At 37.2% G+C, this 115343-nt stretch carries 103 protein-coding genes and 1 tRNA gene (1 of these 104 running past the window's edge); 52 read left to right on the forward strand and 52 right to left on the reverse strand.

The features are described 5' to 3' along the window. Positions 1 to 169: transposase (locus tag J0M15_11690; GenBank protein MBN8537706.1), on the reverse strand; the 169-nt coding region annotated here is incomplete at its 3' end. Between the two features lie 893 nt (positions 170 to 1062). Here J0M15_11690 and J0M15_11695 point away from each other — a divergent pair. The 5 genes from J0M15_11695 (at position 1063) to J0M15_11715 (ending at position 12557) form a co-directional block, all read left to right on the forward strand. After that, positions 1063 to 2352, forward strand: a complete 1290-nt coding sequence (locus tag J0M15_11695) for a hypothetical protein (protein MBN8537707.1) — start codon at positions 1063 to 1065, stop codon at positions 2350 to 2352. After that, positions 2352 to 3629: a hypothetical protein gene (locus J0M15_11700; protein MBN8537708.1), complete on the forward strand. Its 1278-nt coding sequence runs from the start codon at positions 2352 to 2354 to the stop codon at positions 3627 to 3629. The genes J0M15_11695 and J0M15_11700 overlap by 1 nt, the downstream gene beginning before the upstream one ends. 256 nt (positions 3630 to 3885) lie before the next feature. Beyond that, entirely contained in the window at positions 3886 to 7350 is a 3465-nt protein-coding gene (locus J0M15_11705; GenBank protein ID MBN8537709.1) for a S8 family serine peptidase, read from the forward strand. A gap of 12 nt (positions 7351 to 7362) precedes the next feature. Next, positions 7363 to 9822, forward strand: coding sequence for a hypothetical protein (locus J0M15_11710; protein MBN8537710.1), 2460 nt, complete (start codon positions 7363 to 7365; stop codon positions 9820 to 9822). Beyond that, positions 9819 to 12557 (forward strand): IPT/TIG domain-containing protein, encoded by a 2739-nt coding sequence (locus J0M15_11715; protein MBN8537711.1) that lies wholly within the window; start codon positions 9819 to 9821, stop codon positions 12555 to 12557. Before J0M15_11710 ends, J0M15_11715 begins: the two co-directional genes overlap by 4 nt. Before the next feature lie 40 nt (positions 12558 to 12597). Here the strand turns inward: J0M15_11715 and J0M15_11720 are convergent, their stop codons facing one another. From J0M15_11720 to J0M15_11745, 6 genes are all read right to left on the reverse strand, one after another. Continuing rightward, positions 12598 to 13731, reverse strand: coding sequence for a hypothetical protein (locus tag J0M15_11720; protein ID MBN8537712.1), 1134 nt, complete (start codon positions 13729 to 13731; stop codon positions 12598 to 12600). Between the two features lie 2 nt (positions 13732 to 13733). Then, the gene (locus tag J0M15_11725; protein ID MBN8537713.1) at positions 13734 to 14630 is read right to left on the reverse strand and encodes a MotA/TolQ/ExbB proton channel family protein; all 897 of its coding nucleotides are present in this window, start codon (positions 14628 to 14630) and stop codon (positions 13734 to 13736) included. A gap of 130 nt (positions 14631 to 14760) precedes the next feature. Further along, positions 14761 to 15306 (reverse strand): hypothetical protein, encoded by a 546-nt coding sequence (locus J0M15_11730; protein ID MBN8537714.1) that lies wholly within the window; start codon positions 15304 to 15306, stop codon positions 14761 to 14763. Between the two features lie 240 nt (positions 15307 to 15546). Further along, positions 15547 to 15960, reverse strand: a complete 414-nt coding sequence (locus J0M15_11735; GenBank protein MBN8537715.1) for a hypothetical protein — start codon at positions 15958 to 15960, stop codon at positions 15547 to 15549. A gap of 306 nt (positions 15961 to 16266) precedes the next feature. Beyond that, positions 16267 to 17127 carry a hypothetical protein gene (locus J0M15_11740; GenBank protein ID MBN8537716.1) on the reverse strand — a complete coding sequence of 287 codons (861 nt, stop codon included), beginning with the start codon at positions 17125 to 17127 and terminating at the stop codon, positions 16267 to 16269. Positions 17128 to 17534: 407 nt separating this feature from the next. Beyond that, positions 17535 to 17825 carry a hypothetical protein gene (locus J0M15_11745; protein ID MBN8537717.1) on the reverse strand — a complete coding sequence of 97 codons (291 nt, stop codon included), beginning with the start codon at positions 17823 to 17825 and terminating at the stop codon, positions 17535 to 17537. Positions 17826 to 18116: 291 nt separating this feature from the next. Between J0M15_11745 and J0M15_11750 the strand changes: the two genes are divergently transcribed. Both J0M15_11750 and J0M15_11755 read left to right on the forward strand, forming a co-directional pair. Then, a complete protein-coding gene (locus J0M15_11750; GenBank protein ID MBN8537718.1) occupies positions 18117 to 18872 on the forward strand; it encodes a hypothetical protein in 756 nt (251 codons plus the stop codon). Positions 18873 to 18986: 114 nt separating this feature from the next. Next, on the forward strand, positions 18987 to 19247 hold the full coding sequence (locus J0M15_11755) for a hypothetical protein (GenBank protein ID MBN8537719.1): 261 nt from the start codon (positions 18987 to 18989) through the stop codon (positions 19245 to 19247). Between the two features lie 493 nt (positions 19248 to 19740). On the opposite strand, the gene J0M15_11760 is transcribed toward J0M15_11755, so the two are convergent. The 4 genes from J0M15_11760 to J0M15_11775 all read right to left on the reverse strand — a co-directional run bounded on the left by J0M15_11760 (position 19741) and on the right by J0M15_11775 (position 22637). Further along, a complete protein-coding gene (locus J0M15_11760) occupies positions 19741 to 20151 on the reverse strand; it encodes a hypothetical protein (protein MBN8537720.1) in 411 nt (136 codons plus the stop codon). Between the two features lie 207 nt (positions 20152 to 20358). After that, complete coding sequence (locus J0M15_11765; GenBank protein ID MBN8537721.1) at positions 20359 to 21279, reverse strand: hypothetical protein; 921 nt, start codon at positions 21277 to 21279, stop codon at positions 20359 to 20361. Between the two features lie 144 nt (positions 21280 to 21423). Next, entirely contained in the window at positions 21424 to 22218 is a 795-nt protein-coding gene (locus J0M15_11770) for a hypothetical protein (protein ID MBN8537722.1), read from the reverse strand. A gap of 2 nt (positions 22219 to 22220) precedes the next feature. Then, a complete protein-coding gene (locus J0M15_11775) occupies positions 22221 to 22637 on the reverse strand; it encodes a hypothetical protein (GenBank protein ID MBN8537723.1) in 417 nt (138 codons plus the stop codon). Between the two features lie 577 nt (positions 22638 to 23214). Here J0M15_11775 and J0M15_11780 point away from each other — a divergent pair. Beyond that, positions 23215 to 24381, forward strand: a complete 1167-nt coding sequence (locus J0M15_11780) for a hypothetical protein (protein ID MBN8537724.1) — start codon at positions 23215 to 23217, stop codon at positions 24379 to 24381. Positions 24382 to 24514: 133 nt separating this feature from the next. On the opposite strand, the gene J0M15_11785 is transcribed toward J0M15_11780, so the two are convergent. After that, the gene (locus J0M15_11785; GenBank protein ID MBN8537725.1) at positions 24515 to 25378 is read right to left on the reverse strand and encodes a LysR family transcriptional regulator; all 864 of its coding nucleotides are present in this window, start codon (positions 25376 to 25378) and stop codon (positions 24515 to 24517) included. Between the two features lie 105 nt (positions 25379 to 25483). Between J0M15_11785 and J0M15_11790 the strand changes: the two genes are divergently transcribed. The 7 genes from J0M15_11790 to J0M15_11820 all read left to right on the forward strand — a co-directional run bounded on the left by J0M15_11790 (position 25484) and on the right by J0M15_11820 (position 33623). Continuing rightward, positions 25484 to 26179: a hypothetical protein gene (locus J0M15_11790; GenBank protein MBN8537726.1), complete on the forward strand. Its 696-nt coding sequence runs from the start codon at positions 25484 to 25486 to the stop codon at positions 26177 to 26179. A 362-nt stretch (positions 26180 to 26541) separates the two neighbouring features. After that, on the forward strand, positions 26542 to 29364 hold the full coding sequence (locus J0M15_11795) for a hypothetical protein (protein ID MBN8537727.1): 2823 nt from the start codon (positions 26542 to 26544) through the stop codon (positions 29362 to 29364). A 499-nt stretch (positions 29365 to 29863) separates the two neighbouring features. Then, positions 29864 to 30544, forward strand: a complete 681-nt coding sequence (locus J0M15_11800; protein ID MBN8537728.1) for a tyrosine-type recombinase/integrase — start codon at positions 29864 to 29866, stop codon at positions 30542 to 30544. Further along, entirely contained in the window at positions 30487 to 30705 is a 219-nt protein-coding gene (locus J0M15_11805) for a tyrosine-type recombinase/integrase (GenBank protein ID MBN8537729.1), read from the forward strand. Before J0M15_11800 ends, J0M15_11805 begins: the two co-directional genes overlap by 58 nt. After that, complete coding sequence (locus J0M15_11810; protein MBN8537730.1) at positions 30702 to 31904, forward strand: IS91 family transposase; 1203 nt, start codon at positions 30702 to 30704, stop codon at positions 31902 to 31904. Before J0M15_11805 ends, J0M15_11810 begins: the two co-directional genes overlap by 4 nt. A gap of 229 nt (positions 31905 to 32133) precedes the next feature. Continuing rightward, complete coding sequence (locus J0M15_11815) at positions 32134 to 32877, forward strand: tail fiber domain-containing protein (protein MBN8537731.1); 744 nt, start codon at positions 32134 to 32136, stop codon at positions 32875 to 32877. A 101-nt stretch (positions 32878 to 32978) separates the two neighbouring features. Then, positions 32979 to 33623, forward strand: coding sequence for a general secretion pathway protein GspD (locus J0M15_11820; GenBank protein MBN8537732.1), 645 nt, complete (start codon positions 32979 to 32981; stop codon positions 33621 to 33623). A 527-nt stretch (positions 33624 to 34150) separates the two neighbouring features. On the opposite strand, the gene J0M15_11825 is transcribed toward J0M15_11820, so the two are convergent. Further along, positions 34151 to 35377, reverse strand: coding sequence for a hypothetical protein (locus J0M15_11825; GenBank protein ID MBN8537733.1), 1227 nt, complete (start codon positions 35375 to 35377; stop codon positions 34151 to 34153). A gap of 380 nt (positions 35378 to 35757) precedes the next feature. On the opposite strand from J0M15_11825, the gene J0M15_11830 reads away from it, so the two are divergent. The 3 genes from J0M15_11830 to J0M15_11840 all read left to right on the forward strand — a co-directional run bounded on the left by J0M15_11830 (position 35758) and on the right by J0M15_11840 (position 40034). After that, positions 35758 to 36060: a hypothetical protein gene (locus J0M15_11830; protein ID MBN8537734.1), complete on the forward strand. Its 303-nt coding sequence runs from the start codon at positions 35758 to 35760 to the stop codon at positions 36058 to 36060. An 8-nt stretch (positions 36061 to 36068) separates the two neighbouring features. Then, a complete protein-coding gene (locus J0M15_11835; GenBank protein ID MBN8537735.1) occupies positions 36069 to 38282 on the forward strand; it encodes a hypothetical protein in 2214 nt (737 codons plus the stop codon). A 237-nt stretch (positions 38283 to 38519) separates the two neighbouring features. After that, entirely contained in the window at positions 38520 to 40034 is a 1515-nt protein-coding gene (locus J0M15_11840; GenBank protein ID MBN8537736.1) for an IS1380 family transposase, read from the forward strand. A gap of 462 nt (positions 40035 to 40496) precedes the next feature. On the opposite strand, the gene J0M15_11845 is transcribed toward J0M15_11840, so the two are convergent. Next, a tRNA-Met gene (locus J0M15_11845) sits at positions 40497 to 40573 on the reverse strand. A gap of 224 nt (positions 40574 to 40797) precedes the next feature. On the opposite strand from J0M15_11845, the gene J0M15_11850 reads away from it, so the two are divergent. After that, entirely contained in the window at positions 40798 to 42252 is a 1455-nt protein-coding gene (locus J0M15_11850) for a hypothetical protein (protein MBN8537737.1), read from the forward strand. Next, positions 42215 to 42742: a hypothetical protein gene (locus tag J0M15_11855; GenBank protein ID MBN8537738.1), complete on the forward strand. Its 528-nt coding sequence runs from the start codon at positions 42215 to 42217 to the stop codon at positions 42740 to 42742. The genes J0M15_11850 and J0M15_11855 overlap by 38 nt, the downstream gene beginning before the upstream one ends. A 51-nt stretch (positions 42743 to 42793) precedes the next feature. Here J0M15_11855 and J0M15_11860 read toward each other — a convergent pair whose 3' ends face one another. Then, positions 42794 to 43501, reverse strand: a complete 708-nt coding sequence (locus J0M15_11860; GenBank protein MBN8537739.1) for a hypothetical protein — start codon at positions 43499 to 43501, stop codon at positions 42794 to 42796. Positions 43502 to 43505: 4 nt separating this feature from the next. Further along, positions 43506 to 44528, reverse strand: a complete 1023-nt coding sequence (locus J0M15_11865; protein MBN8537740.1) for a hypothetical protein — start codon at positions 44526 to 44528, stop codon at positions 43506 to 43508. Positions 44529 to 44577: 49 nt separating this feature from the next. Between J0M15_11865 and J0M15_11870 the strand changes: the two genes are divergently transcribed. The 4 genes from J0M15_11870 to J0M15_11885 are packed head-to-tail and all read left to right on the forward strand — an operon-like array spanning position 44578 to position 48407. After that, the gene (locus J0M15_11870; GenBank protein ID MBN8537741.1) at positions 44578 to 45927 is read left to right on the forward strand and encodes a dihydroorotase; all 1350 of its coding nucleotides are present in this window, start codon (positions 44578 to 44580) and stop codon (positions 45925 to 45927) included. Further along, on the forward strand, positions 45881 to 46549 hold the full coding sequence (locus tag J0M15_11875; protein MBN8537742.1) for a septation protein IspZ: 669 nt from the start codon (positions 45881 to 45883) through the stop codon (positions 46547 to 46549). Before J0M15_11870 ends, J0M15_11875 begins: the two co-directional genes overlap by 47 nt. Then, positions 46546 to 47310: an undecaprenyl-diphosphate phosphatase gene (locus J0M15_11880; GenBank protein MBN8537743.1), complete on the forward strand. Its 765-nt coding sequence runs from the start codon at positions 46546 to 46548 to the stop codon at positions 47308 to 47310. Before J0M15_11875 ends, J0M15_11880 begins: the two co-directional genes overlap by 4 nt. A 14-nt stretch (positions 47311 to 47324) precedes the next feature. Further along, positions 47325 to 48407 carry a mechanosensitive ion channel gene (locus tag J0M15_11885; protein MBN8537744.1) on the forward strand — a complete coding sequence of 361 codons (1083 nt, stop codon included), beginning with the start codon at positions 47325 to 47327 and terminating at the stop codon, positions 48405 to 48407. A 35-nt stretch (positions 48408 to 48442) separates the two neighbouring features. Here J0M15_11885 and J0M15_11890 read toward each other — a convergent pair whose 3' ends face one another. After that, positions 48443 to 49738 carry a hypothetical protein gene (locus J0M15_11890; GenBank protein ID MBN8537745.1) on the reverse strand — a complete coding sequence of 432 codons (1296 nt, stop codon included), beginning with the start codon at positions 49736 to 49738 and terminating at the stop codon, positions 48443 to 48445. A 135-nt stretch (positions 49739 to 49873) separates the two neighbouring features. On the opposite strand from J0M15_11890, the gene J0M15_11895 reads away from it, so the two are divergent. The 9 genes from J0M15_11895 (at position 49874) to J0M15_11935 (ending at position 57662) form a co-directional block, all read left to right on the forward strand. Further along, positions 49874 to 50848, forward strand: coding sequence for an N-acetylmuramoyl-L-alanine amidase (locus tag J0M15_11895; GenBank protein MBN8537746.1), 975 nt, complete (start codon positions 49874 to 49876; stop codon positions 50846 to 50848). Positions 50849 to 50887: 39 nt separating this feature from the next. Beyond that, positions 50888 to 51658: a ribonuclease PH gene (gene rph, locus J0M15_11900; GenBank protein ID MBN8537747.1), complete on the forward strand. Its 771-nt coding sequence runs from the start codon at positions 50888 to 50890 to the stop codon at positions 51656 to 51658. Positions 51659 to 51668: 10 nt separating this feature from the next. Further along, the gene (rdgB, locus tag J0M15_11905; protein ID MBN8537748.1) at positions 51669 to 52277 is read left to right on the forward strand and encodes an RdgB/HAM1 family non-canonical purine NTP pyrophosphatase; all 609 of its coding nucleotides are present in this window, start codon (positions 51669 to 51671) and stop codon (positions 52275 to 52277) included. A gap of 131 nt (positions 52278 to 52408) precedes the next feature. Next, the gene (locus J0M15_11910; protein MBN8537749.1) at positions 52409 to 53353 is read left to right on the forward strand and encodes a ribose-phosphate pyrophosphokinase; all 945 of its coding nucleotides are present in this window, start codon (positions 52409 to 52411) and stop codon (positions 53351 to 53353) included. Between the two features lie 210 nt (positions 53354 to 53563). Next, a complete protein-coding gene (locus J0M15_11915) occupies positions 53564 to 54286 on the forward strand; it encodes a 50S ribosomal protein L25 (protein MBN8537750.1) in 723 nt (240 codons plus the stop codon). 2 nt (positions 54287 to 54288) lie between these two features. After that, positions 54289 to 54852 (forward strand): aminoacyl-tRNA hydrolase, encoded by a 564-nt coding sequence (locus tag J0M15_11920; protein ID MBN8537751.1) that lies wholly within the window; start codon positions 54289 to 54291, stop codon positions 54850 to 54852. 43 nt (positions 54853 to 54895) lie between these two features. Beyond that, on the forward strand, positions 54896 to 55996 hold the full coding sequence (gene ychF, locus J0M15_11925; GenBank protein MBN8537752.1) for a redox-regulated ATPase YchF: 1101 nt from the start codon (positions 54896 to 54898) through the stop codon (positions 55994 to 55996). Between the two features lie 2 nt (positions 55997 to 55998). Then, on the forward strand, positions 55999 to 57471 hold the full coding sequence (locus J0M15_11930) for an amidase (GenBank protein ID MBN8537753.1): 1473 nt from the start codon (positions 55999 to 56001) through the stop codon (positions 57469 to 57471). 8 nt (positions 57472 to 57479) lie between these two features. Next, positions 57480 to 57662, forward strand: a complete 183-nt coding sequence (locus tag J0M15_11935) for a hypothetical protein (GenBank protein MBN8537754.1) — start codon at positions 57480 to 57482, stop codon at positions 57660 to 57662. Positions 57663 to 57687: 25 nt separating this feature from the next. On the opposite strand, the gene J0M15_11940 is transcribed toward J0M15_11935, so the two are convergent. The 6 genes from J0M15_11940 to J0M15_11965 are packed head-to-tail and all read right to left on the reverse strand — an operon-like array spanning position 57688 to position 65324. Beyond that, positions 57688 to 58833: an ATP-binding protein gene (locus J0M15_11940; GenBank protein MBN8537755.1), complete on the reverse strand. Its 1146-nt coding sequence runs from the start codon at positions 58831 to 58833 to the stop codon at positions 57688 to 57690. Between the two features lie 43 nt (positions 58834 to 58876). Beyond that, on the reverse strand, positions 58877 to 60553 hold the full coding sequence (locus tag J0M15_11945) for a metal ABC transporter permease (protein MBN8537756.1): 1677 nt from the start codon (positions 60551 to 60553) through the stop codon (positions 58877 to 58879). After that, complete coding sequence (locus J0M15_11950) at positions 60553 to 61188, reverse strand: metal ABC transporter ATP-binding protein (GenBank protein MBN8537757.1); 636 nt, start codon at positions 61186 to 61188, stop codon at positions 60553 to 60555. The genes J0M15_11945 and J0M15_11950 overlap by 1 nt, the downstream gene beginning before the upstream one ends. A gap of 34 nt (positions 61189 to 61222) precedes the next feature. Continuing rightward, a complete protein-coding gene (locus J0M15_11955) occupies positions 61223 to 62014 on the reverse strand; it encodes an ABC transporter permease (protein MBN8537758.1) in 792 nt (263 codons plus the stop codon). Further along, the gene (locus tag J0M15_11960; GenBank protein ID MBN8537759.1) at positions 62011 to 62925 is read right to left on the reverse strand and encodes an ABC transporter permease; all 915 of its coding nucleotides are present in this window, start codon (positions 62923 to 62925) and stop codon (positions 62011 to 62013) included. The genes J0M15_11955 and J0M15_11960 overlap by 4 nt, the downstream gene beginning before the upstream one ends. Further along, on the reverse strand, positions 62925 to 65324 hold the full coding sequence (locus tag J0M15_11965; GenBank protein MBN8537760.1) for a transglycosylase SLT domain-containing protein: 2400 nt from the start codon (positions 65322 to 65324) through the stop codon (positions 62925 to 62927). Before J0M15_11965 ends, J0M15_11960 begins: the two co-directional genes overlap by 1 nt. Before the next feature lie 55 nt (positions 65325 to 65379). Between J0M15_11965 and radA the strand changes: the two genes are divergently transcribed. Further along, the gene (gene radA / locus J0M15_11970) at positions 65380 to 66753 is read left to right on the forward strand and encodes a DNA repair protein RadA (GenBank protein ID MBN8537761.1); all 1374 of its coding nucleotides are present in this window, start codon (positions 65380 to 65382) and stop codon (positions 66751 to 66753) included. A 55-nt stretch (positions 66754 to 66808) separates the two neighbouring features. On the opposite strand, the gene J0M15_11975 is transcribed toward radA, so the two are convergent. Genes J0M15_11975 through glpK form a run of 3 tightly spaced genes read right to left on the reverse strand, consistent with a single transcriptional unit; the run spans position 66809 to position 69658 of the window. Further along, positions 66809 to 67504, reverse strand: coding sequence for a PilZ domain-containing protein (locus tag J0M15_11975; GenBank protein ID MBN8537762.1), 696 nt, complete (start codon positions 67502 to 67504; stop codon positions 66809 to 66811). Then, positions 67497 to 68159, reverse strand: coding sequence for a PilZ domain-containing protein (locus J0M15_11980; protein MBN8537763.1), 663 nt, complete (start codon positions 68157 to 68159; stop codon positions 67497 to 67499). Before J0M15_11980 ends, J0M15_11975 begins: the two co-directional genes overlap by 8 nt. Positions 68160 to 68164: 5 nt before the next feature. Then, positions 68165 to 69658 (reverse strand): glycerol kinase GlpK, encoded by a 1494-nt coding sequence (gene glpK / locus J0M15_11985; GenBank protein MBN8537764.1) that lies wholly within the window; start codon positions 69656 to 69658, stop codon positions 68165 to 68167. 3 nt (positions 69659 to 69661) lie between these two features. On the opposite strand from glpK, the gene J0M15_11990 reads away from it, so the two are divergent. After that, complete coding sequence (locus J0M15_11990) at positions 69662 to 70408, forward strand: acyltransferase family protein (protein MBN8537765.1); 747 nt, start codon at positions 69662 to 69664, stop codon at positions 70406 to 70408. 17 nt (positions 70409 to 70425) lie between these two features. Here J0M15_11990 and J0M15_11995 read toward each other — a convergent pair whose 3' ends face one another. Both J0M15_11995 and J0M15_12000 read right to left on the reverse strand, forming a co-directional pair. Next, positions 70426 to 70656 carry a hypothetical protein gene (locus J0M15_11995; protein MBN8537766.1) on the reverse strand — a complete coding sequence of 77 codons (231 nt, stop codon included), beginning with the start codon at positions 70654 to 70656 and terminating at the stop codon, positions 70426 to 70428. Next, complete coding sequence (locus J0M15_12000) at positions 70619 to 71041, reverse strand: hypothetical protein (GenBank protein ID MBN8537767.1); 423 nt, start codon at positions 71039 to 71041, stop codon at positions 70619 to 70621. Before J0M15_12000 ends, J0M15_11995 begins: the two co-directional genes overlap by 38 nt. Before the next feature lie 530 nt (positions 71042 to 71571). Here J0M15_12000 and J0M15_12005 point away from each other — a divergent pair. From J0M15_12005 to J0M15_12015, 3 genes are all read left to right on the forward strand, one after another. Then, positions 71572 to 72210 carry a hypothetical protein gene (locus J0M15_12005; GenBank protein MBN8537768.1) on the forward strand — a complete coding sequence of 213 codons (639 nt, stop codon included), beginning with the start codon at positions 71572 to 71574 and terminating at the stop codon, positions 72208 to 72210. Next, positions 72191 to 74554: a hypothetical protein gene (locus tag J0M15_12010; protein ID MBN8537769.1), complete on the forward strand. Its 2364-nt coding sequence runs from the start codon at positions 72191 to 72193 to the stop codon at positions 74552 to 74554. The genes J0M15_12005 and J0M15_12010 overlap by 20 nt, the downstream gene beginning before the upstream one ends. Before the next feature lie 95 nt (positions 74555 to 74649). Next, the gene (locus tag J0M15_12015) at positions 74650 to 74838 is read left to right on the forward strand and encodes a hypothetical protein (GenBank protein ID MBN8537770.1); all 189 of its coding nucleotides are present in this window, start codon (positions 74650 to 74652) and stop codon (positions 74836 to 74838) included. Here the strand turns inward: J0M15_12015 and J0M15_12020 are convergent. Next, on the reverse strand, positions 74818 to 75927 hold the full coding sequence (locus J0M15_12020; protein MBN8537771.1) for a hypothetical protein: 1110 nt from the start codon (positions 75925 to 75927) through the stop codon (positions 74818 to 74820). The two genes, J0M15_12015 and J0M15_12020, sit on opposite strands and share 21 nt — an antisense overlap. Positions 75928 to 76092: 165 nt before the next feature. On the opposite strand from J0M15_12020, the gene J0M15_12025 reads away from it, so the two are divergent. Continuing rightward, a complete protein-coding gene (locus J0M15_12025; GenBank protein ID MBN8537772.1) occupies positions 76093 to 76782 on the forward strand; it encodes a methyltransferase domain-containing protein in 690 nt (229 codons plus the stop codon). Between the two features lie 91 nt (positions 76783 to 76873). On the opposite strand, the gene J0M15_12030 is transcribed toward J0M15_12025, so the two are convergent. Then, positions 76874 to 78118: an imidazolonepropionase gene (locus J0M15_12030; protein MBN8537773.1), complete on the reverse strand. Its 1245-nt coding sequence runs from the start codon at positions 78116 to 78118 to the stop codon at positions 76874 to 76876. A 107-nt stretch (positions 78119 to 78225) separates the two neighbouring features. Here J0M15_12030 and J0M15_12035 point away from each other — a divergent pair, with 107 nt between their 5' ends. Beyond that, positions 78226 to 78918, forward strand: a complete 693-nt coding sequence (locus tag J0M15_12035) for a hypothetical protein (GenBank protein ID MBN8537774.1) — start codon at positions 78226 to 78228, stop codon at positions 78916 to 78918. Positions 78919 to 78963: 45 nt separating this feature from the next. Here J0M15_12035 and J0M15_12040 read toward each other — a convergent pair whose 3' ends face one another. Further along, complete coding sequence (locus J0M15_12040; protein ID MBN8537775.1) at positions 78964 to 82437, reverse strand: hypothetical protein; 3474 nt, start codon at positions 82435 to 82437, stop codon at positions 78964 to 78966. Between the two features lie 103 nt (positions 82438 to 82540). After that, positions 82541 to 82888 carry a hypothetical protein gene (locus tag J0M15_12045; protein ID MBN8537776.1) on the reverse strand — a complete coding sequence of 116 codons (348 nt, stop codon included), beginning with the start codon at positions 82886 to 82888 and terminating at the stop codon, positions 82541 to 82543. A gap of 299 nt (positions 82889 to 83187) precedes the next feature. On the opposite strand from J0M15_12045, the gene J0M15_12050 reads away from it, so the two are divergent. Next, complete coding sequence (locus J0M15_12050; GenBank protein ID MBN8537777.1) at positions 83188 to 84081, forward strand: hypothetical protein; 894 nt, start codon at positions 83188 to 83190, stop codon at positions 84079 to 84081. Position 84082: 1 nt separating this feature from the next. Here the strand turns inward: J0M15_12050 and J0M15_12055 are convergent, their stop codons facing one another. From J0M15_12055 to J0M15_12065, 3 genes are all read right to left on the reverse strand, one after another. Next, complete coding sequence (locus J0M15_12055; protein MBN8537778.1) at positions 84083 to 85537, reverse strand: phosphatidylserine/phosphatidylglycerophosphate/cardiolipin synthase family protein; 1455 nt, start codon at positions 85535 to 85537, stop codon at positions 84083 to 84085. Positions 85538 to 85686: 149 nt separating this feature from the next. Then, complete coding sequence (locus J0M15_12060; GenBank protein MBN8537779.1) at positions 85687 to 86751, reverse strand: hypothetical protein; 1065 nt, start codon at positions 86749 to 86751, stop codon at positions 85687 to 85689. Positions 86752 to 86768: 17 nt separating this feature from the next. Continuing rightward, positions 86769 to 87749 carry an RluA family pseudouridine synthase gene (locus J0M15_12065; GenBank protein MBN8537780.1) on the reverse strand — a complete coding sequence of 327 codons (981 nt, stop codon included), beginning with the start codon at positions 87747 to 87749 and terminating at the stop codon, positions 86769 to 86771. A 251-nt stretch (positions 87750 to 88000) separates the two neighbouring features. Here J0M15_12065 and J0M15_12070 point away from each other — a divergent pair, with 251 nt between their 5' ends. Continuing rightward, on the forward strand, positions 88001 to 88594 hold the full coding sequence (locus J0M15_12070) for a DedA family protein (protein ID MBN8537781.1): 594 nt from the start codon (positions 88001 to 88003) through the stop codon (positions 88592 to 88594). Further along, a complete protein-coding gene (locus tag J0M15_12075; GenBank protein ID MBN8537782.1) occupies positions 88591 to 89277 on the forward strand; it encodes a hypothetical protein in 687 nt (228 codons plus the stop codon). The genes J0M15_12070 and J0M15_12075 overlap by 4 nt, the downstream gene beginning before the upstream one ends. Positions 89278 to 89281: 4 nt before the next feature. Here the strand turns inward: J0M15_12075 and J0M15_12080 are convergent, their stop codons facing one another. Next, positions 89282 to 90316, reverse strand: a complete 1035-nt coding sequence (locus J0M15_12080; protein MBN8537783.1) for a hypothetical protein — start codon at positions 90314 to 90316, stop codon at positions 89282 to 89284. 93 nt (positions 90317 to 90409) lie between these two features. Here J0M15_12080 and J0M15_12085 point away from each other — a divergent pair, with 93 nt between their 5' ends. The 3 genes from J0M15_12085 to J0M15_12095 all read left to right on the forward strand — a co-directional run bounded on the left by J0M15_12085 (position 90410) and on the right by J0M15_12095 (position 93340). Next, positions 90410 to 91240 carry a TatD family hydrolase gene (locus J0M15_12085; protein ID MBN8537784.1) on the forward strand — a complete coding sequence of 277 codons (831 nt, stop codon included), beginning with the start codon at positions 90410 to 90412 and terminating at the stop codon, positions 91238 to 91240. Beyond that, positions 91230 to 92057 (forward strand): tRNA threonylcarbamoyladenosine dehydratase, encoded by an 828-nt coding sequence (locus J0M15_12090; protein ID MBN8537785.1) that lies wholly within the window; start codon positions 91230 to 91232, stop codon positions 92055 to 92057. The genes J0M15_12085 and J0M15_12090 overlap by 11 nt, the downstream gene beginning before the upstream one ends. Positions 92058 to 92371: 314 nt before the next feature. After that, positions 92372 to 93340, forward strand: a complete 969-nt coding sequence (locus J0M15_12095; GenBank protein ID MBN8537786.1) for a deoxyhypusine synthase family protein — start codon at positions 92372 to 92374, stop codon at positions 93338 to 93340. Positions 93341 to 93344: 4 nt separating this feature from the next. Here the strand turns inward: J0M15_12095 and J0M15_12100 are convergent, their stop codons facing one another. After that, on the reverse strand, positions 93345 to 94235 hold the full coding sequence (locus J0M15_12100; GenBank protein MBN8537787.1) for a hypothetical protein: 891 nt from the start codon (positions 94233 to 94235) through the stop codon (positions 93345 to 93347). A 182-nt stretch (positions 94236 to 94417) separates the two neighbouring features. Here J0M15_12100 and J0M15_12105 point away from each other — a divergent pair, with 182 nt between their 5' ends. Genes J0M15_12105 through J0M15_12115 form a run of 3 tightly spaced genes read left to right on the forward strand, consistent with a single transcriptional unit; the run spans position 94418 to position 97631 of the window. Continuing rightward, positions 94418 to 95389, forward strand: a complete 972-nt coding sequence (locus J0M15_12105) for a trypsin-like serine protease (GenBank protein MBN8537788.1) — start codon at positions 94418 to 94420, stop codon at positions 95387 to 95389. Next, a complete protein-coding gene (locus tag J0M15_12110) occupies positions 95386 to 96807 on the forward strand; it encodes a hypothetical protein (GenBank protein ID MBN8537789.1) in 1422 nt (473 codons plus the stop codon). Before J0M15_12105 ends, J0M15_12110 begins: the two co-directional genes overlap by 4 nt. 8 nt (positions 96808 to 96815) lie before the next feature. After that, the gene (locus tag J0M15_12115; GenBank protein ID MBN8537790.1) at positions 96816 to 97631 is read left to right on the forward strand and encodes an alpha/beta hydrolase; all 816 of its coding nucleotides are present in this window, start codon (positions 96816 to 96818) and stop codon (positions 97629 to 97631) included. 30 nt (positions 97632 to 97661) lie between these two features. Here the strand turns inward: J0M15_12115 and J0M15_12120 are convergent, their stop codons facing one another. Next, complete coding sequence (locus J0M15_12120; GenBank protein ID MBN8537791.1) at positions 97662 to 98552, reverse strand: response regulator; 891 nt, start codon at positions 98550 to 98552, stop codon at positions 97662 to 97664. A gap of 106 nt (positions 98553 to 98658) precedes the next feature. Between J0M15_12120 and J0M15_12125 the strand changes: the two genes are divergently transcribed. Genes J0M15_12125 through J0M15_12135 form a run of 3 tightly spaced genes read left to right on the forward strand, consistent with a single transcriptional unit; the run spans position 98659 to position 103080 of the window. Next, positions 98659 to 99975 (forward strand): glycosyltransferase, encoded by a 1317-nt coding sequence (locus J0M15_12125; protein ID MBN8537792.1) that lies wholly within the window; start codon positions 98659 to 98661, stop codon positions 99973 to 99975. Beyond that, positions 99972 to 102098, forward strand: coding sequence for a polysaccharide deacetylase family protein (locus J0M15_12130; GenBank protein MBN8537793.1), 2127 nt, complete (start codon positions 99972 to 99974; stop codon positions 102096 to 102098). The genes J0M15_12125 and J0M15_12130 overlap by 4 nt, the downstream gene beginning before the upstream one ends. Continuing rightward, positions 102091 to 103080: a hypothetical protein gene (locus J0M15_12135; GenBank protein ID MBN8537794.1), complete on the forward strand. Its 990-nt coding sequence runs from the start codon at positions 102091 to 102093 to the stop codon at positions 103078 to 103080. The genes J0M15_12130 and J0M15_12135 overlap by 8 nt, the downstream gene beginning before the upstream one ends. 29 nt (positions 103081 to 103109) lie before the next feature. Here J0M15_12135 and J0M15_12140 read toward each other — a convergent pair whose 3' ends face one another. The 14 genes from J0M15_12140 to lpxK all read right to left on the reverse strand — a co-directional run. Next, positions 103110 to 104264 carry a hypothetical protein gene (locus J0M15_12140; protein MBN8537795.1) on the reverse strand — a complete coding sequence of 385 codons (1155 nt, stop codon included), beginning with the start codon at positions 104262 to 104264 and terminating at the stop codon, positions 103110 to 103112. After that, complete coding sequence (locus J0M15_12145; GenBank protein MBN8537796.1) at positions 104261 to 104653, reverse strand: hypothetical protein; 393 nt, start codon at positions 104651 to 104653, stop codon at positions 104261 to 104263. Before J0M15_12145 ends, J0M15_12140 begins: the two co-directional genes overlap by 4 nt. Continuing rightward, positions 104638 to 105612: a hypothetical protein gene (locus tag J0M15_12150; protein MBN8537797.1), complete on the reverse strand. Its 975-nt coding sequence runs from the start codon at positions 105610 to 105612 to the stop codon at positions 104638 to 104640. Before J0M15_12150 ends, J0M15_12145 begins: the two co-directional genes overlap by 16 nt. Before the next feature lie 187 nt (positions 105613 to 105799). Continuing rightward, on the reverse strand, positions 105800 to 107206 hold the full coding sequence (locus J0M15_12155) for a HAMP domain-containing histidine kinase (GenBank protein MBN8537798.1): 1407 nt from the start codon (positions 107204 to 107206) through the stop codon (positions 105800 to 105802). Positions 107207 to 107307: 101 nt separating this feature from the next. Continuing rightward, the gene (locus J0M15_12160; GenBank protein ID MBN8537799.1) at positions 107308 to 107982 is read right to left on the reverse strand and encodes an iron-containing redox enzyme family protein; all 675 of its coding nucleotides are present in this window, start codon (positions 107980 to 107982) and stop codon (positions 107308 to 107310) included. After that, entirely contained in the window at positions 107960 to 108718 is a 759-nt protein-coding gene (locus J0M15_12165; GenBank protein MBN8537800.1) for a hypothetical protein, read from the reverse strand. The genes J0M15_12160 and J0M15_12165 overlap by 23 nt, the downstream gene beginning before the upstream one ends. Positions 108719 to 108799: 81 nt before the next feature. Beyond that, the gene (locus J0M15_12170) at positions 108800 to 109297 is read right to left on the reverse strand and encodes a response regulator (protein MBN8537801.1); all 498 of its coding nucleotides are present in this window, start codon (positions 109295 to 109297) and stop codon (positions 108800 to 108802) included. Positions 109298 to 109382: 85 nt separating this feature from the next. Beyond that, positions 109383 to 110519, reverse strand: coding sequence for a chromate efflux transporter (gene chrA / locus J0M15_12175; GenBank protein MBN8537802.1), 1137 nt, complete (start codon positions 110517 to 110519; stop codon positions 109383 to 109385). Between the two features lie 36 nt (positions 110520 to 110555). Beyond that, the gene (nrdD, locus tag J0M15_12180; protein ID MBN8537803.1) at positions 110556 to 112391 is read right to left on the reverse strand and encodes an anaerobic ribonucleoside-triphosphate reductase; all 1836 of its coding nucleotides are present in this window, start codon (positions 112389 to 112391) and stop codon (positions 110556 to 110558) included. Continuing rightward, positions 112375 to 112839 carry an anaerobic ribonucleoside-triphosphate reductase activating protein gene (nrdG, locus tag J0M15_12185; GenBank protein ID MBN8537804.1) on the reverse strand — a complete coding sequence of 155 codons (465 nt, stop codon included), beginning with the start codon at positions 112837 to 112839 and terminating at the stop codon, positions 112375 to 112377. The genes nrdD and nrdG overlap by 17 nt, the downstream gene beginning before the upstream one ends. An 82-nt stretch (positions 112840 to 112921) precedes the next feature. Next, positions 112922 to 113239 carry a BolA family transcriptional regulator gene (locus J0M15_12190; GenBank protein MBN8537805.1) on the reverse strand — a complete coding sequence of 106 codons (318 nt, stop codon included), beginning with the start codon at positions 113237 to 113239 and terminating at the stop codon, positions 112922 to 112924. Then, positions 113236 to 114369 carry a DUF3108 domain-containing protein gene (locus J0M15_12195; protein ID MBN8537806.1) on the reverse strand — a complete coding sequence of 378 codons (1134 nt, stop codon included), beginning with the start codon at positions 114367 to 114369 and terminating at the stop codon, positions 113236 to 113238. The genes J0M15_12190 and J0M15_12195 overlap by 4 nt, the downstream gene beginning before the upstream one ends. Before the next feature lie 46 nt (positions 114370 to 114415). Then, entirely contained in the window at positions 114416 to 115303 is an 888-nt protein-coding gene (locus tag J0M15_12200; GenBank protein MBN8537807.1) for a lipid A biosynthesis lauroyl acyltransferase, read from the reverse strand. Next, positions 115275 to 115343: the final stretch of a tetraacyldisaccharide 4'-kinase gene (gene lpxK, locus J0M15_12205; protein MBN8537808.1), read on the reverse strand. 939 nt of this gene lie beyond the right edge of the window; 69 of the gene's 1008 nt are visible here — the last part of the coding sequence; its start codon lies off the right edge, out of view; the stop codon is at positions 115275 to 115277. The genes J0M15_12200 and lpxK overlap by 29 nt, the downstream gene beginning before the upstream one ends.

Genomic DNA, 115343 nt, shown 5'->3' on the forward strand with positions numbered 1-115343 from the left:
TGACGCATCTTTGCCTTAAACTTGTCGTAAAATTTGAGTCTATAGCATTGATAACTCCACTATTGCCGTCAGAAACGCATAAAATAGGGTCTTTAAGGCCCCGCAGCTTAAGATCTGATACAAACCTTTTTAACCCCCTATATGATGTGGACAGATTCAGTGCGAACATCTATATAGGGTGTTAAAAAGACACTTAACGTGTTCTGATCAAAAAGAAATAGAGTTTACTGCAATGTAAATGAAATTTTTCAAACTCTGAAGGCTATTGGTAGGTTATCAGATACGTCTCAAAATTAATGACTCGATCATCGCGATCTCAATGGCCGAGGTCTTTCGCATGCTATGACTCAATGCGCTCTTAGATCTATCAAACTAAGATCGTTAGAAGTTCGGAACTCCTCAGAGCGAAAAGTAAAACTGTATCAGCTTCTCAATTAGTCTTTCTTTAGAAATCCTCTGATCGTTAAAATTAGAATCGCGAGAATAGAACTTGCGATCTGAGATATGTACAATTAAAGTTTCAATTTGTGAGCCAGACTGTAGGCCGCAACTCAAGTGAAGCTATAGAGCACCGTCATGTACTGAACAGAGTATAGATGCCGAGACTGTATGTTATGAGCGAAGGCAACAGGCCAACTTCTGGAAGAGGGAGCAGCGATCCATCGGTGTCCGAGGGCGTGGCATGCAGATAATTAGTTAAGTTAGGAACTTGGGAGATCCAGGAAAGGTTAAAGGGATGTTCAAATCAAAATCGAGTTTCACAACTAGACAAGATTCATTCTTTTTCTGGAAGTCAGATGAACCCATAGTAGCAAAGAAATGTGATAATGCGCACGGAGCGAAGGGGTTCACAAAATTTGGACCGCAAACACTTAACCCAGCAGTTGATTTCTCCCCCAGAAGTGGAAAGATATTTAATTTTCTTAACTTCACATTTTATTGGTGCAGGTTTTTATGTCCATTAACTTGAAACTATATTTTGAAGAGCCCGTTGCCTTAATAGGGCACGGCGGGTTCTGTGAGGAGATTGCTCCTTCTAGAAAGAAGGGTTAGGTTTACTCGATGATTTCAATCATTTTGGAGGTCCTGCGACTTTATTTTTTTATTTGTTGGATATTTTTTTCAATTTGTTTGTCTTCTGAAATGTCGCAACCTCAATTTGAAGCCTTTCGACTCTCTGAAAAAAAAAGGAAACCCGTAGTGGCATTCTCTGGGAAAGGAATGTGGTATTGGGAAAATGTAGGAGATGGCGCTCAGGCATTAAAAGCTAAAATCGTTTTTAATTTGCCTGAATCCTTAAGATCAGCCCAAATATCAAGCCTCACCAATTCCGCATCGGTTAATGTCAAAGATAATAAATTAATACTTTTAACCGGTGATGTAATCACCTTGATTCAATTTAAACGCTCAGAAAATGATATTATTTTAATTGAGTTAAAAATTTTAGGTGATCATTGGGGAATTTGGGATAAGGGATGTGAGGAGGCAAATTTAAACATTCAAATTGAACCCGCTGTTCTTCCCTACTTTATTGGAGCTCGTTGTGTGAGTAAAACCAAGAACCCTCAACTGCAACTTAGTTTTCCCTCGACTTTGGAAGTAGAACGATCTTCCCTATTTGACAGTCAGGGAAAAGGTGAAAGCTGGAGAGTCTATGAACTGGGGAATATAGATGCTGCGGAAGGTGAAGTGGCTAGTTTGACACTTAAATATAAAGGTCAGAATTTTGAACTCAAAGTTCTTTCGACCAAAAGTGTTGAAATTCGTGGATATGCTCCAGAAGCTAAATTTGCTGTAGGATTTGGGTATGATTCTCTTAGTTTTTCAAGTACAACAATCAGCTCAAAAGAGTCGAAACCCATTTTTTTACTAAAGGGATTGCCTTATAAATTATTTTGGCGGTTTGGTTTTGGTATTGATCTTTCTACAGCTTTTTCTTTAACTCAATCAGAGAATTCAATATCATATCTTCAGATTTTGCCTTACGGCTATTTTCGAATTTATGAATCTAAGAAATTTATTTTCGAAGGACGAAGTTCTTTTGCCATATCCTCCCAGACCCACGCAGCTTCAGGTGGAGGATATCAAGTCAATCAGGTGGGAATGGGTCTTATGACGGCTATAAAATTGGGCACGAGTTGGTGGATTTCCACAGAAGTCCGAACAGATGCCATCAGCTCAAATACAATTAAGTCGCATCAATTTTATGATCTGCGCTTATTACGTGACCCTAATAAAGGAAATTTAGGTTGGGGCAGTGGAATTCAATTTCAAAGCATTAAAGTAATTGAGGCTTCTAAAGCTGATAACCTTTTTTCACAATCGATCCTCTATGGATTGGTGGTCTACTAATGAAATATTTATTTCTTTTCGGTTTCTTGCTACTTAGCTTTACATCTCGTTCTGAAAATCGCCTCCCGATTGGAAGCAAGAGTCCGACGGACTCTCCAACCTCCTGGTTATTTGAGATCAATCAAAATGGTCCGATTTCAATGCCAATCAAGAACAACTATAAATGGATACTCAATTCAGAAGGCGCTCGGATACTGCAATGGAAAGTTCTTCTCGATTCGCCATGGGACACTTTGCTGAACCAAGCCAACACAAATACTCCAGCTGCAAGTCTGCAAACCAAAGGGAAAAAAATTTTAGTTACCACCCAATCAATAAATACAAATATTAATTTTTCTATAGGTGGGCCAGCAACACTTAATTTTAAAATGATTCAGCCAAAGGTGATAGATGAAAATTGTGCTCAACTATCCATAGAGTTTCAAGCACAAGGAGCACCAGCGCCTTTTTATCTCGGGATCAGTTGTATTCAGAAAAATAATCTTGTGACATTGTACCTAAGTTTTCCAAATGATGTTGAGTTGGAGCGATCGAGTCTTTTTGAATCTGCAGGAAAAGGCGAAAACTTTCGCATTTATGACTTAAAAAAAATTACAGCAGCTCAAAGTGTTCTGGGAGTTTTTGTTTTTAACTCTAATGGAAAAAATTACACTTATCATTTACAATCATTGAAAACTGAAATTCAAGATGGAAAAATTTCTGAATCTCGTTTTACTATTTCAGCAGGTGGCGGATCAATGACGTTAAAAAGTTCTATAATTGATTTTAAAAGCACCAAACCATTTGCTGTCTTAGCTCTGAGACCACAAAGAGTTATAAATCAGTTTTTATTTGGTGTGAATTTTGAAAGCAGTATTGGAAGTCCTGATTCATCAGTGCCTAGCTCTTTGTCTTATTTTCAAGTTATGGGATATTTGGCCTATTCAAAAATGATTTCAAAAATTTGGGAACTTCAGCCAAGGTTCTATTTTGTTGTTTCCAACCAAAGTTCAGGTTCTGGTGTTGGCTATCAGACGAGTCAGATCGGCCTAGGAATTTGGAATCAATGGCAGTTAGCCAAAAGAACCAGCTTATATTTCGAAGTCATGAGTGAAGCTATTGGCTCGCCGATCATAACGAACCATGTGTACACGGAGTTAGGAATTTTTATTAGAGACTCTGGATTAAACACCGGATGGGGATTGTCCTCTCAGTTCCAATCATACACCGTTACCGATTCTCTCCAAAACATTAGAAAGTTCGGCCAAAACTTTTTTGTGGTCAAAAGATCATTTTAAAAGAAGCCTCAAAGTAGAATTGGTCGAGAATTTTAAAGACCTCCAATTCTCAAATTGATATATCTCGTTTTGATAACAGATCTTCAATTGGAAAATTTCCCGGAAATCACAAAAAATCCTCATTTATTTTGAAAAAAATCCGAAATCATACAAAAGAATAGTTTATAATTAAACAAAGCTCGATACCGAGGGGGAATCACTGAAATCAACTGATTTTCGTCATCTATTGGCATATAGAAAATCGATCCTTTTTCTAATGATATTGGGTTTGCCCCTAAGCATTTATTTTCAAAACTGTGCCCCTCAAGGACATAAAGGTGTTACACGAGTTGGAGATAATGCCGTTAAATCTCCTTTTGCTGATAAAAAAGTAGTCCTTGATTCTTCTAGTTTTTATGGAAAACCGATATCGGCCAATAATGAATCAGATCAAAATTCAATCACTACTGATGATTTTTCGTCAAACTCTTCATTTGACTCGTCTACCAATACCTTCAAATCAGAAATCTTATTGAAAAAAGATATTCGGCTTGTGGCCAAAATAAATAATTCATGTGCTCAATCCTGGTGTGCAGAAGGTCAAAACTTGGATTCCATTACCTGCCAAGCTTTTAAACAAGGAGTTTTACCACAAAAAAAGAATCGCTTTCAAATTTATGAAATTAAAAACCCTGGGGAACTCAATGAAACTCAACTGCAAGAATGGGCAGGAAAAAGCCAAGTTGATCGGCTTTGCTTAAGCGGAATTTCAGAGCTTCGGAGTTACGTGCAAAATGCCCTTTTTAACGATGCTCGGTATTCATACCAACAATTAGCCAATGATCTCATAAATTTCGAAAATGCTCAGACTTATTTTCCTTCTTCAAGTCTAGCGCGAGTTAAAGTTGGTATTATCGATTCTGGAGTTGCTGATGACGTCGACCTTACCAATGTTGTTAGTCGTGTGTCCAATAGTGCTTGGGACGCGACCCCAAACCCTCTATTTATGGGAAACGATCAAACAAAACCAAATCAATATCATGGCACTTTTGTTGCTGGAATTGTGGGAGCTATTCGAAATAATAGTAGAGGCTTTGTTGGCGTGGCGCCAAATGTTGATATTTATGCCTATGCTATTGGAAATGGTCTTGGACAAATGACAAATGCCGAAATTGCAAATGCAATTGCAGACGCGGTAGCAGATGGACTCGATGTAGTAAATATGTCTTTTGGAAATGTGGGAGGTTACTACAACGATGATCCGATGATTTCTGATGGTCTTATTGATGGTTATAATTCAAACGTTCTTTTTGTTGTGGCCGCAGGAAATAGTGGGAATAATTTAGACTCAAGACCAAGCTTTCCAGCACAGTATTCTTTTAGTATGCAAAATGTAATTACTGTTGGCGCCAGTGATACCGTAGGCAATGTCGCTTCTTTTTCAAATCGCAGTGCTACTTATGTTAATATTTTAGCACCTGGTGTATCCATCGCATCAGTCTATCCATCCAACCTCACCCCTCCCGCTGGTGGCGTTGCTATCATGGATGGAACCTCTTTTGCGGCACCTATGGTGACCGGTGCAGCAGCTTTGATGATTGGCAGTTATCGCTTCAGAAACTTAGCTCTGGACGTAGGAACCTTTAAAAAAATGCTCACTGTGGATGGAGCTAAGATCAGAAATGATTTAATCCCTTATATAAAAAACGGGGCTTTTTTAGATTTAGTTTTGTTAGGGCAAGCCATACAACAGCAGTCCACTTTGCAGCCCATAACTATTTCCCAGTCGCGCACAATAGATGCAAAAGGAAATCCTCAAATCGAACTTTCCATTTCATATAATTCATCGATTTTAGCTTCAGTATCTGCAAATTCACGAATCGGAGTTTTTGATCTTACCTCTGGTTGCAACTACTCTTCATCCTGTTTAATTCAAAGTCTTCCTTGGCCACCAACAAATGCTACCTGCGTTGGCAGCAATTGTACCTATAAAGTGATCCTAAATAGGGACCAAGTGATAACTATGATGTCATCGAAAACGGATCCTCAACAGAAACTGCCTTTGTCTGTCGCCATATACCATGTAGTTTCAGGTAAAAGTATTTATGGAGTCGATGCTGCTTCAAAAATTGACATTCGTGATCTCCCCGGAAATTTAGGTCAACCTATCATTGGAGAAGTGACAAATATTCGCATGGACATGCAGTACTTCTATATACAGGGATGGGCTTGTTTGCCTGGATCTGAAGAAGCAGTATATGTAGGTATAATAGACAAAAATAGTACAAGTGTTCTAACTGATTTTGCATATGACTACCCATATATGGTTCCCCACTCAACAATAGATGCAGATGGAGACATCAGTTGGATGGCTAATGTCAATAGTTCAAACTCTTTTAATACTGGAGTTGTTCATTCAAGAGCTTACCAGGCATCAGGTATTACTGTTTCACAGACTCAAAAAAACAGATATCCCGCTGGGCTAGAATCAAATCCCCAACTAGTCAGTTTGTGCCAGACTCTAACGGCCTCCCACGGTTTTGAACTAATTGTCCCTTTTAAACAATTGAGTTCGAATAATTTAAGCGGACAGATGTTTAAAGTTGTTGCTGGCAATACCGGACCAGTAACCCTTTCAGATGCTTCAGGTAATGTGCAATTTGAGTTTCCCGAAATTGTAAGTTCAACTACCGAAGATTCTTTTTCTATAACAAGAGATTCTCAAAATTACCAAATCAATGGCTCACTTTGTTCCCTATCGCCTTCGCCTATCGAAGTAGAAGCGTCATTTACGACCTATAATTATGTTTGGGCACTTACTAACCTCATTCCTAATATCAAGATGAGTGACGGTGGTTTTGTTTATGATAATAAGTTACTTCCAACGACATCTAAACCATTGCCAATTGAAACGGTTCAAATGGTATCCAATACAGATATGACCTTAAAATTCACGAAAGATACATTGGTTGCAACCGATTCAGACCCATTTACAAAAGCATACAAATCTTTTTCCAGCTATCCTCCCAATGCCGGAATCGGTGGACCCACAGTGGGAGGAGGAATTTCAGATGCTTCGATTCAAAATTTCGCAGCTAATATCAATTCCTATAATAAATTTTTAAGAATCGGTACTGGTGAAAACATTACCTATTATCGTCGAAATTCAAATTATATGTCTGGTCCAGCATGGGATACTTTGCAGACACTTTATCAAAATGATCGTTCTAATTTAAAACCACTTAACCCAGGAACATCTGTTGCCAACTATAAGTTTTGGGATTTTTACGATGTTGGACAGCCATTTTCTACAAACTTAGTAGCCTATGATTTTAGCGGACATTATGAAAACGTTGCGAGCTACCTCAGTTCAGCTTACCAAATCAGTTCAGCATTGCGAGAGGCAAAAAAATTTGAAACACCCCTTGCTAAAGGGACAGGATTATTGGGTCATGGGAATTTGTCGGTCAACTGGTCAGGCAGTTGTTCTTCAGGAATCAAGCATGAACTGTCCAACTATGTCATTTCAGACTATATAAAATATGCTCCTTTTTATACAACCGGCGCTTCTGGCTTTTGGATACAGGGTGGCACTCCAAATAATTATGTTGGAACAACGACTGCTTTGGCTATGCGAAACCTACCCATTACATTGCGATTTTTTCAAGATGGAAAACTCGTCTTGCATTTAGAGTCTGATTCAGGTTCTAATTTTAGACAAGTTGATTATAGTTTCAAATAGAAAGGATTTTTTTTGAAAAAAACGATTGAATTTAAACTTACAATTCGTTGTATTCTTAAGTTGATGATCGTTTTACCATCGATCATTTTGATTTCATGCACTGGTAAAGTGAATAATGAATCCAGCATCAAAAGCGCAGTTGAATCCATGGCGCAACAGAATTCAGTAACTTTAATTTCAAACTCAACCCAGGCACAAAACAAATGTGAATCTGGAAACAAGGTAGTTCTTCAAGTTGCGCTCTCATCCATAGCGAAATATTTCTGCCGAGATACCTCTAGATTAATGGATTCAATGAGGCTTGGACCTGTTTGCGACGGTGGGGCAAATATAGTTCCATTAGAAGTTGATAGAAGTGTTAAAGATTGTCATGAGCTAACTCTTTGCGGAAAAAAGTATGTTTCATCGGTTGATATAACTCAACGAATTGACGGGACATCAGTTCAGCAACTGACTTTTGATGATCTTCCTTGGGGATGCCAGGGCGGCATTGAGGCTTCTGTTGATCCGAACTTTTCAAATGGTGAAGTGCAAACGGTGTCATTGCAAGTTTTACCACCATCCTGTCCATTCTGCGAAGCTGTTAACGGTGTTACCTGTGAAACATGTATTTCAAAAAGTTCATCAGAAAATATTTTTGTCGCCGGACAATTAATTCCAAAAACTTGTTCGGGAGCAGGTTGCGCTACTTGTTTGTATCCACCTGCGAATAGCCCCTCTTCAAGCTTAAATTTAGGTACTCCAGAAAGTATAAGTCATGGTGGAACAAGAGCTTTTTATTCGACAGCAATAGCAGTGTGTGGTCAACCCTGCATGCAAGTACAACAGATTCGTGTTTGCAATAATGGAAATTGGGTTCCTGGAAATGACATTAACTTCCCAACTCAATGTCAAGAGCCTGCTTCCAATAGCTGTGTTATAACGAACAGTTTTTTCAATAGGATTTCAAATTCGGTTAAAGATACATTAGGAATTAATTCAAAACCAAATTTAAAAAAAATGGATGCCAGTGATACAGTTACTTGTTCAGATTGTCAAAGTGGAGCTTGCGGCACATGCACAACCGTAGGCGGCACTCCGGGATTTACTTTGTATTCTTCGACAACTGTCCCTTATGGATCAACATGTGAGGCCGTCAATAATTGTCAGGCCTGTTCAGGAGGTTTCTTTCAAGGTAGCACGGCTTATAAATATAAAACGTGTGCTGTTCTTTCTGCGCCTTGCAGGCAACACTTAATTAACCCCGATGTTTCCTCTGGCTCCTCAAGGGTCTTCTACAATGGCGGAAGTTGTGACCCGATTAATTTGCAATGCGTGAATGGAGTTTGGAAAGACAGTTCAGATTCGGCTATATCGCAAGCAACTGTAGAATCTTATTCCGATCAATGTGTAAGGCCTACAGACTGTGTGACTCAAGGAGGAATTTCTATTTTAAATGGAAACAGTCAGTACGTTTTTAATACAAATGAGGTTGATTCTACTGATAGCTGTTACTCATCAAGTCACTATAAGTACCTTGGATGTGCAAGCGGTGCCATTTCACCTTCGGATCCAGGAACTAGTTTTAGATATAAAGATTGCAAAACAAAAACCTGTAAAGATCCGCGAGATCCGTTAAAAACAATTAATGCGGGAGCCACCCTAAGTTATTGGTCCGTAGCAAGTGCGAATTGCTCAAGTCTTCCTGATCCTTCGACTTATTGTAATAACAATAAAGTAACGTTTACATGTGCAACAACTGGCGGAACAGCCACTATTTCACCAGCCGGTTCCACTTTACTCGCAAATTATACAAATACCAGTTGCAACATTCCAGCCTCCTGCAGCTCTTGTGTTTTCAATAAAACCGATGCCTCTAGTATTAATGTGACTGTAAACAGCACCATTAGTTTATTTAAGACAAATACTTCTAATCTATGCCAAGGCGTAGGCGCTGTTTTTAAGTGCGTAGCAGGCATTGGCAATAATCCCCCGGCGCTTTCAGATAATACTGGTGGAACGGCCAATGCGGCTGACTATCCCTATTTAAATTGCAGCCCTACTGGCGGCAATGATCAAGGAAGTCTGGGAGGCACTGGTGGAGGCACTGGGAATGATTCAGGACCTGGATCAGCTCTGAAAAAAAGATTTGGTGCCTCAGAAGGTAGTAGCGCTGGAGGTGTACTTGGCTGTGTCGACGCAGTAAATTGCCCTGCGAATTATTCTAAAGCTACACAACCCTTTGATATTTTATTCTCGCCTTGTTTATTACCTTGGGCCAATCAAGTGGGTGAAATTGAGTTTTATGGATCGTTTAATGCCTTCAGTCTTAATGGATTAAGATTAGCAACTGGAACCACGGATACAGTGTGCGTCGTAAAACCTGATCTTTGTTCAAATCACCGCCAAAGCCGAACCTGTCACTTTCCAACGATGACGGGTTCGAGGGATTTCGTGTATCCAAATTGCGTTGAAAAAGAGAGCTGCCCATGACACCAAAACCTATTAAATTATTTTTTATGCGTCAGAACATTTTGCTTTCCCTCATTTTTTCAATGTTTCTGTTTGGATGCTCCGCCAAAGTAAACACACCACAATCTGAAACGGCAAAACAACTTGAAATAAGTTATTCTAAAGCTTGTGCGACAGGAGAGTGTCCTTGCTCTTCACCATTGGGACCTATAGTCGATGGGGGATCTGCTATTGCCTATGATACTAGCGAAGTCGAATGCGGCGATACCTGTCAGCCTCGTGCAGTAAAACTAGTTTGTAAGAATGGAAATTTTGATCGTCCCATAGCTTCACTTTCTTTTTCCTGCCAAGTTAAAGCCTGTAAGGCCTGCAATGCTGGAAACAATCAAGTACCTCATGGCTATACCGTGCAAATGTATAAGTCCTCTCAAGTGACATGTGGCCAAAGTTGCGATGACAATAAGCGGGCACTAGTTTGTAAGAATGGAATATTACAAGGATCTTTATCTGGGGCTACGAGTGATGGCAAGGACAGCCAATATTCTTTTGCTAGTTGTTTGCCAAAAGCATGCAGTTGCACCATTCCTGATGGCGGAACGATGACTCTTGGTGGGATCATAACATTTTATAAAAGTGCTACAGGAACTTGCAGTGTGCCTTGCAATGATGTTAGCAACACGCATAAACGTACTTGTCTGCAAACTGGAACAGCACAGTCACCAATCTATTCTTTCAGCGGAGACCCTGATTATTCAAAATCCTTGTGCTTAGAAAAACCAGCTAATCTATGCAGCTGTTTGCTTCCAGATCAAAATAGAACACCACTCCCACACGGGCAATCACAGGATTTATTTACTACCAATACCCTTTCCAATTGTAATACCTGCGACACTATTAAAATTCGAGTATATTGTGACAGCGGAGTTCTTTATGACAAGCCTTCAACAGATAGTTCACGCATTGTCCTTGCTCCAGGTCAACTAAACTCTCATCGGTCTCTTAATTGTAACCCCGCCACATCACCAGATTGTAGAATAAATAATAATTGTATCGCTAATAATTCAAGTCAAACACTCTATGGAAAAGCGACTTTGACCTGCGCAGATACACCCAGTGATTCAACAGCACTTTTTTCTTGCTCATCAAGTAACTTGTTAAAAAATGGATTGGCCTACGATTCAAATTCTGACATCTATAGAACAACATGGCAAACTTCACCGCCTTCAAACACATGCGTTGGATGTGCTTTACCATGGGGGGGCTCTGTAGGAAGCGGTTCTACAGTTAGCCTATATAAAAGTTCAGGAATATCTTCGAATTCTTGTGGCACAGGCTGCAAACAAATACAAATGAGGTGCCAGTCTTCTGGTGACTTTACTTCCGGGGACCCAAGCATTGACGCTGATTTTAGAACCAATCGATCACTCTACTCACAAACATGTAATAATATTTGCAATCAAGAAGGTGGTGGTGCTCCACCTCGGTTTTGTTTACTTCCATGGCAAAATAGCTATGTTTCTGCTGATGCATTAATTCCCATGTGGAAAAAGAAAGTTGTTGATTACGGCGATAGTTGTCAAAATTATTTTAAGCTTGGACGATGTTTACTTTCCACTGGAACATTTGATGTAGGTCTTCAATATATTTATAAAAGTTGCACAGAAAAGCCTTTTCAAGGAGTTCGGATCAGTTCAGTAACTCCAAAATTTGTTGCAGCCAGTGGCGGATCCATAACATTAAATGGAACTGGATTTGCGGCAGGAATGCAAGTCTCAATTGATAAATCAAATTGCACTTCTATCAATGTCATAGATAGTACTCGAGCATCTTGCATAGCCCCAACAAAGACATTGGGAACCTATCAAATTTCAGTGGTAGTGGGCCCTAAAAAAGCTGTCTTACCAAATGGGCTCAGTTACTATAGTGGCTCATGCACAGCGGGTCCAGGTTTAGCAGTTTTTAATTACACTGGTTCAGATCAAACTTTTACTGTTCCTGCTGGATGTAATTCTGTTACTGTTACCGCTTGGGGCGCAGGTGGAGGAGGTCGTCAATACTATACAATCCAAGGGCTTTTGACAGCTCAAGTTGGCGGCTCTGGCGGATTTTCCAAAGGAACCTTCAGTGTCATACCTGGATCAACTCTAACCGTAGTAGTGGGAAGCGGCGGTACGGGAGGATATTATCGCGGCTCTTCTGGCGGTGGTTATTCAGGAATTTTTACAGGAAGCCATGTTGATACAACTAAGGCTGTGATAATTGCCGGTGGTGGTGGTGGCGCGGGAGACCCCTCTGGATGTAACATAGGTGGAACTGGTGGTGAAGGTGGTGGTACTAAAGGTGGTACCCATGGATCTTGCTCTGGATTAGGTGGCAGTCAATCTGCCGGAGGTATGGGTGGAGCATCCGCAAGACCAGGTACCCCTTTAAAAGGAGGAGCCATTGGTTCAACATTTACTAGTTATGGAGGCGGAGGAAATGAATCAAGTTACCAATCAGGTGGTGGTGGTGGCGGAGGATATTTTGGCGGAGGCGCAGGTTCCGAAGTTTTAGGTTTAGCTGGTTCTGGGGGGGGGGGAAGTGGATTTTTAGCTCCTGCAGTTACCAATGGAAAATCCTTAACTGGAAGCGGCCGAATGCCTCCCAATATGACGGACGTTAATTATCCGTATGGAATCGGTATTGGTGGAAATGATCCTTCTGGTGGCCGTGGCAGCGCTAATGGAGGAAATGGCTTCTTGATTATTAGTTACTAAATTCTGTAAAAAACTATTTTCAGTTTAAATTAAATATTATTTATTTTTTAAGTTGAATTGCACCATTGGCATCAATATCAAAAGCAATGATTTCTTTTGACCGACCTTTAAAATCAAGTTTTAAATTCGGCACTTCAACGTTTCCTTTCGGAGAAAAAATAACTAGCTTACCTTCTGCGGGAGCTGGATTACCATATTGATTATAAAACGAGATTTCGGCTTTATATGTACCGGGAATAATTTTATCGGCTTGCCAAATTTCAGCCCCTGGACCTCGGCGCGTATCAAGTACCATTTTCCCAGGATAATTTGGATATTGTTTACTTTTAAAATTAAACTTTTTGCCGTTAGGATCGGTGATGGTTAAATCTAAATCATGTTCAGTGGTAAACCAATTTAGAATGATAGCCAAAAATGATCCCTTATTTTCAAGTGATTTAATCTTTTCCATAAGTTCCAAGTTTCTTTGATCTAAAGCTTGGTTTTTATCTTTTTCATGTTCATATTCTTTTTTGAAATCATCCCGACTCGCCATTTTTTTTATGTCTTCTTCTTTTTTCTGTATAACTTTTTTTAATTTTGCAATGGACTCATCTTTTTCTTTTATAATTTCTCCCGATGGCTCTGGTTTACCAACTGAATCTTGAACGGAAGCAATTTGTCGACTCAAGATATTTTTTTCATTTTTCAACTGTGCCAGTTCTTCGCTCATTTGGCGTTTTTCATCTTCATGATTTTGTATTGAGAACTTTAAATCCGAAGTTTCTTTGTTGTTATCTATTTGTGATATTTTTATAGCTTCTGCTTTTCTTTTTTCATCTTCTAGTTCCAGTTTTATTCGACTGCTATCGTAAAGAGCTTTTTCGAGTTCAGCTTGAATCACTTGGACGTCTACCTTTTCTACTACTGTCGTGGGCTTCTTGTTTTCAGCAAAGTTTTGCTGAATAGAATCTTGCATTCTTTTGATAGCATCTGGACTTTGCATAGAATACAGCATAACGAACAATCCAAAAAGAAGAGTCATCATATCGGAATAAGAGACTAACCATCTCTCATCAATATGTTGTTCATGGTCTTCCTGAATGTATTTTTTTTTATAAATGACTTTTAAACTGGGTTCAACCGAGGACGTTTTGTTGTTCTTAGGCTTCATTGCCGACTTGGCTGCATTCATCTCTAGGCTACTTTATTGTTAGTTGTATCTGAAGTGATTGGTATAATTTGTGTGCCTGCCATTTCCATTTGTTCTTTCTTCTCGATAAGGAAATTGCGTACTCGTTCTTTAAACTTCATGCGATCTGACATTGGTAAATGACCGAGAGTGATTTCTGTCAAAAACGCAATAGAGCACTTTTTATTCATGGCTCTTACCGAATCTGCTATCATTTTTCTTTGTCTCGCTTCGTCCAACGCGACTTTATTAGCATAGTCTGATAGTGGTAAAAATACGAGGTTTGCTACAGCTATCCCCCAGAAGGTTGCAACCAGTGCAATGGCCATGGCCGGACCAATCGTTTCAGCACCTCCACTTCCCAAGCGGGTCATCATAACGATCATTCCCGTAGAGGCACCTAGAAGACCAAAAGCAGGCGGAAACTTGGCTAAGGCATTAAGCATTTTAGCATCATTAAGATAGGCAGTCTTGATAGATTCGATTCGAGTCTCTAAAATCTCTTCAAGCTCATGATCTTCAAATTGATGTCTAGAAATCATTTTGACAGACTCAACCAGAAAAGGATGAAAGCCGCTTTCATTGACCAATTGATCCATATGATTTGCCTTGTGCATTTCATATGATCTAAAAATCTGCTCACCAATCACAACAGTTTTCAGATTTTTCTTAAGTAGAACCCCAGAAATGAAAAAGTCAAAAAATCCAATTAATTTTTTTATGGGAAAAGCGATAAGAGCTGCAGCCAAAGTTCCGCCACAAACCAATATTAATGCATGAGGATCTAGAAAAAGTTTAGGATTAGGTGTTGAGTGCAGAACACCAAACCATAAAACCAGCGCAGCGACACCAAAGCCAATGAGTGTAGATATATTCATACCCAACCTATCGTGATTATTCATTTGTTTTCGAGTCTAGATTGTTGAGACACTATTCAACTTAAGTACAGGAGGTTACGCAAATCGTTGGATCGTTGTGCACTTCTTGCCTGCCCTATACTCTTTTTTGGTAGAACTAAAAAGTTGTCAGTAATTAATTAGCTCCAACATAATACTCTCCAATAGCATCTAATCCATTTTGTCTATAGACAAAATAAAAGACTTCTTTTGAAGTACTGGTCCATTCTAAAGATTTTCCTCTAGTACTACAAGACATAGAACTAGAAGGCAAAATTAGCTCAGTAGCTGTACCAACACCATTTGATTCACTCACAATAAATTTGTATAGTTTAGCGTTGGTAGCAAAATAGTAAAATACCGTTTTACTAACTGCAGTTTTTTTAAAGTTATAACTTAAAATACTATGCGGAAGATCCGCCACTAAGGAATTGACTCTCCTTCCAATGATGACATTATCACCAACGCCTGCAACACTCTGCCTAATGAAATCAATCTTCAATATGGTTTTGGAACCTTTCCAACTCATAAAAAGAGAATCTTCAGTAGGAATAAAACGATGCGGGATAGTTGTCGAATGCCAGCTTGGAAAATTATTATCATTAGTAAGAACAGTGCCACCGACAGATGAGATTCTCTCTGTCACGCCACTGTATCCAGCACAATCTCCATCTTTTCCCATGACATGTTGAACCAGTGAAGTTCAAATCTGCCCCCAATGAAGAAAGTTCTTTTATTTAAATTAAATCGTCCCTTCATTGTGTAAGATGAACCTTCACAATCCAATTTAAGGCTTGAAATCATATTGCCTAAATGATTAAGAAGATCAGACCCAGAAACTTGAGCTTTTCCATTATAATAATCTGACGGATTTTTTACAAATCGTGTTAACAAAATTGGATTGAGATTATTTTATTCAAATTTATTGGTTTTTAACTGTTGCATTCTGATAAACGAATTCGGCCTCAACTATCACTCTGTTATTTTCGTCCTTGTATATCTTCTTAATTAACAGCGCACCATCCCTAGGTAAAAGGATTTCATATTCGCGAAGTCCTCTCCATTTTCCATTTCCGTCGAAAAAAGGCGGATCTAAATATATACCTGGAGTTCGCTTCTTAACCAGAATTTTGAAAAAAATAGGTATTTCCTTTGGGTGTAAATCCCAAGGTGCATCTGAAACCATTTGGTAGGTTTGTCCAGCTGCTAAAGATACAGAAGTAAACGCAAGTCTTGGAATCTTTTTCCCAACCATAGAATCAGGAGAATCTATAATAGCTTTATAAAGGTTATCTATTGGAGCATTTTTCGGCAGTCGTATACTTCGATAGAGCAAAAGATTTCGGACTAAAGTATAGACTGCGCCTCTATGGTCAGACTCTCCTGCCTATATTTATTAAACACCGCTTGGCTCTTTAGAAAGAGAGTCCAAAATGGAAATATTGCATCCAAGAAAGCCTAAAGAACCCAAGAAGATCGGAAGAGAATGACTTTGTCTCCGGTCGATGGGGGAACGTTAGTAAGATGGAGCCTCAACGGGCACAACAATTTTATTTTTAGAATTCTTTGTGTTTTTATGGATTTTGACAAAATCGTTGGAGACCAGTTTATGGAGGGATTGAAAAAACTGGAACCGCTTTTCTTACTTCATTTGATCGCCAAGTTGTTTCATCGCTAAATGTGCACTTTTGGAAGTTGCTTGTTTAAACATATTTCTTAACTTTTCTTTCGATGCGGTCATAAATACAAGATTTCCACCATTCATGACCATTGAGTTGGTTGATTCAGCTCGATTTTTCGACTTGTCACAAATTTGAAGCGTTGGCATCTCGACAACAGTCACCGCATTTTTATTAACCACTTTGATTGATGTGGCAGCAGTCATAAAAGCCTCGCCGAGTCCACCCAGGGAAGTCCAACTTCCACCCTCGTAACAAAAATCAATTTGAATCACGGCAATACCATCGACTTTGAGTTTGGCAGCCAAATCAGCTAACTTTTTTTTTGGCGACGGAGGACAGTCACCATAGCAATTTTTTTCGTTTGCAGGAAAAGGGATAGCATACATCCCTGCAGGACTAAAAAAATTCATTTTATTCGATCGTTCCATCAATTTGGAGCCTATGTCACCTAAAAAATTTCCTACTTTATTGACCGTTTCATTACTGGTCTCAACTTGTTTAACTTCGAACATTGCTTTATACTCTGCCGATGCTAAAACTTCGGTAGGTTCAACGACAATCCAGCCTATTTTCTTAAAACTGCTTTTGTAAATGGCTAAAAAATCTTCGGCCACTTGCATTTTAAAAATCTGATCCCAGTTTTGAACCATTCCTCGCCCCTTAGCTTCGACAACTTTATCATTGGCGTAAACGCTAAGAATCGCAATTTTCTTAACTTGATTCACCTCCGGTTTTTTTACAAACGAGGAACACCCAGAAAAAAACATAATAAAATTAACAAGAAAACTTAGACGAAAAAAACACCCTATTGAATAAAACAAGTTGGCTCCTTTATTGTATCTTATTATTTGTATCTTATTTTTTCTTGAATTCAGAGCTTGGTCAAACAGAGTTTCCATTTAATTTGTAGAAGTGTCATTTCCAAGGGAAATTGACGGTTTAATTACCGAGCGACTTTGTAGGTATCGGTTTACATAACTTCAACTTCAATTTCAACTTTATGCAACCTTCAAGTTGGCTTGAGTGGCACTTCAACATCCGCAATGAATTCTTTAATGGCGAACAAATCTTGAATTGAATTTTCAGTCCATAAGATTTTTAATTCCGCAGCCATTTTACTTTTTTAAACCAAGACCATTCCGAGCTTCATTTTCACACAAGCGAAATAATCATAAGGCTCATCGAAGCCATTTGATAGAATGTTATCTTCGAACACAGCGAACAAAATTTATCCAAGCCTTTCCATTTTCGTAAGCCCCAGAGGAAAGACCACCCCAAGGGAACTGCACGGTCCTACAAAGCGTTCATCAAGCTCTGTCGATGACCAATAGTGAGTAAAGCTTGTGTAAAAATTTTTAATAGTGTTTACGCCTGCTTGCAAAATATTTAACTCATTCACCGACGGCAGATACCAATCGCTGTGACCATCTTGATTTAGGTTTTCACAGGCAGCCGCCGCAGCATAGGGGGCTCCTGAATCGACGCTAGCAAATAAAGCAGCTGAATTTGCACTGGTCATAGACAGATCTTTGTTTTGAACTTCGTCATACACATCAAACAGTTTTCATTGCTCGGGGTTCTAATTTGTATTCGAAACTGAACATTGCTACTCACAACGGGACTTCCATTGGGATCAATGAGCCGACCGTGATAGGTAATCCCTGCCCCCGTTGCATGAGCCTTCTGAATTCCCATGAATACCATAAAGCATAACGCTAGCCTAAAAAATTCAGTCGAAATTTGAGGAAGATGGTCAGGCCAGATCAGGTGAAGCATTTGCAATAGCTCTTGCATACAGGGAGGCCTCGCTATGAAGCAGGTCCTAATAGCATTTATGGTGTCGGTACTGTCAATAAATGTGACAGCTGCGGACCTATGTTTGGACTCTTACCAAAACCAACCACGCGGGCTTTTTTTAAAAAATACAGTTGCTGATAATGTCTATTTTGTTGTAGGTGATACACCTTACCTTGTCTCCCCGGACGTCCATGAGTTATTCTACACGGCAGCTTGCCATGGTGGGCGATGTGAGGCCGGTCTAAGAAACTGGTTCGCGTTTCCGCAATCGATGCAATATGTAGCGCCGGCACGTGGGGGAGAAATAAAAAGTGATAGCCTAGCATTGAGTTTAGCGGACAATACCCCCGTTGATTACTGGATCAGAGGCTTGAAAGACATTTCGAAAAGGCCACCTACAAGCACACTCTCTTTATATGAATCAAAGAAAAATCTAGAGCAAAATGAAAAAGACATAAAAATCTCTGAGAAAAAAAATCAGTATGCTCAACATTTATCTAACATCGAGGCGCTTTTAAAAGGAAATGAAAACCGTTCAGAAAACAGGGCTCGCTTGGCTCAGTTTCTAAACGAACAATATTCAGACGGTCGTCGTCATTTATTTACGATGGAAAGCTATGATTTTTTCAAAAAGTATGTGGATCGCTTGTTTGATGATAAAATGAGTTTGGAAGATCTCCACGAAGTCACTCGACATTTAACAAATAGCTACGAAAAGTATGCGCTATTTCAGAATTCCATCGCAAAGATTAGCAATCAAAATGATTAAATCCAGATTGTGATTTTTTTGTTAAAGCAGCATTCGCCAAGAGACAACAACTTACCCACATTTATCTCCGAAACATTCCGGAGCTTAAACTTTAAAAGCATTCTCGAGGTACATATGAAGGTCCGTGATAATTTGTATGCTGGAAATAATTTGCCACGTTCTGCCTTGCAACCCATTTTTAAATTAGCCAATTTAGTTCACAACCAAAACGACAAGGAGTCTTTTTTACTTGTATTAGAACTTTCTAAAACAGCGACGCTTAATGAAGAACGCTCCCGGTATGAAAGCCTCATCGCTGCCATGATTTCGACGAATCCCGAGTTAAAAAAGATCCATAGACTCCACAAACTTAAAACGTTACTTCGTCTTCAATAATAAATTTGCAGTTTCGTCTGAACCCGACGGTTAAAATTAATTTTCAATTTGCCGGTGGACCCAGCAGAGTCTAAGAAAAGCAAGTATAATGTTAAATCGATTGTATAGCTTCCTAGGTTAGCCCTTTATTCGCTCTAAAACGACCTAAAAACCCCTTTCGGGCTATATTACAACTGGATGATCTTTTAAAACGACTTCGTGCGGACGAAAATCTTCAAATTGAACATTTAAAAGCTGCAACCGAAGACGCACAGATGCGGAAACGCTAAAACCACCAAGTTCAGTTTTGGCGATTTCAAAATCGATCCAGTCTCTCTCGAACAAGAAATTTCTTTAGTTCTCTGGAGCGACAACAGGCAGATTTCAAGACAACGAAACCGAAAAAGCAGAGCGAGCCTTCGCTCTTCAAAAAAATTAGAAAATAAAAATGAAAAAATGATTCAGAATTAATTCTAAAGGCATTTTCTAGAGACCGGACATCGCTGTAGAATTTTTACTGAATTACGACCACAGAATATGTTAGTGTATTTCCAATTGGATTTACAAATTGCTTAAGCGTTGTTTTTCCATTCCAATTTACATTGTAACCTTTGAATTCTTCAATTTGTACACCGCTGTTAGAAAGCGTTCCAACTACTGTTTCTCTATATTGAGCTGACACACAAACAACGGCTTCTGGTTTCATTTGCGTGTTAACTTTAATAGTTTTACAACTATCATGCATTTTCATGTCCTGGAAGTCTCCCATAATGTTATAAAAAAAGAACGGCATAAACTCGCGATCAGCCATATCAAAAAGAACAACAATATCTTGAGGCCTTGGAGCGTAATTATTTTGAATTGGATAATTTTGTGCAGAGGAAATAACTGTTAATAGAAGTATTGATAATAGTGTTTGTTTCATAATTTGCCTTTCGGTATAGAAGTTCGTTCTTTGTGTTTTCGGAATAATTTCCTAGGAAGACACTTAGGAACTATCTTTAGTAATTCCTAGAGATGTTATAGTAAAGCATCCAGTTTTTGAAGTGGTTAGAATAAGTACAGTAAAAAATACATACACAGAACTCACTGGCTTACTGAGTTAAGTCCATTTAGACGTTAAAATAAAAAACTAAATTTTTTCACCAAATTCTTTTTTAAAAAAATCTTCAGGATTTTTATGACGTACTATTCGATCCCAATTCTCCTGTATCCAAGGCAGGTTCATATATACAGCTGGCAAGGGGAACATCCCTTTAAATGGACCTAACTCCCATTCGAGAGAGCTTTGAACTTGGCTTCTATAAAAATGAAGAGCATTTCCAATAATAAATGTATTTTCATTTTTTAATTCAGAATTAGCCACTTCACCAAACTCAAACATGAAGGATAAATCGACTACGGTAACTAACCTTTTTTTTAAGTAAGGCTTAAAATTTTGTTCGCAAGTCTTTTTCAAAACACTAAGGACATAAAGTCGCATATTGAAATCAGCCTCATGGATTTTTGTATCATACCAGTTACAAGTACCTTGTTCATTTAAAACCAAACGGGCATTAACTGTTCCAGAAATCTTTTGTCTTTTAAAAAAAGAAGGAAAAAAGAGAATCCCTTCTACCGTGTTATAAATCTTTTTATACAATGTATAGTCTTTAACTCTTTCAAAGGTGCCTCCACCTATTCCCCAAGCCAAATTAATATCATCTTTATTTGGAGAAATTGAGTAACTATCTTCGTGAAGATTTTTTTGTGTTTTTATTTCATTACTTGTAAAAGTAGAAATTTCATTAAATTTTGAAAAATCAACACTGGGCTTAAATAAAATTGGATCTGATTTGACTGAAGTTGTTGATGATTTCTTACTTCCCTTAACAGAGGTTGTGCCTTTTGGCAAAATGGTCAAATTATTTTTTTTCTCTGTCAACGTAACTTCATATTTATTTGGTGCTTTTATATCGGGTTTTAAAAAAGAATTAAAATATATGAGAAAAAAGATGTGAATAAAAAGTGAAGCTAAAAGTGATTTTTTGATATTGATAAATCCATTGCGCATAATTTATCATTACTCATCGCTATCAGAATGATTGTCAAGCTTGTGAGCCAGATCCTGCTCCACTGAAATAACATACTTTAATGGCGAAGTATTTGCCTCAGTCAATTTGGAACAAGTAAGGCATGACTACTAAAGTCATGCCTCTTAATTTACTATCACAGGGAAAATCTGAATGCAGGCCTGGGTAATATATTTCTTTTTTTTAATGTTTATTGAATTTGACATATATTTTTCCAGCAATTCCTTAATGTCAATTCTAAGCCCTTGCATTGCCGTTTCATCCAAGCAAAGAACATAATTTAAAAAAATAGATTTTGGATTCTCATATTCCTTATCGACCTTTGCAACGATATCTTGAAGCAATTTTTTTTGATAATTTTTTTGACTGATTATGCTGCTGAACTGATTTAAATTGATATGATACGTATTGTCCCTAATTTCAGTAATCAAATTTTCTTTCAAAAACATAGAAAAAAAACTGTCAATTTGGCTTCTAGATAAATCAAGTTGATTTTGCAACAATTCATAATTTATATGATCATTAAACTCTAAGAAATAAATTAGTAATGGCAAAACCTTAGGTGTTGCCAACAATTCATTGTTATTTAATTGCACCACAGTGAGTTTAATGTCTTTTTTTGAAATACTTAGATTTCTATCATAAAAGGCAATTTCCCATTTATCTTTTGCATTTTCCTTTAAGGCTAAATTCACTAAATAATTACTTTCGGCATTCGAAAGCCCAAAAAAACGCGCCAAAGAAAGAACTTGCGAAACCGTAGGGCGTCGCTTCCCGCTTAGGATCATCTTTAGGGAAGACAATCCTAATTTAGTTTTCTTAGAAAATCGTTCAATATTTGATAATCGATTTTCTTTCTTAAAATTGTCAAATGCAACCTTGAAAAACTCGCCAGTAGTTTGTAGCAAATAGACTTTCACTGTTAATTACCAACAGAAGCTCCGCCAGGGGTGGAACCCTCTGGTTTGTAAAAAATACCTTCAACTTGAATCTCACCCGTAGAACTTTTTGCAATGTAAGCAACAATTGATCCCGCCAAGCTCCAATTTGACCTCGAATTATTCCTTTGTCTCATTACTAATTGAAAGCTCACAATTTTCTTTAGTCCAAGATCGACAAGATTAAAACCAGAAATTCGCAAAACGTTGTTAGACTGCGAAGTAATGGCATTCAACTTTCCAGTAAGTTGAGAATAGGCAGGTGAAAGAAGTACCAATGAAACTTCTTCAGCAACAACAACATTTGATAGTTGATTAACTGATACTCTTGATTGCGCAAGAGTTCGGTTTGCTATCAGTATATAAACCATCAGTATAAACATAAATGTACTGCTTTTCATAAAAATCTCCTTAATTAGATTTGTTTTTCACTTAGCTCATTTAAAGCATAAAAATTAGAATTGCAATAGGAAGTAAAGCAAAACATGTCACATCTTGTGACTTTTTGGATTACTTTATCGCGAGAATTAAGTCTCTTATTTTGCTGCGGAATCGGCTCGGTCAGGTTCGGAAATTCCCGATCTGAGTTTCCGCACTTGGAAGGACTTCTTGGAGCTAAAGTGTCATAAAAAATGACATGAAAGGTGACCTTCTTCTATAATAAATGGGGTTTCTAAATCCTCAAAAAAGTGATTTTTAGACCAAAAAATCAGGCCAATATTTTAAGTATTTTCATAGGGTTACCTCTTACAGGGAACTCCTGTACATGAGCATAATTACCTCTTATGGCGCTATTTTTGCTCTATCTAAAACAAAAGGGAGAAATCGATGAAGAACTATTCAACATTAAACTCAAAGAGTATGATTTTTTTTTCAGTAGTATTATTGACGTTGGTAAGTTTTGGTGAAAACTCGTGTTTAAGTATAATGAGTGGCTCGAGTTCGAATTTTGTGAAGAATTTTCTAGGAAATGAGGAAATGAAGTTTTCGCACCTGAGTCCGATTTACTACGGCTCTATAGACATCAGCAAGGTTCCCTTCTCTCAGAAAACTTCGCTTAGGTTATTCAACCCGCTAACTTTAGAAGAGGCAGATAACAGCAGAATTTTTCAGCGAGGATTGGGTAAGTCTGTTTTGATGAAACATATCTCTAGCGCAAGAGGTTCTGGAAACGATCAAGTTTCAGACTTTGTAATTGGCAATATTTTTTGGGCTCTTATAGAAGGTGATTTTTTGGCTTTTAACAAAGACAATGTGAGAAAAAACTCACCCGGTAGTATTTCCTCTTTGTCGCATCTTCAACAAGATGGTTCAGCTGTAATTCCCGGTATTAAAACAGACTATTATCGTGAATTGGATAAATGGCTAGGGACTCAAGATAGAAGTTGGGATGAACTTGACCGACTTTACATGAGTGCACTTGAAAATCCAGGGGTCAAAAATCTTTTTAGAGAATATAAGGAAGCAAATTCAAGATATTATAAAACCCCTGGTGATAAGGACAGCGATAAGAGACTTTGGGAAAAACAAAATGAAGCCTATAAGAAGTATATTGAGGCTTTAAAACAAACTCGTCGTCAATTATTGGGAAACAATTTAGCTGCATTTGAAGCTACACCAACACCAATTTCCCCAGAAAGGGCTTCACGAACATTAGTAAATGGAACTAGTTCAAATCCTGGAAATGGCAAATTAACTCCACTTACAGATTCGTGGGAGCAAGAACCCGTAAGAATAAAAAAAGAAGATGTGGATCTACGCCCTCTACTGTATAAAACTTTTTCACAAGTGAACTACCAAGTTAAAAATGCGATAGTCAAAGATCTTCTCAAAAATCCAGATGTCTTTTATGCTTTTTATATCAAAGAATTTGGACTTTCTACTAATAAAGGTCTAAACCGCCGCGCTGAAGAGATTATAAATGCTCAAGATTCTAGTTCAATATATGCTTATAGATTGCTTTGTCACTTTTTCAATTCCATTCTTTCTATGGAAAAGATCCCTGATCTGCATTTAAACACGGCAGCAGGTATAGTTATAGATTTTGCTTCGATTCAGAATGCGAAGGCAGATCTGGATTTTAAATATACGAAGATTAACAGAAAAGCAGATTTTTCTTTTAAACCTGAATTCGTAAAATATTAAGAAACGAGTACTACAGATCAGATTGAGCTCTGGTCTTGTAAATGCTCTGATTCAAAACTCATTTTGAATCAGAGCTAGGGTGCCAGACTTTATAAGTTTTATTACGATATTGACCAATAGCTTTTTTAAAGCTTTAAGTTATTTTAAAGCTACTCAGCCAATCGAAAATAGTTTTTGCGTTTTCACGGAGATCTTTTCTTTCTCTTAGCCACCATAAGGAAAACTCGTCCTTTATTTTCACTCGAATATCGAGTTTGATCACCTTCTTCTCACGAATTAATGCTTGAACCGACATGGCGGGAACGATACTCCATCCGTACCCCGAGGCGACTGCCGATCTGACCCCTATGACTCCGTCAAGGGTACAATTAAATGTTTGTTCAGGCCTAAAATCCAAATGTTGTTCTGGATTCACTTCAGCATGTCTAATGTAGGGTAATTCTTTTAAAAAGGTAGCCATCTCTTTTTCTGGGACAAATTCAAATTTCCTTTTCCAATCTCTAGGACAGATTGCGATCCAAGGATAAGTGCTCGATTTCTTATGGGCTACCGATGGATTATTGGGAGCATGACCGGTCACAATAAAATCCACTCGACTTTGAATCAGTTCTTGTTCCAGATTCTTGGCAATAATATGAAATGACCACGAGTATTCTTGGTTTGATTTTTTTGATAACAGCTGAAACTGAGGGATCAGCATTTCTTCTGCTAGCCAGGTAAAAGCGCCAATACGAATACGAACTTTATCTTCTTTTAAATGTTTTTGTTCATTGATAATGCCTTCGGTCCACTGAGCTATCTTTTGTCCTGACTCACTTAAAATCCATCTATTGTTGGCTTTATGTAAAAAGTTCGTTTCAGAAACAAGTCGACGTACCTTTCTTACTAATGAGGGCGGGTCCATTCCCAGTAGCGCAGCCGCGCCCCTTAACGAGCCACTATGGCTAAAAGCGTTTAATATTAAGCAGTACTCAGGATCAATTGGATATTTTATCATCGTTGATATTTTGATAACACGATAGTTCTATTTTAACAACATACATTGCTCGCCACATCAAGTATATCATCTTCAGTTAAAACAAACTAAGCCTAGGGGTTAAAAATGTCTAATGCCTTTGTAATTTTGTCTTTGATCGCATTAATGCCGATAACGTTATGGGCCCAACCTAAAATACTGGTCGCCAAACCAACAACGCAATTAAAAGGGCTAGTCATCATAGCACCTGCTAAAAAATACTTGATGGAAGAAAGATTATTTTCTGAACTGTCTCGCCAGCTGTCTCATCGAGGCTTTATCGTTGTTCGTTTTAATTGGAGTGAGGATACTTTACTTGATCCAAATTTAGAACTTCAACGAGCCGCTCGAGATATTTATAAAGTTGTAAGTGAATCTCAGCGCTATTTTCGAATTGGTTCCTCAAGCACCGTCTTAATAAGCAAAAGCTTTTCAACTAAATCCCTAGGGCTATCGCTAAATTTGGCAATGAATCACATTTTACTAACGCCCAATTGCTCGAAAGAATCCACATTTGCGTCTACCTATGGTTCAATTTTGAAACGACCCGATTTAAAAATGAGCATTGTCATATCTAATGAAGATCCTAACTGCTATGTGAAACAAATTTATTCGGCGCTTGGGCAGTTAGCGAACCCAATATCGCTGTTTACTACCCACGGAGATCACAACTTTGTAACGAGCCAAACCCAAGCCTTTGGAAAATTCAGTCCTTTTATTTACCAGGATCAAGTCGTGCAGTTTGTCACCATTCAGGCTTTAGTAAATTTAATAGTAAAATAATTTTCAAAACAATTGGAGACTTGGTGAATATGAAGGGCAAGGTTTTATGAGTGAAGCCGTAAGAGTCCTTGAAAAGCATTTGTTCAATATTGGATTTCATAACATTGACCTTAATGTTTCTCAATACGCCAAAAGTATAAATACGACGAAAAAAGACACAACTCGGCCCTCCCTGTTTTTCACGGCTTTTTTACCAACTGACTCTTGCTTGCGAATTCCATCCGAATATTTTTGATAACAAAGATACGGACTATCCACCATAAATCTCAATTTTGGAATGTGTTAATAATTTCGTCAAAATATGAGACAAATGTAATTCTTAGCTAAAGCTCTGGCAAGTTCCGCCGATCTATAACATTAGTATGAAAAGTTTACGGTTATTTGTTTTTTTACTGCTTCAATTTTCATTGATGACCAGTTTTGCTAACAACCCTGGCGTGTCTTACCAAGGACGCATTTTTAAACCTGATGGAAATCCACTTGAAGGCTCATCAGTTCAATTTCGCTTGCAAGTGCGCTCGCCCGGTTCAGAAAACTGTTTGCTGTATGAGGAAGTTCAAACTTTAAATATGGCTGGCTCTTCTGGCGTTTTTGCACTCACTCTAAATGATGGCACTGGCACAAGATTAGATACGGCAACTTACCAAGTAGACCGAATTTTTGCTAATCGCGAAACGATGACTTTGGATACCACTCGCTGTGCCGCAGGCACCACTTACACACCTAACTCTTCTGATGGACGTAAACTGGTAGTGTATTTTAAAGATGAAACCATGGCCGCCTATGAAGCGATGCCACTTATGAATTTAAATTATGTACCTCAAGCTATGTACGCGCTTGAAGCACAGAAAGTAGATAAATTTGAGGTTAGCAATATTCTGCGCGCAGTTGATGGCAGTGGTAATCCGGCGACAGCGCCGGCGCTGAATCCAACTCAATTAACAAATCTAAATACTCTGCTTGCGACTCCGGCAGCGAATTATGTGCAGACAACCAGTAATGGCAGTGTGGCTCTTCCCGTGGTTGCCGGAAATCCATCCAGCGGTCTTGCTGCTGGGCAAATCTGGTATGATTCGGGATCAAATGTGATGAAGTATTACGATGGTGCTGTGAAAACTTTTGGCACTAGTGGCGGAGGTGTGACTTCGGTAGCCACCGGCACCGGGCTTACTGGTGGGCCGATCACAACAACAGGAACAATCAATGTGGATGTTGGGGTAACAACGGGAAAAATAATTCAAGTAGCTGCCAGCAATAAATTACCAGTGATTGATGGATCCAATTTAACAAACATCACTGCGACAGATGCGACGAAATTACCCTTGGCTGGTGGTACGATGACTGGGCCTTTAGTGAATAATTCAAACTCTGTTTCGACTGCGCTAGCAGTGACTCAGGCTGGTTCTGGGTATGCGGCAAGCTTTATGGGTGGGAACGTCGGTATAGGGACTGCAGCCCCAGGGGCCAAGCTAGAAGTTAACGGTGCGACCAAATTTCGCGGTGATAATGTTGCATGGACATTCGGTGACGATGGCTCTTTTCCTGGACAATTGGGAATTATCAAGAAAGTCGGATCAGGCCCATTTTTTGGATCCGCAAATGCCAATCCAATTCGATTTGGATTTTCAGATTATTCTGATTTATATATGACATCAATTGGTTCCCAAGTTTTCTCAGAAAAAATGCGCATCGATACCTCTGGCAATGTTGGTATTGGAACAACATCTCCAGGCACTATTTTGGACGTGGCTGGTGCGCAGACGTTCCGAGAAATAGCAGCCCCAGCTGTAGCGGCCCTGGATCAAGGCCGGATTTATTTTGACAGTACGGCGAACAAATTTAAAGTCAGCGAAAATAACGGTGCGTATGTGGACCTCATCAGTGCTGGTGGCATCGGTGATTTTAAGGCTGATGGCACTATTCCCATGACAGGCAACATTAATTTAGGAGCCAATAATATAGTAAATTCGAATACAATTCAGGGTTCAGGTGCGGCCACCTTCAATATAAAATCACCTGATGTTTCAACTGGTGTTGCGGGTAGAATAGACGTGGTCGGCGCTAATAATTCTGACGGAGACGGTGGCTCAATATTTATAACTGCTGGTTCTGCCGATGGAGGGACTGTTGAAGGGGGCTGGGTCAATGTGACTTCAGGCGCTAATTTCTCGGATAGTTTTTCGGGAGCTTCCGGAGGAATCCAATTGTCCACGCCAAACTCAGGCTCTACCACAAGTTCAGGTTCGATCATTCTAAAAACTGGCAGTGCTGGAATAGGGACGGTTGGTACGATTTCATTGGCTACAAGCAATACTACGAGATTAACAGTTCACGGAAACGGCAACGTCGGTGTAGGAACGACAAATCCCTCTGCAAGGTTACATGTTTCACCAACCGCAGCAGCCACAGGCACTTTAACAGCTGCGAGAGTGACTGGTGCTGCAAATTGGAATCAAACTCTTTCTACAGAGATACCTGATTTAGACATTAACTTAGCTCGCACTGTTCAATGGGCAACAGGAGCCTTGCCGATGCAACGTGCAGTAAAAGTTCAACCTCCGACTTTGGGTTTTGTAGGCGCTTCAACCGTGACCGATGCTGCGACTTTAGGTATTACTGGAGCTCCGGTTAAAGGCACCAATGCGACTGTGACGAACACCCATGGATTGCTAATCAGTTCAGGGGCCGTGTCTACAGCAACAAACTCTTATGGATTGTCAGTGAATGCGCAATCCGGCGCGACTAACAACTACGCTGCTCAATTTATAGGTGGCAACGTAGGTATCGGAACAACAAATCCAAGCGAAAAATTAGAGGTCTCAGGAAATGTCAAGGCGACCGGTCTCTGCATCGGCGCTGACTGTCGAACCACATGGCCCGCAAGCTCCAATTCCGTAACAATCTCAGAGAAATCCGCAAACTTTACAATCACGACATCTGATTCCGGAACATTATTTGTCGTCACCGGCTCAACAGCTTTAATCAACATTCCGACTCCGGCCGCCGCAGGCGCAGGATTCAAAATCGCAATAAAGAGTTATTCATCATCCACAATGATAATCAATTCGGCGACAGCCGACTGTGTGACGACCCCTGGTTTATTCGACAAAGGTTATCTTGAATTAGTATCAACAGGAACCCAGTGGATCCAGACTGTTGCTCAGGTCGTAGGCTGCATACCGTAGAATCACGCGGCAAACCGACCCTTTTCTTTCTAGAATCAGTTTCTCCAAAAACAAATCTTACAATACAGGGGAAGCTCGCCTGGCTCATAGGAACATTCTCTAAGCATTCTGAACTAAACTCGCTGTGCTCGCAACGACTAGGCGCGAGATTCCTACTGGGCAGGTTATTCAGTGATTCGCGCAATTCAATTAATCATGGTTAAGCGAGAATTTTTAATTTTGATAATTAATTTTACCCAACGGGTTTTGACGCTAATGAAGATCTGTTATCGCAGAGAAAAAGCCGATCGTTTTTGATCATTTGTTGTTCACAGTTTTGGTGCCCAGTGGGGTAGTCAAGCATATTCACAGCGTCATGGCTTGCCTGGCGGTACTTTTGTCAAAAAGCCCCAGGAATTCAGAGAAAGTGTGAACAATATTTTGTGACATTATCCGCAATTGCTTGCTGGTGGCTTGTTTTGAGACTTCCATCTCTTTTTTTTAAACAGAAGGAGATCCAATGCACCCATTTTATAAAGAACAAATTGAACGCGAGATGAAGATCAGAGGCCTCAGCGATGACACAATTTCACTATACTGTGATAACTTAAAAATCTTCATGCGCAACTTCAAGGGCATTAAGCCCAGCGACGTCACACTTGCAGCCGTCAAAAAATTCAGTGAGAAGCTGAAGAACCAAGGTCAGTCCCACCGGTATATCAATATGCAACTGGCCTCTGTCAGATTTTTTTATCGCCATGTTTGCAAAGCTAACTTTGACGTGGGACAGATCCCTCGACTGAAAGAACACAAAAAACTGCCCATCGTTTTTAGCCGCGAAGAGATTAAAAAAGTGTTGGACGTCACAACCAACATCAAGCACAAGGCCATGCTGGCAACTTTGTATGGCACTGGAATGAGGATCAACGAACTGGTTCACCTCAAAGTCACTGACCTCAATGCCAAGGAAGGTGTGATCATGATCAGGCATGGCAAGGGAAACCGACAAAGACTAGTTCCTTTATCAGAGACACTTTTGAATTTACTTCGCCAGTACTGGCAACAGCATAAGCCCGATTCTGTTTGGGTCTTTCCGGGTCTTGGCAAAAATAAACTGGTCCGTGTGGATTACCTGAGCTCGCTATTTCGTATGGCAAAAAAAAGTGTAAAATTCGTAAACTGGGCGGCTGCCACAGCCTAAGGCACAGTTTTGCGACCCATTCACTCGAAGATGGCACTGATCTTCGTAAGCTACAAATCGTCATGGGGCATCAGGCAATTTCAACGACCTGTATTTACCTCCACGTCAGCAGACAAAGCATCGTCCAAATTAAAAGTCCTTTTGATAAGTTGCTGGCATGAGCACCAAACCCAAGTACGAAGTTGCCGATATCTTTCGGTCGTGCCGGCCTCTGCTGCCCCCACAGTCATCCCACAATAATAGAGTCATCGATGCCATCATCAAATGTCGGACTCAAGAGATGGGTGGGCACATTTATCGCTGCGACAACGAGGCCTGTGGCCATGAAGAGCAGGCTTACAATTCTTGCCGCAATCGCAATTGTCCAAAATGTCAATACTCCGCCAAAGAACTTTGGGTCGAAGAGAGGGTCAGGGAGCTGTTGCCAGTTGCCTACTACCACGTTGTATTTACTGTGCCGCACGTGTTCAACGAGCTCATGATGTACAATCGGGAGATCCTTTACAATTTGGTTTTTCAAGCCTCCCAAGAAGCGGTCAAAACACATTTTATCAACAAGTACCAAGCCACCCCTGGCATCATAAGCCTTCTGCACACCTGGGGGAGCAATATTTCTTATCATGTTCATACCCATATGCTGATCACAGCTGGTGGAATAAAAAAAGCCGATGCCAAAATGAAGACCTCTGAAGTTTGGGTCGACTCTAAAGAAAACTATATCTTCCCGGTCAAAGGTATCACGGAGATTTATCGGGCAATCTATGTTAAAAAACTTCGAAAACACCTGAGGAAAAGCAAACTCAAGTTGCCTGCGAGTTTGATAAAATATCCGATGGCTATTGAGGATCTGATCGATTCATCATTCAAACATGATTGGGTGGTCTATGCGGCAAAGCCGTTTCTTGCGCCAATTCATGTTCTTGAGTACCTTGGCAACTATACCCATAGAATTGCATTTTCCAATCACCGCATCTTAAAAATTGAAAACGACCGAGTGTATTTCACCTATAAGGACTACAAAGACAAAGAGGTCTTGATCAAAGAGACAAGTCTTGCCTGCACAGATTTCTGTCGCAGATACCTGATGCACGTGGTTCCCAGGGGCTTTGTCAGAATCAGGTTTTATGGATTCATGGCCAACAAATCGAGAAAGAAGAATATTGAAAAAGCCAGAGGCCTGATCGCTGTCATGGACCCCAAAAAAGAAGTGCTAGATTCAGAAAAACTTGCCGTGATCATCGAAGACTTAAAGCTCAAACATAAAACGGACTCCGATCTTTGCGCGCTCTGCAAGATCGGCACAATGCAAAAATATCAGGACATTCCCAAAATTCCAGGATTTCGGAGGGACAGTTCATAGATTAAGCAACAAAGAAAAAAATTCTGATGGTCATCAACTGATTCCAAATTTGGAAAAGGAATTCCTATGTTCAAAATTATGTTGCCCGTTCAAGATTCTCTCAAATCAAGGAAATTTCAGAGAGAAAAATGCGGCTTCGACAAAAATCGGTAGACAAGTTCACTCGTCCCATAGAGAACTCATTTCCAGCGCACAGACAACGACCCAATGGTCCTGTGACTTGCGGAGGTTGTTTCTCAATACAATCCCCATAGAAGAATCGGAAAGCAGGACTTCGAAAGATTGGGTCGTTCCAACCCCCTCAGGAACCAGTGGCCACGGCCCTGATCAAATATATTTTAAATTTCCAAGTCAGAACTCAAAACAAGACCCCCCAGGCCACTCGTTCCCTAAGTTTGGCATAGGAGCTACAGGCCCTTCCACAATGCTTCATGTTCTTGGTTCTTCAGGTGCCACGATAGCTACTTTTGCTGATGGTGGTGCGACAACTTGCACCGTCACTCCAGCTTCAACGGGCTTTGCTTGCTCGTCAGATGAAAGGCTCAAAAAGAACATCGAATCATTTTCAGATGCCGCTTCTTTAGAGAACATTTTGCAACTAAGAACTGTGACTTATGATTGGCGCAGTGTCGATAACGGACGTCACACGGGTTACATCGCTCAAGAGCTTGAGAAAGTGGCTCCAGAATTCGTTAGAACTGGCGAGGATGGCTTTAAGCAAGTAAATTATACTGGGCTTGTGCCTTGGATTACGGGCGCTATAAAAGCGTTCTATGCGGAATTTAGGGCGTCAGATGAAATTAAGTCCCGAGAGATTGCTTCAGTAAATTCTAAGACTGATAAACTTGAGGCACAGAACGCAGCGATCAAGCAAGAAAATGCAACGATCAAACAAGAAAACGCTGAACTTAAGGCGCGCCTTGACCAACAAGAAAAAGAATTAGCGGCTATCAAAAATAAGCTCGGATTATGAAATTTGGGAATTGCTTAAAAACTGCATGGGTTTCACGTTTGCCCGATGAGCCAAACGATGTTATGATTACCTGAGCAGGCAAAAATAACCAAGGAGTTTCAATGAAGTTTTTAAATTTGATTTTAGCTGTTTTCACAATAAGCTTGGCTCAGGCAGAAAATAAAATAAAAATGTATTATAACAATGAAGAACTGACCAAAGTGATTGAATCCTACTCTAAGGCTTCAGGTCAAAAATTTGTTGTTGATCCTTCAGTTCGTGGCAAGATTTCAATTTTTTTACAGGAACCTGTTTCCATCGAAGAAGCCTTCAATCAATTATCTTCCGCTTTGGCAGTAAATGGTTATGCGATCAGCAAGCAAGGCGATACTATGGTGATCAAGTCTGCCAGAAATATTCAAAGAGATTTAATTGAGGTCAGCACGGAGCGACCTTCACTGAAGCCAGAAAGAATGTATACTTGGATTTATAATGTTAAAAATCTACCAGCCGATAGTATCAACCGAGAACTTCGCATTTTAACTTCTAAAGATGGTGAAATTTCAGTAAATGCCAATACCAATCAAATTGTTTTCACTGATTGGGTTTCAAGTTTAAACCGAGTTGCTGAGCTAATGAAAGAGATTGATAAACAAGTAGACCCAGCGACTGCCAAGATTGTTGAAGCTTCAAAAAAAGAACGAGAATCGAGAAGAAAAGAGCAGGCAAGTAAAAAAGAAGAGAAAACAGAAAAAACTGAAAACTAAGGTTTAATTTTTTAACTGACTTTTTTAGGTTTTCTCTTTGATCTTCTAAAATTCCTTTTCACAAAATCAGCTTGATTGAAATTGATCACATTTTTAGTTTTGTAGGGAAGAGTGAGGTCTTAAAATATGTCCAGTTATTATTAATCCAAGGGCAGTCATTTTTTGTTCGCAGCATTGCAGAATTTATGATGCTCGTGGAAATTTTATTTGGACGATTCCCGAAAAGATTTAGGGCAGGACAAGAAATATAATCGCAATAGGTAGGTTTAATGATGACGCCCATTAACCATAAGGGACAAGAAATCCTTTTAAGGATTTCTTCCGTTTCCAATCCCAGCATGTTTTTACTCAGCTGGTTGATTCGCAATTATATTTTTAGTTTCCCAAATTGTATTTCCGCTTAATCTTAGAAAGAAGCTCTGATGGATTTGAAGGAAGCTCTTTTTTGAGGACCTCTGCAAATGATGAAATCATCATTTGCAGAAAAATTTAAGAAGGTGATAATCGACTCTGTAAACGTTGAATAATTAATTTGCAGTTATTGCGGTTGTTAACATGTTAGTCGTATTTGTCCATGTTAATACTGTGTCTTGGGTTGCCGTACCCCAAGCTGTACTTGTTCTTAAAGCGTAAAAATCGGATAAAAGAGTTGCAACACCGCTGATACTTGAACCTGCTAATCTAGTGGAAGATTCTGTGCATCTTGAACCATCAGTTAAGATATTTCCAGTTGCTGAACTCACGCAAGCTTCAGTCACAGCTCCACCATTTAATTGATTACCAGAGCCATAATCAAGAATCAAAGATAATGAAAAAGCATCGCCTGTATTAGGCTTACCAGCTAAAATATACCGAGTGGATTCATAGGTGGATTGAGCGGCACTTCCCTCGGCAGAAAGAACCAATCCAATATCATTTGTCTCATCAAAATAAAGACGATAGACATAAACGCCAGCCTGAGATGCACTTGCTGTTCCTTGCGCTGAAACATATTCTACCCGCATAACATTGGTCAATTTATTCCAAGATAGAACTGTTCTTGAAACAGCTCCGCTGCTTTGCGATTCAGCCGATACAATATTAATTTCGTCGGAGGTCATTTTTACAAAATAGGACTGATTAAATGTGCTAAAAGTAAATTTTTTAACATAGCTTCCAGCTGCATCTGCGACTGTTAATACCATAACAGTATTATCTGGAATATTATTTGGACTGATACCGCAAGTAGTTTGCATCGTTGTTTTTAATGAGGCGGAAAAAGTAATATTATGATTTCCATTTACTGGATAACCACTAGAATCAAGTGGAATTCCTACCGTTGTCGACGCGTGCCCAACAGCACAGAAAATGGCTAATGCATTTTTCATGCGACCAAATACATTTATATATGAACCATCAGCTCGAGTAGCCGAAGCTTTTAAGTGATAACCCATATATTGTTTTGCTGTAATCATGCCAGAATTAGTTAAAATATTTTGAAATAAAGCTGTCGTTGCCCAGTAAGTATCAAAATTTGGCGCTGCCATTATGCCGATATTTTGTTCGGAAACACTAGCGGTTGTAAGATCAGCATCTACAACACCAGAAATTTTGGCAACCTGTGAATTTATGCTGCTATAAGTGTTGACGATTAGGTTTGAGTTATCTACCGCAGTAGCAGTTGATTCCGATTTCTTACTACAAGAAATCACGAAAAAAGCTGAAATTGTTAGAATTGAAGCACTATAAAGGCTTTTCTTTAGGGTTAAATTCATTTCTCCTCCTTAAGGATGTTTTATGTTTAATCAGTTGGACCTATTGAAGATAACATCAAAAAAATAATGGGGCAAAAAACATGTTTAAAACAATTCGTTCGTCATATGAATTTGAAATGTAAGATATAAGCAAAAATCGAATTTGTAATATTTAGATCTATTATTCTTCTGGAAAACAGACCTTCGCCTAGAACCCATGGCTATGAACATTTATCTAAACTTATTTAAAAGGCCAGGGAATTATTTGTAAATTCCAACATTGAGATAATTTCTCTAAAAAAATCTCAATTTTGGTAGGTGTTAATAATTTCGTCAAAATATGAGACAAATGGAATTTTTAGCTAAAGCTCTGGCAAGTTCGACCGATCTTTAACATAAGTATGAAATTTTTACGGTTATTTGTTTTTTTACTGCTTCAATTTGCATTGATGGGCTGCTTTATGCATGCCTCCATCACACCGCTTGACGGCAGTTCGGGTGTCCCTCTAGTTCCATTTAGCAAAGTCACTTCGCTTGAAAATGTTTCTGGTTCAAGCAATTACGTTGCTACCGCGGCGAATGGATTTAAAATCAAACAATCTGCCGGGTTATTAATTAATAAACAACTCGCTGCCACTCAGAATGGCTACAAAGTTTACTTACACGTTAATGGACGCATCACCTCTGGAGAAGAATATCAATGATCAGGTCAATGAAAGTCCTTTTCATTTTATTTACTTTTTTTTTAGCGACAACTAGTTTTGCTAACAACCCTGGCGTGTCTTACCAAGGACGCATTTTTAAACCTGATGGAAATCCACTTGAAGGCTCATCAGTTCAATTCCGTTTGCAAGTGCGCTCTCCCGGTTCTGAAAACTGTTTGCTTTATGAAGAAGTTCAAACTTTAAATATGGCAGGCTCTTCCGGAGTTTTTGCCCTTACTCTAAATGATGGCACAGGGACAAGATTAGATGCGGCAACTTACCAAGTAGACCGTATTTTTGCTAATCGTGAAACGATGACCTTGGATACTACTCGTTGTGCATCGGGCACTACTTACGCACCTAACTCTTCTGATGGGCGTAAACTAGTAGTGTATTTTAAAGATGAAACGATGGCCGCCTATGAGGCGATGCCACTTATGAATTTAAATTATGTCCCGCAAGCTATGTACGCGCTTGAAGCACAGAAAGTAGATAAATTTGAAGTGAGTCATATTTTGCGCGCGGTGGATGTTAGTGGAAATCCTGTCGCGGCTCCGGCTCTGAACCCTACTCAATTAACAAATCTAAATACTCTGCTTGCGACTCCGGCAGCGAATTATGTTCAGACTACCACAAACGGCAGTGCAGCACTTCCAGTGGTTGCGGGAAATCCTTCCAGCGGACTTGCTGCTGGGCAGATCTGGTATGATTCGGGATCAAATGTTATGAAGTATTACGATGGTGCTGTGAAAACATTCGGTACCAGCAGTGGCCTTTCCAGTGTGGGGTTGACGCTTCCTGGGATGTTCAGTGTTACTAATTCACCACTGACTGCTAATGGCAGCATCACTGCTACTCTTGCCAATCAGACAGCTAATACTGTTTTCGCAGGACCTGCCTCTGGCGGCCCTGCAGCTCCGACATTTCGTGCACTGGCTTCGACGGATTTACCGATCACTGGCGCTGCTGGAACCTTTATCAACGGCGGCAACAGCTTTGGTGTCGCGGGGAACATCGGTACCAACGATGCATTTGATTTGAACTTGAAAACTAATAATACTACTAAGATGACGATTCTTTCTAATGGGAATGTAGGAATTGGCACAACCACTCCGACTCAACGCCTGGATGTGGTGGGGCAAATTCATGCCTCGGGTGATATCTGCACAGATGCTGGAGGCGGCAAATGCCTTTCTTCCGCCGGGGGTGGATCTTCCCTCATAGGATTGACCGGTGCAGGTCCGTCCTTCAACACCACCCTTGGCGTCGGAGCAGGAACCGCGACAACGATTGGTATACGAAACTCATTGTTTGGCTTCAATGCCGGTTTGCTGATACAGGATGGGAACAATAACACAGCCGTCGGATATCTGGCTTTGGCTTCGACAACGAATTCAGAAGCCAACACAGCGATCGGTGATAAAGCTTTAAACGCCTTGTCCTCTGGTACTTATAATTCAGCGATTGGTGCTGGCTCAATGAAATTCACAACTTCTGGAACATACAATGCAGCCTTTGGTACAAACTCACTTTATAATAATATTTCTGGGGACCATAATACGGCCGTGGGTGATCGAGCATTGAATGGGGTGACAACTGGAATTAGAAATGTTGGCATCGGCCATGCTGCGGGCAATGCCAATCAGGGAGGAGCCTACAATGTGTATGTTGGAGATGTTGCTGGCTACGAAAAGACTTCAGGAGACAACAATGTTTTCATAGGTGCCAATGCAGGATATAACAACCTAACTGGGGACAGAAATGTCTTCATTGGAAGTCATGCTGGTGAAAACGAGACAGGGTCCGACAAGCTTTACATCGCGAATACGAATACGCCGACTCCGTTGATCTATGGTGACTTTTCATCTGAATACGTTGGTATAGGGACGAGCACACCTTCAGCAAAGCTCCATGTTTATGGGGACTTCAAAACAGGCCAAATTCAAGTTGGCAGCGGGACGAGGGTCGATGGCATGGGAATTTGTGAAATTGGCAATCAAACGATAACAAACGCAGAGGCCTCTTATTCATGTTCCGGAATACCAGGCGAAGATATAGTGGTCCATTGCAGTGGCGCACAAGCAATGACGAGCGCAGGATCCAATGGCCTCTATTGCCGAGCCAGTGGTACCAGTGGGCAAGTTATCTGCAATACGGTCTTGGCGAACTCAGTGCCTATGAAGTGGGTGTGCATGTGGATGTATATGACTCCCCCTGGGTAAAATTCTTTTCAGCTCGGCGCTCGATATCGGCTATCGTGTTAGAGTTTACCCGCCTGTTCCAAAGTTGTCTTCTGAAACCGCAGATAACCCAGCAAAATATTTTCTAAGTTAATGATTTCTAATAGTCTTTGGTTTTTATCAAAATCACCTTTTGGGTGAAGAGTTTTTCGCGTCATTTCCAGCGCTGACGATTTTAAGAAAAGTTGATATTGTCTTTAGGTCTGGAGAAAATTGATAATGACCACAGATAAAAACCTACTTAAAAAGTTAAAATTATCTAGCACCAAAGATCAACTCACTATGGCCGCAGGCCTTGGGACTTTGATTGAGCTCTTTGATCAAACAGAACTTAAAAATCAATTTATATCTTGCCTTCCTGAGCGTACATCTCATCGTTCTGTGGGTAGCTATCAAATGGCCTTAACCCTTATGGCAGCCTTTCTCTATGGCTATGATTGCTTAGAGGATTTAGATCATTTTCGTAATGATCCCAAACTTGCAGAGTTATTTGGCAACCCAACAGCCGCAGCTAGAACTCACGGCGATTTTTTAAGAGACTTTGATGAAACTCATCTAAAAAAACTAAATGAGTTTTTAAACCTCATGTCTCGTCATATTTTTGAACAGATGCAACTCCAATTGCCTGAACAGTTTAAACCTAAAAAACTTATCATCGATGTAGACTCCACATCCCATGAACAGCACGGTGAAAAAATGGAAGGTTTAGCATTTAATTATAAAAATGAATGGTGCCTAGATTCACAAGTAAGCTTTAATCAGATTGGTTTATGTCATGGTTTTCAATTAAGACCAGGGAACACTAAATCGGGTGTAGATGCTGAGAGTTTAATTCGACAGTCTTTTGCTGATGGCAAAAAACAAGTCGAGCGTAAATTTAAATTCAATGACTTCTTCAGGGCAGATAGTGCTTATTGCAAACAAGATGTTATTAAAACTCTTGTAGAACTTGGAGTTTTATTTACTCTTACAGCCCACGACGGAACAACTAATTGGAAGGAACTTCTAGAAAATAGCGGAGTTACCTTGAGTGAGTGGATTTATTCCCAAGAAGAACAAGAAAGAGCTGCAATAAAAGAAAAAGAACTCCCAAAAATTGAGCTCACCAGAATGTATTGGACGCCAAAGTGGTCTGAGAAAGAAGAGTCCAAATTAGTATTTCCTATTTTAGTTAAAAGAACTTGGAATAAAGATAAAGAGCTCGAGTTAGAAAAAAAAGGACGACAGGTTTCTTTATTTCATGATGAAGGTTTTAAACATGAAGACCCCTGGGATTATTACGCTGTGGTCACGAATTTTCCACTAGATTTATCCACAGAAAAACTTGTGGAAAACTCAACCACTAGAGAAAAAATAAAAAGGTATTCCATTCAAGAAGTTTTTGAACATCATCAAAAACGTGGCAATGCTGAGAATTTTATTAAAGAAGAAAAATATGGTTATGACTTAAAACATTTTCCGTGTTTGAAATTAAATGCTAACTACGCTTATGGACAGCTCGCCATGGTGGCCCACAATATTCTGAGATGGGTTGCTATCATGACAAAGCCAGAGAAGCCGCATTTTTCAAAGAAATTAAGAAAGCATTTTATTTTTATTCCAGGAAAAATTGTACATCATGCAAGACAAGTATTTTTAAAAATAATGGAATTTCATTACCAAGGAGTAAGGCAATTAAGAGAGAGATTGAGGTTAAACTCGGAAAGATCGCCTCGACAGTTCTCTTCGGCGTGATTATGTAAGCCCGAAGGAAAGGTCGTTCCTTGAAATTCAAATAAAAAACTACGGGAACATTTTTTTGTGGTTTGGAAGTTTGGAGGTCAGGGGATTTGAACCCACGAACGCTTTAACAACTTAGTACACCCACTAGAGGTTCGATCAAAACCTCATGAAATATATTTGTCCGCGCGGTCCTGACGATGAGCACACCGCCCGTAAGTCCACTCATCACACGAGGTAATTTGTCGAATTTTAGGCATGACAGGGCCTCCCACCGTTATCCACGGCATGGGAACAATTTTTTAGAAAATCAAATTTTGAAAATATCGAGTTTGACTCGGCTTATCCACCGATCTGGGTCGGTAGTGAACTAAACTATTAAAGTCTAGAACACAACACAAACTGAGGCACCGCCGACCCAAACCGCCGACCCAAAAAAACGTATGTTATTGATATTGTTAGTGTTTCAAAGAAAATTGGTAGTGAGAGGCGGACTTGAACCGCCGACCTACGGATTATGATTCCGTTGCTCTAACCAGCTGAGCTACCCCACCGATTGATATAAATTGAAACTCAATTCTTAATCTTTAAGTTGGTTTTAGTCAAGCAGACCTTTCAACTGAGCCGTTTTCTATTTTAATGGGCCTTTGGCTTGTTCAGACTTTTTCTAAGTCTAGAGAATGACTAGGCTAAATTGACTGCTAGCGAGATTGCATTTGGAATCAAGGATGGGGTCCTCTATCTAAAATAGAGGCCGTAAAAATTAGGGGGGGGACCAGTGAGTAAACTTATTTATTCAGCAATAGTGATTCTTATTTTGATAACGGCCTGTGAGAAAAAAAATGTTCCTGAGAAAAAAGGAGATGATAAGGTCGCATGGCTTCAACAAACGGATAGACTCGTTGTTATCAATGAAACAGGCAGTCCTATCACGACAGCTCAGATGCTCATTGGAAACAAGAACTCTGAAAATAATTGGATTCATGCAAACGAACAGGGTGAAATCATTTTCCCCTCGTCTTGGAAAGACATCGATACCTTGACCATCTCTGCTCCAGAATACCTAACTGTTACCTTGTTTAACCAAAGTCCCTCCATTCAAACAGTCAAACTAAAAAAACTTCTCCCCCTTCCCCAACTCAAGGTAGAAGGAGATGTCAGTGGCGTCTCTACAAAGGATAAGGATGGGATAGTTGATTTTTCATTAGTCATGCAAAGTTTCCTTAAAAATGACATTCTGCAATTCGATGTTAATAAAATTATTAGTCCCTGGACTGAAAATATAAGTGTTGCTGGTTTTGATATCCCTTTACCACAAAATATTTTTCTACCAAGCCAGAAAGAATCCTATTTTATTACCGTTGTTCTAGAGAAATTAAATTTCACTTTAAATTTTGCCGATTTTGGAGTCAAAAAAATTTCCACTATTCGTGGCCGTTTTCCTTTTAAAAAAATTATTTCTGAAGTTCAAAATAAAAAACCATACTATGAGCTTATAAATTATTTTGAAATGCTATCCAGTGGAAATACTTCTGCATCTCTCGATCAAAATACGGCAAAAGTGAGCTTCCCGGCAAATCAACTTTTATTTGATCAAGTGAAAACTGTCGTGGCACCTGCGATACCTCTAGATCAAGTAATGCTGGGTTTAAATTGTCTCAAATCCGATATGAGTTACTCACCTATTGACATTAAATATTTTAAATCGAAAGACACCTTTAATCTAAAAGCTGTTAAATCTGAAAATCAATATTTTGTAGGAGTGATAAAAAATAAAAACGAATTCGATCTGATCAATGAAAATACCGAACGCATGAGTTTGGTAGTTCTTCCTTGGGACACAACAACAAATTATCAATTTTTGCCTCTTATGAACAACCCTCAAGTCTTTGGCAAAACCGAATTTCACATCAATCCTCCTAATAATTTAGATGGTTTAAAAAACATTGGGTTTACGGCTGTGATATCAGAAATTAAATCTTTAACCTTGGAAAGTGGAAAAAAGGTCGACATCAAATTAGCAAAATGGGAATTCCATTCCCCCCAATGGGCCACAAAGATAATTCTTCCTGATTCTCTCTTGCCTAGAGAAAATCGCTATCGATTTGAAATCTCATTTCTGAGTCAAAAAGCAGATAACAGTAGAAAAGTAGATTTTTTTTCAGTAGACTGGAGCCATGAATCACAAGTTGAAAATGCAACTCATATTACGAAAAGCGCTGTTAATTTTTAATATTTTATTTTTTCTAACATCTTGTAATTTATTTGAGTTACAAGCTGATAAAAATGAAAAATTAAAAACCATACAAGCAACTCCGCAAAAAGTTTTTTTCGCTAATTATGACTTAGTTTGGAAGGCCGCCCTCACCACCCTCAAGTATTCAATCACCGATCAGAATCAAGAAACAGGTCACATTGAAACTGATTATATCAAAGCCTCTGATGGTGGGTGGAATCGTCCTGATGCCACCAAACCTCTTTCTGGTGCCATAAAATATAAAATTTTGATGTCATTTGTAAGAATAAAAACTGAGTCTGGAAAATTTGGAGTTAAAGTCACTATTGATAAAAGGATTGAGAAGGTGAAGGATTTTTTTTCTGACGTTGAAATCCTAGATTCCGATGGCTTAGAAGAGAAGACTTTGTTTTATCGGATGGAAAGAGAATTACTCATAGAAGAAGCCATCAAAAAACTCACAAATGAACCAGAGGAATTCCACTAATCCCATTAATTCCACTAATTACTTTAATTACATTAATCCCATAAAAGAACCCTAAAACTTGCTTTTTACAAATTGAGCACGTTCATTAATGCTCTGATTTTTGAAGCTCCGTATCTCTTGATCATTTAAAACTAATTTTTGTGCCCCTTTTAAGCTTCCTTCTATAATATCATTCTCATTTTCATTCAATAGCTTTAGAAAAAGACTTTTTTCAATGAGTCTTGGCTTTTGAGATAAAACAGTTATGATTTGTTTACGTATCCAGAGCGACTGGTTCTTTTTTTTATTTCTTTCTTGAAATAATTCTTCCCACAATAAATCTCGATGCTCGTCAAGCCCATCGTGCAGGATCTGATCAACTGCTGCCGACCTAACAACCAATGATTTATCTTTTAGAAGTCTTTTTACAATTTCAATTTTCTTTGGATGTCTTAGCTCCTTTAAAGAAACAAGAACGGCATTTTTTACAAACCACTCATTTGACAAAGACAAGAGGAACAAATCATCTATTGATTTTTCTTTTCTCAGCTCTGCTGCCGCAATGATTGATTTCCAGCGCTTTGAGAAACTCATCCGATTTTCTTTTGCAATGGCTATTAAATTATCATAGGTTTTTTGATCGTTTTTAAAAACTTCCATCTGATTTTTGTGGGGCAATGAAAGTATTTCTAATTCCCTATGATAGTTAATTGCTGCCTTGGCTCTAGCATTTACCAATATAAGGATCCAGCACATTAGTTTTATCACATTTATCATCATAAAATTAATTCTTTTTTAAAAAGTTTTCGAAATCACCCATTAACTGCTGAGATTCTTTTAGTTTTTCACTCTCAACATCTTTAGTTTCTTTTTCTTTATTCATTGGGCTTTTTTTTTGATCTTCAATAGCAGCAGCAAATTCTTTCATCAAATCATCATCTATATTGCTGGCCTCAGATTGGGATCCAGGTAGAGTTCCAGGAGCCGTGCTTTGAAGAGCCGCGCTTTGAGGCGCAGGCACTTTCGCATCTGATGATGATTTCTCTAAAACATTGGTCACAGAGGGCTTCTTTTGATCTTGAATGGCAGCAGCAAACTCTTTCATTAAATCATCATCAATCGAGTTGGTTTTGGGTTCCGGTTTTGCTGGTTCAGGGACATCTGCTCCACCACCTTTTAGCTCATTCAGTTCTTTTTGAAGCCGAGCATTTTCTTCCTTATAGAAGGATAAATCAGCTATATCTTCACTTATAATTTCATACTCTTGAAGGCGCCCCTCGAGTTCTTTCACCTTACCCTCAAGCTCTTTTTTCCCTTCAGAATCTTTTTTGCTGTCTTTGCTTTCTACTGAATCAGCAGCTTTTTCAACGACCATCGCACTGACTTGATTTAAATTTTCGATGGTTTGATTTTTTTTATTAATCTGCTCTTTAAGATCATCGATCTCTTTCTTGAGTAAACCAACTTCTTCTTGAGAAACATTGGTTCCATAAAGATTGTCACCGTTTGAAGCACCTAAGGCCCCATCTACATTACCAATTTGTCCTTTTAGACTTAACTGACCTTCCATAATTTTCTGAAGTTTTTTTTCAATCTCTGTGGTATCAATATTAAGGCTCTGCGCTTCTGACTGTGAAAAATTCTCGCCATTTTGATTGAAAAATTGTCGGTAAATCAAAAGTAAAATAAAAATAAAAATAAAACCAAATGTAAGCTCAATTATAAATCGATTATGATCGGTCCAAAACCGTAAAAAATTTTCTACATCCACTCCATTATTCTCAATGAGAACAACAACCCACGTCAAGTCTCGATAGTCTCTAGACCAATTGCTAGACTCAAGTTATATAGAAAAAATGAAATATGATCTCATTTTAAAAAATGCAACTGCTTTGATCCCTACTCATCCCCAGGACCTTCGTCAAAGATCCAATTTGATAAAGGAAAAAATCGATATTGGCATCTCGCAAGGAAAAATTTCTGAATTAGGACATATTTCTCCCCATCAGGGGTTGAAAGTTCTAGATTTAAATAATTTAATCATCCTACCTGGAATTATTGATTCACAAGTGCACTTTAGAGAACCTGGCTTGACTCACAAAGAAGACTTAGAGTCTGGCACTAGGGCTGCTCTTCTTGGTGGAGTCACCACCATTTTTGAAATGCCAAACACAAGTCCTTCGACGACGACCAAAGAGTTATTTTTGGATAAATTAGACCGAGCTAAAAACAGATGCCATACGAACTATGCTTTCTATATTGGCGCCAGTGAAGAAAATGCAGATCAGTTAAGCCAACTAGAATCCTTACCTCATTGTTGCGGAGTAAAGGTTTTTATGGGCAGCTCCACGGGCTCGCTCTTAGTTGAGGACGATACCTTACTTGAAACCATTTTGAAAAATACTCAGAAACGATTGGTTGTCCACTGCGAAGATGAACAACGACTGAAAGAAAGAAAGAGTTTATTACAGGACCATCCCACTGTCGCCTTGCACCCCTTATGGCGTGACCCGATCACCTCCTATAATGCAGTTAAAAGGCTTGTCACTCTCGCTGAAAATTTAAATCGAAAAGTACACGTATTGCACGTCACTTGCCAAGAGGAAGTTGAATATTTAGCTCATCACAGGCGGACTGCATCCGTAGAAGTTTTGCCCCAACATTTAACACTTTTTGCTCCTGAATGCTATGAAAGGTTGGGCACTAAAGCCCAACAAAATCCACCTATCAGAGAAAAAAATCATCAGGAAGCTCTCTGGAAAGCCCTTACCAGTGGAGTTATCGATGTTATCGGCTCTGACCATGCACCTCACACCCTCGAGGAAAAAGCAAGACCCTATCCGCAAACTCCAAGCGGAATGCCTGGAGTTCAAACCTTGCTTCCCATCATGCTAAATCACGTTCACAACAATAAATTGTCTCTAGAAAAATTAACGGCGCTCTTAACTGAAAATGTCAGAGATGTTTTCAACATCCAAAATAAAGGTCGTATTCAAATTGGTTTTGATGCCGATTTTACCATCATTGATCCAAAAAAAGAACGCCGTATTGAAAATAATTGGATTCAATCTAAATCTAAGTGGACTGTTTTTGATGGAATGAAAGTGACAGGATGGCCTATGATAAGCATTATTAATGGGACCATTTGCATGCAAGAAGATGAGATTCTTATTCCCAATTCAGGAACTGGAACTAACTTTGCTTAGACCGAATGATAAACCCAAATTCCCACTTAATTCATTTCTATTCGGAGGCCTCCTTCCCATCATTCTTTTTACTTTGGTTGAAGAGTACTATGGCACCGCCTGGGGACTTGTTACGGCTTTATTTTTTGGTTTTGGTGAACTGTCTTTTGAGTTATGGAAGTATAAAAAAATTTCTAAAATCACTTTAGTTGGAAATTTTTTAATTATTTTTTTAGGTATTATTTCACTTTTTACCCAAGATGGAATTTGGTTTAAGCTACAACCTGGAATTATTGAATTAGGAATGGTTCTCTTTCTTTGGGGATCTTTATTAATGAAAAAGCCACTGCTATTGTCTTTGGCTCAACAACAAAATATTCAATTACCTGAAGTCTTATTAAAAGAGTTCCCCAAGCTCACCTTTAGAATTGGTGTTTTCTTTTTGATTCATGCAGCTCTTGCCTTTTGGGCTGCATTTTACTGGAGCACCACCGCTTGGGCTCTCTTAAAAGGTGTGGGATTGATGGTTACCTTTGTTTTGTATTTGATTATCGAAATGTGGTTGCTTCGATCAAGAATAAAAATAGCTAATCAAGGAGTCATACCAATTAATGCCCATTTAGAAGAGATGGAGAAGAGATGACCATCTTCCAAGCTTTTGTTTTAGCTGTTATCGAAGGAATAACAGAGTTTCTTCCTATTTCCTCCACAGGCCACATGATTCTAACGGCTCATTATTTGACTATTGAAAATCCAATCCTCTTAAAAAGCTTTGAAGTGATTATTCAATTTGGCGCCATTTTGTCAGTAGTCTTTTTCTATAAAAATAAATTCTTAAAAATGGATTTCATTTTTTATAAAAAACTGATTTTGGCATTTATCCCCACTGGGATTATTGGATTTTTATTAAAAAATAAAATTGATTTATGGCTGGACAGCGTCCACATTGTAGCATGGGCACTTGTTCTTGGTGGAATTGTATTAATAGCCTGTGACTTTATTTTCAAGCCTAAAGAAAATCCTAAAACCTTTAACAATCTCAACTCACTTCAGATTGCTAGTCTTGGTTTATTTCAAGCTATAGCCCTTATTCCTGGAGTCTCTAGATCAGCGGCAACTATAGTTGGAGGATTAGTTTTTAAGTTATCTAAGAAAGAAGCTGCTGAATTTTCATTCTTCCTAGCCGTTCCAACAATGACTGCCGCCACTTTATACAAATCAGTTAAAATTATTCCCTCAATCACTGCCAATGACGGCGGACTTATTTTGTTTGGTTTAGTGATCGCCTTTATGGTTGCTTATTTTGCCATTAAATTCTTTATTCATGTCGTTGGAAAATATGGATTTTTATATTTTGGAATTTATAGAATAATCTTAGGATTACTGATCATTTTAATAGAATAGAACGGGATAAAACAATGATTGAATTTGAATCTTACTTTTCTCTTTTTGAAAAAAATTTTATTCTCATGCCCCTATGGAAATGGACTTTGGTCCTTTTGTTTTTAGTCCTCTTTCCTTTCTTAAGAAAAACTTTAGAAATTATTTTAATTAGATTTAAACAAAAAGCCCCTTCTTTATTTGAAAAGAATAAATTTATTAAATACGGCACCCCTTTTAATTTAGAATCTCCGCTTTCATGGATCCTCTCTTTAGGTCTCTTTATTCTGTTCGTCGACCTTATGGACTTTCCATTGACCATCAACAAATATGCTCTTCTTATAGGTCGGTTTTTATTGGCACTAAGACTTATTCAACTTGTTTATGTCGGCACAGACAGTCTCGCCTTATTTTTAAAGGAACAAGTTTTTTCTTCTGAATCTAACAACCAAATCCAAGTATTGCCTTTTTTTATAAAAATCTTAAAAGTCATGGTAATCACCCTAGGTTTCTTAATCACTTTACAAAATCTTGGTCTCAATGTGGTAAGTCTTCTTGCCGGTCTTGGTTTAGGAGGTTTGGCGATTGCTCTTGCCGCACAAGATACCGTAGCTAATCTTTTTGGTTCTATCACTATCCTCTTTGATAAGCCTTTCAAAATAGGAGATCAAATTAAAGTCTTGGACGTTGAGGGAAGCATTGAGGAAATTGGTTTCAGATCTACCCGCATCAGATCTGTTAATAACTCCCTTTTCACCATCCCAAATTCCATCCTTGCCAAAGAAAAAATTGAAAATCTATCTGATCGCATTTCTAGAAAAACAAAACAAACGTTAACTATAACTTATGAAACACCTATAGAAAAAATTAATTTATATATTGATTACATTAAAAACTTGTTACTGAACTATGAGTCTGTTGAGAAGGAAAGTATTATTGTCAGTTTTAATAATTTTTCCTCTCACAGCTTGGATATCTTGGTGGCGTTTAATATTAAAATTGATGATTATAAATCATTTCTAGAATTACAAGAAAAAATACTCTTTGATATTTACCGAAATGCCTTAGAACAAAAAGTTGATTTTGCCTACCCAACCCAAAAGCTCATCATCGAAAAATAAGTTAGGACTGTTCAGAAGAGCACGTTTGAATAGAGCTACTTCTTCTTTTTAAACTCTTTCTTCTTATCTAAAATTTGTTGACTTGCTTCTTGTTGTCTTTTTTGTAGCTCCTCTGCTTTAATTTTTTCTGACTCCATCTTTGCTTTTTCAGCTTCCAGTTCTGATTTAATCGTTTCGAGTTTTAATTTATCTTCTTCGATTTTAGCTTCTTGTTCTTTATTCTTTTTTTCTAAAGATTCTTTTTGCTGTTTTTGTTTTTCAACATCAACTTTAAATTTTGCAACTTCTTGAGTTAGTTTTCTTAAAGCATCCTCTTGCTCTTTTTCTGTTCTTGTCAACTTTTCTAGCTCGACTTTGGCAAGAGAAGATTCCCTTTGCAAAATGCTTTTCTCCTTATCTAATTCCTTTGTTTTTTCAAAAAAAGCTTTTTTAAGGTTGGCATCTTTGGATTTTAACTCATTTTGATCTTTTTTAGCTTTTTCAATTTCAGCTTGTGTGTTTTTAATTTCAGATTCTTTGCTTTTATTTAGTCCTTCTTGCTTTTGCAACTCTAGATCAGCATCTTTATTGCTTTTTTTGTTTTTTTCTACTTCTTGCTCATATTTTTTTAGCTCGCTTTCTAGTTTGGACTTCTCTTGATCTAACCGAAGGCTTGCCGTCTTATGTTGAGCTTGCGCCCGCTGCACTTCCATTTTTTCTTTATTTAATTTTTGTTCAGTCAATCGGATTTCTTTCTGTGCTTGTTCTAAATCCAATTTTGCCTTAACAGATTCCTCATCTTTTTTTCTTTGTTCTTTCTCATTTTCTCTGATTTCTTCAGTGAGTTTTTTGACTGTTTTTTCCGATTCTTTTTTTTTCTCAATTGAATTTTCTTTTTCTTCTTTTGCTTTTTTTATTTTTTCTTTTAGTTCTTCAATTCTCTTTTGCGCTTTCAGAGACTCTTCATCTGCCAATTTCGTTTGTTTTTCAGCCTCAATTTGTTCGGCTTTGTACTGCAAGGTTAATTTTTCAGTTTCAGCTTGTTGTTGTTTGGATTCAATCTCCAATTTTTTTGATTTCTCAATGGCCTTTTTGGCTTCCATTTGAAGTTTTTCTTTTTTTCTAGCTTCTTCATCCATACGTTTTTTTGATTCACTAGCTTCTGACTTTGCACCCTCGGCATCCATTTTCGCCTCTTCAGCTTCAATCTGCGAGGAATCTACCTGAGCCACTCGGTTTCCTAAATATAAATCTGTCCCCAATAAATCAGTCCCCGTCAGAATTGAATTTTCCTGAGCGATGCCAAAGCCTCCAAAAAACAATATAAATATAAATAGATAAGTGTTCCTCATAAATATTCCTTTCGCTCGCCAAGGTTTATTCTAAAAGAACTCCCTTCTGTAGACAATCAGCAATACCCCCTAGGCTGGCCTAAGATCCATAATGGGACATTAATAATATCGAAAGAAATTTTTTCTAGGCGTCCTTTGTCAGCTCTGTCTTATAGATTTACAGTTTCCTATCTCTCTAAAGCCTTTATAGTCGATTTCATATCCAAAGTTAAAACGGAACTTCTGGCCCTTTGGTTGCAATACCTATTAGCAACCCCCCATGACGGCCAGGCACCCCCCCCCAAGCCTGGTCGTCAACTTTTTTTCTCTGGTCTTTCTAAAAAATTAAAATCAATACAAAATATCAAAATGAATTACTTTCTGTTTGTTATCTTTTTCAGTTTTTATAGTTTGGCACTTAAAGTGATTATTGATCCTGGACATGGAGGAGCCGATCGCGGTGCCGTCTATGGAAAGGCACAGGAATCCAAACTCGTTTTTGAAATCTCGAAGTACTTAAAAGAGGACCTTGAAAGAAATCATCATTCAACGGATTTAACCAGAAGCAAAGATGAGTTTATCAGTTTAAAGAAACGAGTCGCTTTTTCAGAACAAGCTAAAGGAGATTTATTTATTAGCATCCACGCCAATGCATCTGAAGACAGGAGAGCTAAAGGTATCGAGTTTTTTTTGCAGTCACCACAAACCAATAGCGCTTTTTCGCACAAAGAGTTAACATCCGAAGACCTGCTGCTTCAAGAACACAAAAACAAAACTGAACCTATCTGCCTCTCTAAAAAAGAAGATATTCAAAATATAGTCACAGAGTTGAATCAAAACATTAAGCTTAAAAGAAGCTTTTATTTGTCTTCAGCTCTGATGAAGGACTTACCAGGAATCATCAAACAAGCACCCTTTTTTGTGCTAACTAAAACTCAAATTCCCAGCATTCTTGTCGAAGTTGGTTTCTTAAGCCACCCAAAAGACAATATGAAACTCCTCAGACCCGATTATCAAAAACAGTTGGCACAAAAAATTTACGGAAGCATTCAAAATTATGCTGTGAAAATCAATCCACCCCTAACGTCAACGGCAAAATCACTTGACGACAGCCTTGAAATACCTAAATAGTGTCATTCAAATCACCAACATTGGGACCAAGGAATTTACATGAATGAGTTTTCCTCTAATCACAACCTTTCAAATTCTTATCAAAGAAAAGACCAGCGAAAATTTAACCAACTAAGAAAAGTCAATGTGACTACAAAAATTGTGGACTATGCTGAAGGCTCTGCGCTTATTGAATTTGGCAATACCAGAGTGCTTTGCACCGCAAGTGTCGAAGCCAAAACCCCCCCCTGGATTTCTGGAACGGGCCAAGGTTGGGTCACTGCCGAGTATGGAATGCTGCCTAGATCGACTCATCAAAGAATTAAAAGAGAAAAGTCTCTAACTGGTGGGCGCACACAGGAAATTGCTAGGCTTATTGGCCGAAGCTTAAGGGCCAGTATTGATTTAAAGCTTCTTGGTGAAAAGCAAATCATTATTGATTGCGATGTCATCAATGCCGATGGAGGAACCAGAACCGCAGCTATCACCGGAGGCTTTATTGCTTTAGCTATGGCCTTAGATAAAATGAAAAAAAATAATGAGATTAAAACTTTTCCATTAAAAAGTTATGTGTCTGCTATCAGCGTCGGGCTGGATGGTCAGGTCCCTTTGCTCGATTTAAATTATGAGGAAGATTCAAAAATTCATACCGACATGAATTTTGTTCTCACAAACAAATTGCAATTTATTGAGATCCAAGGAACTGCAGAAGCAACTCCTTTTACCGAAGAACAGTTGCACTTGATGATGGAACTCTCTAAAAAAGGATGTTCAGAATTGTTTGAAATTCAAAGTCGTTACCTTAATGAATTTTTTCCCCTAACGAAGTAACAAGGATCTTATGGAAATTTGGATTGCCACCGGAAACTCGGAAAAGCTCAAAGAAATAAATTTGGTACTGTCTCCAGCTATTTCTAATTTGAAATTGAATCACCAGGGCATGATCTCTGGTTTTACAGCCAGACCCGAGGATGGTAAAACCTTTATTGATAACGCCAGAATCAAAGCCAGATCTCTTAAAGCTATTAGATCAGATGATTGGGTTCTTGCTGAAGATTCTGGCCTTGAGGTCCCCGCCATGGGAAATCTGCCTGGCGTTCATTCTGCAAGATACGCAGGTCCCCACGCTCGAGATTCAGAAAATGTAAGCAAACTTTTAAAAATGCTCACCATCCGAAATATTTCAGATAGAAAAGCCAAATTCCATTGTGCTATGATTGTACTCACTCCCAAAAATGAAGAATGGGTTTTTGAGGGTGAGCTATGGGGAACCATAGGAAAAAACCCACAAGGATTAATGGGCTTTGGCTATGACCCTGTCTTTATTCCAAATGATCAATCTCTGACAATGGCCGAACTGGGCCCTGGATTTAAAAACCAACACTCACACCGCTCAAAAGCACTTAAACTTTTCTTAGATAAGCTCAAAACTGCTTCATTTTTTGACTAGGCGTTGACTAGGTTTCGACTAAGGATTTGACACCGATATATATTTTCTAAAAATAAGAATTTTTTTTGATATCTTAAAAGTTAAGTGCTAGTAGTTTGTCAACTCCTCAAAACACAACCAAAAGGTAACTCATGGAAAATTTAAAAATTTTTTCAGGTAACGCAAATGTAGAGCTTGCAACCAAAGTCGCCCAAGCCGCTGGAGTTAAACTGGGACATTCCGCTGTCACCTCTTTTGCCGATGGTGAAATTCAAGTCGAAATTCATGAAAGTGTTCGTGGAAATCATGTTTTTGTTATTCAAAGCACTTGCCCCCCGGTAAATCAAAATTATATGGAATTATTTATAATGTTGGATGCCTTGAAACGAGCCTCGGCAAGTCATATCACTGCAGTTATCCCTTATTATGGCTATGCCAGACAGGATAGAAAAGTAGCCCCCAGAGCACCTATTTCTGCAAAGTGTGTGGCTGATTTGCTAACCACAGCCGGTGCCGATAGAGTTGTGTGTGTGGATCTTCACGCCGCTCAAATTCAAGGGTTTTTCAATGTCCCTGTGGATCACTTGTTTGCTATCCCCACCCTCGCAAGAACCTTCAGAGAAAAATATGGTTACGGTACGGATTACGTTGTTGTCAGCCCAGATGCTGGGGGAGTCGAAAGAGCTAGAGCCTTTGCTAAACGGATAGAATCTACGATGGCTATTATTGACAAACGCAGAACGGGCCCCAACGAAGCCAAAGCTCTTCATCTGATTGGGGATGTAAAAGGAAAAGTGGCCATCATTGTGGACGACATGATCGACACCGCAGGAACCCTTTCTCAAGCAGTTGACTCCTTGCTAAAACATGGGGCGAGAAAAGTGCTTGCGGTTTCCACTCACCCCGTACTTTCTGGCCCTGCTATCCGACGTCTCAAAGAAAGTGTCATTGAAAAGCTCATAGTTACTGATTCGATCCCGCTTTCACAGGAAGCTATTAATTCTGGTAAAATTGAAGTCGTTTCTGTTGCTCCTGTTTTAGCAGAGGCTATCAAACGTATTTGCAGCAATGACTCGGTAAGTTCTTTATTCGAATAATTTATTCCTTGATTCTCTTTGTCATCTAGAATAGAAATTTCCTTCTGTAGAGCGAAAAGCTCTGTGACTAAACTAGGACCGAAGGCCCTGTAACTAAACTAGGGCCGAAGGCCCTGCAACTAACTTGGGCCGTATAGGCCCTGTAACTAACCAGAGCTGAAAGCTCTGACACTTTTAAAATTGTTTTAAAAGTACTTGAAAGAGGATGATATGAAACAAAAGTTTGACCTAGCCGTTGAAGCCAGAGCTGTTGGAAAAAGCACTTGCCGAGCACTTCGTAACGAAAGAAAAATCCCTGCTAATATTTATGGTGCTATTAAAAACCAAAATATTTACTTAAATGAAAGCGATGTCTTAAAATACAATACAAGAAAATTTGATAATACCTTATTTACTCTGAAAAGCTCTTTGCCTGAAGCCAATGGAAAAATAGCTCTTATTAAATCTGTTGATGTAAATCCATTATCTAGAAAGCCTGTTCATGTTGATTTATATGCTTTAGATTTAACTAAAGCAGTAAGAGTTTCTGTGGAAATTAAAGTTGAAGGTAAACCTCTGGGGCTAGCTGATGGAGGATTATTGAACATCGTACAAAGAGAACTTGAAATTGAAGTCCTTCCTAATGATATCCCAGAAAGTATCATTATAGATGTTTCGCATCTAGGTGTTGGCGATTCATTCCACGTATCGGAGCTCAAACTTGCGCCGGGTGTGAAGGTACTCTCAGCGCCTGAGCTGACAATTGCCGTTGTTAACCTCATTGAAGATGAAGTTGTCACTCCAGCAGCAGTTGCTGCCACGGCGACTGCTGCAACGGCGACTGCTGCCACTGCAGCCGCTCCTGCGAAAGATGCCAAAACACCAGCGGCCAAAGCTCCAGCAAAAGATGCTAAGGCTCCTGCTGCCAAACCCGCCGGAGATAAGAAGAAATAAAAATGTGGCTTATTGTAGGACTGGGTAATCCTGGATCTGATTATCAACTCACCCGCCATAATATTGGATTTATGGCGGTTGATTTTTTTTTAGGGGATAAAAAAAATTCACTTGAGAAAAAAGAATTTAAGTCTTTTTTATATAAGACAAAAAGTCAAAATACAGACTTATTGTTTTTAAAACCCCAAACATTTATGAACTTGTCTGGAAATGCCGTTTTGGAAATCACTCAATTTTACAAAATCCCTCTGGCTCAAATCGTTGTAATACATGATGAAATTGATCAAGAATTTGGGAAAATCAAAATTCAAAAAAATCGTGGCCATGGAGGACATAACGGCATCAGGGATATCTCCGCAAAATTGGGTTCAAGTGATTACCTCAGAGTCCGCCTTGGTGTCGGACGACCGCCACATCCTAATATGGATGTAGCTGACTATGTTTTACAAAAGTTCAGTAAAGAAGAATTTGCTGAACTTCCAAACTTTCTTGAAAAAAGTGTTCGTGCTATTGAAAGTTTAATTTTAGATGGATTTCAAATAGCTGCTACAAAATTTAATCAATAACGCGAGTTCGCGTCAAAAGTATTGAGTGAGGAGAACTTCAAAAATGGCATTGCAAGTTGGAATTGTTGGTTTACCCAATGTTGGAAAAAGTACTCTTTTTAATGCTCTGACTTCGGCTAAGGCTGAGGCCGCTAATTACCCCTTTTGCACCATCGATCCCAATGTTGGCGTTGTTACTGTTCCTGATAAAAGGCTCGAACTCATCACTCAGTTTATTAAGCCTCAGTCCGTCGTTCCAACGACAATTGAATTTGTAGATATCGCAGGGATTGTGAAGGGCGCCTCTAAGGGGGAAGGACTAGGAAACCAATTCTTAAGCCATATTCGACAGACCGATGCTATTGTTCATGTGGTCAGATGTTTTGATGATTCTAATATTATTCATGTGTCTGGAAGTGTTGATCCCCTAAGAGATATGGAAATTATTAATACCGAACTGATGTTAGCTGATTTAGACTCTGTAGAAAAAAAATTACAAAAAAGCGAAAAGTTAGCTAAAATGTCCCAGGACAAAAAAGTAAAAGCGGAATATGAAATTACCAAAAAAGTCCATGAAGCTCTCAGCAAAGGACTGCCTGCAAGATCTGTCGCTATTGAAGAAATGGAGCAATCCTTTTATAAAGACATGCATTTACTCACTTCAAAACCTGTTTTGTATGCCTGCAATGTGTCCGATACAGATTTTTCAAATAATGGAAATGATTGGGTTCGCTCCGTAGAGAAAAGAGCACAGGAGGAAGGAAATAAAACCGTAATGATTTGTTCAGCCATGGAGGCCGAAATTGCACAGCTCCCTCTTGAAGATAGAAAAGAGTTCTTAGCCTCTTTAGGAGCCACTGAACCTGGACTAAATCGACTTATCCGTGAAGCCTACTCCCTGCTTGGACTCAATACTTATTTTACCGCTGGTGAAAAAGAAGTGCGCGCCTGGACAATAAAAGCCGGGACCAAAGCTCCAGGTGCTGCTGGCGTGATACATACTGATTTCGAAAAAGGATTTATCCGTGCAGAAACTTATCATTGTGAGGACTTATTTAAATTTAAATCGGAATCTGCAGTTAAAGAGGCCGGAAAATACCGCCTAGAAGGCAAAGAATATTTAGTTAAAGATGGTGACATTTTATTTTTTAGATTTAATGTCTAGTAATGATCAATTTTTTAAAACTCAGCGCCTTTGAATTGGCTTCTTTGGTAAAAAAAAAAGAAGCGACCCCATTAGAAATTTTTGATGTTCATGCTGAATTAATTGAAAAATACAATCTCATCTTAAATGCAGCCGTTGAACTCAACCTTGAAAACGGTCGTAAACAAGCTCAAAAATATACCTCTGGTCTCATGAATAAAAAAGAGCTTCCTCCTCTTTATGGAGTTCCCTTTACCTGTAAAGAAATGTTTTCTATTAAAGGATTTAAACGAACTGGGGGAAATGTTTATTACAAAAATCAGGTAAGCACCGAAACAGCCACTATTTTTGATCGTATTTCCAAGGCTGGAGGCATTCTTTTAGCGACAACCAATGTCCCCGAATTTGGATTTTGGTTTGAAACAAACAATCAAGTCTATGGACGCACCTCAAACCCCTATAACGAAAAGAGAACTTCCGGAGGAAGTAGCGGTGGTGAAGGGGCCTTGATCGGCTTAGGGGCAAGCCCCTTTGGCCTAGCCAGTGATATTGGCGGGAGTATCCGAATTCCTGCTTCATTTTGTGGAGTATTTGGCCATAAACCTTCGGCAGGAATTATTCCACTGACGGGTCATTTTCCTATGAGCCATGCGACTCTTAAGGCTTTGCCTCTCGATAAGTACCCAATGACCACGGCAGGCCCTCTTTGTCGATCCGCTAAAGATCTACGCCCCTTGATTCAAATCTTAAAAGGACCAGATGGTATAGATCCACGATGTCGAGCCGTTGAATTCGATTTAAAGATTTCTAAGCCTAAAAAGATTTTTTTTATTTCAGATCCTCTGATTCAAGGTGCAAGTTCCACTTCTCTAGAAGTGCAAAACTGCATCATAAAATCTGTTAATTATTTAAAAGAAGTAGGCTACCCAACTGAAGAGCTTCCGCGAGATTTTTTTATTAAGGGCTTAGATCTTTGGTTTAACATTCTTAATAAAACAGATCACGTCCCCTTTGCCGATCTCGTTTCTCCAGAGAAAAAACTCAATTTTTTACAAGAACTACCCAAACTCATTTTAGGTACCTCCTCTCATACCTTACCAACCTATATCTTAAGCCTTATGGAGTTTGTTAAAGATAAAACTAAAGATGAAACAACTTCATTAGAAATTGCTAGATTAAGCTCACTGCTAGATCAGTTAAAATCAAAATTAAATCGCTTATTAAATAATGAAAATGTTCTTTTATTCCCCACTCAACCCCAACCGGCGCCTTTGCATGATTATCTTCTCGCAACCCCCTTTGATTATATCTATTGTGGAATCTTCAATGCTTTAGAAAACCCCTCAACCCAAGTACCCATTGGGATGAGTTCCAAAGAGTTACCTATCGGAATGCAAATTGTGGGACCTTTAAACTATGATCACCTAGGAATCAGTTTGGCAGAAGAACTGGAACTGGCCTTCGGCGGCTGGACGCCCCCTCGATTTAAAAGTTAAGGGCGAGGGTGGGGCCGGCAACTATTTATATCTTAGAGGCGGCTCTTTCACGAGTTAAATCAACATTGAAAATGTCCAATGATAAACTAATTTCCACTGGTAATCAAAAATTCGATACAGAGTTCAATCGAATTAAACAGATAGAAGAGATTGTAGATAGAGTGATTCATGGTAACTTCTGGCACTCCTAATGCTGTAAAAATTCTGGTTTTTCTTTTAGGTTTTCTGAGGATTCAAAATTTTCAGAATATTACTAAAAAACAATTGGGCGGGTAGAACTCGTATTCCATGAACTAATTTTTCCTCGGAACCACCATAAATAAAAATTGTTTCTGCCATGGGATAGTCTTCCTTAAATAGCAGTAAGGATTCAAAATCTTCTTTCCTCAAACGAGATGAAGGTTTAACCTCCACTGCAATGAATCTATTAGGTCCATATAAAATAAGATCAACTTCCTGATGTTTTCGTGTATGCCAAAAGAAAAGTTCATAATTCCACTCACAAAGATCATTGAGAGCACGAACATTCTGCATGACTAAGGTTTCCAGAGCAAATCCATGAATTTCACTTTCCGAGTCGAGGGGACCTCTGGGACGAATCCCTCGGTAAACCCCAGCATCAAAAAAGAAAAATTTGTTCTTTGCTATCACCTCTCTTTTGGCCCTCTTTGAAAAAACGGGAAGTTCAAAGGAAATTAACAAGTCTCTCAAAATGGAGAAATAGTCCTCAACGGTCTTTCGCTCAACGGCACAATCCCCAGCCACTTTTGAAATATTCAATGGCGAAGCTTGAGAAAAACTCGCTGCCTGCAAAAATCGACTGAATGCAGGTAGATTTCGGGTTAACCCCTCCAGCTGAACCTCCTCTTTAAGGTAGGTTCGAATATAGCTCTGAAGATATTTATGGGGGTCCATCGCCTGGGTCGCCATGGGTAAAAGACCAAACATCAGAGCCTTTTTAAGATCAAAATCTCCTTTCATCTCAACGCTAGTCATAGGATGAAAATGGTACGTGTAAGCTCGTCCAGCCAGAAGATTTACACCGGCCTTTCGTAATTTTCTGGCGCTAGAGCCAGTCAGAACAAATCGATATTTTTTCAATTCTATCAATCGATGAACTTCTTCCAAAAGATGCGGAATCTTCTGGACCTCATCAATAATGACAGGCCACTCTTCGTTTACAATAAATCGTGAAATTTCCTTAGGCTGCGCCGACAATAGATTGTAGCTCTCGTCATCTAAAAGATCGATAAAATTACTATTGATATAATTTGATTTTAGCCAACTTGATTTGCCGGTCCCCCTGGCTCCAAAAAGAAAATAACTACTCTGCGTGTCTGGTCTAAAAATTCTGGTGTACATAGTTCTATTTTGATTTAAAAAATGGAACTATGCAACCCATTTTTTACTTTTCTAAGGCTCTATAGATCATTTCTAGATTTGATAATAAATAATTCTGATATCGAAACTTCTTATCTTTAGAAACAGAAAAACTTTCACCATTTAAGGTTCCAGAAATTGGTATTTTAGCTTCTTTTGCAAGGTGCTCAATGTAGGAATTGTTTGCTGATTCTTCTCTAAAGATAGGAATTTTTTTATTTTTTTCAATCAATTTCCTCAGTTGGATCAATTCAATAGGTTTTGCATGATCATGGCTTGCAAAACCTGAAGGCGAAAAAATATCTATTTGGTATGCCATTCCTAGATAAGAAAAGGAATTATGTGAAACAATGATTTGTTTTAAGGAAATCTCATTAAAAAGTTTTAAATATTTTCTATGCAAAGATAAAATACTTGTTTCAAATCTTTTAAAATTAGAGTTTAACTTTTCCTTTTCTTCTGGAAGCAATAAGAGCAACTCCTTCAAAATACGTTTACAAATATAAATGACATTTAAGGGATGATTCCAAATGTGGGGGTCTTTATCTTTCAAATAGGGAATATTTTCTGATAAATTGACTATTTTTAAAGTTGGAAAACGCTTTACCATATCTGAAATATTAAAATTTTCAAAACCAAGTCCAATCACGAAAAAAAGATTCGCTGATTTTAACTTAACAGTATCCGTTGGTAAGATAGAATAACTATGAATCGATTTCTCTGCAGGAATCAAAGAATCAACACCTAGAGTTTGAGTCGTGACGCCCTCAAGCAGTTCATCCCCGATCGACTTTAACAACGAGAATGAATACAGAACTCTTGGTCCATGGATGTTGGAGTTTGAGTCTGCCTTTACATTAAATGGGATACATAAGATAACTAAGATCATCAGCTTCTTAAATCTTTGCAGAGGTAAGATCGTCAGAAATAATAAACCGCCAAACAAAATAATAGAAGGCCCTGTTGGTAAATTAAATTCAAATGATAATAGAATTCCTGTAAATGAAATAATCCAACCAAAAAATGCAGCCAACAATATTTGTTTTTTAATAGCTCTGGCAAAAAGTTTGGCAATCATGGCTGGAATAATTAAAAAACCGAGTGCTAAGATTGTTCCCACAGAATAAAAGGAAAGAATTAAAACCCACAAAACCAGGAAGTAAAATATATTTTTTATTCGCGATTCAGAAATTTTTAAAAATTGACTGTACTCAGGGTCGACAATAGTTTGGATTAAAGATTTATAAATTAAACTAAAACCTATTAAAACTAGAATGCCTGACCCTGCAATAAGATATATCCACTCCTTAGGCATCAATAAAATATTACCAAAAAGAAAATGCATTAAATCGATTTTCACATCAGAAATTGATAGCAAAATAATACCCAAAGAACTTAATGTTAAATAAATTAAAGCGAGAACGCTGTCATCTTTTAAAAATGATTTTTCTGTAATCCAAAACATCAAGCCTAATACAACCAAGCCAGCGACGAGCCCACCGAGGAGAAGACCTAGCGTTGAAAAACCGAAGATCATCAAGGAGAGAGCCATTCCAGGTAACAAGGAATGGCTGATGGCATCTCCCATTAAACTCATCCGTTTAAGAGTCAAAAAAACCCCTAACGGAGCGGCAACAAGACTCAATAAGAAACTGGTCGTCACGGCATAAATGAAAAAATCGTTATTTAGTAATTCAAACATCAATCCACTTCCTGACTATGATGGAAACAGGGATCAATGATTCCTGAATCTACTTGGCTTAAAGAAAGGATTTGGTCACATTTCTCTGAAACGAATTTGGAATCATGAATGGATAACAGTATGGTTACCCCTTTTTTATTTAGTTCTATCAGAAGATTTTTTAGAGATACTGCCGTTGGCTCGTCAATATTGCTTAAGGGTTCATCCAAAATTAAAAATTGAGGTTGATTGACGATACTTCTTGCAAATAAAACCTTTTGAAATTGTCCTTGGGAAAGCTCATTTAAAAAAGATTTTTTTAAATTCAAAATTTGGCAACTTTCATAAACATCAAATGAATCTATGGCTGAAGCCTTTCTTCTTGCAAGCTCGACATATTCTTCAACGGTGATTGGGAAACTTCGGTCAATCGAATAAGACTGCGGTAAATAGCCAATAGACTCCGTATTTAAATGAACATGCCCTTTATAAGAAATAATACTTAAAATCGCTTTCAGAAAAGTACTCTTACCACTGCCGTTGCTTCCAGTAAGAGCTACAAATTGCCCAGGCTTAATAGAATAATTTAAATTATCAAAAATAGTTTTTTTACCAAATGCAACGGAAAGATGATGAACATCAAGAATGTTTTTCATTAGGACTGTTTTTTAAATTTATTTTTTATAAAAATCAACCTTTTAAACTCCTTAGAATTCTTTTAAATTCAACTGAAATTAAAACTAAAAAGAAACTGGGAACTAGAAAAAGTAAAGGTTTTATAAATGCCAGTTTCCATCCTTCTGAAATAAGCCCTCCTAAAGAGAGATAAGGGGGAATAATGCCAATTCCTAAATAAGAAAGAAAGCTCTCTAACAAGATAAAATGGGGTAGGTGCTGGATTACCGAAGTTTTTAAAAAATTTATAGTAAATTTAAAAAAATGAGTTTGAATGAGATCATAAAAGCTTGCTCCTAAAAGCTTGGAACTTAATATAAATTCTTTTTCCAAAATTTGTAAAATTTCTAATCTAACGATTCTCGCTATTGACATCCACGAAACTAATGAAATGGAAAGAATTAAACTAAATATAGATTTGATGATAAGATCCATATTTCTGAATAAGCTTTGCCAAAACAAGGCCAGAACACTTACAACTAAATAGCTTGGCAAGGCATCCAACAAATCGATACATCGAGGCAACCACACACTCACTCTAAATACTTTTAGAACGGATAGACTGCCAATTATAAACCCTAATAAATGGGCCAACATCATACTAAACAATGAAATCAAAACCGACAAATAGGTGCCCTGTATACATCTTAACAAATAGTCGCGCCCTAAAGAATCTGTACCTCCAAGATAAGACCAATTTGGAGCCAGTGAAATCACATTTACATTGACGACATTCATTCGGTTCCAAAATAAAATCGGGTAAGCTATAAAAACTAAGAATAAGAAAAATAAATTTAATTTCCTCATAAAGATTTCCTGTTCTCTACTTGAAGAAATAAAATGAAAATTTCAGATATTGAATTTACGACAAAATAAATGGTACCTAAAAAAATCACACAGCCTAAAATAAGGGGCAAGTCCCTATTACTCATGGCTTCCACAAAACTGAGTCCCACTCCAGGAATCGAATAAAATGACTCAACTAAAAAGTTTCCAGAAATGAGAGTTAGAAAAGTTGCCTGTGAAAAATTAATGACGGAAGGGACAATGTTTTTAAATGAATGCCTTGTGTAAATCTGAAACAGGGATAACCCCTTGGCCTTTGCCGTTAAATTATATTGGGCCTTTGTTTCAGAGGTCCATTTCTGTAAAATTAACTCTGTAAGCTGAAATAGAGGTTTCAATGAAATAATAAAGACAGCAAAAAGATAACTTTTGATATTTTCAGAGTCATACCTGGTTGGAACAAATTCGAATTTAAAGGCCATAATATATATTATCAAGGGAAGAAGAACTAATAAAGGGATCGAATTTAAGAAATTAATCGTATAACCAAGATACTTTCTTAGCCTTTTGCTTAGCAATGCCAGCATTGAAAACAACAAAGCGATTAATACAATAATCATAAAGGAAACAAGTAAAATTTTTATCGAGGACTGATACCTACTGAGAATAATTTCTTGGACTGTCATTTTAGGACTTTGATAAGAACTACCAAAATTGAATTGATATACCTTGAATAAATATTTTTTGAGTTCAAAAAAAAAATTTTCGCTTATCTGGCTTTTTTCAACAACAATAAATTCATCTTCGATATAACTGCCTGGAAGAAATTTTAAAAATAGAAAGGTAATCACTATTAAAAAATGGATAGAAATTAAAAATTTTAGTATTCCTTTAAAAATACTTTTAACGATTCTTAAACTCAGTTCCAGCATTATATCTCTTCCCAGGTTTCTTTTGTTGGTGCTTTTTCTTTTAGAGTAAATGGCAACTTACCAGATAAAAAAGGTACGTGATCAGGCTTTGTCGAACCGTTTGGAACGTACAACTGAGAATAAATATACGAATTCGTAATTACTTTTTTAACGTAGTTTCGTGTCTCTAGAAATGGAATGTGTTCTATAAATTCATCAGTCTCTAAATGACCAAATAATTGCAGCCAATTTTTTACCCGGTGCGGACCTGCATTATAGCTGGCGGCTACCAAAGGTAGGGCTTGATTGAATTTTTTATTTAATCGTTGCAAATACTTAGTACCGATTTTTATTGCCTGCTCTGGCTCTAATAAGTATTTCGGACTGAACTGTTTATCCCCTAAAATTTCAGCAATTCGATTTCCTGTGTAGGGCATTACTTGCATCAAGCCAAGAGCCCCTACTGGAGATATCGCCTCCATACGATATTGGCTTTCGGCTTTCATGATACTCCAAACTAATTCACGATTGACATCAAATTCCTTTGCATATCTATCTACGATTTGCGGGTAGGCCCTAGGAAAGGCATATTCCCATAACTGCTTTCCTTGATTCATTCCTAATTGTACTTTCACCTTGTTAAAATAAATTTGGCTGATATGACTGGATCGGTAATATTGACCAACTAAAGAGTATTCATTCATTAATGCCTTCAAGTAATCCTTATTTTTTGTTCGTTTCTCGATGTCATATAAATCCCATTTTGCCCATTGCTCTAAACCAACAATAATCAAAGCCCTGGCCTTTTCAAATCTTTCGATAAGCTCTGGTGTCTTAAATGGAATTTCTTCATTCTCTGTCAAAATTTCAACAGTTGGAGTGGGCTCGAAAGGATCAATTTCTTCTTCGACCTGTTGATTTTCCACTAGGGAATCTTCATCTAGAATAACCTCTTCGTTAGAGGGTGATAAAAACTCCTCGATTTGAAAGCGAGAAATTTTATGAGGTATCTTAAAGGTCGCTGCCTGGGAAGCCAGTTTTATTTCTTGATTCACTTTTTCTAAACGCTTTTGCGCGGCAATAGAATAGTAACCCTTTTCCTTGTCTTGTGATAATTTTTCAAAATAAACTTTAGACTTATCTAATTTATTTTGACGGTACAAGGACATTCCAATCCAATAATTAAGTCTTTCTTGGCTTAAAGATCGGTATTTTTTTTTGTTCTTAACCGAGGAAAGTTTTTTAAAATCCGCATAAGAGCCAGAATAATCTCCTCTTAAATATCTCATCCAAGCCAAGTACCATTGGGTTTCTTTATTCAGTTTTTCATTCTTACTTACCTTTAAAAATTCCCGAAATTTTCTTGTTGCCCAATCATAATCTTGCGCCTGATAACTCATAAAAGCAGCTTGAAATAGCGCCTGTATTCCTTTCTCTGAAGTTTTATGAAGCTGATACGCTTTGTAATAGGCCGAAATCGCCGTTGGAAGATCTCCTGCACGTGCCGCGATCGGTGCAAATTGAGTTAAAAAATCATGATTGTTCTCATTTTCTTTTAGATATTTTTTAAGAACCCCATAGGCTTCCTCTAAATTTCCTTCTTGGGCAAAATAAGAAGCTAAGATTTTATCAGCTTCGAAGTCATATTTTCCTTTAAAATCTATTCTGAATTTATTAATTTCTTCAAAAGCTTTTTTTTCTAATCCGGCCCAAAGAGAATTTTTCACCCTTTTTTTAAAATCGTCGACTTCCCAAGAACAGTTGCTTGGTTTTTCATTTATCTGATTTAAGTTAAGATTATATCCCCAATTCGAAACTTTATCAAACTGAGGGTATTGAACATATAATTTCATGATATGCTTGCACTTTATAGGGTTTTTTTTTAACTGATCAGCAACACTTGCCAATTGATAAAGAATTTCAGGGTGCTGTTCAGTTCCTCGAGTGGCTTTTTCTAATTTCGTTAAAAGTTCAAATGATTCATTATATTTTTTCTCGTTAAGAGCAATTTGGCTCAGATAAAACATGGATTCATTTTTTAATTTTAAATTTGTTTTTTGTTTTAATACTAATTCAAATGACTCTTTAGCTTTAGCAAATAAATTTTGATGGTAATTAATTAGGCCAATAAAATAAAGGGTGTACTCGTTAAATACATTTTTATCTTTTTTTAAGTCAACGAAGATTTCTTCTGCTGTTGTGTACTTTTTTAATTGAAAGTAACAATAGGCTTTTTGAAACAAAAGGAGTTCTCGATCTGTAGAGTTTTTTTCTAACTCTTTATTTAATTCCAAAATAACAGTTTCCCATTGATTATTTTGAATAAGAATTCTTGTCTTCGCAAACACATCTGATTGTGAGCTGACCTGTTTGGTCGTTATAAAAATGAGCGCCACTATAAGCCAAGCAAATAATTTCATTAATTTTTCCTATCAATGATTGTCATACATCTATGGTATATGATACCCAATAGAGATGGCAAAAACGAAGTCTAAAACGATTTATACCTGTCAAAACTGTGGAGCCCAACGACCAAGGTGGGAGGGTAAGTGCAGCGAATGTAATGCTTGGAATAGTTATGTTGAGGAAATCTTTACTGAAATTAATCCCACCCAGACCAGGGGCTGGTCTGTTGATACGCAAAAACCAGTTCGGCTCAACGAAAGTCCAAAAGAAGATATTTTAAAAAGATTTGATACGGGAATTGAAGAATTCAATCGCGTTGTCGGTGGTGGCATACCCGAAGGTGGTTTTTTACTTTTGGGTGGCAGCCCAGGAATCGGAAAAAGTACTTTATTGCTCCAAATTGCTGGTGGACTGGCAATTAAGAATCTAAGTGTATTGTATATCTCGGCCGAAGAAAGTACAAATCAAACAATGTCCAGAGCCCACCGCTTGGGAATTAAATCCGCGAATGTAGAAATTGGCTCCGAAAGTGAACTAAATAAAATTATCCAGCTTGCTAAAGAATCTAAGCCAGATGTTTTGGTTATTGATTCGATTCAAACTGTTTTTCTTTCCCAACTGGAATCGGCACCAGGAAGTGTCTCCCAAGTTAGGGAGTGTGCAGCTAATTTAATGTCTTTAGCAAAGCAGTTTGGAATTGCCGTTATTCTCGTGGGTCATATTACCAAAGATGGAAGCATTGCTGGGCCGAAAGTATTAGAACATATGGTCGATTGTGTTCTTTCCTTTGAGGGCGACAACCAATCCCATTTCAGATTGTTAAAAACAATTAAAAATCGCTTCGGAGGATGTTTAGAATTAGGGATTTTTCAGATGAGCCATCGAGGCCTCGAGGAAGTGAGCAATCCTTCCGAGTTATTTTTACAGGAGCGAGGACAAAAGCCAATTGGATCAGTTGTCTTTAGTTCATTAGAAGGGCAACGAACTTTGCTCTGCGAGATCCAAGCACTTTCTTTGAACTCTCATTTACCTCTCCCTCGTCGTACAAGTGTTGGAATAGAGTTAAATCGATTGCATATGCTCACTGCTGTTCTTGAAAAACACGCACATATTCATGTTAATCAAAGTGATATTTATATTAATGTTGTTGGCGGCTTAAAAATATCTGAACCAGCTGCCGATTTGGCAATTGCTGCTGCCATTATTTCAAGTGAAAAAGATAAACCAATTGATATGAAATCCTGTTTTTTTGGAGAGGTGGGTCTCACTGGAGAAATCAGAGGTGTCATGCTTCCTGAAATTCGTGTCAAAGAAGCCATCAAGCTGGGCTTTAAAAATTTCTATTTACCCGGAGGACAAAAAAATCAAATTGAAATTCCAAAAAATAAAGACCTAAATTTTTATTTCTTGAACCATATCAAGGAAATAAATAACTTAATTTAATCCTCCTTACTTAAGGCCCTTAGAAAGGTCTAACAACGCTCATAAAACGGTGAAGTCATCCTTTTTTGATAAACTTTAAGTAAATTTCTCTTTGCACATCCATATAAAGATTTAACATTTTACCCTCAAAAAATGGATCTGAATTAATAAACTGAACGCCTAAGGCTTGGGGTAAATCTGTTAATTTAAAAATTTCTTTAGTGTGTCTTACTTCGACTTCAGCCTCAAAAGAACTTCTATTTCCAAGTGTGATTAGCATTTTGAATCTTTCCTGTGTTCTGATAAGCGGAAGCATCGAGCTTAACGAAATTTTGCAGCCTCCGCTGCTAAAATCAATCACCTTAAATTCTAATTGCATTTTTTTCCCATAAAAATCAAGAACTTTGGCTTTGGCAACATAAGAATCAGGAATTTCCATCCTTGCAGATTTCCGACGTTGCAGATAAAAAAGCTCTCCCTGAATATCAATATAGATTTGTTTCTGTACTGTTCTAACCACTCCCGAAAAAAAATACCGATCTTCTAAATAGGTAAGGTTGATGACCGCGACTTCTGGAATTTGAAGATCTAGGTCATCCCCTTTTTGGCATTCACACTCTAGGGTTCTATCGTCCAAATTTCTTTTGACAATAATTCTCTTTACATCTTGTTTTTCAACTTTTAATAAAAGAAGCGTGTTCTCAGTAGCAATCTGCCTGAAAATCCTTTTTTTATCAGAAAGGTGTACTTTTTTAAAAATATCTCTATCCATGATGTAATTCACTTTGTAATTCGGAGTATAATGTTTTTAGATAACTCTCTTGGTAATGGCTCATTTTAACGAATCTAATACCAAAGGTTTGTTTAAATTTTCCTTTCTCTGTTCTAAAGTAATGCATCAATTCCGCTTGAACTTCCACGCCATTTTTGGTTCCAATTCTTAAAGTCCCAATAAGCTCATCACCTTTTTTAAAAAGTGGAGTGTCTGTGTTCAGGGCCACTTTACAGCCAGATTCAGAGAAATCTAAAAGAACAGCCTTTAAAAAAGTTAAATTAAAATTTTGTTTTTTTATCATTAAAAAAGCCAAATATGAAGATGGAATTTTTATTCGTCTATTTCTTCGCCTCTTTAAATGGTAGAACTCAGAATCTCTTTTAAATAAAAGATAATTTCCTTCTATAAGTAAATAAGATTTAAAAAAATATCTTTCTTCCCCGTAGGGCAAAACAGCCATGGCCTCTTCCTTCGTCTTCAACGTAATCAGTTCTTTAGGTCTTTTGCAGGTAATATAATACTTTCGACCCAAGCTTTCTATACGGGTACGTATCACTTTGGAATGAGCATACTTAAATACAACCATCGTTCTATTCAAAAGAGCGTAATGTAAAATCTTTTCTTTTAACTCTTCGGTTACTTGTTTAAACATTTCCATTATTTTTGTTTCTGTATAGTTAATTGAATGGCTTGCTGCCACGATCGGTACCTAGCTGACAACTCTTTTTTATTTCTTTGCGGTTTAAACTCCCTATCTTCTTGCCATAATTTTTCTAACTCATTCTTAGATAACCAAAATCCAGATCCAAGCCCTGCAATGAATGCAACACCCACGGCAGTTGTTTCTGCAATTCTCGATCTTTTAACTGGGACATTTAAATAATCAGATTGAAGCTGCATCAATAAATTATTTTTACTAGCCCCGCCATCGACCTTTAAGAATCTAAGCTTGGACCTTGTTTCCAGTTGCATGACTTTAAAAATATCCACATTTTGCAAAGCCAAGGATTCCAAAGTAGCATACAACAGATGGGCCTTTGTTGTTTTACGAGTAAGACCATGAATTAAGCCGGTGGCCTTTTCCTTCCAGTATGGAGCACCCATACCCGTTAAAGCGGGAACAAATTCAACACCTTCTGCAGAACCTACCGAACCAGCAATTTCTTCAATATCTTTAGACTGGGTTAACAAATTCAAATTATCTCGCAACCACTGAATCACTGAACCACAATTGAAAGCTCCTCCTTCAAGAGCATAGCTAGGTTTCTCGCCCTTTAGTTCCCAAGCTAAGGTCGTTAAAAGTCCTTTTTTGGATGTGGCTATGGAATGTCCTGTGTTAAACAAAATAAAACTTCCTGTGCCAAAAGTGCACTTTGCAGATCCTTTTTGAAAACAAGTTTGGCCAAAAAGAGCTGCCTGTTGGTCCCCGGCCACCCCATGAATGGCGATGGGCGTTTGAATCAAACCAGATAACTCCGCACAATCCACTGTTCCGAAAAAATCATTGCATGGTTTTATTACCGGTAATATTTCCTTTGGTATTTTTAAAATTTTTAAACACTCAGGACTCCAATTTCTGGTTTTCAAGTCCATTAACATGGTTCTGGAAGCATTTGTCACATCTGTCGCATGAACTTTTCCTTTGGTCAGTTTCCAAATTAAGAAAGAATCGATCGTCCCAACAACAAGTTTTTTTTGCTTCAAAAGCACTTTAGCCTTTGGCACTTCATCGAGCAACCAACGAATTTTAGTGCCAGAAAAGTAGGGATCTAAAAGCAAGCCAGTAATTTTATTTAATTTTTTCTCAAATGGTTTTAATTGAGTACATAACTTTGCTGTTCTTCGACATTGCCAGACGATGGCATTATATATAGGAATCCCTGTCTCTTTGTTCCAAGCAACTATGGTTTCTCTTTGATTCGTTATTCCTATCGAGACGATATCCTTTGAGTTATATTTTTTTAGAATCTCTGTTAAGCAAAAAATAACAGAGCTCCAAATTTCTTCGGGGTTATGTTCCACCCATCCTGGTTTTGGAAATATTTGCGTGAACTCCTTTTGCTCTTGATCCACCAAAGAACCTGATTTATCAAATAAGCAAACACGAGAAGATGTTGTACCTTGATCAATAGAAAGAATATACTTAGACATACTATGATGATTAATGAATTACTTAAAAAAATCAATACAGAGTCGTTTTATTTTAAAACAATTCCCTCTCACCTTTTAGAGCTCCTAAAAATCTACTTTCGTCTAAATATAGAAGGAGCCGAAAACATTCCAAGGAAAGGTTCCGTACTAATTACTCCAAATCATTCTGGCTTTACTGGGATAGATGCCTTATTGTTAAATTATTCTATTGTTAAAGAAGCCAAACGCTACCCACGTATTTTAACCCATAAATTTTGGTTTGCAAGTCAGCTCACCGCCATTCCCTTCCAAAAAATGGGTTTCTTCGAAGCAAAATATGAAAATGGAAAAAACTTTTTATCAAAAAAAAATGCCGTTGTTCTTTTTCCAGAAGGAGAACAAGGTAATTTTAAACCCAGTCAAAAAATGTATCAATTACAAGAGTTCAAAAGAGGCTTTGTCAGAATGGCCATAGAAACAAACTCGCCGATTATTCCCGTATTGATCATTGGTGCAGAAGAATCACATATCACTCTTTCTCAATTTAATGCGAGTAAAATCTTTAAAGGCCTGACCTTGCCCCTGCCTCTAAATCTTGTTCCTTTTCCAGCTAAATGGAAAATTAAATTCCTTGAACCCATTTATTTGCCTTATGATAACTCAGCACTCAATGACAATGATCTCATTCATGAAATCGCCAGTGACATTCAAGAACTCATGCAAAAAAAACTCAATGAGGAACTAAAAAAAAGAACATCTATTTACTTTTAAGACTTTTCAATCACGCTCTATTGGCAATTGGGCTTAAAGCAAGAATCCGCCTGATCTTCAGCAATTGATTTAATAACTGCGGTCCAACCCTTTATAATAGCACCAGGTTCATCTTCATTTCGACTTCCCAATTTATTGACGATAATAGCTGCAATCACCGCAGAAATTGAAAGCAGTAATACATACTCTATTACTAACTGGCCTTTTTGGTTAAAGCCCAATTTGTGAAGGTAGCTGTTTTTTTTCATTTATTTCTTTCCATTTAAAAATGGCAATTTGAAACAAGTCTACTAGTTTTTCTATTTCAGATTCATCCATTGGTTTTTCAATGCCCAATACAATATCCTGATTCCAAATTTCCAACCCCACTGTCTTATCGGAAGAAAATCCATATTCATATTGTTCCCTATCTGGATAAATCATGACCATCATATTTGAATGAGTTTTTTTTGAGGCGGACTTAATTAACTGAAGATCTTCTTTAAACCGTTGCTGAATTTCAAAATAAACTTTCAAAGCAAAGGCTTCATGAAACTGAGCAAAATATATTCTTATAGGGCCGTCAAATATAGCTGAATTAAAAGCCAAGGTGAAATATTTAGACTGCATGATATTAGCATAGGAATTTCTCATTAATTACCCCTCCTTGGGTCCAACTAAAAGCAGCAACTCGTATGCTGCTTTTCCTAAGCTTAGGTAGATTCCAAATTAAGAATCAATTCATTTCTTACAGATCTCTCCAGATTGCCGCGCTGTTTAATTTCTCAATTTCAGAATTAAAGTTTAATGGCCTTAGATAGCTTGCCAGAAGCTGATCTCCACAATAGGAGCGCACATATCAAGATGAAACAAAATCGTCTCATGTCTCATAAGGATCCGCTGTCTCGACATAATAATTTAACTTTTTTTGTGGTTTTGCCGATCTTCTTTCTAACGAGGATTTCATTTTTTCTATTAGTATCTTTTTTCCTTTTTTTATCATCAGGATGTGGGTGGTATTCGGTAAATATTCGAGACCTTCAATCAGCAACTGACTCTTCCAAAACTGGATTAAACTTATCTTCTAAAAAATTTATTGGCCTAAACTTAAGAAATAAAGCTCCCTTTCAAGGAGCATCAACAATGGAGATTTAGAAACCACTTCTCTTTCTGTTGTGTTAAACATGACCTATTCCAGTAATTTTAAAGAGATGTACCTTACTAACGATCCAAATTGTTCTTCCGGAGGCGTATGGGAAAGCGTAGCTCTAACAAAACCTTGGAATTTAAGTTCTGATTCTTCTTTTAAAAAATCAGTTTTTGTTAAATTTAAAGATTTAGATAATAAGGTTACATCTTGCAGTTCTACTTCGATCAATTATGTAAACTCCCAACCGATGGCCCAACTATATAACTTGCCTCAAAATGGAAATAGCGATGAATACTTAGCGGTGGAAGTTGGTGGTGAGTACTTGGCCGCTTATAAATATAAATTAGGAACAACCGCAAGCATCGACTGTTCCCTGCCTTCGGGATATTCTGCTGCTGGGATTAGCCCAAAGAATTGGATTTGGGATTCATTAAATTCCTTTGGTAATGAATCTATCACCCTATGCGTGATAGGAATAAGTTCTAATGGGGTTCAGCAAGCCTATTCCGCAGCCACGAGCCACTCTTGGACCAGGTCGGCCAAATCTTATATCGAGGTTTTAGGTTCAGCGAAGTCCGTCATCGAAGGGAATCAAAATGTCCAATTCACATTGTATTCGAAAGTAGCTCCCTTATCACCCATAACAATTAACTATGATCTTTTTTTTTGGTGATCTAGTTGATGAATTGGGGTTGACCGCAGGTCAGGTGACTCTACCTGCTGGTCAGAACTCAGTAAATGTCACGGTGCCACTCGTATCAAATCCAAGCGAAGGCGCTGATAAGTTAATATCTTTAGGAATATCAAGCGTGACAGGTCCTCATGGTATTGGAAATAGCAGTATAGGAAACATTCTTGTGAGAGATGCTCAACGAGCTGCTACGGCCTCCGTTTTAGATTTTGGCTATTATGGAGAATGCCAAATATTGACAAACGGAGATTTAGTTTGCACGGGAAGTGTCGGTGGCGGAGGCGGTGCCTCTAAGTACGCAGAAGGCTATAAAAAACTTAACGTAGGAACTACTTTTAAGGAAATCATTACCGATCAAAGTTTTGATTGCGCCTTAAGTACGAGTAACGAGCTCTACTGTTGGGGTTGGGGTTTTGATGGAAATCTGGGGCAAGGAACAAATGTCGATATTGCCTCACCAACAAAAATAAACGGATTTACTTGGAAAAAAGTTGAGGCGCAACAAGACTGGAATGTCGTTTGCGGAATTGATATCAATGATAATCTTTATTGTTGGGGGGATCAATCCTATACTGATGGCGCCGTTGGCATTGGTACAACTACAGATGTAAGGTCACCAGCACTTGTTGATAGCCCGAACAAGTATGCGGAAATAAACATCACCGGTGGATCATATAATAGTAAAGTATGTGGAATCACAACTACAGGTATATTGAAATGCTGGGGTCATGGGCCCTTAGGAAATGGAACTACATCCAATAGCAACATCCCTGTGACAACGGATGCTGGTACCTTATATTCTAAGATTTTTTTAAAGGGTATATCTTGTGGAATCACCGTCGCAGGGGCCGTCAAGTGCTGGAATTCAAATCATCTGTCTCCGGTAGTACTTGATGATTCTCGTGTTTATACAAAGGTAGCAGCAGGTTCAAGTCTATGCGCCTTAACCAATCTTGGTCAGATTTACTGCTTTGGAACAAGTCCCGATTTTCAATCACCGATACTGGTTGACAGCCAGAACACCTACACTGACCTTTTTGCCTTAGATTATAACCGAGGAATGTGTGCCTTACGTTCCGATCAAAAGGTCGCTTGTTGGGGAACGCCAACTGCAGGAGATAATCAAAAATCGTACTTTTCTATGACTCCTGTTTTGTGGGATGAGGAAAGCTATGCTCGATTGAAGGTTACACGAAAAGGTATTTGTGGAATTACCATATATGGGTATTTAAAATGTATCTCTTTCCCTGATTATATTCGCTATGCTAACACCGAAGCCCCTTTAGCTAATACCGATACCCTTTTATCTTATCCAAGCACCATTAACTACAAATCAGTGAGAAATTTATGTGCTACAGATATTTCTGATAAACTTCGTTGTTGGAAAGCCACGCAAAATTCCAGTGATAATACTAATTACTATAGATCTAATCCTTTGAGCTATTTCCCAGGCGAGACATTTCAACAAATTTCTATAAAATGCGGAATAACTGGATTGGGAGTCTTGAAATGCTGGGGAGATGGCCCTTTGGGAGATGGTTCAAAAAATAAATCAGATTCACCTATTGTAATTGATCCCGGTGTCTCTTACTCGAAAATAAACGTTACCAACTTTAATCAGCGTGCTGGATTGACAACCACAGGCGATATAAAAACTTGGGGCCCGGGTGTAAACTCAGATTATTATAATCTTGGAACTGGCGATAAGTTGGAAAGGCTAACTCCAACAACTATTTTATCCAACATCACTAATTTTTCTTATAATGATAGCTTGGGTTGTGCGATAAATACCTCCGGACTGCTTAAGTGTTGGGGAAATGCCTATACTGTAAAAATGGGAGATGGGATTACTGAATACTCTTTGTCTCCTGTGAGTATATCCCCTGGAATATCATTCAGTGACGTTTCGGTTTCGAGTCAGAGGGTCTGCGCGATTCGTGCTTCAGATCATAGAGTCATGTGTTGGGGTGCTGGTCCCGTAGGAGATGGAACCTCTTCCACAAGATCAGTTTTTACTCTGACCACCGATACAAGTCCCTATGATCGTCTTGAAGTCGGAACTCTTGCCTGTGGGAAAGTAGAAACGGTAAGCCCTACAAAACAAATAAAATGTTGGGGAGAAAGTTCTAAATTATCACCAACTCTTGTATATACCGGATCTTTTAGAGATATGACTTGGGCTTCAGGTACTCTCATCATTATTGATGATAACGGAAAACTTTTCTATCTGAAGAAATCCTTCAATGTGCCTGGAGTTCCAGATGCTTCTAAATTTTTTCAGTTTGTATTGGGATTGGTTGACAGAACCCTTTCGATTCTTCCTTAATCGACTCTTTACGAAACTCAGGAACCACACCCACAAAGGGTTTTGTGTGAATTTCTGAAGAATAAAAAGTGGATAAATTTTATGGAGGAAGCGAATTGGATATCGCAAATATTTGGAATACTGAGAAGCAGATAAAAATAGCTGCAGGCTTAACTCTTGATGAAGCTAATGAACTTGTTAATGATTTTGAAATTGAACTGAATGCACTGCGATTCAATCCAAATTCCAACTCAAATAATAATGATGGATGTCCTAGAAAACTATTACGTTACAACAAGTCCTAGATCAGGATCAGACATCATGTTCATGGGAGGACTTTCCTCAAGACCAAAATGAGTCATCATCATCGCACGCACCACCACGTCTTCGCGATCACTGTCTTTGATTAATTGCATAATTTCATGATGGGACTGTCTAATCAAATCCGTAATTTTAATTGCCGTTTTTCTTGAAACACTAAAAACCCGAAAGCTAGCAGCATTGCGAATTTCTGTTTTGGCATTATTGTTTTTTAATTTATTGTTTAGAAAACACAAGCTTCGATAAGCCCAATAATTAAATAACGGCACGGTCTGACGAAAATCCGAAACTGGAAACTCCATCCAGCGGGTATTTATGCAATATTTCTTTCCGTCATACTCTATGGATTTGTCTTCTAACAGTGTGTATAGCGCCGACTCTACTTGCTTTTGAGTCATTTGTAATCGCCGAGTAATTAAACCAACGTCGTGCGTTTTTAATTTCCTATATTCCGTTGTATCAAGAAAATACAAGACGGCCGAATTGCCAGGGGCAACGAACTGACTATGAGCAATCGATTTAATCCAAGCCATTTCTTTTTTTATTTCTGGCAACGAATCTGAAACATGCAATGTATCCAAAAATTCCACAAAATGCTGCGGACGATAGGCTAATAATTTAAAAATAATGGATGCTGGAGCGGGAGTTTCTTTCTTCAGCATTCGTCGAACACGAAGCACTGGGATTTCTAAAACTTTTGAAAAATTCGAAAGATCACGGAAAAAATAAAATTCAAAAAAATGTAGTAATACCGTTGAGGAATCCGCCTGTTCTGATTCATCTAAGATTTTATATGTATCGGCAAACGTTTTAGAAATATTAATTTTTTTCAGCTGAAATACTTTTATTAAATCAGACCACATAACTATTTTGGCACCGGATTCCCATTTTCCATAAATGTTGAATTTATACTTAAGCCGTTGGCTCATTTGCATTTGGCTTTGTTTTCCTCGCAACGTTCGAAGTATTAAATTCTCAAGGTGGCGAATTTCTTTCTTGGTCTGAAACGTTTTAATATCAAAACTCTTGGGAACATAGTCACCTGAAAATGTTGAATCACCTTTTTCGATCACAAATATCCTTTTCAAATTTTTCTTAAGCCAAATATGAAACTTATTTATCACAAATGGCTTGTCTAATTACGAAGTCCACCGAATTTAAGCTAGTCACCATCTCCTCGTCCATCTAAAATTCAATCAATTACCAAATTTAAAATTGGAAAGCCCGAGGTAACAGAAATGCTTGAGCCAATCGACACCGAAAAAAAACTAAAGAAAATCAGAAAAGCCTATGACTCTCCGCCTTGGTGGTATGATATTCGTGGTTTTTTCATATTAAAACTCTCCTACAATGATTCTCTCATTCAACAAATTCGATTCTTTGGCCAGAATACTGGCGGAAGCCATCTGGAAGCGGCCATTGGTACCGGCACACTGGCTAAAATGATTTATCTCTATAATGTGTATATCCAAAGAAAACCAAAATGGCATGGATATGGCTTTGATTACTCGGATGAAATGCTTGAAGGCTCTCGGCAAAAATTTAAAGACACCGGGTTTGAAATGGTTCTTGCTGATGTCGGCAAGTTACCGTTTGAAAATGGCCAGTTTAGTACCATCAACGTCGCAAATGCATTGCATTGTTTTCCCGAACTGGATCAAGCAATCAAAGAACTGTATCGAGTGTTAAGCCGTGATGGTTCGCTCTACGTAAACGTAATTTTGTATCCCAACGAAAAAACTTTTTTCGGCCACATTGCTAAAAGAATTAGTGATTGGGGAATGAAAAAAGGAATTCTGTACCGCCCATACTACCAAGATGAAATTATTGATGCCTTTAAAAATCAGAATTTTACAATTGTTAGCGCCCAACGGTCTGGTAATAGCCTAAATCTAATTTTAGATAAGCAACGAAACAGTCTGCACTGATTGGGGATTCTTTTCTCCCGTATTTGGTTCATAATCCCATTATTTTTATTAATATTTTCTAATACGCTTTCAACTGACCTGCGTATTGTCACTAGAAGACCGCGCTGTTTAATTTTTCAATTTTAGAATCATAAAATCTTTCTGTGATGGGATTGTCCGTGCTTGAATAAAATAGATCTTGATATTCACCAGAAAGAATTGAAAAAAAGGCTTTTTTTCCTATCTCGACTGAACCATACTCCCTTTCCAATTGAAGTGCATAACTACTTCCCATGGTGTAGGCGCAAATAACTTGAGCCAAGGTCATTTTCATTTCTAAACGGGCCAGTAGCCCCACCATCATCACATCCTGGGAAGGACAGCTTCCAGGATTAAAATCAGTTGCCAGGGCCACTCTGGCCCCCTCATCAATCAATTTTTTTGCTGGAGGGTAAGAACACTTCATATAAAGATCTGCAAGAGGCAATAACACACAAGTCACTTCTGAATCAGCTACTTTTTCTATCTGCTTGTCTGAAATTTGGATCACATGATCCGCAGAAAGTGATTGAAGCTCACAAGCCAGCTCTGTCCCTCCACTCAAGGAAAGCTGATCGGCATGAATTAAGGTTTTAAAACCCAACTGACTGGAATAAACTAAGTAGTCTCGAGCCGCCTCCACTGAAAAAAAACCTTTCTCGATAAAAATGTCCACTCTCTCTGCTAATTTTTTTTTCTTTACAAGGGGAAGGACTTGATACTTTAAAAACTCGAGATATTCTTTTTCACCGTGAAATTTTTTCGGAATCCCATGGGCTCCTAAAAATGTTGGAACAACTTGAGCTCCCTTAATTTTTTTTAGAACGGCAAGGGATTTTATCTCATTTTTTAAATCCAATCCATAGCCGCTTTTTATTTCAATAACAGACACACCTTGCTGAATAAACTTGTTCACTCTCTCTTGGGTTAATTTCAGAAGTTCGTTCGCACTGATTTTATCTAACTCCCTTTGTGTCGATAAGATGCCCCCACCTTTTTGGGCAATTTCTTGATAACTCACCCCTTGATTTCTTAATTCGAACTCATCTCTTCTTGTTCCTGCAAACACGCTGTGAGTATGACACTCCACAAAGCTAGGCATCACCGTTTTGCCTTTTAGATTGATCTCCTTTTTAATTTGCGGTTTAAATACTTTGGGAATTCTTTTTAAGTCACCTAACCAAATAATTTTATTTTTAGAAACAAGTATAGATTGTTTTCCCACAATGCCTAGATCTTCGTCTTGAATGCCTCGAGCTCTTTTTTGAGCCGCTCCTGCCAAGGTTAAAACCTTATCAATGTCCCTTAGTAATATCATAACAAGTATTATGATTCACTTTCTGGGCTTACGGCAATAAAAACTTAAAAAATTTAACTTCCACTCATGAATTTCTTTTTTAGAACGATGAGTTCAATGAGGTATTCATGAAAAAATTTATTTGCAGTTTATTGACTTTATCCCTAACTCAGATTGTTTTCGCCTATGAGGTGGATGATAGCTCAAATCCGCTTTGCAACAATGAAGCAAAGCTAACCTATTTTTGGAATAAGGAAGAAAGATATTGTCAAAGTGAAATCAAAATAAAAGAAACTCACATTTCTATAACAGCTGAAAATGGAGTTTTTGTTATAAAAACTGATCAAGGAGAAACGGTGAATGCATTCTATGATAAAACATTGAAATCCTTACCTGAAAAATATGGTTTTGCTTCTAAGAATTGTGGCAATAATCGTAGATTGTGCTTTGTCGAAAAAGCATCAACTAATACAACCGAAGATAAATTAAAAGTACGCATGGGGCAAACTCTTGAAGCTTTTCCTACAAATGATAAAATAGACTCTGATTTAGCTTACATATTTAAATTTGAAGCAATAAATTGCCAAAAAAAAACAGGAGAAACGGAAACAAGGTTAATAATTCGAGAACCAAAAACCAATAAGATCTTTGCCGCCCTGACATCAGATACATCATTTAGGGTTGAAGAAACCTGGGCTCGCAATAATGAAGACGCGTGTAAAAAGCTAAATACCGAAAAACGAAATCAAAATAGTATACAAAGAACTTCACCCCCAGGAGGGCAAAAATCGCCAAAAAATAATTCTCCAACTAATACGTGATTTAGAAATGTAAAAAATAAAACTTAAATCTAGTTAAAAATATCCTCATTTCGTGGAATCTTCCAAATTCAGTAATTTCTGATAATAACTCACTTGAGTACTTGCCTTCGATTTCGTGAGCTTGCTGTATCCTGATTGGGAATTTTTCACTGTTTCCCAAAGCTCCAATGCCCATTTCCCAACAAAATCACCGCCTCTTTGCACCGCATGATTTTTTAGGAAAAACTCCAAAGATGTTAATAATTCCTTCTTGGTGTCTACAGCCTTAGTATTTTCGGCTACCTTTAATACCGTGTTAAAAACATCCTCAACAACCGGTTTAAAAACATCGACTTGTTTTGATTTTAAAATAGAGTACATGTCATATTTTAAACCTTTTAAATCAACAATGGCCTGTTGATACAATTTATTATTAGGTTCATAGGTCAACGAGCCAAGAATATTTGTATGGTTTGCAGAAGTTGCAGAAAATGTTAAGTAAGGAGTAAAATCGGCTTGTGGTTCCAGATGGTTGACCATCATATCATAGAGTTCTCTCGATCTAGGTGAGAGAACTGCGAGATTGACACCAAATTTAGAAGCTCCCTTATAAATTTTTGAAGTCATGCCCCAGGATTTTATAGGCCCATATCCTTTTGTTGTGGTATCTTCGAACTGCGCTGCATAGCCTGACGCATAGTTAGCATGAATTTCACTTACTGGAATTTTTAGAACATAAATTTTTCCATCATCCTGTTTAGTAAATTTGTCATTATTTTTTTTGACCTTATTCACGAATTCAATTACTTGATCTAAGGGTATTGAAAAATCTTTAGAAAAAGCACCTATCCAGCTGAGTGTATAGTAATCAACGTCTAATTTCTTCTTTGCTTCCCTTTGGGCTAAACTTGCTAGCCATTCTTTAGCTGCTTCAGTTGAATCTGTCTTTTGTTTGATATATTCCTTAAATAAGTCGATCAACCCCTTTTCGACTTCAAGTCTAGAAATCTGTTCGAAGGTTTTCAGCGATAACAAGTAAGTTGGGTCCGCCGTGGTTGACACTCCAAGCTTGCTTCCACGATTGATCGCATGAAGGGCATGATTCATAAACAAAGACTCAAACTCTTCCATACTTTGAACATCTTGAGATCTTTTTGTAAATATGAGAACTCCCTCAGTGAAAATAGCTTCTGCTATCTTATTTCCACGAGCTAGTTCTGCAATTTTCTGCTTTACTTGCAAACTTAATGTCACGGGTTCAGAAGAATTATTTTTAGCTGGCGGGTTTTTGATTAAGGTGTAGATTTCTCTTATCTGCGGTGCTAACAAACCATTTAAGGTTAATAGTCTAACTAAAAAGTGTCGTCGTTCTTCGACCTGAGATATAAAACCAAAAAAAGTCCCCTTAAGACCAGATTGAAGTCTATAAACAAAAACATGCTCATCCCCTAATTTAGAGATTGCCATGTCAAAGGTTTCATATCGTAACTTAGAAAAATGAGCAAAATAATCTTCAAGTTGAACGAATTGGGCGTTTTCACGAAGAGTTTTTAACTCCGAACGACTCAAATCTGATAGCCGTGTTAAAAAAGGTTTAAGAATCACTCTCGCGGCGGTATGTAATTTTCTTCTGGACATTGAAATTTCATTTAGGATTAACGACTTTTTAAGCTCTGGTATTTGACGACTCTCCCGAACTTGTCTCGCGAGTTGATTATATTCTAGATCTCGCTGTTCATACTGACCAATAAGATCTCCAATCTTATTTCCACGATTACCTTTAAAGTAGTTTTGCTCAAAACTAGTTCTTCCAGCTTTTCTGTTTTCAATAGGATCTCCGCGAGAAGGAATAAGAACGGCATAAGGATTTTCAAATGGATTTTCTTGTATCTTAACGGCTCGATCTAATGATTTTAGTTGCCAAGGATAAAGAAACAAGGAACCAGTCTTGTTAGCTTGTAAAACTTGGTGGTCATAAATTATTTCAAAGTCAGCGGAATGCTTATTCCCATTTAACAAGTCTTCGACAGCTGAAAGATTTGTTCCTAATAGTTCCTGATGTTCAGGAGTTATTTTTCTTCTTACCCCTTTTTGACCAGAGTAATCCCCATTCAAACCAAGTAATTTATAGGCATAATCAGAAATGGGTAAAAGCTGCAATTTTCCATTCACGTTACGTACGGTATAAGGGACAATCCCCTCATATAAAAATCCATCATCTTTGAAAATAAAACTTCTGTTTTCTTTTCCTAATTGGATCATCCTGCCATCTAGAGGAGTCACTCGATCCTTGGTTCTCATATAGGAAATCGCACGGGGGTATTTTTCTGCATATTTTCCATAAATCTGTACTCTCAAACCGGCGGCTTTCCCTGTTAGAGAAATACCTTCTCTTTCAACATAGGCCTCCCTAGAATCCTTCTCCTGAAGTATTTCGTAGGTTTTAATTGTATAATTAATATAATCACTGATGCCGTTTCGGTATTGCTCAGCAACCTCCGCAACAGACATCTTTATATCTACTGAAAGATTAACGGCAGGGTCTAAACCTAACTGAATCAGGACTCGATTGATCACCATTTGAATTGTTAATTCATTTAAATTTGCTAAAGGCTCTAAGGAAATCAAACCCAAGTGAAGCTCTGAAACAAAATCAATTTTCTCTGAAAAACTTTTCAAGTTATTCTCTTTTAAACTCGTATTGGCAAATAAAAGTAATTTATCTAATTGTGTTTTTACTTTGTCGCCTGCAGGCAAAGACGCCAACAAGGCCCTAGAGTTTTCCGCTGAGTAAGTGGTCTCTTCTATATTTCCATTTATGGAATGGATATTTCTTTTTATATTTGCAAATTCAATCTCTGTTAATGAGTCCTTTGAATAATCCATAGTTTTAGATTTAGACCGAAACCCCTTACCAGAACTAAAATATTTTTTGATTTGCTCCAACATTTTATTCTTAAATAATTCAAATCTAGAGACTTCCCCGTTTTCAAAAACTAACCTTGGATTTAAATCTTGAATTAATGAAGTCTGGACATCACCTTTAAGCAGTTTATTCACATCCATTAATAAGTCTGAGCTTAAACTAAATTGGTCATTTGAAATGTCTCGTAAAGTTCTCCAAGCTTTTGAATAAATTTTTACTTCCTTTTCAGTTAATAACTCTACGGGGTGTCTTTCAGTCTTCAATACCTGATCGACTCGATCTGAGCCCAATACCAGTGCCCATAATCCCAAATTTTCGTACTGTGAAAACTGTTCTATCACTCTGGTTTTTCCACTGACTTCAGTGAATATCTGCTCTTTTTTTTCAGCTCTTTCTTGGGCAAGAATTGTTTTGCTGTCTAAATAATAAGACTTACAAGTCACTTCGGCAGCAGGTTTTCTCTGGTTCAATCCAGAAGTATTGGGCCTTAAAGCTGTACTTGATGGGCCAACGGCTGTTCCTGGAAAAGCATGAATTTGACTACTGATTAATGGTGTTAAAACATGAATCGAAACAAACAGAACGCGAGTGGATAATATTTTATAATTTTTCATTAAGACAGATTAAAGTAATAAAAAATCCATTTCAACTGTAGAAATTTAGACAGAATGACGATTAATGCTGTCATCGAACGGCCACCCCTAATTTCCAGGGATTTTAGGGCTGCGAAGTTAAAGGTTTTGTATTTACTAGTTCATAAACCAAAGCATGAGCCCAACCGTTCGAGCCATCGGGAATGTATTCGTCATAACAAAGCTGAGGAGCTACCGCGAATCCAGTAATCTCCATAAAGACAGAATCATCCACAGTAAAACCTTCAGGTGCGCACTCTTTAATATTGTACCTATTAATTAAATTTCGATTGCAAGGACATTCCGGGTTTGGTGCCGTACTGTTTAAGGTCGTTCCTCCTGTCCAAACTTCCTTGAATAGATAGGTTACAGGTTTAGCATGAACAAGGTTACAAAAAAGAATTACCATTGAAACCAGTATCGACTTCTTCATAATTTTCCACCTTTGCAGAAGGTTGTAAATTGTATCGTTAGGTAGGACCTACCACTAAAACGAGAATATAAATTGAAAATCTGAAAATTTCACCTGTAGATATTTGTACAGTCATATAAATATTATCAAAAGCGAAAAGTTCTCTCTTTAAAATCTTGGAATGTAACTTGCATTAATCAAAATACGTGATTCCAAAAAGCACGAATTCATTTAAGTACGTTTTCTTGATTTTAGTTATCTGTTGGATAACTTCACCAGTCTTTGCAATTAATGCGTGTATAATAAATTACGATGCCTCTTTGAAAAGTATTGTTTCTTCTTTGGTTGGTCTAACAAAAATGGAACGTGCTTTGGAATTTGATGCTAAATTCGTGAGGGAGCTAGGAATCTCTCCAGAAAGTCTGGTACGGCGTTATCAGATTGAAAATAAAAAATCATCTGAAATCACCAAAAGACTTCGTAATGGTGACTATTCGATTGCGATCATGGCCCCAAATGAATACTTAGAAAGTATACTATCACAAGGTATTAAGAATCTACATGAGACTAAATACGGCGGAGGCGTTGAAAATTTAGACATTAGAAAGGGAGTCGAATTATCTTTATCTGGAATGACTGAAGAACAGTATTTGGCCTTACCTGATAAGTGGAAGCCGAAGTATGCGATGCTTTGGCCCGCGTTAAATAGCTCATTAGTTAACATCACCTTTTCCACATGGGGAAAGATCGCCCTTATTCTAAAAGAGAAAAATTTTATTGATCGTTTAACTTGGACGCCCATGGATAGCTTCGATATAGTTAAAGAGTTACACTACAAAACACTTAAATCTGGAAAAGCCATTGACCCTGATAAACTGACTTGGTACCAGCAGTTTATCCCATTGAGTCGCATTGATCTTGCAACTTTGTTTGTGCACGAGTACGACAAAGCGATGCTTCGAAAAAAGTCAGAAAATAAATCTTTTATGCCCAAAAAAATTGAGATTGGATCACTGAATGTTTTCTTTAATCCTCCAGAGCGAGCCAACCATTTCCTTGAATTTCAAGTTTGGGATGAAATCAATCCTACGGACATTAAAGCAATTGTTTTTTTATCCGACCCTCCCTCTGAAGAGAATCTTAAGAGACTCAAAGAGCTATCTATTGTCGTCTACGATGGTAGAAGTGGTCAGCGCGTCCTTTGGGAAAAGTAGTTTATAGAAGTGGTTCTTTTACCTTCATCATTATTTTTTCCCAGAAACCCCTAGGTAATAATATGGTTTCTATTTTGGGTCTCCCATAATATTCTTTGCAGGTTTGAGGCAAATATCTTAAATTATATTTCTTTTCTCCCTGACTTATTATCTCGACTCCTCTAAAAATTCCATTTTTTAAAGTTCTATCATAAATCACTTTTGCGATTTCAATACTTTTAAAGAAGACACCGTTTTCTGAATTAAAACTTTTTGAACGATTATCAAAATTATAGGATCCCCAGTAGATACTTTCTTTATCTACTACAATTACTTTTCCATGAAACACGTAAAAAAACTCATTCAGATAAACCTCAAATCCACTATTTTCCAATTTTCTTAAATCGAACTTAAACTGCTTAGACACATCCCCCTCGTCTGACCCTCCAGCTTTATTCGTAAAAATCTTAATAATCACACCTCTGTTTTTTGCACTGATAAGGGCTTCATAAATGTCTTTAGGAAGTAAAACATAGGGGTTAGAAATAATAATTTCATGTTGAGCTGAAGAGATTAATTCTAGTATTTTTTTATGAATCTTATTGTTTTTCTTTATGAATGAGGATGTGTCATTTACATACTCTAGATCTTGAACGGAAACAAAATGATTAAGTTCTTTTGAGTTTTTAATTTGATTTAAAAAACCCTTTTGCTTTAAAATGGCTTCATCATATTTTCTTCTGACATCATCGGTTAAGTTAACTTTTTCTCCCGTGGACCAAAATTCCGTTTCATTCCATTTCCTTTCAAACTCCTGACGAGCCTCATATTCGGCTGGACCTTGAATCAAAATCTCTCTGTCTAAAAATGTCCACGCTTCCCACCTTTCCTTTTTGTCAGACATTTCCTTTTTTCCAAGAAGAAAATAATATTTTGAATAATTCGAAGATCCTACGATAGTTCCATGTTTCGTGATAAAAACTTTATCATGTGTCCTCAAATTTAAATAATTAACAAAACCCAAAGGTCCTAGTTTTAAAAAATATAATAAATTTTTAAAATTGTAAGACAGTGGCCTGTAAGCCCGCAACTCTACACCTTTTTCTCTCATATAGGTCATAAGTTCAGAACTTACTTTCGAAGAAAAAGCATCGAACCCTATTCTGGGGGCTCCGCCCTTTTCTGCAATTTCAATAGCGGCGGCTAAAAGAGAAAAACCAACAGAATCTTCAGCCAAGGTAAAGGTCAGTACGTCTAACTGTTTATTTTCCGGATGCAAGGCTAAATCTATTCGACTTTGATAAGACTCTCTTTGCGTAAAAAGAGGCAAAACCATATCCACAGAATCGTTCAATGATTGAATTCCCTCTTGATAACTTACTTTTTCTGATGCCCGCAAATTGAGAACAGTTAAGAGAAAAATTAAAATGAAAACTTTTAGCTGAGAATAAATTATGTGATTTAAAAATTCTTTCATAAGGTTGACCTTATAAAAGTGATTTTTTAAACTAACAACTGTCACTATTTTATCTGTAAATTATTCGTATTTAAGATTTTAAATTGTATAAATGATAGTACCTATTTCCGACAGTTGTCATTGAAATTTTTACTCTACCACACAAATTCCTAATATTTATTAGAGTCAGACTTTCTTTCTATATTTAATTTTGCATAAATTGGAAAATGATCAGAAGAACCAAGCAGAGTCTTTGAGTTAAATCGTAGTGGTTTTTCATCTTTCGTTTGAGATTCTTCCATCTTAATAACCTTCACGGTTTCAGGAACAAATTTCAAACCGTCTTTGATAAGTCCTTTATTAAAAAATAAAACATCTAGAAAAGCCCAATGCCCTTTATACCAGTGCGTTCCTCTGCAAGTCTGGCAAGCGTCTAAATGAGATATTTTTCCCAGAGGAACCAACTGGTTTTTAAAATATCCATCCTCTTCTTCTTCCTTGGCAGTGATATTAAAATCCCCACCCACAATTAAATTTTTATTTGAACTTTTCTCAATGAGCTCTTTTAGAAATAAAAGAGCCTGTTTCCTTAAGTAGGATGGATTACCTTGTGAAGGGAGATGAACCCCCATAAATCTAACTTTCAATAAGTTTGGTAAGACAACTTCAACGTCTAACAAACCCCTGGTCTTTCTCACTTTGTCTTGATCTTTTATATTTTGTGCTTGAAAAGGAATGTCATGCAGTTTTGGTTTTTTAGAAAGGGGGTATCGACTGAGAAAAGCCACATCGATTCCTCTTAGGTCTTTTCCTTCAATTAAAATAACTGTTTTATATTTTGCAGCTTTAAGAAAATCTGAATTGAGCCTCTTTAAGATTTTAATATTTTCTACTTCTGTTAAAAACAAATTATCTGGCCCTCTTCCCTCATCAACGCTGAGAATAACTTTGGCAATATTTTCTAATTTTGCATTCAGAACTTTATCATTCCAATCGAGTGAAAAACATTCTTTTCGATAAAAATAAGAAGCTATCTTTTTACATTTTTCCTTATGTTTACTATTGTTTTTAACCTCCTTGGGAAGGAAAGTTTCATCATCTTTTCCCACATCATGGATATTATCGAATAAATTTTCTACATTATAAGTCATTACCGAAACTTCAATGTTTTCAACCTCTGCATTTAGCAGGTAAGGAGTAACGAGAAACAAAACCATTATAAATTTTTTAAACAAAATCCTATCCCCTTCTTTTATAATTCTTGCACAGATTCTAAAGTAAATTTTTGCATTATTTGTGTAAATGGATTTATGAATTCAATGCAACTTGCTTGCAACGATAATCTAGGATTTGAATCTCCTCCATAGAGTTTATCTCCGACAATGGGACTTCCTAAGTAGTGTAACTGGGCTCTGATTTGATGTGTCCTTCCTGTTTCTAATTCAATCTTCACCTTATCGTATTTCTTAATTGGATTTAAATTAAACCGATCTCTCAGGAAAGCGCTTTCCAGTTCACTGACTTCTAAAATATTTAACTCGCAAATTTTTGCATTTTCTTCCTTTTGAGAGATTATCACCTTAGGTGCTCTTTTAGAATTCCTCATCCAATGGACTTGCTTTCCTAAAGGCAATTGAGAATTTAAAACAATGGCTTCGTATTGTTTACGAATTTTCCTCTGTTGAAAGATTCGATGAAACTCCTCTTGGGCTCTTCGTGTTTTTGCGAGAATCAGTAACCCTTGAGTTTCGACATCTAACCGATGGACTGAAAAATAGCTTTGCCCGTTAAGTTTTTCTAACTGAACAAGAATATTTTCTGTAGCATTATCCAAACAGGGATGTATGGGTACACCTGCTGGTTTATCCAAAACAAGAAATTGATCTTCTTCATAAATGATTCTTTGTTCAAGATTTTCCCATAAATAAAAATATCTTCGCGGACAAAAATGGAACCTTAAAAGACTGTTGGCACTCATTTTTTCAGTTCTCCATTTATCTGAAACCATTCGGACGTCTTGACAATAAACAGCCCCAAATTGAATCAAACTACTTAGATCAAAAAATCCATTGGCGATTAAATCCTGGTGATCTCCTGATGCCAAGACCTGAGTAAATGCTCTCTCTGCAAGGCTTTTTATTGAATTTTCCCAAAGCACTTCCAAAGAGATCTCATTCTGGGTTACAAAATGCAGTACCGTTTGATGATGTCCAGAAAATTTATATTTATGCATAGAGAAATTTCAGGCTTTTTTAATACTTTTCGCAATACCTTTCATGTACAATATGCGAACAACTATACCAATTCTTATTGGTATAACAGGTCTCGGCATTAAGTTAAACTTAATTAAGATACCTAAAACTGTTTTCATTTTTATTCTTTCTAGGAGTTGTTTTTTTGGAGAATTTGTTTAATCACGAAATATTTCAATGGTTTGCTCAATTTGCCTTTGAACCAAATAAAGTTTATCTTGGTGTTTGTTTCATGATGCTTGCCTCTGCCTTAGGGCTACCTCTGCCTGAAGAAATCACTTTGGTAAGTGTTGGTTTTTTAGCCTTTATGGGTTCGAGACCTGATTTGTTTCCTCCCCCTTACCCAAGTGCCCCTGTTGTGAATGTTCACGAAGCCGCCTTTATCTCTTTTCTTGCCGTCTTTGGCAGTGACTTTCTTATTTATTTTATCGGCAGAAAATGGGGTCGAAAAATATTACATCATCAACGAATGAAAAAGATATTATCCGAGACCGTCCTTGCAAAGGTTGAGTCCTGGACTAAAAAATATGGCAATTTTGCCGTTTTTGTTTTTAGATTTACCCCTGGTATCAGATTTCCAGGTCATTTAGCCAGTGGCATGTTAAAATTTTCAGCTTGGAAGTTTGCACTTGTGGACGGATTTGCAGCTTTAGTCAGTGTTCCTACGCAAATTTATTTAATTGCAACCTATGGAAAAGAAATACTATCTGTCATCCATAAATTTAAAATCTTTCTGTTTATTAGCATTCTTCTGGTCATAGTTTATTTTATTATAAAAAAACTAAAAGAAAAATATCATAGCAAACAATTGGAGAAGCCGACTTGACCTTTAACCATGAAGATCACTTGCTTGTTGCCATCGATTACTTTATTGATTTTGCAAACAATGTTTTTTTGTTAGGCTATGATCTGAGAATCGATGCTTATTCCTATTGCCGGTTTCCACGGCATTTCTATTTTGAATCCATAGAGTTTAACACCATCCTGCGAGTTCAAAAAAACAGAATTGAAAGTAATATGGAAACCATGCCTCATTCTCTTGATGAAAATTATTTTTATTTAGTTAGCTCCATTTCTCCAGATGATTTAAACCCCATTGAAAAGATTTATTATACTCATTATCAGAAAAAAAAATCAGAACTTCTCACTGATGAAAACCCAAATCCAAACCGCCTTTGGATTCAAACAGGTACGGTTAAAAAAGTAACTGAAGTGGTTTCTCTGCTTGGGAAATGCCTGGATCTAAAAATTATATGCACTTCCAATCTCCATTCTCCGGCAACCCCAACCTTAATTCCCAAAGCTGATTTTGAAATCACTGCCAGAACTCAAGAATTCGATTTTCAAGTTGAGGATTCAATTATTTTTCTAATTAAAAAAAATATCTCTTCACAGGGAATGACTCTAACATTATTGGGTGTAAAACCAAAAAAAGAATCAGCAAGTTACTTGAACTCTACTTTTCTAGATAAAAAAAATGACCAAATCAAGTGGATCGACTACCGATAAAGTATTAGCTTGCTTTCTTAATGAAGTGTTTCGAATTCAATTCAGTGCAAACATGTAAACTAACTGAGTGTTGATGATCATGAAAATTATTTTCCGGCCAAAATATTTTCTCATAACCTTCCTGTATACCAAATATTTCTTCTCGTATTTTAAATAAGAGCCCTGCTTCTGACCCCAACAACCAGTCCATTTGAACCAAATACAATGCCTCTTCGAGCTCCTTTGGTTTTAAGGAAGACGTAAATTTCTCTGGCAAGTGATCTATCAAATGACAGGCATTATGAGAGTATTGATGGAATCCCCTATTCAATGGCTCAAACAAGAGTTTTTCAATTTTGATATCACTGCTGCTACCAGAAATAAAAGGAACGAATATTTTTTTAAAGTGATGGTACATGAGAGCATCGTTAACAATATATTCGGCCTTTGGAAGGTAATCAGTGATAGAATCCATCTTTAGGCCCTCATGACTAGAATCTTCTACATAAGAATTAAAATCGAAAGCAACCAAGGATCTGATATTCCACAAAAAGGAATATAAAAATAATAGTTTTTGCTGAAACTCTGGAGAAAAATGAACAGAAAAATTAAACAACAAGGGCTTTCTGAGACTTGATTCTAGATAATCAATCAAATCGTTAACTAAAAAAAGGTCCTTTAAATTGATACTCTCTTTTTTTAGAACCTGATTTAAACAGTGTTCAATTTTTTTCTCAAAATCATTTAACAATTCATCGTTGATGGAATTTGATTGCTCTGATAAGGCAATGACTCTTTTTCTGGAGCGCCCATACATCTCGTAGGATGGCTCTAATTGACGCCAAACATCCACCGAATTTTCCAATTCAAACAAATGACCCTTACCCAAGCTTTTGTTTAAATTATAAAAGCTAAGGAATGCCAAAACATCCGTGAAATACTTTAAAGGCTTTTGGTGTTTGTGATTATGGATATTTTCTTTTTGCAGCTCAAAGGAATAGGGTTTTAGATGTGGTCCTTTTTCTAATTTTAAATCGAATTCAAAAACTTTATTTGCCATTTTTTTATCTCCCTAATGCCTAATGAGTGATAACAGATAAGCGATTATAGATTTCTATCGACAAATTTAGCATTCCTATGAGACTAGTTTTATATGGGGATCCAAAATATTGATTGTCATAATCACCTTGCCGAAGTGTTCAAACAAGACCAAAGAAAGGCACAAGTATATATCGACTTAGCCTTAAAAAAAAATATTGTCTTTTTTATGCAGGGAGGGATTGGTCCTCCTAATTGGGACCATCAACTGGAGTTTAAAAAATGTTACCCCTTGCTCGTTGGACTCTGTTTTGGCCTCCATCCCTATTGGATCTCAGAAAACTCAGAAGCCAGCTGCGAACTCGCCCTAGACAAACTGAGCCATTATTTAGAACGACACTCAAAACAAGAAAATAACATCATTGCCCTTGGAGAAATTGGCTTAGATTTTAGACCCCAAATCGTTAAAGAAAGCAAAGAACTCCAAATAAGAATGTTGGAGTTGCAATTAGAAATGCTCAAGTGGTTTAATATCCCGGCCGTATTTCACTTTGTAAAAGCCTTTAACGAGGCTCAAACGATTCTAAATTGGTGGACAGACTCTCATCTGAAAGGAATGATTCATTCATTTAATGGAACTAGTGAGCAAGCCCAATTCTGGGTAGAAAAGGGGCTGTTACTTTCTATCGGAGGTCCTGTTTGTTATCCAAAAAATCAGAGGCTCCATCAAGCCTTGCTTCATATTCCACTGGACCACCTTCTCCTTGAAACAGACTCCCCAGACCAATCTCCCCCTACTTATCCAAAAGGCGAGAATCAGCCGACTTCGCTTTGGGATGTTGCAAAAAAAATAGGATCCATAAGAAAACTAGACGCCGAAGAAATTCTTGATATAAGTAATCAAAATTTTCAAAGAGTTTTTGGAGAAATACCTTATGGAAGCTAATCAAATAACTGAAACAAAATATGTCCTTCATCGACGTTTCGATCGCCTTGCCAGATTGATTGGAGACGCTAAAATGGAAGCATTGTTTTCAAAACACGTGATGATCATTGGCCTTGGGGGTGTGGGTTCATGGGCGGCAGAGAGTCTTGCAAGATCGGGCATTGGACAAATAACCTTAGTCGATTTTGATGAAATTTGTATCACCAATGCCAATCGTCAGCTTCATACCTTAACCGGTCTTATTGGAAAGAAAAAAGCCCAAGTCATGGGCGAAAGATTGCAAAAAATCAATCCTCAGGCCAGAATTAACTGCCTCAATGTTTTTTACAACGCTGAAAATTCAGCATCTATTTTATCACACCAACCTGATTATATTATTGATGCCATTGATAATATCACTGCCAAATGTCATTTGATTGCCACCGCAAAAAATAAAAATATTAAGTTGATAACCAGTGGCGGCTCTGGAGCCAAACTAGATCCAACAAAAATCAAAATTTCTGATCTTGCAACTACAGAAATTGATCCCTTATGTGCCACTTTAAGAAAACTTCTTCGACAAAACTATGACTTTCCAAAAGAAAGATTTTTTGGAATTCCCTGTGTTTGGTCTGATGAAGAGCCAAGAGATCCTCTTGCCCTTCATTATGACCAGGGAGAAGGGTTTAAATGTGTTTGCCCTCAAGGCCAAAACAATCTTCACTCTTGTGAACATCGAAATGTTATCCATGGGACAGCTAGTTTTGTTACCGGTTCCTTTGGATTGAGCCTTGCCTCTTGGGTTGTCAGAGATATTTTAGGAGAAATCAAACCATGATTGGTTATACTCTTTTTTTCTCTATTGGTTTTTTTACTATTCTTGTCGGTTCTATTTTAGTAGGGATTACTTTTAAAAGTTGGTATTTAGAATACAAAGATAAAAAAAGATAAAACTTCTAGAATTTTAAAAAATTGTATGATATTTCCACGCAACGAAAGACATGGGTTACGCCTATGACTCAAATCGAGGCCGCAGGAGGAAGGCGACTGAGGCTTGGCCAAGGCCAAGTCGCAGGGAGTCCGACCGACGAGAACGAAGAGTTGAGTCATAGGCGTAACCCATGCAACGAAAGATCACTCAAAGGGGAATTTATGTCAGTAACTGAATTTATCAATCATCATTACCGTCACTTTAATGCTAGGGCCCTTAAAGATGCAGCTCAAGGTTATAAAGAGCATGTTGAAAAAGGTGGCGAAATGTTACTGACAATGGCAGGAGCCATGAGCACCGCTGAGATCGGCCTTTCTCTTGCGGAAATGATACGACAGGGAAAAGTACAGGCTATTTCCTGTACCGGGGCTAATCTTGAAGAAGATGTTTTTAATCTGGTCGCCCATAATCATTACGAAGTGATTCCTAACTATCGAGACCTCACTCCAAAAGATGAACAACGCCTATTAGAAAAACATTTAAATCGAGTGACCGACACCTGCATTCCCGAGGAAGAAGCCATTCGAAGAATTGAAAAAGTAGTTCTCGAAGAGTGGCAAAATGCAGATCAAACAGGAAAAAGATTTTTTCCCCATGAATTTATGTATAAAATTCTTCTTTCTGGAAAATTAGAAAAGTATTACCAAATTGATCCAAAGGATTCTTGGTTATTGGCAGCGGCTCAGAAAAATCTACCGATGATTGTTCCAGGTTGGGAAGACTCGACTCTTGGAAATATTTTTACAGGTCATATATTAAAAGGGGATGTTAAAAATGTTCATACCGTAAGAACAGGTATTGAGTACATGACTTTCTTTGCTGAATGGTATATGAAAACAGCAACCAAAAAATCAGTTGGCTTTTTTCAAATAGGCGGTGGAATCGCTGGTGATTTCCCGATTTGCGTTGTGCCCATGTTAGCTCAAGATTTACAATACAGCGAAGTCCCTTTATGGAGCTACTTTTGCCAAATTAGCGACTCCACGACGTCCTATGGTTCATACAGTGGAGCGGTTCCTAATGAAAAAATCACTTGGGGAAAACTTGCTATTGAGACCCCTAAACACATGATCGAATCAGATGCTAGTATTGTCGCACCTTTGATTTTCTCTTATGTTTTAGGAAAGTAGAATTCTAAATACACTTAATAAGAACAATCTTGTCATTAGTTAACTTTGAATCCGCATTAGGTATTTTTTTAACTTGGTCGTTATCTTTGAGGGATAGGCCTCTTACAAATAAGACCGAAGAGCCTTTGGTTAATTTTATCTTATTTAAGACAAGATTATCCGAAGAAACCTTATTTGGTTCAGATAATATTTTTTCATCAGTCAAACACTGAAAACTGGCCATAATTCCATTATCTTTATCCGCATTATTTTCGATAATATCTACTGTCGATACGCCTTCTTTTAATTCTTTTTTAATAATACCGGCTTCGGCCTCATAGTTTGAAGCCTCCACTTTTGAAGAACATGAAATTAAAAATGGTTTGGATAAAAGTGAATCTGAATTTTTGAATCTCATAGTTGAATGGATCTGAGAATTGTTTGTCAGTAGCAGCTTCAGCTCTATATTTTTTAAATCATCAGGGTTTAAAAGATTGTTAAATACATCTTTATCTTTTAAGCTCCTTAAGTCAGAACAGCCAACCTGCACTTTTACGAAATTAGTACTGTCTTTTCGAGAATCAATAGAAAGCTCTGCTGCCATCGCTTTGTCCTCTTCTAAATGAAGACTCATTGTCGAGTTCTCTGGGATATTAGGATAGGTGCTTAAAACGTCAGTGGGTGTTGGTTTTCCTGGATTTTGCTGAGCCGAGGTCTTTTCTGTATTAGGCTCGCCATTAGGAGTTTTATTTTCTTCTGCTTTTTTACAGGCTTCATTCTTCCCTTTATCTTTTCCATCACATTGCAATCCACTTCCTTGCACCGCTTTTCCAATTTGCCCTTGTTTTTTCTCTTTTTTTCCACAAGATATTAAAAAAGCAAAAACAGCAATCGAAAGAATAAACCAATTTTTCATAGGAACTCCTTACTCAGAGATCCATGCTCACTTTATGCCAAAGGAAATGAGATACCTTGCAATAGGGAATGGAAAAATTCCAAAATTATCAAAAAAATACACTTCTTGGCACTACAGATGTTGAAACTTTTGACAGTACCTGAATAGCCGCTTAAATTAATCCTATTACTTTTAGGAGTTCTATGCCCAAAAAACTTAATGGCACTCAATTCGTTTTATTCTTTATTACCTTTCTTTCTCTGGCCTCTTGCAATAGAGAAATGGCTGTTAAAAGTGGAGTAGCCAAAGGTAATGACACTCCACCTAGTTACAAATTAGATTCTAAAAATGGATGTTTCGTGATGGGAATTGTTGGAGGCTCCAAAGTGGATGAAACAAGTCCACTGGGAAATCACTTGCTTCTGATTCGATCCACTTTCCAAAATAATACACCTGGTTCAACAGAAAAAATAGAAGTTATATGTACGGGTACCTTGATTAAGAAAAATTCCGTTTTGACCGCCGCCCATTGCTTTTATAAAAGTAATTACACCCTTATATTTTCCTCTATCAATGCAAGTAAAGATTTACTCTGCTCCAGTGGCTTTAATAAAAGTTTAATCTTCGAAATCACCTCGCAAAATATACATCCTAAGTATAATCCAATTAAGGATAAATCACTGGAGGATATCACTCCAGAATATGACTTAGCCGTTGTTCATTTTGAAGGTTCTTTACCTGCTAACTATATGCCTCTAAATATAAATGAAAGTGGAATTAAAAAAATTAAAGATACTAAAAATCTGGAGCTTATCATTGCTGGATATGGACAGATCTCTACTCAAAGTAAACTACCTCCTGAATTAAGATTTGCTAAAAAGCAACAAAGTCAGATTCTCATATCGCAATTTATCCCTTCAGCTAAAAAAGAAATTGATTTAATAAATCAAAAGGGGATTTTTGGACTTAAAAAGAATGATTCTAAAAATTTTTGTCATGGAGATTCAGGTGGGCCGCTCTTGATTAATACTGAAAGCGGACTTGAAATATTAGGTATCGCCTCCTTTCTTGTTGGAAACAAGAAAAACACCATTTGTGAAGATGGAAATATGTATTATACCGAAATTTCTGAATTCCCAGATCATGTCGAATGGATAAAGGAGGTTATCCAATGAAACTATTTTTTCAAAAAAATATCACTTCCTTTTTTATCTTTTTTTATTTGTTGATTGCCTTTGTGAATGACGGGTTCATGGGAACCGATGAATACTGGAATGCGATGGTAAAGTACCTGCCAGCACAAACTGCCAAAGTAACTACCCTTGTCGATGCCGAAGATGTTAAATCCCCGCTACAAGTTCTTCCTATGTTTCTTGCTGCGCAAATTGCTTGGAAAATAAATATAGAACATCCCTATGACCAGTACCGATTTACAATTATTTTTCTAACTTCCCTAAGTATTTTAATTTATCTTTTGTCATTTCATTTATTAACGAAATATAAAAACTGGAAGAATGAAAATGATTCCATTCTATTTATTGGGCTCATGACCTTCTATTTTGCCGCCTCATTTGCCCTCACCCGGCCAATGTTTGAATCGCTCGGAGCCCCGTGGATATTGCTCTCTTGTGGATTTTTCCGTAAATACCAAACTACAAACAACATTTTTTCATTGATACTCAGTACCCTTGCCGTCAGTATGGCTTTTGTTCTACGCCAGCAAACTGGCATTGGTGCCCTCACAATTCCCCTCTTATTAATTCTTGACAAAGATTATCGAGGTTTTTTCATTTCTACTTTAACCGGCTTGTTTGCCTTTTTGATTTCTGGTCTTCCAGATCTTTTTCTACGTGGCGAATTTCACCAGTCACTGGTGGCAGTTACCACTTATAATATCAAACATGGACAAGAGTACGGAAACACAACAATTTGGTTTTATCCTTTCATGTTAGTCATGATGAGTTTTTTGCCCTTTTATTTTTCAAAGAAGTATGAAAAGAACTTCATTTCAACAAACTTGATTCAACAAAAATTTAGTCTTGTTTTTATTTTCTTTTTTGTATTACTGCATTCCTATTTTCCACAAAAATTTGAACGATTTTTAATTTCTATAATCCCATTGGTTCTTGTCGTCATAACACCCTTTCTGGGACATTTGGTTTATAACTATAAGCAATACAAATGGCGACTTTCATTCCTTGCTCTCATTAATTTAATCCTCCTCTTTACAGCCAGCTTTCGCCCCTCGCAAAGTAATATTATTCAAATGGCATTATATATAGACAGGCACCCTGAAGTTTTAAAAGTATTAAATTATGGAAAAACTTTAGAATGGATTCCAGAGAAATTTATTGTTAAAAATCATCATTACCAAATAATAGATGTCGATGATTCTGGTTTACTAGACTTAAACCATGAAAAGTGTGAAAATATCCTTGTTATTAATGAATATGAATATAAGGCTCACCCAGAGAAATTTTCTAAATTTAAAATTAAAGATATTTTCGGTGTTAATTTTATTGAAGCCTTATCTTATAAATTGAATCAAAAAAATAACATTAGAAGATCACCCTTGATTGTTTTAGGATGTTAGGAAAACTTATGAAAATTTTTCTGGGAATTCTTATAGGGATTTCGCTTATATTAACCAGCTGTTCATCTTTATTTTACTATCCAAGTTCCGATGAGTTTTACAAAAAGGAACTATTCCCTTTTCCAATTGAAGATAATTTTATAACCGATCAAAAAGGTAATCAAATTCATTACTGGTATCTCAAGTCAGAAAAAGCAAAAGGAAAAATTCTTTTATTTCATGGCAATGCTCAGAATTTAACTTCCCATGTGGGATTACTTGCCTGGATTGTGAAATACAACTATGACTTAATGATCTTTGATTATCCAGGCTATGGGAAGTCTTCAGGAAAACCTTCACCTGAGTCTACAGTTATTTCAGGGATTGCAGCTATCGAAAAAATAATAGCCATAAATCCAGAGCTACCCCTTTTTCTTTACGGTCATAGTTTGGGTGGACAGATTTTGCAAAAATGCATCAATTTAAAATCAGAAGTTAACTATAAAGCTCTCTTTGTCGAAGCCTCTTTTTTGTCCTATAGAAACGTGGCCAGAGATGCCCTAGCCAAAAATTGGATCACTTGGATTTTTCAACCTGTTGGATGGATGGTGATGAGTGATGAATGGGCCGGTGATCCTTCATCCATAGCGCCAAAACCATTGTACGTCATTCATGGAGAGCAGGATAAGGTAGTTAGCCTATCACAGGGGCAACAGATTTTTGACAAAGCCAAATCTCCTAAAACTTTTATACCTATCAAGAACGCAGGTCATGGCAATATCTATTACATTGAAAATGGTAAATATCGAAATCAACTCTTAACTATTTTAAATTCTTTTATTTAGTTTTAAAAGCCATCCAAACATTGAAGGGCCCTAAATATTTCCTGTAAGCATATTTGCCAATTGATTGAGCCGTTCGTTACTTTCTTTTCCCATTGGTTTTTTACAAAAAAAGGCAATTTCAGAAAAATTACGATCAAGCAGTTCTGTAAACATAAAAACATGACTAAAGGTACTTGATTTATCATAAATATTTAAGATAATTTCCGGATCATCCATTATCAAGGTCCAATTTTTTGTGCTTTCTCCGATCGTTGACTCAAGATCAAAAATTATTGGAGAAAGGTCATCCATAAATGGCAGCTTTGCTAGGATATTTCCTTTAAACTGCAAATAGAGAAGCCTTTCATTTCGTATTTCATTCACTTCATCAGAACTGCAAAAGTTTTCCCCTGAAGTGAGAGTGATAAAAACTGTTTTTTTATTCTCCTGTAAAGACTTGTGAACATAATTTCGAATGGCTTTCTGTTTTTCATGACTATTATAAGCAATAAAAAAAGTCCGCCGACTGTCTAGTGATTCCATTTTCAAATTTGCATTTTTTAAAATTAATTCAATATCCGATACGAGTTGACCTCCATGGATTGGCTTAATTAAACAACCCGTCGCACCTAAACTATAAATTTTTTCGCGTGTGTCCAACGAGCTTTCACTTGATAAACATAAAATGGGAATTGCCGACAAAAAAGGATGAACTTTAAAGTGGGACAATATTTCGTAACTATTTGCATTCTTCATATCCAAATCAAGAACGATCACATTGGGAAAGTATTCCTGAGCCAGAACCAAAGCCTCTGCCCCTTGAGATGCGAACCGAAGGCTATAATCACTTTTTAAAGCCCCTTCTATAAAAGTTAATGACCCTTTATCGTCATCAATCACAAGAACGCGGCGTTTAGAAACTTCTTTTTTTACAGCCGTCATTAAAAGCCCTAGCCTTTCGTCAATACATAAATCTATGAATTTACTATCGACTTTCTAGCCTATAACTTTAGCGCTTATTTGCCGAACAGATGCCAGAGGAGAGTTTTTGGCAAATAAGAATTTCCGTCTTTATGAGGCCCGCATTTTTTCTGCGATCAGTTTCCTTTTTTTATGCGGAATCTTTGCCGTTCTGGCCTCTACAGCAAATGAGGGAAGATTTCAACAGGAAGCTCCTAACTGGTTAATTGCTACCATGTACTTATATTTAATTTTCATTTTTTTTAGGACTGTCTTTCATCTTCTTTTTTCTTTTGCTTGGTTATTATTTCGAAGAGATTTAAAAAATCCTCCGAACCATTTCCCATTAATTTCAATTATTGTTCCTTGCTACCAAGAAGAATTGGTTATCGATACCGCCATTAAGTCCATTCTTGAGCTAAATTATCCCAATTTTGAAGTCATCATTGTAGACGACGGTTCCACCGATCTAACATTTGAGAAAGCTAGAAATCTAATAGAAAACAAACGACTACGTGCTATCTTTCAAAAAAATTCAGGAAAGGCCTCTGCCCTTAACCGAGGAATCAGCGAAGCCAGAGGCGAGTATGTTTTCTGTATGGATGCTGATAGTAAATTGTCTCCTGATGTCTTACTACAAGGAATAAAACATTTTTCAAACAACAGCAACTTGGCTGCGGTCGCAGGAAGCGTTCGAATTGGAAATGCAGAAAATGTAATATGTGCTTTTCAAAAATTGGAATATATCACAGCTCTTAATTTTCTGAAGCTGGCCCAGTCATTTTTACAGATAGTTACCGTGGTGCCAGGACCGGTGGGTTTATTTAAAAAGGAAAAAATTCAGAATATTGGTGGGTATAAAACAGAAACCTTTGCCGAGGATTGTGATCTCACCTTGCGGCTACTCATGGCTGGATATGCGGTTATTTACGAACCAAAGATGTATGCGATAACTGAGGCACCTGAAGAATTTAATTCTCTAATTAAACAACGCTATCGTTGGTCACGCGGAATCGTTCAAGCCATTAAATTGAATTCAAAGTGGTTACTATCTCCTCTGAGTAATCTTCGAAATTTTTTTATAATGTGGTATATGTTGGTTGAAAGTATTGTTATTCCCACTGTGAATTATCTTTTTGTTATGGTGGCTATTTTCATGGCCCTCAAGTCAGAATCACACATTATTATTGGTTACTATTTTTCGCAATTGGTACTGCTTGACTTGGTTATTATCACTTACAGTCTTATAACAGAAAATTTTTCCTTTAGACTTTTACTTCTTGGATTTGTAAATCGTTTCACTTACGGATTAGCTTTAGAAATACAAAGATTTTTCGCTATTTTTGATGAACTTTTTGAATTACCTATGACCTGGGGTAAGCTTGAAAGGAAGGGGTTGAAATGAATATCTATTCTATTTTAAACGCCGTCATCCTTGGTTTGAGTCTTGCTACCATCCTTATTACTTTAGTTGCTTTCATCATTTATCAAATAAAACGTTTGAATATTAATAACACCCAAAAGGACCATGGATACAAATTAGAATCAATTTTTTTTATAAGATATGCCCCTCATATCCAAGAAAAAATTGAAGAATGGAAAAAAAACCAAATTGATACGAAGAGTAAAATTACCAAAAAATTATCTTTTAGTTTTATAAAATTAGGCACTCTATTTGGGATACTAGCAATCGTCCTCATTCTCACACTCCTTACCGCAAGGGGTGGCAAAGAGCTTCTGGAACAAAGAATTTTAGACTCGCAAAATAAAAAAGTTAATGCCTTTAAAAAACAAGGCCTACTAAATAAAAAAACTTTTTCTCAACGTAAAACGGATGGGCCTTTTCCATTTTTAGACCCACAGGATCTTAGAAAGATAATGCAAGAAAATTTCGAATTTCTAAAAAAAAGAAAAATAGGACTTTGGGTATCAAAGTTAAATCCACTTGATAGAGAATCACAACATTTGGCGGCAAGGGAGGGGTGGCAACATTTCTTCAAAACAAATCAAATCACTTATGAACTTATTAATTTTCCAGAAGATGAAATACTTTATTATGACGTTGTCATTGTCCCTCAACTTACGACCATGGATGTGACCACACTCAAAAAAATTGAGAGTGCCAGGCAAAAGGGAACAGGATTTATTTTTTCTGGAGCTGTTGGCGGAAAAGCTCTACCAGGAGACAAAAAAATAATTCAAGAGTGGTTCCAAGAAAAATTCGGATTGTCTTTTTGGACCAATCCAGAGCCTAAAAAATTTCAAGCCACCCAATTTGTGGCCTCAACTCAATCAATTTGGAGATTTAATCCAGGTCAAGTGCTCCCCATAGCTACAACAGATAATAGATATTTCGCAATTTCCAACAATGAAAAGAGTATCCAATCCTTTGAAACAAACTACAAAGGAATTCCAGTCGAAAGAGAACAATGGTGGGTGGTAAAAGCTGTTAGATCAAAAAATGATTCTGACAACTTATTTTGGGTCAGTTGGGATCCCATGAATTCTGATTCTGAAAATTTGAACACCCGTTACATTTTTTCTGAGGTATTAGCTCATATCGGGAAAAAACCTCAGGTTAAATTATCTTGGTGGCCTTCGGGAAAAACCTCTGCGGCAGTTATTTCTGTAGACACAGAATACGAGTTCGAAAATATCAAAAATATTTTAAATTTATTAACTGAATTTAAATTTCCTGCAACACTCTTTTTAGTATCAAATATGTATAAAGATCGCCCTGATTTCTTTCTAAACTACATAAATCAAATAGAACTGGCAACTCACAGTGATGAACATATTTCCTTTCTTGACCAAGTGGATTCAGTTCAGTTTGATAGAATTCAAGAATCAAGACATCTTATTGAAGAGTTATCAGGAACGATGGTCACAGGTTTTAGGCCTCCCTATGAAAAAATGGATCAAGATACGGTCCATGCTGCTAGTGAAAATGGACTTAAGTATATTTTCGGTGATCAGACATGTATCAGTTTATCACCATGCTTCTATGAAAACGATTTAGTTTTCTTCCCTAGATTGCTTAATGACGACTTTTTACTTATGAAAGATAGGACCCTTGCTGATTTAAACAGCATCAAAAATACGATGGTTAAGGATCTCAAACAAGCCACCCGAGTTGGCGGTGGCTACTTTTTAAATTTGCACACCCAGGGATTTGCTCGCACTGCCTATAACGAAGTCGTCGAAGGTCTTTTCAAGGAAATTTCCAATCAACCTGGATTGTATTTAACTACCTTTGATCGTCTTTCTGACTGGTGGCTGATCCGACGAAATTTAGAAGCTGAATTAGTGATAGATCCGCAAGGAAGAAAAAAATTACGTATTTCAAACAAAGGAAAAATAACTGCACGAGAATTTGATGTCTTTGTCTCACAAGTTAAAAGTTCTGACGCCTCTCCAAGAAATCCAGCCAACGAAATAAATACTCTATGTGATATCCAATTAAATGAAGTCCAATGCAGAGTATCTAAAATTGATGGTGGGCAAACTCTAGAGGTTCCTCTTGATTAAACCCCTATTATTTATAGTTTTATGCCTCATCGTTTTCTTAACCTCAAGTCCCAGTGAAGCTCAAGTCGAGTCAGTGCCTGAAAGTAAATGGTTAGGGCTTGAAATTGAAAATACCCGTACTTCAGATGAGCTTAATCTTAATCATTTTAGCTTTAACTACAGAAAACATCGAAGAAATTTATTTTTTCCATTTGCAAATGAAAAAGAGAAATCTGAGGATGTGGGCGTTGCGATGGATTATTTTGAGGGTCAGTTAAGCACCTTAAAATTCAATTCTCTTCGTATTCTTGGCCTTTTAGCTCGCAAATCCTCTCGAAATTTTCTCATTGAAACTTATTTAGGTGGACAATATTTTAAATCGGAACAAACAGAATCATCAATGGCTACTCCCGGAGTGTCCATCTACTATCAGGTTCCTCAGAAGTTATTACTTCAAAGCCATTTAGATCGATTTTATTTAGCTCAAGATGGATTTTTAAATGGACCCTTATCAGATGGAACCAACGCCTGGAGGTGGAATCCTTCTGCTACCTATTTCTTAAATGAAAGATTTCGTTTTTTAATTCGACCGGAGCTGGATTTCATCTCTGATGGCAACAAACGCTTCTATTCAGATTTCGCATTGATGTATGGAATTTCGTCATGGCCAAGATGGATTTGGGTAGGCCTAGGAGCAGAGTATTTATCAAATTCAATTACTGGAAATTATTGGTCGCCCTCTTTGTTCAAGTCATACGGTCTGCGCTTTGAATTAAATTCAGAAATCTCAAAAGGCTTCTCTGGAATCATTGGATTAAATTACAATCAAATACAAGAGAAAGAAAATCCTTGGGGGTCGGGACATTATTTAAACTTAGGCTTAGCTTATGGAGATCGGAATTCATCAAATTTAAATTTTAGCTATTTCCATATTCAGTCGGTTCAATCCAATAATGAATGGAAATCTAACACATTTGCCCTTAACTGGAACTACTTTTTCTAAGTGTTGAGTCTCTGGAGTAACCCCTGTCTTCAAAGGCTGGTTACCACTTTACTAATAGGATCATAGCAGTATTCCTTTATTAGACTTCTTTGCACACCATGAACAACACCTGAAGAGTTAATAATTGTTTTTTTTCTCGACAACACATCACTTTGCCATACCGGTTTAACATCCTTAATTCTAATTTCTAGTATTTTTAATAATTTTTGAGTTTCACTTAGATTTGGATTTAATTTAACAAAACTTTGATATTCAGTTAAAACCTTTTTCTTAAATCCTCCGTTTTGAACGACAAAGTCATACATAGTAAGAAGACTGCGAACTTCACTTAGACCGAAGGCTTTAAAATATAATAGGGCTTTATTAAAAAGTGTCAAAGAATACGCTAACTGAAGACTTTTGTAGTCTTTATGAGTCGCTATTGAATTCAATACTTTTTCCCAATCAGATTTAAAAGTCTTTCCAGCATCTAAAAATAATTCACTCAAAGCCCAAGCTACAGATTTCTGGTTGATAATTGAAGACCCTTTATTTAAGGAATAATCTATGGCCATGCTCGATAAAAAATCCTGAACATCCAGCGCAGAGATCTGATGATAATTTTCTTGGAAAAGGGAATCGAAGGAATGTTGAGTTATCGATGAGGACATATCGTTTTTCCATTGAGCCACCATCTTATTTAATGATGTTAATTTATCTTTTTCAATACTGAAATCATCCTTAGGTAGGATACTAAAAAACTCGGCCAGAATAGGCTGCAAGGATCCCATACCTAAATTCTGTTGCAATATTCCTAAACTGATTCCCATTCCATCAAAATTATTACTTAAATTGGCCCAACTACTTAACCCTTCAAAACTTCCAGAAATATTCAAAACTAGCGCTAAAAAATTTTTATCCAATTTTGAAATTACAGCTGGCCAAGTTATTTGGCTAAAATCTAATTTCGAACATATGGACAATTCGGGCCCGATGACCACGATGGGAACAATGGGAATAATCTCTGGGTCTAGGGAGCCTGGCGGTTCTTCATCATTAATATTTTTATCACCTTCATCAGGGACAGGGGGACTCACAAAGCCTTTGTTGAGCTCCTTATTACTTGAAATTTGAAAGGTTGATTCTCCACACCCAGTGAGAATTAAAAATACTAAAAAAGGCGTTATCATTTGTTTAGTATTCATTTCTTATTAACTGGGCAAAGCCTGCTGATTATTGATTTAACTTGTGCTTCTTGTTCTTTAAGTTGACCATTAAAATGAAGCTCCACATTTGACTGTGCACGATCACACTGGCCACCATCATCATAATCATCTTTCTCAAAAATGACCAAGGAACTTTCCACCATAAAGAAAAACTCACAGTTTTTCTTTACCTTTTCACAATGGGCATCCACTTTAGAAATATAATCCAGCCAACTTTTTTTAGTCAGATTTTTATTCTGACTCAATTTTTGTAGTTCTAAATAAAATTCTTTTGATTGATTAACCTCATCAGCAAAGCTAATACCAGCTAACCTCACATGGTTAAATAACATAAATATCACGAATACTTTACCTAAATAAGATTGCATGAATCACCTGTCTTCAACTTAACTTCTTTTAAGGTTTTATTTGTTCTTCGTAAATAGACTTCGTTATTTACAATTCTCTTCATAGCACTTTGGTTATTACTTCCTCTTAAATTATTGCGAATTAACGCTTTTGCCCGAGATAGCCCCTTGGGCCCATAGGCAACAAGTGTCAGTGAATCCAAAAGATCCTCATCCACTTTAAGATTTGATGCATACCTCTTGATTTCTTTTTTTAAAGATTCTCGAAGGAAAGTGAAGAAACCGAGAGAATAAACCAAACTTCTTGGAAGGCCTCTGTTTATGGATACCCATTCACAGATACTTTTATCACTTCTGTTTAAAAACAGTTTGTTACTCTTATCACCTCTAATAATTTCCTTTAAACTTGAGCACTCAGGTTTATTCGAATTCAGAATGGAATCAAGAATGTATCGCCCATTTCCTGATTTTCCTGAACTGAGAATGTTCATTTCTTTTACAGCAATTCCCGTCAATTGCCCGGCACCAACGCCCCCACCGTAGGAAGGAGAAAAATTAAATCCACTTTCGTTATTTACTTTCTTAAAAAATGTTTTAGGACTTAAATGAAGAGAACCTCCGCCTTTAAGTTCCAAGTTGTTAAAACAATTTAAAACTTTGTTAGTGACGTGAGTGATATAACCTGAGACCTCTGAATTCACACAGGAAGCAGATCTGGATATCAAATTTCCATTTAATTGGATTGGTTTTCCATCTTTACAGTAGGTGGCTTTCTGTTTTATTTGTCTCTTCAAAGCCCCTTCGATACAACTCTGTGAGATCAGTTGATTAATCTTTAAGTTAGGAGCTAACATAGAACCGGTTGAGCAATAGATACAAAAACCAACGGCTGTGGTATTTGCGATACCCGCTGCCTCTCGGTATTCCTTAACGATAGCTTCTTTGGCCGATCTTAACTCATATTCGAAATTTTTGTTCATCGGTGAACCTTTAAGGCATTGATTGCCAAAAAGATAACATGAATAGAACAGAATGAATAAATAGGAAAGCTTCTTCATCCTGATCAGGATAGCAACGATTTCAAGGATATTAAAATATCAATTATTCTCCTAGATCTTCTTCAGTCAAAGGTCTAGTCGGCCTCATCTTAAATAAATTCTAAAGACCTTAATTCACTTTTTTAAACTGCAATTCAAAGCAAGTACCAGATTCATTCTCTTTTGTCTCTAGAATATGAATGTCTGAATTTATGATTTCCGAATACTTTTTTACAATCGGAAGTCCAAGCCCTGTGCCTTTTTCACCACTGGTTCCAAGTCTATTGGTAGGTTTAGACAAGGAAAAAATATCTTTTTTTAACTCTTTTGGTATTCCAATCCCATAGTCTTGAAGTTTAATATTAATGGAGTCTTTTGTTTCAAATAAAAACAAATCAATGAAACCCCCTTCTGGTGAAAATTTGATGGCATTTGAAAGAAGATTTGCCAGGACCTGGTTTTTAAGAATTTCAGGATCTGAAAAAGTAGATATTTCTGAGGAGTGACTATTAATTCTGAGGATCAGTTTTTTTTGATTCAATTTCTCTTCAAACAGAATGCTCAATTCTTCGCAAATAGTCACTAAGTTCACTTTTTTTAAACTTAAAGCGCTTTTACCAATTTTTAAAGCATGTAATGAACGGATCGTTTTTATCACTTCATGAATGTTGTGCAGAGCTAGTTTAATTTTTCCAATAATTGGATCAAGTTCAGGTTTAGTGATTAACTTTGATATTTTATTATTACAAATTGAAATTATTTGAATTGGGTTGGATAGATCATGAACCAAAATATTAATGAGGGCTTCATTTTCGTTTGCCAGAATGTCTAGTTTCTTGTTTCGTTCTTCAAGTGACAGGTTCGAAAACTTTAATTGCTCCGTTAAATCGTTTAGTTCAGAAGTTCTTTTTTTAACTTCTAGCTGCAAATTTGAGGTGTATCTTTCCGATAACTTTTTGGTAATAAATAAGGGAATATAAATTGAATAACTAAAGAAAAAAACCAAACTCGCTGAAAACCCAAAAATGGCCAAATCTTCTTGGGGGCGTAAAATGGGATAATCCGCCATATGTAAGGTATTCATAAAAATAAGAAAAATAAATCCCTTTTGTAGATAATCAGGCTTTGCTTTTATGGCATCTATAATTGAAATAAGTAAAATTAAAACAACAGATACTACATAGGGCGTCACCGAAATGGTATAAGAAGAGCCCATTACAAACATTACAATAGAAGTAAAAAAACCAACAAGCCCAATAAATAAAAACAAAATTGAAGGCACTTTGTTTTGAAACGAATCATAGAGAATTGAAGTCAAAAAATAAGCGCTGAGGCCATTTATTGAAAACCCCAGAAAACCATATAATGACAGGCTATTGAACACTCCCTGGAAAACATAGGCAAATAAACCGGTTAACCAAAAAAATAATAATTTTTTTAATAAATCTTCTTTATTTCTATACCAAAGTATTCCAGTAAATACAGAATTAAAAATCAAAACAATTCCAAAAATATAAACAAGTGTTTGTAAAACCATGCTAATTCTATTTCTCGGGAAGATATGAAAGTTCTTAAGACTTTTCTTTGGATTTTTTCATATTTTCCCAAAATGAAACAAAACTAAATATTAAACAGCACCTATAGTTGCAATTCTGGAACGCGGGCTAAGGCCTGACGATTCTGATTTTCATAAATATCAGAGAATATACCACGATAGATGACAGAACATTGTTTTATCGATTTCTCAACAATCGGTAGAAGATTTTCTGGGCATGATTTTAAGTAGGGCAAAGCGTTTGCGAAATGATCTTTGTCAACCTCGCAATGCACTTTCAAAAAACTAGTTGGAGTCAAACCGTGTTGATTTTTAACTCTTTCATAAATTTCACCCGCTTTTTGAGCAGCAAAACCTTCTAATGTGAGCGAGTATCCCAAAATTGAAATTGGGTGAACACGCTCAATCATGTAATTAAGCGTTTGGTAAAAAAATGAGCTGTGAGGATATTCTTGAAATTGAGAAAGGGAATAACCCATGGACTTTAAGTCATGAAGGCATAGTATTTCATGTTTTTTTTCTTCTCTGGCCTCTTCAACAAAGCGCCAGTGGTATTCATCTTCTATAACTGGTTTTGTATGAGCCGAGGCTAAAGCTAATTGTCTTGTTGTCCAAGAAACGTAAAAAAAGCTTTGTGCCAACCAATCAGCATATAAACCTTTATTTTCCCATTCAAACGCCATTGCCACTTTATGAATGGAGTCAATCTCTGCAAGCATGGTGGAATAAACTGATTCACAGGTCGATGTCTTTATCATATATCTCTCCTTTTTTAATACTTCTATTTAGACTATTTTTATTTGGAATTCTTTTGTTTAAATTAATATCTCCTTGGATGGCGGCTTTGGACCAAAGATCCTCCACCATTGTTTTTAAGGGGTGATCTGTATTTGAATAGCAGTTTTTTTCAAATTCGAAATAAGTGGACGGCTCATTATGTACTAATTGTCCAGTTAAAATGGGTCTAGCCCCCCATCGGTGCGCGAGCGAGTCCGTCTTTTTTTGATTTCTTGTGTAACAAACACAACGTTGGAAAGGACTATTTTCCATGCGCTTGACCGCCAAACCTACAAGTAAATCAGCGGCTCCAAATCCACCACGCCAAAGTTTAGATACAGCCAGTTGATTTATAATAAAGGAAAATCCAAAATTATGAAAAATTTTTCTTTCTACTTCATTTAACCAAGAAAAATAAGAATGACTCAAGTGAATTGGATTATCGAGATCAAACAAGTCCAACCCAAGTACGCCCACAACATCGGACTCATACGAAAGAGCTATGATTTCAAACTGCCTTAGGAATTCATCACTGTGCAATGAGTCCGCTTTTCCCACTGATCGCATTACGGGTTCCCATTGTTGTTTCCAGAAGCTAAATATTTTGGAATACACTTCAGAATCGACCAATTCACCAAACTTACCAGGCAGTATATGGCAACTAAGACTTTCTTTAAAAATCACTCTACGTCCAACAGAAATTTCATTTTTGAGCATTTTTGGATTTTAAAATTAGACTATTTAAGTGTCAAACCACAAGTTCTTAAATCTCAGTAACTTTCTGTCAAATTATTTTGTTCAACCAATTTTACTTTTGAGATATTTTGCCACCTGTAAAATACCAACTGTTTTTTTCTGGTTTTCAATAATAAACTTATCAGAATTAGGAGTTTCTTTTGATTTTAGGTTTTCCAGCTCATTTTTTTCACTTACATATTCCATGGTTCTTGAAACTAAGTCTGTAAACTTGTCCAGATCAAAGGGCTTTTCAATATAATCCACAGCTCCCAATCTCAATGCACTCATTAGATTTTCTTTGTTACCATTTCCAGTGATAAAGATAATCGGAGTGTGAACACCCTTCATCCGGATCTTTGTTAAAAACTCATCACCCTTCAGTTTTGGCATCATGATATCGGAAATGATGAGATCAAAATTCTGTTTAATCACTAAATTATAAGCTTCCTCACCATCTTTAGCCTTACTTATATTTTCAAAAAGATCACTTAAGACTTCCGAAACCGTGTCCGCTATGTCCACTTCGTCATCGATAATTAATACAGATTTGTACTTCATGACTACCCCCAACCTCACTCAGCCGATCGGAATTATTTTAAATAAGTTAAGGAGAATATAAACTAAAATAATCTTTAATTCTCAATTAAAGATTCATTGTTCTAATATGAGACATTATTCTAAAAATCACCCCTGCAAGAAGTATTAATTGCCAAGACTTAATCTTCATTTTCTTTCCAAGAATGAAAAGCATGATCACCAAGGGAATTCCAATAGCATTTAAATTTCCTAACTTACACATATTAAATAGGGTCAAACAAATACAAGCGACAACAGCAGCGAGGGCGCCTTTTAAAAACACCTGAATGGTTTTTTTTGAAGTTAATTTTTCAGAAACAGATGGAAACCAGGTAAGCATATGAATCCAACCTGGCGCATATACCGCCAGTGTCGAAACCACCGCACCCTTTATTCCAAGAACTTTGTAACCAATAAGCGCTACGATAACTAAAATGGGTCCTGGGGTCATTTGGCTTAACGCCAAGGCCGTCATAAACTCATCGTGAGTTATCCATTTGTTTTGAAGTACAAAATAGGTTTCTAATATGGGCGCAATAGCGATCCCGGTCCCAAAAACAAACGCGCCAGCACCAAAACAAATCAAAAACAAAGAGGCCAAGCTGGGCGCCACGAGGTTTACCCCCAAGCCTCCAAAACCAAATAGAATGAAGTTCAGAGGAGTTCCCTTTTTTAATTTATTTTTTTCAAGCAGCAAAGATAGGGAACCAAAAATAAATACGGATAGAATTTCAGTGGTATCAAAAAAAACAAACGACACCAGTGACAAGAAAAATAAAAGCCAAAATCTTTTATCAGGCCAGTATATCTTCGATAAACTTTCAACGGCCGATGCCATAAGAACAATGGCTCCCCATTGAAATCCCTGTATCCAAATTTTTATCTCTGAATTTTCACCGAAAGACTTTAAGAAAACCCCTAACCATACCATTAGAATGGAGGCGGGTAAAATTAAACCAAGTCCAGCGAAGAAGCCAGCTAATCTCCCACCTCTATGGTTTCCCAAATAAACAGCCGTTTGAAATGAAAAAGCTCCAGGCATCGATTTTAATAAAGGTAAAACTTGAATAAACTTTTCAGGGCTCATCCATTTATTTTCCTCAATAAGTTCCTTTTGCATTATTGAAACAAGGGCGACTGGCCCGCCAAATCCAGTCATTCCCAGTTTCAAAAAATAACAAAAAACCTCTAAAGTTAACTTCATCGAGTAACTGATTTCAGTAACAAAAATAAATGAACATTAGATTGTACTCTGAGCCGTATTGAAATGATAGTTTTCCTGCTTGACTCTGTTCTGGTGAGTGTCGCAGTGATAATATCTTCGATCATGTTCCATCTGTCTTTGGCTACTAAAAGAAGATACTCTTTTTAAATATCCAATAACCCTTGTCGCATAGTCCACATTTTCAGATCCGCACACCACACAATGATCAGTGGTTTTTTTATCAATATGATTGCACGAGTTACATACAGTGACTTTTATATTGGTACAAAAATAATTGCACCCCACTCTGGCAGCCTGATCCAGTAAATAAAGATATTGCCATGGAGTCAAACTCTCTTCTAAATTTAAATGCAACGCCGACCCCCCATCCAGATATTGAGTGATCTCTTTTCCATGCAAAAGTAGTTTTTCACTGAAATCAATACTCTGATCCTCAACAATATAAAAATAGGAGTTATAACATTCTCTTGGACTAAACAGTTTATCTTTTTTATCCCAAAATGAATTCTTAACCCCTAAATTTTCAGCTGGAACAAATTCCGTATTAAACATATAACCGTAGGTCTCCCTAGCTTTTTTATTTAGATCATAAATCCGTTTTAAATGTTCTTGTAAAAACTTTTTATATTGATCATTATCTGAAATTTTAATACCTAGCGACTCAGCCGCCTCTACCATTCCATTGATTCCAATAGTTAAATACTGTTTATCCATTGAAATAAATCCGGCATCGTAAACATTCAAAAGTCCGGCATGATAAAAATCGTCCATTAATTTACGATAAGCAATTTGATATTTGTGAATTTTACTAATTTGATCTTCTAAGTTATTTCCCAATTGTATGAGCCTATTCATATTGATAGTGATCACATTTAAACTACCTGTCGCTATTCCCCCAGCTCCCAGTGAATAACTAAATCCCTGATTTGTAATTTCATTTCGTAGACGACAGCAACTTGCCAGACTATCTGGAGTATCTGACAAATATATAAAAAATGAATTTCCTTTAGCTAGTTCATTTGCAGAAAATTCTGCATAATCCCTGCATTTTACTTTATCATTTTCTGTCAATAGCGCCAAAGTCACTACGGGAAAGGTCAATAGGGACTTTTCTCTTTCTTTATTGAACCAAGTTAAAAACTTCTTTTGCAGCTTATCCACAGATTCCCAGCTGGGTGTATCCCCATCAGGAAAGAAAAAGCCTTCAAATAAACTTGAAAAATAATATTTATCATACAGAGAAATATTCCAAAAAACACTCTGGTAGCCCCTGGCTGCAGCTGGCTGATTTATAGAATAAACAACTTGCTGAAAATAGGCTTCAACTTGTTTTTCATTTGTATCTAAATAATGAGGGCCAAATTCTTTTCGAGCAAAATGATCAAAATAATTTAAGAACTCTACCGTGGCAATAGCACCAGCAAATTGAGCACTAATGGCAAACACCAGATTGATAAAAGAGCCACAAAATGAGCCTAAATTTTTTGGAGCCTTTGATTCTCCACCTAATTTTGTCATTCCATCAAGAAGAAATGGATACATGGAAATCGAAACGCAATAGGGTTTTAAAGACGTCTCATCATGAACATAAATATCGTGGTCCTCAATTTGCCTTATGTATTCCTCAGCAAGGTCTCGGCCAAAAAGAGATTCAATTTTTTCTGAAACCATTTTACGATTAACCTGAATATTTATGTCTTTATGAATTTCAGATTCTAGCGTGGAAATATTTTTTATCGAGACATTGGCATTGGCATCCATTTTTGAACTGTCTGCTGCATTGCTTGAAGACATGTACTGCTTCACATAGTCCTGTTTACTTTTTAATTGTGTTTCACTTAATCTGATCAATGAACTCCTCCTTGAAGTGATTTATTTTTTTACCTGACTGAATATGTATTAATTTCTGATTTGTTGTTGGGCTCTCTAATCCACCCAAAGATTTTATATAAGGTCCCGTTTTTAGAAAATCTAAATTATTTTTTAAATCTTCATCAATCTCTGTTAAACCCGTAAATAAGGCTGTTTTTAATTTTTTCGATTTTGTTATTTCTAAAAACTGAATTAACTCTTTTTTGTTCCATTCTCCGCCAAGAAATAACACACAGGTAATCCAATTTTGTTTTTTTTGAAGGATTTCTACAAAAGTAGTTTCATTCAATACGAACCCATTATCTTGTCTCCAAGAATCCTTAGAATTACAATCGACACACCTAAGAGGACACCCCGTAACTAATATTGAGAGACAAACTTCATCTGGAATTTCTCTAAAGGTAATTTGACAGCTCAAGTAGTTCATAACTACCAGTGCAAACTATTCACTAGCGGTAGTCAAAATATTACGAAAAAAATCAACAGATTGATGATCTTAGTCATATTTCTCATTTGCGCTTTGCGCCGGAACACAATGGAGAGGTGAAATTATAATTGTCCTTTATTTTTTCCCACTCATCTAGACTGTAGATCCTCTGAGAAAGAGCATGAACTTTATTTTTTAATTCTTCGCCTAAAACTGAATAAACTAGTTGGTGCCTTTCGACTCGACCTAAGTCCTTAAATGAATCCGATGCCACAAGAATTTTAAAATGAGTTTCGCTATTTTCTGGAACTGAATGCATATGGGATTCATTTTCTACCAGTAAAAAAACAGGACTAAACTTTATTTGCAGTTTTTCTTTAATTAATTTTTCAATACTCATAATTGCCCTTTATTAAGGCGAATGACTTCAGAAACAATGGTCCCAATTTTAATATTTGATTCGATTCGCAGTATAAACTTTCTGTCATCATCACTCAACCAGAAAAAAATATCTCCGATGGGTCTGAAAACACCCTTCACCGTTATCTCTGGCTTTACTACGATGGTGTCAAACTCACCAATATCTGTTTCCAATTTTTCTTTTCTTAAGGCTTTCCCTCTGAAAACTAAATTTTCGCCCTGATCTGCCACACGAAATGCGTACTCCTTTCCAACTTCCCATTTAAAGAGACGCATATAATAAGCGGCACTATAAACATTCTGAGAAAAGGGCAACACTTCCCACTCTAATTTTTTCTCTTCTTGGCCACTTTTTTTTGTAAACTTTTTTTCCCAATAAGTGGCCATGTTTTTCTGTATATCTATTAAACCCTTGGCATCTTTTAATTGTCCTGTTTCTTGAACAGATAAAGTAAAAACGTGTGGAACCAGGTCGAAATAATCTACATAGGTTACCGATTTATCTTGGGCTGAATAAAAAGTGGAAAACATGGAAGAGGACTTAATCTCTGTGGTAAAAGTGTATGCTTTTTTTCCATTTACTTCGACAAATGGTTCTACTCTTAAAAACAATTCCCCTGCCGAAACTTTGAAGTAATGAACATCATGAACAACTTCTTCACCGACCCTGAAGGGATCAATTAAAGGACGACGGCCGCTAAAGCCTTCTAAATCTTCAAGATCCGGTTCCCTTTTAGGAATTTCAGGGATGGATGTCTCTGGTACTTTTACTGGTGTTAAATCCGACTCTGCTTTATTTGGTTTCTCAGATTTAGAATTGAGCTGATTTCTTTTCTTTTTGGCTTTAGCCCCTGTTAAATCAAGCGCTGCTTTTTCTTTATCACTACTTTTTAAAACGGGAAGAGTGTTAGAATTCGCATTGGACTTTGTCGATTCAAGGGCCTGGGATGGTGGGGTGGAATCTTTAATCTCTTTGATTTCTTTAATTTCTTTAATAACGACTTTTTCTTCAAATTCTTTATTTTTTTTAAATTCATCATCTTTTTTGTCTAATTTTAAAAAACTAGAAGAACATGATATTAAAAAAAATAAAGCCGTTCCTAAAAAAATTTTTACCTTGATACCCACGTTCAAATAGTATCATCTAAGACTATCATTAATCATTAAAATTTTTCCAACGTCTGTGAATCCACATCCATTGATCTGGATGCTTTCGGATAAAGCTTTCAGTCACATGACAAAACTTTTGTGTCAAATCTAACAAAGTTTTGTCTTTATCTTCTGTTATTAAGTGATTGAGCTCTAGTTGAGGTTCATACACGACATGATATTTATCATCTTGACCTTCGTAACAATAAACAGGGATAATCGGAGATTTCGTTTTCAAATAAAACAAAGCTAATCCTTTGGCAGTACCAGTCTTTCGTCCGAAAAAAGAGGTTTCTAAGCCAAATGGTTTTCCCATATACTGATCTAATACAAAGACAACCAGGGCATTACTTTTCAAAGCTTTTAATATTTGAAATGGAGTTTTTTCTCCATGAGGCTCTATGTAGCTAACACCTTGAGCGCCTCTAATACGAAACCAAATGTCGTTAAATATTTTATTTTTAAAAAACTTTGTAATTAAAAATAATTTAAATTTTTGTAATTGAATGAGAGAAGCAGACAAATCTCCATTCCCCATATGCAAGCTCAAAACAAAAACACCTTTATCTAGACTTAATGCCTTTTGCATATTTTCGACGCCATGATAGACGACATTAGTTTCAATCCACTTTTGATCTATAAACGGAATAATAAAAAAATCAGCTAAACTTGCCATTAAATTATAGACACTTTGGCGTCCTATTTTCTCACGTTCTTTTAATGATAAATCGGGAAAGGCTATTTTCAAATTATCAAGAACAATTTTTTTTCTAAATTGAAAAAGATCAAACCAAAAAAATCCAAATAAACTGAATAATCCCCTTGAAACCTTTCTTGGCAAAAGAAAAACAAATCGACAAAACAAACTAAGACAAGTATCGAGAAACCACTTCATAAAGCTCTTTATCTTCTTTATTTAATTTTAAATCAAGTAA

It is taken from the genome of Deltaproteobacteria bacterium (assembly GCA_017302835.1).
GTDB lineage: Bacteria > Bdellovibrionota > Bdellovibrionia > Bdellovibrionales > Bdellovibrionaceae > UBA2316.

Excerpts from the sequence above, each read along its gene's own strand:
- J0M15_11695 (MBN8537707.1), top strand. The coding sequence starts at position 1,063 with ATGATTTCAATCATTTTGGAGGTCCTGCGACTTTATTTTTTTATTTGT.
- J0M15_11700 (MBN8537708.1), top strand. The coding sequence starts at position 2,352 with ATGAAATATTTATTTCTTTTCGGTTTCTTGCTACTTAGCTTTACATCT.
- J0M15_11705 (MBN8537709.1), top strand. The coding sequence starts at position 3,886 with ATGATATTGGGTTTGCCCCTAAGCATTTATTTTCAAAACTGTGCCCCT.
- J0M15_11715 (MBN8537711.1), top strand. The coding sequence starts at position 9,819 with ATGACACCAAAACCTATTAAATTATTTTTTATGCGTCAGAACATTTTG.
- J0M15_11720 (MBN8537712.1), bottom strand. The coding sequence starts at position 13,731 with ATGAATGCAGCCAAGTCGGCAATGAAGCCTAAGAACAACAAAACGTCC.
- J0M15_11725 (MBN8537713.1), bottom strand. The coding sequence starts at position 14,630 with ATGAATAATCACGATAGGTTGGGTATGAATATATCTACACTCATTGGC.
- J0M15_11730 (MBN8537714.1), bottom strand. The coding sequence starts at position 15,306 with ATGGGAAAAGATGGAGATTGTGCTGGATACAGTGGCGTGACAGAGAGA.
- J0M15_11745 (MBN8537717.1), bottom strand. The coding sequence starts at position 17,825 with ATGACCAGTGCAAATTCAGCTGCTTTATTTGCTAGCGTCGATTCAGGA.
- J0M15_11750 (MBN8537718.1), top strand. The coding sequence starts at position 18,117 with ATGAAGCAGGTCCTAATAGCATTTATGGTGTCGGTACTGTCAATAAAT.
- J0M15_11755 (MBN8537719.1), top strand. The coding sequence starts at position 18,987 with ATGAAGGTCCGTGATAATTTGTATGCTGGAAATAATTTGCCACGTTCT.
- J0M15_11760 (MBN8537720.1), bottom strand. The coding sequence starts at position 20,151 with ATGAAACAAACACTATTATCAATACTTCTATTAACAGTTATTTCCTCT.
- J0M15_11765 (MBN8537721.1), bottom strand. The coding sequence starts at position 21,279 with ATGCGCAATGGATTTATCAATATCAAAAAATCACTTTTAGCTTCACTT.
- J0M15_11775 (MBN8537723.1), bottom strand. The coding sequence starts at position 22,637 with ATGAAAAGCAGTACATTTATGTTTATACTGATGGTTTATATACTGATA.
- J0M15_11780 (MBN8537724.1), top strand. The coding sequence starts at position 23,215 with ATGAAGTTTTCGCACCTGAGTCCGATTTACTACGGCTCTATAGACATC.
- J0M15_11785 (MBN8537725.1), bottom strand. The coding sequence starts at position 25,378 with ATGATAAAATATCCAATTGATCCTGAGTACTGCTTAATATTAAACGCT.
- J0M15_11790 (MBN8537726.1), top strand. The coding sequence starts at position 25,484 with ATGTCTAATGCCTTTGTAATTTTGTCTTTGATCGCATTAATGCCGATA.
- J0M15_11795 (MBN8537727.1), top strand. The coding sequence starts at position 26,542 with ATGAAAAGTTTACGGTTATTTGTTTTTTTACTGCTTCAATTTTCATTG.
- J0M15_11800 (MBN8537728.1), top strand. The coding sequence starts at position 29,864 with ATGCACCCATTTTATAAAGAACAAATTGAACGCGAGATGAAGATCAGA.
- J0M15_11810 (MBN8537730.1), top strand. The coding sequence starts at position 30,702 with ATGAGCACCAAACCCAAGTACGAAGTTGCCGATATCTTTCGGTCGTGC.
- J0M15_11820 (MBN8537732.1), top strand. The coding sequence starts at position 32,979 with ATGAAGTTTTTAAATTTGATTTTAGCTGTTTTCACAATAAGCTTGGCT.
- J0M15_11825 (MBN8537733.1), bottom strand. The coding sequence starts at position 35,377 with ATGAATTTAACCCTAAAGAAAAGCCTTTATAGTGCTTCAATTCTAACA.
- J0M15_11830 (MBN8537734.1), top strand. The coding sequence starts at position 35,758 with ATGAAATTTTTACGGTTATTTGTTTTTTTACTGCTTCAATTTGCATTG.
- J0M15_11835 (MBN8537735.1), top strand. The coding sequence starts at position 36,069 with ATGAAAGTCCTTTTCATTTTATTTACTTTTTTTTTAGCGACAACTAGT.
- J0M15_11840 (MBN8537736.1), top strand. The coding sequence starts at position 38,520 with ATGACCACAGATAAAAACCTACTTAAAAAGTTAAAATTATCTAGCACC.
- J0M15_11855 (MBN8537738.1), top strand. The coding sequence starts at position 42,215 with ATGCAACTCATATTACGAAAAGCGCTGTTAATTTTTAATATTTTATTT.
- J0M15_11860 (MBN8537739.1), bottom strand. The coding sequence starts at position 43,501 with ATGATGATAAATGTGATAAAACTAATGTGCTGGATCCTTATATTGGTA.
- J0M15_11870 (MBN8537741.1), top strand. The coding sequence starts at position 44,578 with ATGAAATATGATCTCATTTTAAAAAATGCAACTGCTTTGATCCCTACT.
- J0M15_11875 (MBN8537742.1), top strand. The coding sequence starts at position 45,881 with ATGAGATTCTTATTCCCAATTCAGGAACTGGAACTAACTTTGCTTAGA.
- J0M15_11880 (MBN8537743.1), top strand. The coding sequence starts at position 46,546 with ATGACCATCTTCCAAGCTTTTGTTTTAGCTGTTATCGAAGGAATAACA.
- J0M15_11885 (MBN8537744.1), top strand. The coding sequence starts at position 47,325 with ATGATTGAATTTGAATCTTACTTTTCTCTTTTTGAAAAAAATTTTATT.
- J0M15_11890 (MBN8537745.1), bottom strand. The coding sequence starts at position 49,738 with ATGAGGAACACTTATCTATTTATATTTATATTGTTTTTTGGAGGCTTT.
- rph (MBN8537747.1), top strand. The coding sequence starts at position 50,888 with ATGAATGAGTTTTCCTCTAATCACAACCTTTCAAATTCTTATCAAAGA.
- rdgB (MBN8537748.1), top strand. The coding sequence starts at position 51,669 with ATGGAAATTTGGATTGCCACCGGAAACTCGGAAAAGCTCAAAGAAATA.
- J0M15_11910 (MBN8537749.1), top strand. The coding sequence starts at position 52,409 with ATGGAAAATTTAAAAATTTTTTCAGGTAACGCAAATGTAGAGCTTGCA.
- J0M15_11915 (MBN8537750.1), top strand. The coding sequence starts at position 53,564 with ATGAAACAAAAGTTTGACCTAGCCGTTGAAGCCAGAGCTGTTGGAAAA.
- J0M15_11920 (MBN8537751.1), top strand. The coding sequence starts at position 54,289 with ATGTGGCTTATTGTAGGACTGGGTAATCCTGGATCTGATTATCAACTC.
- ychF (MBN8537752.1), top strand. The coding sequence starts at position 54,896 with ATGGCATTGCAAGTTGGAATTGTTGGTTTACCCAATGTTGGAAAAAGT.
- J0M15_11930 (MBN8537753.1), top strand. The coding sequence starts at position 55,999 with ATGATCAATTTTTTAAAACTCAGCGCCTTTGAATTGGCTTCTTTGGTA.
- J0M15_11940 (MBN8537755.1), bottom strand. The coding sequence starts at position 58,833 with ATGTACACCAGAATTTTTAGACCAGACACGCAGAGTAGTTATTTTCTT.
- J0M15_11945 (MBN8537756.1), bottom strand. The coding sequence starts at position 60,553 with ATGTTTGAATTACTAAATAACGATTTTTTCATTTATGCCGTGACGACC.
- J0M15_11950 (MBN8537757.1), bottom strand. The coding sequence starts at position 61,188 with ATGAAAAACATTCTTGATGTTCATCATCTTTCCGTTGCATTTGGTAAA.
- J0M15_11955 (MBN8537758.1), bottom strand. The coding sequence starts at position 62,014 with ATGAGGAAATTAAATTTATTTTTCTTATTCTTAGTTTTTATAGCTTAC.
- J0M15_11960 (MBN8537759.1), bottom strand. The coding sequence starts at position 62,925 with ATGCTGGAACTGAGTTTAAGAATCGTTAAAAGTATTTTTAAAGGAATA.
- J0M15_11965 (MBN8537760.1), bottom strand. The coding sequence starts at position 65,324 with ATGAAATTATTTGCTTGGCTTATAGTGGCGCTCATTTTTATAACGACC.
- radA (MBN8537761.1), top strand. The coding sequence starts at position 65,380 with ATGGCAAAAACGAAGTCTAAAACGATTTATACCTGTCAAAACTGTGGA.
- J0M15_11975 (MBN8537762.1), bottom strand. The coding sequence starts at position 67,504 with ATGGATAGAGATATTTTTAAAAAAGTACACCTTTCTGATAAAAAAAGG.
- J0M15_11980 (MBN8537763.1), bottom strand. The coding sequence starts at position 68,159 with ATGTTTAAACAAGTAACCGAAGAGTTAAAAGAAAAGATTTTACATTAC.
- glpK (MBN8537764.1), bottom strand. The coding sequence starts at position 69,658 with ATGTCTAAGTATATTCTTTCTATTGATCAAGGTACAACATCTTCTCGT.
- J0M15_11990 (MBN8537765.1), top strand. The coding sequence starts at position 69,662 with ATGATGATTAATGAATTACTTAAAAAAATCAATACAGAGTCGTTTTAT.
- J0M15_11995 (MBN8537766.1), bottom strand. The coding sequence starts at position 70,656 with ATGAAAAAAAACAGCTACCTTCACAAATTGGGCTTTAACCAAAAAGGC.
- J0M15_12000 (MBN8537767.1), bottom strand. The coding sequence starts at position 71,041 with ATGAGAAATTCCTATGCTAATATCATGCAGTCTAAATATTTCACCTTG.
- J0M15_12005 (MBN8537768.1), top strand. The coding sequence starts at position 71,572 with ATGACCTATTCCAGTAATTTTAAAGAGATGTACCTTACTAACGATCCA.
- J0M15_12010 (MBN8537769.1), top strand. The coding sequence starts at position 72,191 with ATGATCTTTTTTTTTGGTGATCTAGTTGATGAATTGGGGTTGACCGCA.
- J0M15_12025 (MBN8537772.1), top strand. The coding sequence starts at position 76,093 with ATGCTTGAGCCAATCGACACCGAAAAAAAACTAAAGAAAATCAGAAAA.
- J0M15_12030 (MBN8537773.1), bottom strand. The coding sequence starts at position 78,118 with ATGATATTACTAAGGGACATTGATAAGGTTTTAACCTTGGCAGGAGCG.
- J0M15_12035 (MBN8537774.1), top strand. The coding sequence starts at position 78,226 with ATGAAAAAATTTATTTGCAGTTTATTGACTTTATCCCTAACTCAGATT.
- J0M15_12040 (MBN8537775.1), bottom strand. The coding sequence starts at position 82,437 with ATGAAAAATTATAAAATATTATCCACTCGCGTTCTGTTTGTTTCGATT.
- J0M15_12045 (MBN8537776.1), bottom strand. The coding sequence starts at position 82,888 with ATGAAGAAGTCGATACTGGTTTCAATGGTAATTCTTTTTTGTAACCTT.
- J0M15_12055 (MBN8537778.1), bottom strand. The coding sequence starts at position 85,537 with ATGAAAGAATTTTTAAATCACATAATTTATTCTCAGCTAAAAGTTTTC.
- J0M15_12065 (MBN8537780.1), bottom strand. The coding sequence starts at position 87,749 with ATGCATAAATATAAATTTTCTGGACATCATCAAACGGTACTGCATTTT.
- J0M15_12070 (MBN8537781.1), top strand. The coding sequence starts at position 88,001 with ATGATGCTTGCCTCTGCCTTAGGGCTACCTCTGCCTGAAGAAATCACT.
- J0M15_12080 (MBN8537783.1), bottom strand. The coding sequence starts at position 90,316 with ATGGCAAATAAAGTTTTTGAATTCGATTTAAAATTAGAAAAAGGACCA.
- J0M15_12085 (MBN8537784.1), top strand. The coding sequence starts at position 90,410 with ATGGGGATCCAAAATATTGATTGTCATAATCACCTTGCCGAAGTGTTC.
- J0M15_12090 (MBN8537785.1), top strand. The coding sequence starts at position 91,230 with ATGGAAGCTAATCAAATAACTGAAACAAAATATGTCCTTCATCGACGT.
- J0M15_12095 (MBN8537786.1), top strand. The coding sequence starts at position 92,372 with ATGTCAGTAACTGAATTTATCAATCATCATTACCGTCACTTTAATGCT.
- J0M15_12100 (MBN8537787.1), bottom strand. The coding sequence starts at position 94,235 with ATGAAAAATTGGTTTATTCTTTCGATTGCTGTTTTTGCTTTTTTAATA.
- J0M15_12105 (MBN8537788.1), top strand. The coding sequence starts at position 94,418 with ATGCCCAAAAAACTTAATGGCACTCAATTCGTTTTATTCTTTATTACC.
- J0M15_12110 (MBN8537789.1), top strand. The coding sequence starts at position 95,386 with ATGAAACTATTTTTTCAAAAAAATATCACTTCCTTTTTTATCTTTTTT.
- J0M15_12115 (MBN8537790.1), top strand. The coding sequence starts at position 96,816 with ATGAAAATTTTTCTGGGAATTCTTATAGGGATTTCGCTTATATTAACC.
- J0M15_12120 (MBN8537791.1), bottom strand. The coding sequence starts at position 98,552 with ATGACGGCTGTAAAAAAAGAAGTTTCTAAACGCCGCGTTCTTGTGATT.
- J0M15_12130 (MBN8537793.1), top strand. The coding sequence starts at position 99,972 with ATGAATATCTATTCTATTTTAAACGCCGTCATCCTTGGTTTGAGTCTT.
- J0M15_12140 (MBN8537795.1), bottom strand. The coding sequence starts at position 104,264 with ATGAATACTAAACAAATGATAACGCCTTTTTTAGTATTTTTAATTCTC.
- J0M15_12145 (MBN8537796.1), bottom strand. The coding sequence starts at position 104,653 with ATGCAATCTTATTTAGGTAAAGTATTCGTGATATTTATGTTATTTAAC.
- J0M15_12150 (MBN8537797.1), bottom strand. The coding sequence starts at position 105,612 with ATGAACAAAAATTTCGAATATGAGTTAAGATCGGCCAAAGAAGCTATC.
- J0M15_12155 (MBN8537798.1), bottom strand. The coding sequence starts at position 107,206 with ATGGTTTTACAAACACTTGTTTATATTTTTGGAATTGTTTTGATTTTT.
- J0M15_12160 (MBN8537799.1), bottom strand. The coding sequence starts at position 107,982 with ATGATAAAGACATCGACCTGTGAATCAGTTTATTCCACCATGCTTGCA.
- J0M15_12165 (MBN8537800.1), bottom strand. The coding sequence starts at position 108,718 with ATGCTCAAAAATGAAATTTCTGTTGGACGTAGAGTGATTTTTAAAGAA.
- J0M15_12170 (MBN8537801.1), bottom strand. The coding sequence starts at position 109,297 with ATGAAGTACAAATCTGTATTAATTATCGATGACGAAGTGGACATAGCG.
- chrA (MBN8537802.1), bottom strand. The coding sequence starts at position 110,519 with ATGAAGTTAACTTTAGAGGTTTTTTGTTATTTTTTGAAACTGGGAATG.
- nrdG (MBN8537804.1), bottom strand. The coding sequence starts at position 112,839 with ATGAACTACTTGAGCTGTCAAATTACCTTTAGAGAAATTCCAGATGAA.
- J0M15_12190 (MBN8537805.1), bottom strand. The coding sequence starts at position 113,239 with ATGAGTATTGAAAAATTAATTAAAGAAAAACTGCAAATAAAGTTTAGT.
- J0M15_12200 (MBN8537807.1), bottom strand. The coding sequence starts at position 115,303 with ATGAAGTGGTTTCTCGATACTTGTCTTAGTTTGTTTTGTCGATTTGTT.